This window comes from Pseudomonas sp. SK (assembly GCF_012975065.1).
In the GTDB taxonomy this organism is placed as follows: Bacteria; Pseudomonadota; Gammaproteobacteria; order Pseudomonadales; family Pseudomonadaceae; genus Aquipseudomonas; species Aquipseudomonas anuradhapurensis.
Genome location: NZ_CP051857.1, coordinates 2786516 through 2899858, shown reverse-complemented (window position 1 = coordinate 2899858; position 113343 = coordinate 2786516). Strand labels below are relative to the sequence as shown.

104 protein-coding genes and 8 pseudogenes (1 of these 112 running past the window's edge) are annotated in these 113343 nt (G+C 58.5%); 45 read left to right on the top strand and 67 right to left on the bottom strand.

The window, feature by feature from the left end:
• A protein-coding gene (locus HG549_RS13420) for a bifunctional diguanylate cyclase/phosphodiesterase (protein WP_170029943.1) crosses the window boundary here: on the bottom strand, positions 1–762 show its beginning. Its footprint begins 1563 nt before the window's first position; 762 of the gene's 2325 nt are visible here — the first part of the coding sequence; the start codon lies at positions 760–762; its stop codon lies off the left edge, out of view.
• Between the two features lie 368 nt (positions 763–1130).
• Between HG549_RS13420 and codB the strand changes: the two genes are divergently transcribed.
• From codB to codA, 3 genes are read left to right on the top strand one after another with little or no spacing between them, the layout of a single operon-like run.
• The gene (codB, locus tag HG549_RS13415; protein ID WP_170029942.1) at positions 1131–2396 is read left to right on the top strand and encodes a cytosine permease; all 1266 of its coding nucleotides are present in this window, start codon (positions 1131–1133) and stop codon (positions 2394–2396) included.
• The gene (locus HG549_RS13410) at positions 2393–3610 is read left to right on the top strand and encodes a PucR family transcriptional regulator (RefSeq protein ID WP_170029941.1); all 1218 of its coding nucleotides are present in this window, start codon (positions 2393–2395) and stop codon (positions 3608–3610) included. Before codB ends, HG549_RS13410 begins: the two co-directional genes overlap by 4 nt.
• Positions 3611–3614: 4 nt before the next feature.
• Complete coding sequence (gene codA, locus HG549_RS13405) at positions 3615–4856, top strand: cytosine deaminase (RefSeq protein ID WP_170029940.1); 1242 nt, start codon at positions 3615–3617, stop codon at positions 4854–4856.
• 12 nt (positions 4857–4868) lie between these two features.
• On the opposite strand, the gene HG549_RS13400 is transcribed toward codA, so the two are convergent.
• From HG549_RS13400 to HG549_RS13390, 3 genes are all read right to left on the bottom strand, one after another.
• Positions 4869–5816: an ornithine cyclodeaminase family protein gene (locus HG549_RS13400; protein ID WP_170029939.1), complete on the bottom strand. Its 948-nt coding sequence runs from the start codon at positions 5814–5816 to the stop codon at positions 4869–4871.
• On the bottom strand, positions 5813–6811 hold the full coding sequence (locus tag HG549_RS13395) for a threonine/serine dehydratase (RefSeq protein WP_170029937.1): 999 nt from the start codon (positions 6809–6811) through the stop codon (positions 5813–5815). The genes HG549_RS13400 and HG549_RS13395 overlap by 4 nt, the downstream gene beginning before the upstream one ends.
• A gap of 141 nt (positions 6812–6952) precedes the next feature.
• A complete protein-coding gene (locus tag HG549_RS13390; RefSeq protein ID WP_170029935.1) occupies positions 6953–7558 on the bottom strand; it encodes a transcriptional regulator in 606 nt (201 codons plus the stop codon).
• A gap of 239 nt (positions 7559–7797) precedes the next feature.
• On the opposite strand from HG549_RS13390, the gene HG549_RS13385 reads away from it, so the two are divergent.
• Together HG549_RS13385 and HG549_RS13380 are read left to right on the top strand one after the other, a co-directional pair.
• Complete coding sequence (locus HG549_RS13385; protein WP_170029933.1) at positions 7798–8784, top strand: DNA-binding protein; 987 nt, start codon at positions 7798–7800, stop codon at positions 8782–8784.
• Between the two features lie 55 nt (positions 8785–8839).
• Entirely contained in the window at positions 8840–9004 is a 165-nt protein-coding gene (locus tag HG549_RS13380; RefSeq protein ID WP_170029931.1) for a DUF6021 family protein, read from the top strand.
• 116 nt (positions 9005–9120) lie between these two features.
• On the opposite strand, the gene HG549_RS13375 is transcribed toward HG549_RS13380, so the two are convergent.
• On the bottom strand, positions 9121–9372 hold the full coding sequence (locus tag HG549_RS13375; protein ID WP_170029929.1) for a hypothetical protein: 252 nt from the start codon (positions 9370–9372) through the stop codon (positions 9121–9123).
• A gap of 8 nt (positions 9373–9380) precedes the next feature.
• On the bottom strand, positions 9381–9881 hold the full coding sequence (locus HG549_RS13370; RefSeq protein ID WP_170029928.1) for a DUF4142 domain-containing protein: 501 nt from the start codon (positions 9879–9881) through the stop codon (positions 9381–9383).
• 152 nt (positions 9882–10033) lie between these two features.
• Between HG549_RS13370 and HG549_RS13365 the strand changes: the two genes are divergently transcribed.
• Positions 10034–11602 carry a sensor domain-containing diguanylate cyclase gene (locus HG549_RS13365; RefSeq protein ID WP_170029926.1) on the top strand — a complete coding sequence of 523 codons (1569 nt, stop codon included), beginning with the start codon at positions 10034–10036 and terminating at the stop codon, positions 11600–11602.
• A gap of 40 nt (positions 11603–11642) precedes the next feature.
• Here HG549_RS13365 and HG549_RS13360 read toward each other — a convergent pair whose 3' ends face one another.
• A complete protein-coding gene (locus HG549_RS13360) occupies positions 11643–12152 on the bottom strand; it encodes a GNAT family N-acetyltransferase (protein WP_170029925.1) in 510 nt (169 codons plus the stop codon).
• Positions 12153–12324: 172 nt separating this feature from the next.
• On the opposite strand from HG549_RS13360, the gene HG549_RS13355 reads away from it, so the two are divergent.
• Positions 12325–12792: a sterol desaturase family protein gene (locus HG549_RS13355; RefSeq protein ID WP_170029924.1), complete on the top strand. Its 468-nt coding sequence runs from the start codon at positions 12325–12327 to the stop codon at positions 12790–12792.
• Positions 12793–12825: 33 nt separating this feature from the next.
• Here HG549_RS13355 and HG549_RS13350 read toward each other — a convergent pair whose 3' ends face one another.
• Positions 12826–13719: a bile acid:sodium symporter family protein gene (locus HG549_RS13350; protein WP_170029923.1), complete on the bottom strand. Its 894-nt coding sequence runs from the start codon at positions 13717–13719 to the stop codon at positions 12826–12828.
• A gap of 191 nt (positions 13720–13910) precedes the next feature.
• Between HG549_RS13350 and HG549_RS13345 the strand changes: the two genes are divergently transcribed.
• The 9 genes and pseudogenes from HG549_RS13345 (at position 13911) to HG549_RS13305 (ending at position 21533) form a co-directional block, all read left to right on the top strand.
• Entirely contained in the window at positions 13911–14792 is an 882-nt protein-coding gene (locus tag HG549_RS13345; RefSeq protein ID WP_170029922.1) for a Dyp-type peroxidase, read from the top strand.
• Positions 14793–15096: 304 nt separating this feature from the next.
• Positions 15097–15216 (top strand): annotated as a pseudogene (locus HG549_RS13340) (KGG domain-containing protein); the annotation flags it as partial.
• Between the two features lie 61 nt (positions 15217–15277).
• Positions 15278–15475: a hypothetical protein gene (locus HG549_RS13335; protein ID WP_170029920.1), complete on the top strand. Its 198-nt coding sequence runs from the start codon at positions 15278–15280 to the stop codon at positions 15473–15475.
• 21 nt (positions 15476–15496) lie between these two features.
• Positions 15497–16831: an iron-containing redox enzyme family protein gene (locus tag HG549_RS13330; protein ID WP_170029919.1), complete on the top strand. Its 1335-nt coding sequence runs from the start codon at positions 15497–15499 to the stop codon at positions 16829–16831.
• Positions 16831–17784: a class I SAM-dependent methyltransferase gene (locus HG549_RS13325; RefSeq protein WP_170029918.1), complete on the top strand. Its 954-nt coding sequence runs from the start codon at positions 16831–16833 to the stop codon at positions 17782–17784. The genes HG549_RS13330 and HG549_RS13325 overlap by 1 nt, the downstream gene beginning before the upstream one ends.
• Before the next feature lie 6 nt (positions 17785–17790).
• Positions 17791–18948, top strand: a complete 1158-nt coding sequence (locus HG549_RS13320) for a carboxylate-amine ligase (RefSeq protein ID WP_170029917.1) — start codon at positions 17791–17793, stop codon at positions 18946–18948.
• A 46-nt stretch (positions 18949–18994) separates the two neighbouring features.
• Entirely contained in the window at positions 18995–19582 is a 588-nt protein-coding gene (locus HG549_RS13315) for a nucleosidase (RefSeq protein WP_170029916.1), read from the top strand.
• A 112-nt stretch (positions 19583–19694) separates the two neighbouring features.
• A complete protein-coding gene (locus HG549_RS13310; protein WP_170029915.1) occupies positions 19695–20600 on the top strand; it encodes an SDR family oxidoreductase in 906 nt (301 codons plus the stop codon).
• A 72-nt stretch (positions 20601–20672) separates the two neighbouring features.
• Positions 20673–21533, top strand: a complete 861-nt coding sequence (locus tag HG549_RS13305; protein WP_170029914.1) for a Ku protein — start codon at positions 20673–20675, stop codon at positions 21531–21533.
• Positions 21534–21567: 34 nt separating this feature from the next.
• Here HG549_RS13305 and ligD read toward each other — a convergent pair whose 3' ends face one another.
• Positions 21568–24063, bottom strand: coding sequence for a DNA ligase D (gene ligD, locus HG549_RS13300; protein ID WP_170029913.1), 2496 nt, complete (start codon positions 24061–24063; stop codon positions 21568–21570).
• A 152-nt stretch (positions 24064–24215) separates the two neighbouring features.
• On the opposite strand from ligD, the gene HG549_RS13295 reads away from it, so the two are divergent.
• Together HG549_RS13295 and HG549_RS13290 are read left to right on the top strand one after the other, a co-directional pair.
• Entirely contained in the window at positions 24216–24680 is a 465-nt protein-coding gene (locus tag HG549_RS13295; protein ID WP_170029912.1) for a phosphotransferase system, HPr-related protein, read from the top strand.
• A complete protein-coding gene (locus HG549_RS13290) occupies positions 24677–24901 on the top strand; it encodes a metallothionein (RefSeq protein ID WP_170029911.1) in 225 nt (74 codons plus the stop codon). Before HG549_RS13295 ends, HG549_RS13290 begins: the two co-directional genes overlap by 4 nt.
• A gap of 143 nt (positions 24902–25044) precedes the next feature.
• Here HG549_RS13290 and HG549_RS13285 read toward each other — a convergent pair whose 3' ends face one another.
• Genes HG549_RS13285 through HG549_RS13265 form a run of 5 tightly spaced genes read right to left on the bottom strand, consistent with a single transcriptional unit; the run spans position 25045 to position 29353 of the window.
• Positions 25045–25473: a hypothetical protein gene (locus tag HG549_RS13285; protein WP_170029910.1), complete on the bottom strand. Its 429-nt coding sequence runs from the start codon at positions 25471–25473 to the stop codon at positions 25045–25047.
• A gap of 34 nt (positions 25474–25507) precedes the next feature.
• Complete coding sequence (locus tag HG549_RS13280; RefSeq protein WP_170029909.1) at positions 25508–26455, bottom strand: lysylphosphatidylglycerol synthase domain-containing protein; 948 nt, start codon at positions 26453–26455, stop codon at positions 25508–25510.
• Entirely contained in the window at positions 26455–27657 is a 1203-nt protein-coding gene (clsB, locus tag HG549_RS13275) for a cardiolipin synthase ClsB (RefSeq protein ID WP_170029908.1), read from the bottom strand. The genes HG549_RS13280 and clsB overlap by 1 nt, the downstream gene beginning before the upstream one ends.
• Entirely contained in the window at positions 27654–28439 is a 786-nt protein-coding gene (locus tag HG549_RS13270; RefSeq protein WP_170029907.1) for an endonuclease/exonuclease/phosphatase family protein, read from the bottom strand. Before HG549_RS13270 ends, clsB begins: the two co-directional genes overlap by 4 nt.
• Positions 28436–29353 (bottom strand): DUF72 domain-containing protein, encoded by a 918-nt coding sequence (locus HG549_RS13265; RefSeq protein ID WP_170029906.1) that lies wholly within the window; start codon positions 29351–29353, stop codon positions 28436–28438. The genes HG549_RS13270 and HG549_RS13265 overlap by 4 nt, the downstream gene beginning before the upstream one ends.
• A 191-nt stretch (positions 29354–29544) precedes the next feature.
• On the opposite strand from HG549_RS13265, the gene HG549_RS13260 reads away from it, so the two are divergent.
• Positions 29545–29931 (top strand): low affinity iron permease family protein, encoded by a 387-nt coding sequence (locus HG549_RS13260; protein ID WP_170029905.1) that lies wholly within the window; start codon positions 29545–29547, stop codon positions 29929–29931.
• A 50-nt stretch (positions 29932–29981) separates the two neighbouring features.
• Complete coding sequence (locus HG549_RS13255) at positions 29982–30533, top strand: ATP-dependent Clp protease proteolytic subunit (RefSeq protein WP_170029904.1); 552 nt, start codon at positions 29982–29984, stop codon at positions 30531–30533.
• 47 nt (positions 30534–30580) lie between these two features.
• On the opposite strand, the gene HG549_RS13250 is transcribed toward HG549_RS13255, so the two are convergent.
• Positions 30581–30979 (bottom strand): NUDIX hydrolase, encoded by a 399-nt coding sequence (locus HG549_RS13250; RefSeq protein ID WP_170029903.1) that lies wholly within the window; start codon positions 30977–30979, stop codon positions 30581–30583.
• Positions 30980–31069: 90 nt separating this feature from the next.
• Positions 31070–35209, bottom strand: a complete 4140-nt coding sequence (locus tag HG549_RS13245) for a CheR family methyltransferase (RefSeq protein ID WP_170029902.1) — start codon at positions 35207–35209, stop codon at positions 31070–31072.
• A gap of 263 nt (positions 35210–35472) precedes the next feature.
• Between HG549_RS13245 and HG549_RS13240 the strand changes: the two genes are divergently transcribed.
• Positions 35473–35682, top strand: coding sequence for a general stress protein (locus HG549_RS13240; protein WP_114170448.1), 210 nt, complete (start codon positions 35473–35475; stop codon positions 35680–35682).
• 144 nt (positions 35683–35826) lie between these two features.
• Positions 35827–36096, top strand: coding sequence for a DUF6555 family protein (locus HG549_RS13235; protein WP_170029901.1), 270 nt, complete (start codon positions 35827–35829; stop codon positions 36094–36096).
• A 26-nt stretch (positions 36097–36122) separates the two neighbouring features.
• On the opposite strand, the gene HG549_RS13230 is transcribed toward HG549_RS13235, so the two are convergent.
• The 16 genes and pseudogenes from HG549_RS13230 to paaF form a co-directional block, all read right to left on the bottom strand.
• Positions 36123–36293, bottom strand: a complete 171-nt coding sequence (locus HG549_RS13230) for a hypothetical protein (RefSeq protein ID WP_170027518.1) — start codon at positions 36291–36293, stop codon at positions 36123–36125.
• Positions 36294–36449: 156 nt separating this feature from the next.
• Entirely contained in the window at positions 36450–38507 is a 2058-nt protein-coding gene (gene paaZ, locus HG549_RS13225) for a phenylacetic acid degradation bifunctional protein PaaZ (RefSeq protein ID WP_170029900.1), read from the bottom strand.
• A 38-nt stretch (positions 38508–38545) separates the two neighbouring features.
• Positions 38546–39778, bottom strand: coding sequence for an OprD family porin (locus HG549_RS13220; RefSeq protein WP_170029899.1), 1233 nt, complete (start codon positions 39776–39778; stop codon positions 38546–38548).
• Positions 39779–39817: 39 nt separating this feature from the next.
• Positions 39818–41380 (bottom strand): annotated as a pseudogene (locus tag HG549_RS13215) (cation acetate symporter); the annotation flags it as partial.
• Complete coding sequence (locus HG549_RS13210) at positions 41377–41685, bottom strand: DUF485 domain-containing protein (RefSeq protein WP_170029897.1); 309 nt, start codon at positions 41683–41685, stop codon at positions 41377–41379. The pseudogene HG549_RS13215 and the gene HG549_RS13210, both read right to left, overlap by 4 nt.
• Before the next feature lie 221 nt (positions 41686–41906).
• Entirely contained in the window at positions 41907–42983 is a 1077-nt protein-coding gene (gene paaE / locus HG549_RS13205) for a 1,2-phenylacetyl-CoA epoxidase subunit PaaE (protein WP_170029896.1), read from the bottom strand.
• Between the two features lie 15 nt (positions 42984–42998).
• Positions 42999–43532 (bottom strand): 1,2-phenylacetyl-CoA epoxidase subunit PaaD, encoded by a 534-nt coding sequence (paaD, locus tag HG549_RS13200; protein ID WP_170029895.1) that lies wholly within the window; start codon positions 43530–43532, stop codon positions 42999–43001.
• Positions 43519–44277 carry a 1,2-phenylacetyl-CoA epoxidase subunit PaaC gene (gene paaC / locus HG549_RS13195; RefSeq protein ID WP_170029894.1) on the bottom strand — a complete coding sequence of 253 codons (759 nt, stop codon included), beginning with the start codon at positions 44275–44277 and terminating at the stop codon, positions 43519–43521. Before paaC ends, paaD begins: the two co-directional genes overlap by 14 nt.
• Positions 44278–44285: 8 nt before the next feature.
• Positions 44286–44567 carry a 1,2-phenylacetyl-CoA epoxidase subunit PaaB gene (paaB, locus tag HG549_RS13190; protein WP_170029893.1) on the bottom strand — a complete coding sequence of 94 codons (282 nt, stop codon included), beginning with the start codon at positions 44565–44567 and terminating at the stop codon, positions 44286–44288.
• Positions 44568–44592: 25 nt separating this feature from the next.
• The gene (gene paaA / locus HG549_RS13185) at positions 44593–45582 is read right to left on the bottom strand and encodes a 1,2-phenylacetyl-CoA epoxidase subunit PaaA (RefSeq protein WP_170029892.1); all 990 of its coding nucleotides are present in this window, start codon (positions 45580–45582) and stop codon (positions 44593–44595) included.
• 273 nt (positions 45583–45855) lie between these two features.
• Positions 45856–47175, bottom strand: coding sequence for a phenylacetate--CoA ligase PaaK (paaK, locus tag HG549_RS13180; protein WP_170029891.1), 1320 nt, complete (start codon positions 47173–47175; stop codon positions 45856–45858).
• 120 nt (positions 47176–47295) lie between these two features.
• A complete protein-coding gene (gene pcaF, locus HG549_RS13175) occupies positions 47296–48516 on the bottom strand; it encodes a 3-oxoadipyl-CoA thiolase (protein ID WP_170029890.1) in 1221 nt (406 codons plus the stop codon).
• The gene (gene paaI, locus HG549_RS13170) at positions 48509–48949 is read right to left on the bottom strand and encodes a hydroxyphenylacetyl-CoA thioesterase PaaI (protein WP_170029889.1); all 441 of its coding nucleotides are present in this window, start codon (positions 48947–48949) and stop codon (positions 48509–48511) included. The genes pcaF and paaI overlap by 8 nt, the downstream gene beginning before the upstream one ends.
• On the bottom strand, positions 48942–50459 hold the full coding sequence (gene paaH / locus HG549_RS13165; protein WP_170029888.1) for a 3-hydroxyacyl-CoA dehydrogenase PaaH: 1518 nt from the start codon (positions 50457–50459) through the stop codon (positions 48942–48944). The genes paaI and paaH overlap by 8 nt, the downstream gene beginning before the upstream one ends.
• A gap of 2 nt (positions 50460–50461) precedes the next feature.
• A complete protein-coding gene (paaG, locus tag HG549_RS13160) occupies positions 50462–51253 on the bottom strand; it encodes a 2-(1,2-epoxy-1,2-dihydrophenyl)acetyl-CoA isomerase PaaG (RefSeq protein WP_170029887.1) in 792 nt (263 codons plus the stop codon).
• A gap of 34 nt (positions 51254–51287) precedes the next feature.
• The gene (gene paaF / locus HG549_RS13155) at positions 51288–52061 is read right to left on the bottom strand and encodes a 2,3-dehydroadipyl-CoA hydratase PaaF (protein WP_170029886.1); all 774 of its coding nucleotides are present in this window, start codon (positions 52059–52061) and stop codon (positions 51288–51290) included.
• 352 nt (positions 52062–52413) lie between these two features.
• Between paaF and paaY the strand changes: the two genes are divergently transcribed.
• Together paaY and paaX are read left to right on the top strand one after the other, a co-directional pair.
• A complete protein-coding gene (gene paaY / locus HG549_RS13150; RefSeq protein ID WP_170029885.1) occupies positions 52414–53013 on the top strand; it encodes a phenylacetic acid degradation protein PaaY in 600 nt (199 codons plus the stop codon).
• A gap of 77 nt (positions 53014–53090) precedes the next feature.
• Entirely contained in the window at positions 53091–54014 is a 924-nt protein-coding gene (gene paaX, locus HG549_RS13145; protein ID WP_178118827.1) for a phenylacetic acid degradation operon negative regulatory protein PaaX, read from the top strand.
• Between the two features lie 61 nt (positions 54015–54075).
• Here paaX and HG549_RS13140 read toward each other — a convergent pair whose 3' ends face one another.
• Together HG549_RS13140 and HG549_RS13135 are read right to left on the bottom strand one after the other, a co-directional pair.
• A complete protein-coding gene (locus HG549_RS13140; protein ID WP_170029883.1) occupies positions 54076–54690 on the bottom strand; it encodes a class I SAM-dependent methyltransferase in 615 nt (204 codons plus the stop codon).
• 470 nt (positions 54691–55160) lie between these two features.
• Complete coding sequence (locus HG549_RS13135; protein ID WP_170029882.1) at positions 55161–55334, bottom strand: hypothetical protein; 174 nt, start codon at positions 55332–55334, stop codon at positions 55161–55163.
• Between the two features lie 27 nt (positions 55335–55361).
• On the opposite strand from HG549_RS13135, the gene HG549_RS13130 reads away from it, so the two are divergent.
• Positions 55362–56981, top strand: coding sequence for a hypothetical protein (locus HG549_RS13130; protein WP_170029881.1), 1620 nt, complete (start codon positions 55362–55364; stop codon positions 56979–56981).
• A 713-nt stretch (positions 56982–57694) separates the two neighbouring features.
• On the opposite strand, the gene HG549_RS13125 is transcribed toward HG549_RS13130, so the two are convergent.
• The 6 genes from HG549_RS13125 to HG549_RS13100 form a co-directional block, all read right to left on the bottom strand.
• Positions 57695–57955 carry a hypothetical protein gene (locus HG549_RS13125; RefSeq protein WP_170029880.1) on the bottom strand — a complete coding sequence of 87 codons (261 nt, stop codon included), beginning with the start codon at positions 57953–57955 and terminating at the stop codon, positions 57695–57697.
• Positions 57955–58152: a hypothetical protein gene (locus HG549_RS13120; protein ID WP_170029879.1), complete on the bottom strand. Its 198-nt coding sequence runs from the start codon at positions 58150–58152 to the stop codon at positions 57955–57957. Before HG549_RS13120 ends, HG549_RS13125 begins: the two co-directional genes overlap by 1 nt.
• A 623-nt stretch (positions 58153–58775) precedes the next feature.
• A complete protein-coding gene (locus HG549_RS13115) occupies positions 58776–60461 on the bottom strand; it encodes a hypothetical protein (RefSeq protein WP_170029878.1) in 1686 nt (561 codons plus the stop codon).
• Positions 60458–61354 carry a hypothetical protein gene (locus tag HG549_RS13110; RefSeq protein WP_170029877.1) on the bottom strand — a complete coding sequence of 299 codons (897 nt, stop codon included), beginning with the start codon at positions 61352–61354 and terminating at the stop codon, positions 60458–60460. Before HG549_RS13110 ends, HG549_RS13115 begins: the two co-directional genes overlap by 4 nt.
• Before the next feature lie 141 nt (positions 61355–61495).
• Positions 61496–62464, bottom strand: a complete 969-nt coding sequence (locus tag HG549_RS13105; protein ID WP_170029876.1) for a hypothetical protein — start codon at positions 62462–62464, stop codon at positions 61496–61498.
• Positions 62455–63159 carry a hypothetical protein gene (locus tag HG549_RS13100; protein ID WP_170029875.1) on the bottom strand — a complete coding sequence of 235 codons (705 nt, stop codon included), beginning with the start codon at positions 63157–63159 and terminating at the stop codon, positions 62455–62457. Before HG549_RS13100 ends, HG549_RS13105 begins: the two co-directional genes overlap by 10 nt.
• Positions 63160–63796: 637 nt before the next feature.
• Here HG549_RS13100 and HG549_RS13095 point away from each other — a divergent pair.
• Complete coding sequence (locus HG549_RS13095) at positions 63797–63991, top strand: hypothetical protein (protein ID WP_170029874.1); 195 nt, start codon at positions 63797–63799, stop codon at positions 63989–63991.
• 748 nt (positions 63992–64739) lie between these two features.
• On the opposite strand, the gene HG549_RS13090 is transcribed toward HG549_RS13095, so the two are convergent.
• From HG549_RS13090 to HG549_RS26000, 3 genes and pseudogenes are all read right to left on the bottom strand, one after another.
• Positions 64740–65108 carry a histone-like nucleoid-structuring protein, MvaT/MvaU family gene (locus HG549_RS13090; RefSeq protein ID WP_170029873.1) on the bottom strand — a complete coding sequence of 123 codons (369 nt, stop codon included), beginning with the start codon at positions 65106–65108 and terminating at the stop codon, positions 64740–64742.
• Positions 65109–65180: 72 nt separating this feature from the next.
• Positions 65181–66359: a hypothetical protein gene (locus HG549_RS13085; protein WP_170029872.1), complete on the bottom strand. Its 1179-nt coding sequence runs from the start codon at positions 66357–66359 to the stop codon at positions 65181–65183.
• Positions 66359–66685, bottom strand: a pseudogene (locus tag HG549_RS26000) (hypothetical protein). Before HG549_RS26000 ends, HG549_RS13085 begins: the two are co-directional and overlap by 1 nt.
• Positions 66686–67594: 909 nt before the next feature.
• Here HG549_RS26000 and HG549_RS13080 point away from each other — a divergent pair.
• Complete coding sequence (locus HG549_RS13080) at positions 67595–68122, top strand: SH3 domain-containing protein (protein ID WP_170029871.1); 528 nt, start codon at positions 67595–67597, stop codon at positions 68120–68122.
• Positions 68123–68128: 6 nt separating this feature from the next.
• Here HG549_RS13080 and HG549_RS13075 read toward each other — a convergent pair whose 3' ends face one another.
• Together HG549_RS13075 and HG549_RS13070 are read right to left on the bottom strand one after the other, a co-directional pair.
• Positions 68129–68338 (bottom strand): hypothetical protein, encoded by a 210-nt coding sequence (locus HG549_RS13075; protein ID WP_170029870.1) that lies wholly within the window; start codon positions 68336–68338, stop codon positions 68129–68131.
• A gap of 161 nt (positions 68339–68499) precedes the next feature.
• Entirely contained in the window at positions 68500–68709 is a 210-nt protein-coding gene (locus tag HG549_RS13070; protein WP_170029869.1) for a hypothetical protein, read from the bottom strand.
• Between the two features lie 254 nt (positions 68710–68963).
• Between HG549_RS13070 and HG549_RS13065 the strand changes: the two genes are divergently transcribed.
• The 3 genes and pseudogenes from HG549_RS13065 to HG549_RS13055 all read left to right on the top strand — a co-directional run.
• Complete coding sequence (locus HG549_RS13065; RefSeq protein ID WP_170029868.1) at positions 68964–69353, top strand: NUDIX domain-containing protein; 390 nt, start codon at positions 68964–68966, stop codon at positions 69351–69353.
• A gap of 93 nt (positions 69354–69446) precedes the next feature.
• Positions 69447–70139 (top strand): DUF421 domain-containing protein, encoded by a 693-nt coding sequence (locus HG549_RS13060; protein WP_170029867.1) that lies wholly within the window; start codon positions 69447–69449, stop codon positions 70137–70139.
• Positions 70140–70558: 419 nt separating this feature from the next.
• A pseudogene (locus tag HG549_RS13055) lies at positions 70559–71176 on the top strand (OBAP family protein); the annotation flags it as partial.
• Between the two features lie 225 nt (positions 71177–71401).
• Here the strand turns inward: HG549_RS13055 and HG549_RS13050 are convergent.
• Both HG549_RS13050 and HG549_RS13045 read right to left on the bottom strand, forming a co-directional pair.
• Positions 71402–72538, bottom strand: a pseudogene (locus HG549_RS13050) (DNA polymerase ligase N-terminal domain-containing protein); the annotation flags it as partial.
• 177 nt (positions 72539–72715) lie between these two features.
• Positions 72716–73618 carry a LysR family transcriptional regulator gene (locus HG549_RS13045; RefSeq protein WP_170029866.1) on the bottom strand — a complete coding sequence of 301 codons (903 nt, stop codon included), beginning with the start codon at positions 73616–73618 and terminating at the stop codon, positions 72716–72718.
• Positions 73619–73746: 128 nt separating this feature from the next.
• On the opposite strand from HG549_RS13045, the gene HG549_RS13040 reads away from it, so the two are divergent.
• Complete coding sequence (locus HG549_RS13040; protein WP_170029865.1) at positions 73747–74817, top strand: AbrB family transcriptional regulator; 1071 nt, start codon at positions 73747–73749, stop codon at positions 74815–74817.
• An 11-nt stretch (positions 74818–74828) separates the two neighbouring features.
• On the opposite strand, the gene HG549_RS13035 is transcribed toward HG549_RS13040, so the two are convergent.
• The 4 genes from HG549_RS13035 to HG549_RS13020 all read right to left on the bottom strand — a co-directional run bounded on the left by HG549_RS13035 (position 74829) and on the right by HG549_RS13020 (position 79355).
• Positions 74829–75623, bottom strand: a complete 795-nt coding sequence (locus tag HG549_RS13035; protein WP_256666127.1) for an IclR family transcriptional regulator — start codon at positions 75621–75623, stop codon at positions 74829–74831.
• Positions 75624–75716: 93 nt separating this feature from the next.
• Positions 75717–77102: an MFS transporter gene (locus tag HG549_RS13030; RefSeq protein WP_256666126.1), complete on the bottom strand. Its 1386-nt coding sequence runs from the start codon at positions 77100–77102 to the stop codon at positions 75717–75719.
• Positions 77103–77214: 112 nt separating this feature from the next.
• Entirely contained in the window at positions 77215–78417 is a 1203-nt protein-coding gene (locus tag HG549_RS13025) for a CaiB/BaiF CoA-transferase family protein (RefSeq protein ID WP_170029864.1), read from the bottom strand.
• The gene (locus tag HG549_RS13020) at positions 78414–79355 is read right to left on the bottom strand and encodes a hydroxymethylglutaryl-CoA lyase (protein WP_170029863.1); all 942 of its coding nucleotides are present in this window, start codon (positions 79353–79355) and stop codon (positions 78414–78416) included. The genes HG549_RS13025 and HG549_RS13020 overlap by 4 nt, the downstream gene beginning before the upstream one ends.
• Positions 79356–79747: 392 nt before the next feature.
• On the opposite strand from HG549_RS13020, the gene HG549_RS13015 reads away from it, so the two are divergent.
• From HG549_RS13015 to HG549_RS13000, 4 genes and pseudogenes are all read left to right on the top strand, one after another.
• Entirely contained in the window at positions 79748–80680 is a 933-nt protein-coding gene (locus tag HG549_RS13015) for an SMP-30/gluconolactonase/LRE family protein (RefSeq protein ID WP_170029862.1), read from the top strand.
• A gap of 106 nt (positions 80681–80786) precedes the next feature.
• Positions 80787–82073 carry a CitMHS family transporter gene (locus tag HG549_RS13010; protein WP_170029861.1) on the top strand — a complete coding sequence of 429 codons (1287 nt, stop codon included), beginning with the start codon at positions 80787–80789 and terminating at the stop codon, positions 82071–82073.
• Between the two features lie 353 nt (positions 82074–82426).
• Positions 82427–83674: an OprD family porin gene (locus HG549_RS13005; protein ID WP_170029860.1), complete on the top strand. Its 1248-nt coding sequence runs from the start codon at positions 82427–82429 to the stop codon at positions 83672–83674.
• Positions 83675–84134: 460 nt separating this feature from the next.
• Positions 84135–84290, top strand: a pseudogene (locus tag HG549_RS13000) (transposase); the annotation flags it as partial.
• Between the two features lie 227 nt (positions 84291–84517).
• Here the strand turns inward: HG549_RS13000 and HG549_RS12995 are convergent.
• From HG549_RS12995 to HG549_RS26330, 6 genes are all read right to left on the bottom strand, one after another.
• A complete protein-coding gene (locus HG549_RS12995) occupies positions 84518–85435 on the bottom strand; it encodes a LysR substrate-binding domain-containing protein (protein WP_170029858.1) in 918 nt (305 codons plus the stop codon).
• A 726-nt stretch (positions 85436–86161) separates the two neighbouring features.
• Positions 86162–86941: an amino acid ABC transporter ATP-binding protein gene (locus tag HG549_RS12990; protein ID WP_170029857.1), complete on the bottom strand. Its 780-nt coding sequence runs from the start codon at positions 86939–86941 to the stop codon at positions 86162–86164.
• 1 nt (position 86942) lies between these two features.
• Complete coding sequence (locus tag HG549_RS12985) at positions 86943–87617, bottom strand: amino acid ABC transporter permease (protein WP_170029856.1); 675 nt, start codon at positions 87615–87617, stop codon at positions 86943–86945.
• Between the two features lie 5 nt (positions 87618–87622).
• Entirely contained in the window at positions 87623–88468 is an 846-nt protein-coding gene (locus HG549_RS12980) for a transporter substrate-binding domain-containing protein (protein WP_170029855.1), read from the bottom strand.
• A gap of 151 nt (positions 88469–88619) precedes the next feature.
• Positions 88620–89951, bottom strand: a complete 1332-nt coding sequence (locus HG549_RS12975; RefSeq protein ID WP_218576030.1) for an FAD-binding oxidoreductase — start codon at positions 89949–89951, stop codon at positions 88620–88622.
• Entirely contained in the window at positions 89948–90613 is a 666-nt protein-coding gene (locus tag HG549_RS26330) for an aspartate/glutamate racemase family protein (RefSeq protein WP_280044323.1), read from the bottom strand. Before HG549_RS26330 ends, HG549_RS12975 begins: the two co-directional genes overlap by 4 nt.
• Positions 90614–91001: 388 nt before the next feature.
• Here HG549_RS26330 and HG549_RS12970 point away from each other — a divergent pair, with 388 nt between their 5' ends.
• From HG549_RS12970 to HG549_RS12945, 6 genes and pseudogenes are all read left to right on the top strand, one after another.
• Positions 91002–92705, top strand: coding sequence for a thiamine pyrophosphate-binding protein (locus HG549_RS12970; protein ID WP_170029854.1), 1704 nt, complete (start codon positions 91002–91004; stop codon positions 92703–92705).
• Positions 92706–92811: 106 nt separating this feature from the next.
• Positions 92812–94122 (top strand): OprD family porin, encoded by a 1311-nt coding sequence (locus tag HG549_RS12965; RefSeq protein WP_170029853.1) that lies wholly within the window; start codon positions 92812–92814, stop codon positions 94120–94122.
• Positions 94123–94877: 755 nt separating this feature from the next.
• Positions 94878–96239: an MFS transporter gene (locus HG549_RS12960; RefSeq protein ID WP_170029852.1), complete on the top strand. Its 1362-nt coding sequence runs from the start codon at positions 94878–94880 to the stop codon at positions 96237–96239.
• Positions 96240–96311: 72 nt separating this feature from the next.
• Complete coding sequence (locus tag HG549_RS12955; protein WP_256666125.1) at positions 96312–97286, top strand: LysR family transcriptional regulator; 975 nt, start codon at positions 96312–96314, stop codon at positions 97284–97286.
• On the top strand, positions 97258–98685 hold the full coding sequence (locus HG549_RS12950) for an aspartate ammonia-lyase (RefSeq protein ID WP_256666124.1): 1428 nt from the start codon (positions 97258–97260) through the stop codon (positions 98683–98685). The genes HG549_RS12955 and HG549_RS12950 overlap by 29 nt, the downstream gene beginning before the upstream one ends.
• A gap of 193 nt (positions 98686–98878) precedes the next feature.
• Positions 98879–99193 (top strand): annotated as a pseudogene (locus HG549_RS12945) (transposase); the annotation flags it as partial.
• A gap of 213 nt (positions 99194–99406) precedes the next feature.
• Here the strand turns inward: HG549_RS12945 and HG549_RS12940 are convergent.
• Positions 99407–100336: a LysR family transcriptional regulator gene (locus tag HG549_RS12940; protein WP_170029850.1), complete on the bottom strand. Its 930-nt coding sequence runs from the start codon at positions 100334–100336 to the stop codon at positions 99407–99409.
• A gap of 228 nt (positions 100337–100564) precedes the next feature.
• Between HG549_RS12940 and HG549_RS12935 the strand changes: the two genes are divergently transcribed.
• From HG549_RS12935 to HG549_RS12925, 3 genes are read left to right on the top strand one after another with little or no spacing between them, the layout of a single operon-like run.
• On the top strand, positions 100565–102001 hold the full coding sequence (locus HG549_RS12935) for an NAD-dependent succinate-semialdehyde dehydrogenase (protein ID WP_170029849.1): 1437 nt from the start codon (positions 100565–100567) through the stop codon (positions 101999–102001).
• Between the two features lie 12 nt (positions 102002–102013).
• A complete protein-coding gene (locus HG549_RS12930; RefSeq protein WP_170029848.1) occupies positions 102014–102352 on the top strand; it encodes a carboxymuconolactone decarboxylase family protein in 339 nt (112 codons plus the stop codon).
• Positions 102349–103344: an NAD(P)H-quinone oxidoreductase gene (locus tag HG549_RS12925; RefSeq protein WP_170029847.1), complete on the top strand. Its 996-nt coding sequence runs from the start codon at positions 102349–102351 to the stop codon at positions 103342–103344. Before HG549_RS12930 ends, HG549_RS12925 begins: the two co-directional genes overlap by 4 nt.
• A 376-nt stretch (positions 103345–103720) precedes the next feature.
• Here the strand turns inward: HG549_RS12925 and HG549_RS25995 are convergent.
• From HG549_RS25995 to HG549_RS12910, 4 genes and pseudogenes are all read right to left on the bottom strand, one after another.
• A pseudogene (locus HG549_RS25995) lies at positions 103721–103908 on the bottom strand (Lrp/AsnC family transcriptional regulator); the annotation flags it as partial.
• Between the two features lie 37 nt (positions 103909–103945).
• A complete protein-coding gene (locus HG549_RS12920) occupies positions 103946–105316 on the bottom strand; it encodes a pyridoxal-phosphate dependent enzyme (RefSeq protein ID WP_170029846.1) in 1371 nt (456 codons plus the stop codon).
• Positions 105317–105546: 230 nt separating this feature from the next.
• Complete coding sequence (locus HG549_RS12915) at positions 105547–105867, bottom strand: multidrug efflux SMR transporter (protein WP_170029845.1); 321 nt, start codon at positions 105865–105867, stop codon at positions 105547–105549.
• Between the two features lie 90 nt (positions 105868–105957).
• On the bottom strand, positions 105958–106644 hold the full coding sequence (locus tag HG549_RS12910) for a B3/4 domain-containing protein (RefSeq protein ID WP_170029844.1): 687 nt from the start codon (positions 106642–106644) through the stop codon (positions 105958–105960).
• 45 nt (positions 106645–106689) lie between these two features.
• Here HG549_RS12910 and HG549_RS12905 point away from each other — a divergent pair, with 45 nt between their 5' ends.
• A complete protein-coding gene (locus HG549_RS12905) occupies positions 106690–107292 on the top strand; it encodes an XRE family transcriptional regulator (RefSeq protein WP_170029843.1) in 603 nt (200 codons plus the stop codon).
• A gap of 101 nt (positions 107293–107393) precedes the next feature.
• On the opposite strand, the gene HG549_RS12900 is transcribed toward HG549_RS12905, so the two are convergent.
• The 5 genes from HG549_RS12900 to HG549_RS12880 all read right to left on the bottom strand — a co-directional run bounded on the left by HG549_RS12900 (position 107394) and on the right by HG549_RS12880 (position 113257).
• Complete coding sequence (locus HG549_RS12900) at positions 107394–108530, bottom strand: PLP-dependent aspartate aminotransferase family protein (RefSeq protein ID WP_372241558.1); 1137 nt, start codon at positions 108528–108530, stop codon at positions 107394–107396.
• Between the two features lie 85 nt (positions 108531–108615).
• Positions 108616–110169, bottom strand: coding sequence for an amino acid permease (locus tag HG549_RS12895; protein WP_170029841.1), 1554 nt, complete (start codon positions 110167–110169; stop codon positions 108616–108618).
• A gap of 152 nt (positions 110170–110321) precedes the next feature.
• Positions 110322–110702, bottom strand: coding sequence for a RidA family protein (locus HG549_RS12890; protein ID WP_170029840.1), 381 nt, complete (start codon positions 110700–110702; stop codon positions 110322–110324).
• A gap of 87 nt (positions 110703–110789) precedes the next feature.
• Positions 110790–112205, bottom strand: a complete 1416-nt coding sequence (locus HG549_RS12885) for an aldehyde dehydrogenase family protein (RefSeq protein ID WP_170029839.1) — start codon at positions 112203–112205, stop codon at positions 110790–110792.
• Between the two features lie 2 nt (positions 112206–112207).
• A complete protein-coding gene (locus tag HG549_RS12880) occupies positions 112208–113257 on the bottom strand; it encodes a homoserine dehydrogenase (RefSeq protein ID WP_170029838.1) in 1050 nt (349 codons plus the stop codon).
• Between the last annotated feature and the right edge of the window lie 86 nt (positions 113258–113343).

The following is a 113343-nucleotide window of genomic DNA, read 5'->3' as shown; positions in this document are numbered from 1 at the left end:
CAGGCTCTGGTAGGGGACGCCGGCCGCGTACTGCGTCAGCTTGCCCGCTTCATTGGCGTTGCCGGGCAGCACAGGCTGCAGCGCAGCAGTGGCCACGGCCATGCCGAGGGCGTCAATGCGCAAGCGTTCCAGGCCATCTTCCTGCAGCAACCGCACCAGCCCGCTGCTGCCCAGGTCGATGTGCTGCAGCAGCACCGCCAGGTAGCCGATATCCAACTGCACCACCAGGATGCTGGCAAGGTCGTGGCCGGGCGGATCGGTCAGCGGCAGCAGAAAGGCTAGCTGCCGGTCGGGCAGGGTAGCCGGCTGGGTGGGGGGTTGCAGGCTGGCCAGGAAGGGCCTGAAACCATAACGCGACACGTGCCGTTGCAGCTCCTGCAGCCAGGCTTCGGGCAACTCGGCAGCCACGTCGGCATGGCTGGCCGACAGTAGCCGGCCCTGCCGGTCGTACAGGCTCATGCGCTTGAACAGCGGGTCTTCGGCAAGCAGCTTCGGCAGGCTGACATTGCCCTGGCGCAGGGCCTCCAGGTCATCCTGGGTAACCCGGCCCAGCGCCTGTGCGCGGTCGACCAGCTGACGCAGGCTTTCGCCGACCAGGCTGGCCAGGTTCTGGTGTTCGGCAGCCTTGGCCGCCAGCGCATCCTGCCTTGCAGTAGCCCTTTGCGACACGTGCAGCCCCCAGAGGAACGCCAGGGTCGCTGCACACAGCATCAGGATCAGCAGGCGGAGAAGGCTGGCGGATGAAAGCGAACGGCGAATCACTGCTGGTAGTTCCCGACCCTGGGTAATGGTCGAAAAATACGACAGTAAGATGACAGCCTCATGACTGATGGCTAATTGCCTTTAAGGATTTCCCCGGTGCGAAGGCCACAAACGACCTGGCGACAGGCTGCTCCTCCAAGCCACGTCTGCCTGGGAACCAACTACCCAACACCGACCTGCTTTGGTGCGCCTGCGCCTCAAATAAAGTCATCGGGCACACTTTCACTTCGTATTTTTTGCACTTAACTGTTCAGCATGCACATAGGCGGTAGTGCCATGCGCCCGTTCCGAGCGGCTTCTCCCACTGGGTGAAAAGCGGCCTGTATCTTGCTCTCCCTGCTCCCGACTACAACCTGGAGCCCCGTGCAATGAGCTCATCCAGCGAATTCCCGCTCAGCGAAGCCCCGCAGTCCGCCCGCAAGGGCTTGCTGCCGATCGCGATGGTCCTGTTCAGCTTCACCTTCTTTACCGGCACGATGTTCGCCGGCGGCAAGCTGGGCATGGCCTTCAATTTTGTCGACATGCTGTGGGTGGCGGCCATCGGCAACAGCCTGCTGGCCCTGTATGCCGCAGCACTCGCATTCATCGCCGCGCGCAGCGGGCTGAACACCGTGTTGATGGGGCGCTTCTGTTTCGGTGAAGCGGGTAGCCGGCTCTCCGATTTCCTGCTGGGTTTCGCCGAACTGGGCTGGTACGCCTGGGGCACGGCCACGGTGGCCATCGTGCTGGTCAGGCTGCTGGGGCTGGCGGAAGGCTTAGGCATGCCGTTGATGGTGCTGTTTGGCCTGGGCTTCAGCCTCACGGCCATCATTGGCTTCAAGGGCCTGGATGTACTGTCGCGGGTATCGGTGCCGCTGATGTTCGGCCTGCTGGTGGTATCGATGTACATCGCTACCCGCGATGCCGGGGGGCTTGCCGGCCTGGCCGCGGTGGTGCCGCATGAGGCCATGACCTTTTCAGCAGCGGTAACCATGGTCTTCGGTACCTTCGCCAGTGGTGCCACCCAGGCGACCAATTGGACCCGGCTGGCCCGTAGCGGCCGGGTGGCGGTCATTGCCAGCGTGGTCGCATTCCTGCTCGGCAACGGCCTGATGGTAGTGGCCGGGGCCTGGTGCGCGATGGTCTACCAGCAGGCCGATATCGTCGAGGTGATGGTGCTGCAAGGGCTGTCGTTCGCGGCGGTGGTCATGCTCTGCCTGAAACTGTGGACGATCCAGGGGCCGACCATCTACAACGTGTCGGCGGCTGCCTGCCACCTGCTGCGCAGCGAGCGCCGACGTACCGCAACGCTGGTGGCCGCCGGCGTCGGGATTGTGCTGGCGATCGGCGGCATGTACGAATTGCTGATCCCGTTCCTGGTGCTGCTGGGCTCGATCATTCCGCCACTGGGTGGGGTGATCATGGCCGATTTCTGGTACCGCCACCGCGGCAGGTTCCCGGCCCTGGGCGCGGCACGCCTGCCACGCTACAACCTGACCGGGCTGTCTGCCTATGCCGTGGGCGCGGTGCTGGCCTGCGCCTCGCCGTGGATCGCCCCGCTGGTAGGCATCGGCGCTTCGGCACTGTGCTACATCGCCTTCGTCGAACTGGCTGCTCGGCGCCGCGCGCCAGGCCGGGCAGGCGTCGAGCCGTGAGCCTGGCGCTGGAGGAGATCCTGCAGTTGCCCGGCCTGCACCAACTGAGCGTGCGGGCCGGGGCGCGCAGCCTGCACCGCCGGGTGCGTTGGCCGTACGTGGCAGAAAACGAAGGCATCGCCGAATGGGTGATGGGCGGCGAACTGGTGTTCGTCACCGGTATAAACCACCCACGCGGCGAGGCCAACCTGCTGAGCCTGATAGAGGATGGCGATGCTGTGGGTATTGCCGGCATGGTCATCCTCACCGGCGACAGTTTCATCCAGGTCATCCCGCCAGCGGTCATCGCCCGTGCCGAACAGTTGGGCCTGCCGCTGATCGAGCAACCGTATGCGCTGAAGATGGTGGTGGTGACCCACCTGATCGGCACGGCACTGGTGCAGACCAGCCAGGCGCGCCGCTCGCGCCATGACATACTGGGCCAGCTGCTCACCGGCGACTACCCGAGCCTGGCGATTGCCCGGCAACGGGCAGCGCACCTGCGATTGGCCCTGGATGAGCCGCGGCGCCTGCTGGCCTTGCGCCTGTCAGGTGTGGATGAGGTGTTCGAGCGCCACGGCCTGGTACTGGGTGAACGTACCTGGCAGGCTATCCGCCAGGCCCTGGAAGACCAGCTCGAAGCCTGGTGCCGGCAACATCCGGGCAGTGTCACCGCGCAGTTGCCCGGCGACCTGTTCGTGGTGCTGCTGGCCGACAGCCGCGACCTGCCCGAGGTACTGGCTACCCTCTACCGGCAGTTGCAGGCGGCGACCGGCGAACTGCAGCTGTACATGGGCCTGTCGGCCCTGGCCGACGATTGCGCGCACTACCGCCAGGCCCTCAACGAGGCGCGCCAGGCGCTGGATGTAGCGCGGCACTTGCGTCCGGCCAACGGCTACTGCAACTTCAGCGAACTGGGTGTTCTACGCCTGCTACAAGGCATTTTCGACCGCTCGCTGATCGACGATTTCGTCAGCCGCACCCTCGGCCCGCTGATCAGCCCCGGGCGCAAACGTGCCCATGCGCTGGTGCACACCCTGGACGCCCTGCTCATGGAAAATGGCAACGGTTTCAAGGCCGCACAGCGCCTGGGGCTGCACCGCAACACCGTCAACCAGCGCATCCTGCGCATCGAACAACTCAGCGGGCAGTCTCTCGACGACCCGCTTTTTCGCATGAATGCTTCCGTCGCCCTGTTGATATGGCGCATGAGCGAAGACCACGGCAAGGAGTAACAAGATGAACGTTATCAACGCACGCCTGCGCGGCAAGACCGGATTGTTCCGCATCGAACTGGACGGCGAGCGCATTGCCGCCATCGTCGCCCAGGCCAAGGTGGTGACGCCCGGCACTGTGGGCGACCTGGATGCGCGGCAAAACCTGGTGATAGCACCTTTCGTCGAGCCGCACATTCACCTCGATGCCACGCTGACCGCCGGCGAGCCGCAGTGGAACATGAGCGGTACCCTGTTCGAAGGCATCGAGCGCTGGGCCGAGCGCAAGCAGATCACCACCCACGACGACATCAAGACCCGTGCGAAGAAGACCATCGACATGCTGGTGGAGCATGGCATCCAGCATGTCCGCACCCACGTCGATGTTACCGACCCGACCCTTACCGCGCTCAAGGCCATGGTCGAGGTGCGTGACGAAGTGCGTCACCTGGTCGACCTGCAGATCGTTGCGTTCCCCCAGGAGGGCATCGAGTCGTATGCCAACGGCCGAGCGCTGATGACCGAAGCGGTGGCCATCGGCGCCGATGTGGTTGGTGGCATTCCGCATTTCGAGAACACCCGCGACCAGGGCGTGTCGTCGGTGAAGTTCCTGATGGACCTGGCCGAACGTACCGGCTGCCTGGTGGACGTGCACTGCGATGAAACCGACGATCCGCAGTCGCGCTTCCTTGAAGTGCTGGCCGAAGAGGCACGGGTGCGCGGCATGGGGCCGCGGGTTACCGCCAGCCACACGGTGGCCATGGGTTCCTACGACAATGCCTACTGCTACAAGCTGTTTCGTCTGCTGAAGCTGTCGGGTATCAATTTCGTCTCCTGCCCGACCGAGAGCATTCACCTGCAAGGGCGTTTCGACAACTACCCGAAACGCCGTGGCGTTACCCGCGTGTCCGAGATCGATCGCGCCGGGATGAACGTGTGCTTTGGCCAGGACTCCATCGTCGACCCTTGGTACCCGTTGGGCAACGGCAACATCCTGCGCATTCTCGAGGCCGGCCTGCACATCTGCCACATGCTCGGTTATGAAGACCTGCAGCGCTGCCTGGACCTGATCACCGACAACAGCGCCCGAACCTTGAACCTGGGGGAGGGCTACGGTATCGAGGCAGGGCGACCGGCGAACCTGCTACTGCTGTCGGCAGCGGATGATTACGAAATGGTACGCAGCCAGGGGCATGCGCTGGTGTCGGTGCGGCACGGCAAGGTGCTGATGCAGCGCACACCAGCGCAAGTTCAGCGCTTTACCTGAAACGGCGTGGCCTCAGGCGGTCATCGCCGCCAGCGCGCAGCTCGAGATCTGGGCATCCTGCACCGCCACACCGGTCAGGTCCGCCAGGGTAATCTGGTCAGCGTGCTGCCGCCCAGGGGCGCCGCTGGCGAGCAAGGTACCCAGCTCGATCAGTTGCGTCGCGTCGATCTGACCGCTGCGCAAGGCGTGGGCAACTTCGCCGTACTGGCTGCACTGGGCGACCGAGTCGACGACGATGCGTTCTGCCCTGGCCACCAGCGCCGGGTCCAGCTCCTGCTTGCCTGGCCCGTCGGCACCCACAGCGGTAATGTGCGTGCCGGGCCGGACCCACTCGCTGAACAACAGCGGCTGGCGCGAAGGGGTGGTGCAGACAATCAGGTTGGCCGCCGCCGCAACCTCGGCGGCGTCCTGCGTGGTGCGCACCTGATAACCCAGTGCGCGGGCAAACGCACGGTAGGCAGCCAGCCCGCTGTCCTGCCGCCCCCAGACCACGACCTGACGGCACTCGGTGATGGCGCCCAGCTGTTCAAGCTGCATCCGCGCCTGCATGCCCGTGCCCAGTATGCCGATCGCACTGACCCGCGGCGGTGCCAGCAACCGCGCGGCAATACGCCCGGCCAGGGCAGTGCGCATGCCGGTCAGCCAACCCTCGTCATGCAGCAGCGCCAACGGCTGCCCGGTGTGCGCAGACAGCACCAGCATCAAGCCATCGTTGCTCGGCAGGCCTGTGCCCGGGTTGTCATAGAAGCCGGTGGAGATTTTGACAGTGAACGTGGCGCTGCCTTCTATATAGGCCGACTTCACGCAGCAGTCGCCGTTCGCCCCTGGGAAACTGAAGCCCTGGATCGGTGGTACCTGTACCTTGCCTGCGGAGAAGGCGATGAAGCCTTGTTCCAGGCAGTGCAGTGCGAGCTCGGGGTCGAGGCTGGCAATGATCCGGGCCTTGCTGAAGCACCTCACTGGACCGCCCTGAGGAATGCGTCCAGCACGATGTTGCGGCCACACAGGATGACCGCGACGCGCTTGCCGCGGTAACGCTCGGCCAGCTTCTGCATGCCGGCGACGGCGACCGCCGCGGCCCCTTCGATGATCCAGCGTTCACTGCTGGCGATCTCGCGCATGGCAGCTTTGATTTCGGCTTCGCTGACCAGCACGGTGTCGGTCAGCAACGCCTGGCACAGCGGGAAGGTAATGCTGCCAGGCTCGACGCCGCCAGCGGTACCGTCGGACAGCGTGTCGGTGGCATCCACCTCGATGATCTCGCCGGCCTTGAGCGACTGCTCCAGCGCCGGGTCGTTTTCTGGCCAGCAGCCGATGATATCGGTACCCGGCTTGAGTACCCGCAGGGCTGCAGCAATGCCGGAGATCATCCCGCCACCACCAACGGCAACGAACACCGCGTCCAGGTCCGGTGCCTGCTCGAACAGCTCGAAGCCGATGGTGCCTTGCCCGGCAATGACCTGCGGGTCGTTGTAGGGGGAGACGAATGGCTTGCCCTGGACCTGGGCCTGCCTGGCAGCCTCCAGTTCGGCGCCCAACGGGTCGGTGGGCAAGCCGATCACCTCTGCGCCAAGTGCGCGCATGGCCTGTACTTTGTAGGCAGAAGCGCCATTGCTGGTGTACACGGTGATCGGCACCCCAGCTGCTTTACCTGCCAGTGCCAGCGCCTGGCCGTGGTTGCCGGAGGAAGCGGCAATCACCCCGTGGGTACGCTGATCCTCCGGCAACAGGCGGATCTTGTTGCTGGCCCCACGAAACTTGAACGAGCCGGTGTGCTGCAGGTGCTCGCACTTGAGCAGCACCTGGCAGCCGCTGATTGCCGACAGCCGGGCACTGTAAGTCAGCGGTGTGATGCTGACGGCCGGGCGTAGCGCCACATGGGCATCCTTGATCGCCTGGTACAGCGTGTCGAGGTAAGTGGCATCGACGCTGGGCGAACCTGTGGCGGTGGACATGATTGCACTCCTGAACAATCGTAGAAAGTGAGTCCACCATAGACATATTGTCCATTCATGACAAGAGGGTGAGCCCGCCCACTCGCGCCACTGCCTGGCTCGCCAGCGTCATGGAACGAAAAGCAAGGCGCTGCCTGCCGCCTAGGCGCGCAGTTCCTTCAGGTACTTGTACACCGTGGCGCGGCCCATATTGAGCACTTTGGCGATGTAGTCGGCAGCGCTACGCCCTTCGAACGCGCCCTCGGCATGCAACGCCTGCACCAGGCTGCGCTTGTCTTTTGCCTGCAACGTTTGCAGGGACAGGTTGCGTTCCCGAAGCCAGGCATGCAGGAAGGTGTTGATGCGTTCCTGCCAGTCGTTGCGGAACAGCGAGTCGGGCTGCGGCACCAGCCGGCTCATCTGGAAGAAGGCATCCAGCGCTGCGCGTGCCTGCTCCAGTACCGAAACATTCAGGTTGATGCACATCAGGTGCTCGGCTTCACCGGCCTGGTTGCGCAGCACGGTACTGATCGAGCGGATCTTCTGGCCGTTCCAGTTGAGCTTTTCGTAGGGGCCCAGGTTGACCCCGTTCAACAGGTCCTCCAGCTCATGCTCGATCGCCGATTCATCGCCCAGTTTGCGCTGGGAGAAATTGTTGGCGATGTGAACGACGGTCTGGCTGCGCAGCTCGTGAACGATGACTTCAGCGTGCGGGTACAGCAGCAGCGCGATGCTGTCGGCGATTGCCTTGTAGTTTTCCAGGGTCATTTTCTATCGATGATCGGAGGCCAGGCACCATGGTGGCGGCAAAGCGTAACCGACACAAGGCGCCTGGCCGGCCGGCTTCGTACGCTTGCCTGAGCGCCGGACAGGCAGTTTTTTCGTCTCACATGCGATAAGCCGTGATTATTCCTTCTTAGCAACACTTTGCAGGCAGGCTTGCATATCGGCATAATTGGTATGTAATTACATGGTACATAACACAGTACAAAATCGTAGGAGCAGGCATGGCCCGGGGCGGTATCAACAAGGTGGTAGTGCAGCAAGCGCGGCAGGCACTGATTGCCCGGGGCGAAAACCCCAGCATCGATGCCATTCGTATCGAGCTGGGCAATACCGGCTCCAAGACCACGATCCACCGCTACCTGAAGGAGCTGAACGGCCAGCAGCCCGTCGCCGCCGAGGGCGGCATGGCACTGAGCGACGTGCTCAGCCGAATGGTCGGGCAGCTGGCAACCCAGTTGCAGGACGAGGCTGACCTGAAGATCGAGCAGGCCGAAAGCCGCTTCATCGAACAGCGCGAGCAGCTCGAAGCGCAGCTGGCAATCGCTCGGCAGGCGTTGGCGGCCGCGCATCAACAGCATCAGATCGACGCGGCCGCCTTGGCCGCCGAAGCGGAAAAGCTGCGCTCCACCCAAAGCACCCTGCAAGCCGAACAGCTGCGCAGTGCCAGCCTCAACCAGGCGCTCGGCGAGCTGCAGGTGCGCCTGGCGGACAAGGACGAGCAAGTGAAGTCGCTGGAGGACAAGCACCGCCATGCCCGCGACGCGCTGGAGCACTACCGCAATGCCAGCCGCGAACAGCGCGAACAGGAACAACGCCGCCACGAAGCGCAACTGCAGCAGTTGCAGGTGGAAGTGCGCCAGTTGCAGCAGGGCATGGTCGTCAAGCAGGACGAACTGACCCGCCTGCACCGCGATAACGAGCGGTTGCTCGGGGAACACCGCCAGGCCTCCGGTGCCTGCAGGGCGCAGGAACAACTGCTGGAGCAGCGTGATGCGCAGATCCAGGGGCTGCGCACGATCCTGGCCCAGGCGCAGGGTGCCAGCGAGGAGATGCGTCGGCAGCTGGAGGCTCAGGCGCAGAGCCTGGAGCAGCGCCGCGACCAGTGCGCCGAAATGGCGCGGCAACTGCAGCGCCTTGATGAGCAGTTGAAGGAACGTGATGAAGCACTGGCACAGTGCAAGGCGCAACTGCCCCAGGCTGCAGATTGATCAAACTTTTTCGGGTGGGTGCTTTCTTCCCTATACATTCCCTGGAGATAGTGCCATGCCTGAATCGCCACCCGTACGCAAAGAGGGGCCTCACTCGTCCGAGCAGGCCGATAAGAAGGTCGACCTGGGTTTCGACCCGGATTCACCGGATGCAGAAGACCCGCAAGTCGACCCGCAAGGGCCGGCCAAGCCGCCCAGAGACGTCGAGAAAAAACCATAGCCTCTGGCTAGCAGCCATCGCCGGCAAACCAGCCACCCCATCGGCCGCCCCTGATACCAGGCGCGGCCGATGGGGCACTGGCCTACCGGCGACAGGGCGGGCCAGGCAAGCAACACTCAAGTGTCGGCTTGCCTGGCAGCCTCCACACCCGCCGCCGACAGCTTGATCGGGTAGTTGACACTGATCTGGTGGTCGCTGCCGACCGCCACACTGCCGTCCTGGATCAAACCGGCCTCCTGCAAGGTCTTGAGCATACCGGCCACCGCTTTCTCGCCGCGGTAGTTGTCCAGCACCTCCTTGCCGAGCCCTTGAGGGTGGGCGTGCAGCAGGCGGGTCAGCACCTCGGCCTTCAATGCATCGTTACTCATGGCGGGCCTCACTTGCCGTGCTTGGCCTGAAGTGCCTTGGCGTGCTCCAGATGCTGTTCGAGCTTGGGCAGGGTTTCGCTGGCGAAGGCCTTCAGTTCGGCCTTGTCAGACGAGGCGGCCTCTTTCTTGAACAGTTCCACCGCCTTTTCGTGAGCATCCACCTGGTTGTTGATGTAGGCCTTGTCGAAGGACTCCTCGCGCCATTCCAGGATCATTTTCTTGACCTTGTCAGTGATCGCCGCTTCATCGGGTACGGAAATGTCCAGCTTGCGAGCGATGTCACCGAGTTTCTGGTTGGCCTGGGTGTGGTCAGTGACCATTTGCTGGGCGAATGTCTTGATCTCGGTGTTCTGGCTTTTCTCCTGGGCCAGCTTACCGGTAACCACTTCGGCAATGCCGGACTCGGTGGCCGCCTCGACAAAGTCATCGGAACTCGCCGCCAGGGCATGTACCGATGCCAGGCCCAGCACCATGGAAAAACCGACGCGCTTGATGAAGAGATTGCTCATGCTTCACTCCTTAAACCGTGACGCGACCTCAGTGTCGCGTACGGTTGAGGGTGAAAGCAGGGCAAAGGTTTAATCTTTTTCCTCATTGGCGGTGTCCACATGCTGGTCAACTATAGTGAACAGCGGCAAGCGCGGGGTGGCCAGGAATTTCAATGTACGCAGCCAGGAATAAGGACGAAGAGGGGCTTTTCGCCATAACCGGTGAGGGCCGTGCCGTGGCGCTGTTCCGTCTGGTTCTGGCGTTCATGCTGATGGTGATGCTGGCCTTCGTCGTGGTCGAAGGCTGGCGCATCTGGCGCGACTACCGCTATGCCTTTACCAATGCCGAGAACATGGTCACCAACCTGGCCAGGGCCACGGCGCAACATGCTGAAGATGCCATCCGCCAGGTGGATGCCATCACCGCAGCCCTGGCCGAGCGCCTGGAAGGCGATGGCTTCGGGCATATCGACCGGCCGCGCTTGCATGCCTTGCTGGTACAGCAAAAGAACATCATGCCGCAGCTGCATGGATTGTTCGTGTATGACGCCGAGGGCAACTGGATCGTTACCGACCAGGCAGCAATACCGCCCAAGGCCAACAATGCCGACCGCGACTACTTCATCTACCACCGCACCCACAGCGACCGTGGCGTACACATCGGCTCGGTGGTGCGCAGCCGCTCCACGGGTGACTTGATCATTCCCATTTCCCGGCGTCTGGAACATGCCGACGGCAGCTTCGCCGGGGTGTTGCTGGGCACCATCAAGGTGGACTGGTTCGTGCATTACTACGGCGACTTCAAGATCGACGAACGCGGCGCGCTGGTACTGGCCCTGCGCGACGGCACCATCCTGGTTCGGCGGCCTTTCGTCGAGAGGGTAGTGGGGAGCAGCCTGGCCAAGAGCGAGATATTCCGCAACCATCTGCCCTACGCCGCAGAGGGGCTGGTAGAAGCGGTTGCGGTGGTAGACGGCACGCCACGGCTGTATGCCTATCGCGCGCTGGCGAGCTATCCGTTGGTGGTGGAGGCCGGCTTGTCGCGCGAGTCGATCGTCGCACCCTGGCGGCACGATGCGATCAAATCAATGGCCGTGCTGCTGCTTTTGCTGTTAGGGCTGGCGGCATTTGGTGGTGTGGTACTGCGCCAGTTGCGCGAGCGTATCTTCATCGAGCGGGCGCTGCACCAGGCGCACCAGACGCTCAAGTCGCTGGCCTTGACCGATAGCCTGACCGGGCTGGGCAACCGCCGGCGGCTGGATGCGGTGTTCGAAGCGGAACTGCGTCGGGCGCGGCGCCAGGGCTATTCGCTGACCCTGGTGATGCTCGACCTGGACTACTTCAAGGCCTACAACGACCGCTATGGCCACCCGGCGGGCGACCAGTGCCTGCGGCGCTTTGGCGAAGTGCTGCAACAGGCGCTGAAACGGCCGGCCGACCTGGCAGTGCGCTACGGTGGCGAAGAGTTCACCCTGCTGCTGCCCGACACCGATGCCCGCGGGGCGGAACTGCTGGTGGAGGAGGTACAGCAGCTGTTGCGCCGGCAGATGCTGGAGCATGCAGGTAGCCCGTTGGGGCGGTTATCGTGCAGTGCCGGCATCGCCACGGGGGATCCGGCGCGGGAGGAGGTGACCGCCGAGCGGCTGATGGCGGCAGCGGATGCGGCTTTGTATGAGGCCAAACGTCAAGGCCGGGACAGGTACTGCGTGGCGCAGGACAGCTGGGCAAGTGCGGATCCCTGAGCCTGCTGGCGAGCGGCAGGGGCGCGTTGCGCGCCCGGGCTCATCGCCCTAGACCCAGGCGCATCGCGCAGCGCCCGACGAGGCCATGGGCAAGCTCATCGGCAAGGATGCCACGCAGGCGTGTATCCAGCCGTTCCTCGTCAATTCTTTCGAAGCCGAAACGTGCGTAGAACGGCGCATTCCACGGCACATCGGCAAACGTGGTCAAGGTCAGCTCGCGGGCACCCGCCTGGCGCGCGGCATCCACCACTTGCCGCAGCAAGGCGCGGCCGACGCCTTGCCCCTGGGCCTGGCGTTCCACCGAAATCTCGCACAGGTGCAGCGCCTGCCGCTCGAACCGGGCACAGGCGAAACCGAGCACATGCCCTTGCAGGTCGTCGGCAACCCAGCTGGCGCCTGCGGCGACGAATGCGCGGTGCGCATCAACGTCCAGCACATCGGCCTGCGCCAGCCACGCCAGTGCCGGCCAGTCAGCGAAAGCCTGGGCAGCCGAGCGTTCTACCGCCGGCAGCCATTGGATATCGCGCTCGAGGGTAGGGCGGATGGGCATTACTCACTCCTTGCAAAGCGCTACGTCTTAATCCGAAGCGCGCAGCCGGTCAAGGGCTGAAACGTGACAATGGCTTCATCAGCCAGCACCAGCAACCGGTCACGCCTGCATGGAAAAAATGCCAGGCAATCGGTACCCTTGCGCCTTCATTCGCCATCCACCGGACTGTTCCATGCTGTTCAATCTCGCCGTGCTGTTCGGCACCCTGGTGGCCATGGAGGGTGTTGGCACGTTGGCCCACAAGTACATCATGCATGGCTGGGGTTGGTGGCTGCACCGCTCGCACCATGAGCCACAACTGGGCATGCTGGAAACCAACGACCTGTACCTGCTGGCCCTGGGGTTGATCGCCACGGCGCTGGTTGCCCTGGGCAAGGGCAGTTATGCGCCATTGCAGTGGGTTGGCGCTGGCGTGGCAGGCTACGGGGTACTGTATGTCGTGGCCCATGACGGGTTGTTTCATCGGCACTGGCCACGCAAGCCACGCCCGGTCAACCGCTACCTCAAGCGCCTGCACCGCGCGCACCGCTTGCACCATGCGGTGAAGGGACGCACCGGGAGTGTATCGTTCGGGTTCTTCTATGCACCGCCGTTGCGGGTTTTGAAACAGCAGTTGCGCAGCAGGCGCAGCCAGCCGTGACAACCGCGACTGGCCTTGCCTGCGGCAATGCCTTCAATTCACTGCCTCACCCTTGGCCTGCAGCGCCACATGCCCGCGGCTGACCCACCAGCCGAACCCCGCCGCCGTGAAGAACATGATCAGGCTATACAGCGCCGCCGGTACGGCCATGGTCGCGTTGTTCAGCAGTGAAGGGCTCAACGCCAGGGCAATCGCCAAGGTGCCGTTGTGGATGCCGATCTCCATGCCGATGGCAATCGCCTGGCGCTTGGGAATCGCCAGCAGGCGCGGCACCCAGTAGCCCGTGGCCAGGCTCAGCAGGTTGAACAGCAGTGCGGCCAGGCCCACCAGCGGCGCGTACTCGAGCACTGTCTGCCAGTCCTTGGCCAGGGCCAACACGATGGTGAAGGCCAGGAACAGCGCCGCTACCAGCTTCATCGGTTTTTCCATGCGTGCGGCAAACGCGGGCGCGAAATGACGAACCAGCATGCCCAGCGCCACGGGCAGCAGCACGATGGCAAACACCTGCATGACCTTGGCGAACTGCAGCGGGATGGCCTGGTCCGAGGCCATGAACCAGCTCAGCGACAGGTTCACCAGCAATGGCATGGTCAGGATCGCGATCAGCGAGTTGACCGCAGTCAGGGTGATGTTCAATGCCACGTCGCCGTGCGCCAGGTGGCTGAACAGGTTGGCGGTGGTGCCACCTGGCGAGGCGGCCAGTAGCATCAGCCCCACCGCCAGCGCTGGCGCCAGGGCAAAACCGTTGGCGATCAGGAAACACACCAGTGGCAGCAGCAGGATCTGGCAGGCCAGGCCGACCAGCACCGGCTTGGGATATTTCACCACGCGGGCGAAATCGGCCAGGGTCAGCGACAAGCCGAGGCCGAGCATGATGATGCCCAGGGCCAGCGGCAGAACGGCAGTGAGCAAGGGTGAAGCAGTCATGGCGGGCCCCCTGGGCGAACGATCGCCAGAAGTGTAGGCCGCGGCTGATCGAGCGCTAAGCGCAAAGCGCCAGCTTTGGTAACCATTTGTTGCCAGATGCTAGATGTCAGCAGCCGGCGGGGCCACATGTCGCGTTGCAGCACGCCTGCCGGCGCAGTAGCATTCCCGGTTTTACCGAGGATTAGCCTGTCATGCCGTTTCAGCAAGGTCTGCTTGCCACACCGGTGCCGGTTCACGCCCGCCACCTGTTCTTTGCCATCGAAGCACTGGAAGCGCTGCCGGCAGCCCTGGATGCGCTGGCGGGCCATGTCGACGGCGTGCGCCTGACGCTGGGCGTCGGTGCACCGTTGGCAAAAGCCCTGGGCAGCCAGGTCGATGGCCTGAAGCCTTTCCCGCAACTGGACGCCGTGGTGGAAAACCCCAGCACCCAGCATGCCCTGTGGCTGTGGCTGCGCGGGGAGGAGCGTGGCGACCTGTACCTGCGGGCCCAGGCCCTGGAACAGCTGTTGAACCCGGCATTCAGCCTGGTGGACCAGGTGGACGGTTTTCTCCACCAGGGCGGGCGTGACCTCACCGGTTATGAAGACGGTACCGAAAACCCACGTGATGAGGCCGCCGTCGAGGCGGCCATCCTCAAGGCTGCGCAGCCTGGCCTCGACGGGTCGTGCTTTGCGGCATTCCAGCTGTGGAAGCACGATTTGCAGTACTTCAAGTCGCTGCCCCAGCACGCACAGGACGACATCATCGGCCGCCGCCTGAGCGACAACGAAGAACTGGATGACGCGCCGGAGTCTGCACACGTCAAGCGAACCGCCCAGGAGAGCTTCGCGCCGGAGGCGTTCATGGTACGTCGCTCGGTGTCCTGGGCAGACACCCGTGGCGCGGGCCTGGCCTTCGTCGCGCTGGGCCGCAGCTTCGACGCCTTCGAGGTGCAGCTGCGACGCATGAGCGGCCTGGAGGACGGCATCATCGACGGCCTGTACCGCTTCAGCCGGCCGCTCAGTGGTGGCTATTACTGGTGCCCACCGATGACCGACGCCGGTGTCGACCTGCGCCTGTTGCTGTCGGCCTGACAGCTGAACATCCCGCCCTTGGCACATTCGCCAGGGGCTCTGCGGTGGCGCAAGGCTGCCGCTGCGCTGCCCATTCAGCAGGCCCCACCGTGCGACTCTGTGGCGCGCCAAATATGGCGCTGCCGCTTATTTAATGCCGCTGGTCCGAACGCTTCGCAATAAACCGAATCCCTCGATATGACCGAACTCCGAACAGGTGTACGGCAGGTAATGCCGTGCATTCCGAAGTCATACGAGGTTTAAGACCATGGCCAACAAAGAGAACAGCCGTACCGGCAATCAACAAGGCAGCCAGGGTGGTAACAAGAACCCAGGCAACTTTGCCAATGACCGCGAGAAAGCCTCCGAAGCTGGACGCAAGGGCGGCCAGCATTCCGGTGGCGGCCGCAGCAGTGAATCGAGCCGCAAAGGCGGCCGTTCGTAAGTGAGGCTACGCAGTGCCGGGTTAGCCTGGCACTGCGATTTTGCGCAAAAAGGAGTGCCCCATGCGATTGCTCCCCCTGATAGCCCTGATGGGCGCCTTCACCCTGGCCGGCGGCTGTTTCGACCGCGACAAAGACCATCCGGCGAAAGATGCCGACCAAAGCAAACCGTCCCTGCAGATGCAGCAACCCGGCGACAAGCCTGCTTCACAACCTGCGCCAGGCCCTGAGCCGATGCCCGGGCAGAAACCCAGCCAATAACACGCGCACAAGGATTACGGCATGACGGTCATGACCTGCAAGACCGCCGCGATGGTACCGGCCTCGACCAATGGGCCAAGCCTGTACGACCGTTACCACGCACTGCTGGGCGGTGCCGATGCGGCCAGCGCCGCATGGTTGAACGAACAGTTGGCTCAGGTGCAAGGTTTGCCGGACGACTTGCCTGCTGACCCGGCACAGCTGGAAGCCTGGAGCGCCCGGCATGCTGCCGCGGTCGCTGCAGCCTACGCCGCCTACCTGGCGCAACGCCGCCAGGGCAGCCCACGGCGCTACTTCGCCAATCGCGCCCAGGCGCTGTGGTTCCTGCAGCAGGTCGCGCCCACCAAGGCGGTGGACGGCGCATGGCTGCACGGCACCCTGCGCCATTGGCGTGACCCGCGCTACCACGGCCTGATCCGCACTTACCTGGAAGAACTGGGCAGCGGTGATCCGCGCTGCAACCACGTGTTGATCTATCAACGCCTGCTGAGCCGGCTGGGCTGTCTGGACCTAGCCGAACTGGATGACCAACGCTACCTGCAAGGGGCCTTGCAACTGGCCCTGGGGCACCATGCCGACGCGTTTCTGCCCGAGGTCATCGGCTACAACCTGGGCTACGAACAACCGCCGCTGCATTTGCTGATCACCACCTACGAACTGGCAGAACTGGGCATCGACGGCCATTACTTCCAGCTGCACGTGACTATCGACAATGCCGCCAGCGGGCATGCCCACCTGTCCATCCAGGCGCTACGCCAGCTATGTCCGGCAGACGACCTGTGCAGGTTCTACCAACGTGTACGCCAGGGCTATCGCCTGAATGACCTGGGGGTGGATACCCCCAGCCTGATCGACAGTTTCGACCTGCAGGCGGAGCTGCTGATGGCCCTGGAGCACAAGCGGCATTTCGGCCAGTTCATGCACTCTGATCATTGCCGCCTGCAGAAACGCACCGTCAACCAGTGGCTGGCCGAGCCAGGCGGCATGCCGGCGTTCCTCGAAGCCTTGCAGGCGCAGGGCTGGATCCGCCGGGGAGAGGCCCCCGCCAACAGCCGCTGGTGGCGCCTGGTCGAAGGCCCGTCGGCGCCCATGTACGGCGTGTTCACCGCCTACGAGAAACAGCTGTGGCACGACTGGATCGCCGCGGGCTGGCAAGCCCCTGGTTCACGGGTGATGCCTGGCAGCTGGGAGGAGCCATTGCAGCTGGATACACCACTGCAGGGTACGGCACAGGAAACTGACATCGAGACCTTGATCGACAGCATGGCCGGCAACCGTCATGCCACACCGGAAGGATTGCTGGCGACCCAGGGCTACCTGCGTGCCACCGGCCTGGCCCAGGAGGAACCGCGCTGATGCAGCTTGACCCACAACAGATCCAGGCAGACCAGGCGTTGCTGCAATTGGGCAAGCGCCTGCGTGCCGACGGCTACCGCTTCACCTGTGTCACACCGGCCACCCACGCCCGGGTCAACGCCCGCCCAGGGGCAGAGCGGGCCAGGACACTGCGCGATGTGTTCGGCTGGAGCCGCCCGTTTCCGCCCTCGCTGGTTTCCGCCGACGAGCTGGACCAGCTACGCCAGGCGCAGGTATTGGCGACGCGTGGCGAGTGGTTGGTGATTACGGTCCGCTGGGCCACCCTCGAAGACTTGCTGCTGGTGCACTCGGCGTACCCCACCGACGCCAGCGACGCGGTGTTCTTCGGCCCGGACAGCTACCGTTTCGCCCAGGTGATCCACGACCACCTGCAACGCACCCCGAAGCGCGTCGAGCATGCCGTGGACATTGGCTGCGGCACCGGTGTCGGTGCCTTGCTGGTGGCCCAGGCGGTACCGCACGCCCAGGTTACCGCCGTGGACATCAATCCGCTTGCGCTGCGCTACACAGCGATCAATGCGGCCCTGGCAGGCGTGAGCAATGTCTCGGTGGAGCCAAGTGACCTGCTCGACGGCATTACCGGCCTGTTCGACCTGATCATCGCCAACCCGCCGTACATGCTCGATGTGCAAGAGCGCACCTACCGTCACGGTGGTGGTGCGCTGGGCGCCGAGCTGTCGTTGCGCATCGTCGAACAGGCCCGCGAGCGGCTTGCCCCCGGTGGCTCACTGTTGCTGTATACCGGTGTAGCGATCATTGAAGGCAGGGACCCCTTGCTCGAAGCCATCCGCCTGCGCCTGGCGGGGCCTGGGTGGTCGTGGGTCTACCGCGAGGTCGACCCGGACGTGTTCGGTGAGCAATTGGGCGAGCGCGGCTACGAACAGGTCGAGCGCATCGCCGCAGTCACACTCACCGTCACCCGCAGCGGCTGAGCCGATATGCCAGCGCCTTGCACCTTCGGCATCGAAGAAGAATACCTGCTGGTCGACCTTGCCAGCGGTCGGGTTCCGGCCACCCCTTCGCCGGGGGTGGCCAGGCGCTGCCGCGAGCTGCTGGGCGAGCAATTTGCCCAGGAAATGTTCCGTAGCCAGATCGAAGTGGTGTCCCCGGTATTCGATAACACGCACCAGGCACGGGAATACCTTGCCCAGAGCCGTCAGCGCCTTGGCCAGGCCCTGGCCGAGGAAGGCCTGGGCCTGTACGGCGCGGCCAGCCATCCGTTTGCCCCGTGGCAGAAGCAGAAAGCAGCCTCTGCGACGCATTACCGGCAGTTGTTCGATGACTACCAGCACGTGGCGCGACGCAGCCTGGTCAATGGCCTGCATGTGCATGTCGGTGTGCCGGCAGGTTGCGACCGGATGCAGCTGATCAATCGCCTGGTGCCGTGGCTGCCGCTGCTGCTGGTACTGAGCACTTCGTCGCCGTTATGGTGCGGCCAGGGTACGGGCTACCTGAGCTATCGCCGGGTGATCTGTGGCGAGTGGCCGCACATGGGCTTGCCCGAGCCTCTGCCTGACTGGTCCGCCTACGAGCGCTACCGGGCCTTGCTGCAACGTACCGGGTCGCTGGCCAAGGATGGTGACTTCTGGTGGGCCGTGCGCCCGTCGCGGCGCTGCCCGACCGTTGAGCTGCGCATCTGTGATGCGTGCCCGGACCTGGAAGATGTGCTGTGCATCGCCGGGTTGTTCCGGCATATGGTCGAGCACTGCGTACGCTGGGGGCACGACCCCGAACCGCTGACCCGCGAGCTGCGCTGGGTCGCCCAGGAAAACTACTGGCGCGCCATGCGCCACGGCCGCCACGGCACCTTCATCGGCCAGCAGCAGCAACAGGGCGTTTCCGCTCGCGGCTGGCTGGCCCAGCTGCATGCTGCGTTTCCCGTCGACACGGCCGATGCCGAGCGTGCATTGCTGCGGGCACGACGGATCCTGGAGCACGGCACCAGCGCCGATCGCCAGCTGGCCTGTTTCGAGCGCGCCCGAGCCAGCGGCAGGACGACACCGCAAGCGCTACGCCTGGTCGTGGACCAGGTGCTGGAGGAGGGCGGCAAATATCCTCTTCCCCCCCCCACGGCACTTGCATTCGCGCAGGGTTGAACGACAATGGCGGCGCCATTTGCCAGCCATCCGGATACTCCGCACGATGATCTTGACCCAGCAATTCCCTGATATTTCCCTGGCTGACACCTTGTTCGTCTTCGCCCTCGAGGCCGAGGCGGGGAGCGTGTTCGCCGGGATGAACAGCGTGTTCACCGGCATCGGCAAGGTCAATGCCGCCATCGCCCTGACGCGGGCTATCGCCGCCAACAGGCCCAGGCTGATCGTCAACCTCGGGTCGGCTGGCAGCCTGCGGCACGGCAAGGGCGAAGTGGTGTGCTGCACCCGCTTCGTGCAACGTGACATGGACGTGACCCCGCTGGGCTTCGCCCGTTACGAAACGCCGCTGTCGGATATCCCGGTGCTGCTGGAGCACGGCGTGGTGATCCCCGGCCTGCCCGTGGAAACCTGCGGCAGCGGCGACAGCTTCGAGATCAACCACGGCGACGCACCGTACGACGTGGTCGACATGGAGGCCTATGTGCTGGCCTTGATCGCACGCAGCGAGGGCATTCCCTTTGTCTGCCTGAAATACATCTCCGACGATGCCGGCAGCGATGCGGCCGGCGACTGGGCGGTGCAGGTGCACCTGGCGGCAGAGGCATTCCAGCGGGTGCTGTTCAACCCGGCGTGACCGCTGGTCGGTGGTGTTGCCAGCTGGAGCAAACCATCGCCCAGGGGGGCTTCTCGAAACCGGTATCGGCCCTGTTACGGGCCAGCCCGGTTTCAGCAGAGGAGTGGCCCCCATGCCCAACAAACCCCACGACCAGTTCAGCATGCAGAACCCGCTGACCCAGTACCCGCACCCACCGTTCCCGGCCCAGGGCCAGCCTGCGCCGGGCCTGGACGTCAACATGCAGCCCAAGCCCGACCACGGCGAAGCCAGCTACAAGGGCTTCGGCCGCCTGGCCGGGCGCAAGGCACTGATCACCGGCGCAGATTCGGGTATCGGCCGCGCAGTTGCCATCGCCTTCGCCCGCGAGGGGGCCGACATTGCGCTGAACTACATGCCCATCGAACAACCCGATGCCCGCGAAGTGATCAAGCTGATCGAAGCCGAAGGCCGCAAGGTGGTCGCTATTGCCGGCGATCTCAAGGACGAGCAGTTCTGCAAGGAGCTGGTCGAGCAGGCCCACGAACAGCTCGGTGGCCTGGACATCCTGGTCAACGTCGCCGGCAAGCAGGAGGCGCGCAAGGACATCAGCCAGATCACCCACGAGCAGTTCGACCATACCCTGAAAACCAACGTCTACGCGCTGTTCTGGCTGTGCCAGGCGGCGGTGCCGCTGATGCCGGCGGGCGCAACCATCATCAACACGGCCTCGATCCAGTCCTACCAGCCGTCGGCCACCTTGCTCGACTATGCCACCACCAAGGCCGCCATCGTCGCCTTTACCAAGGCCTTGGCCAAGCAGGTGATCGAACGCGGCATCCGGGTCAACGCCGTGGCCCCGGGGCCGATCTGGACCGTACTGCAGCCCAGCGGCGGCCAGCCACCGGAGAAAATCCCCGAATTCGGCGCACAAACGCCGATGAAGCGCCCGGGCCAGCCGGCCGAGTGCGCGCCGGTGTATGTCCTGCTGGCCAGCCAGGAGTCCAGCTACATCACCGGCGAGGTGTTCGGCGTCACCGGCGGCAACCCGTTGCCATAGGGCTGCCCGGCTAAACCTTCGCGGCTCGGTGCAGTCACTTGTGGTATCGGCAGGCAACCTGGGGGCAGATTCATGGCAAGGGCAATCTGGAAAGGCGCCATCAGCTTTGGCCTCGTGCACATCCCTGTGGCCCTCAATACCGCAGTGCGCACCGAGCGCGTCGACTTCGACTGGCTCGACAAGCGCAGCATGGAGCCGGTGGGCTACAAGCGGGTGAACAAGGTGACCGGCAAGGACATCGACAAGGAGAACATCGTCAAAGGGGTCGAGTACGAAAAAGGCCGCTATGTGGTGATCAGCGAAGAAGAGATCCGCAAGGCGCGCCCCGAGGCGACCCAGACCATCGATATCTTTTCGTTCGTCGACGCCGGCGATATCCCTCTGCAGCATTTCGACACGCCGTACTACCTCAGCCCGGACCGGCGAGGTGGCAAGGTGTATGCGCTGCTGCGCGAGACCCTGGCCAGCACCGGCAAGGTGGCGCTGGCCACGGTGGTGCTGCATACCCGTCAGCATCTGGCCTTGCTGCGGCCGCTGGACGAGGCGCTGGTGATGATCACCCTGCGCTGGCCGGAAGAGGTGCGTGGCCTGGAAACGCTGGAGCTGGACAGCAGCGTTACCGAAGCCAAGGTGGACAAGCGCGAACTGGACATGGCCAAACGGCTGGTCGAGGACATGACCGGCGCCTGGTCGCCTGACGACTATCATGACGCCTTCCGCCAGACCATTCTCGACCTGGTGGAAGAAAAGGCCAGCAAAGGCAAGATCGAAACGGTGGAAACAGGCGAGGCCAGCGGGAGCGAGAAAGGCGCGGACATCATCGACCTTACCGAGCTGCTCAAGCGCAGCCTTGGCGGCAAGGGCGGCGCGGCAGGCAAGAAAAAGCCAGCGCCAGAGAAGAAGCCCGCCAAACGGACGCGCAAGGCGTCCTGAAGGCCTTTATCCGTGCAAGCCGCCGGGCCAGCCCTTACTGGCCCAGCAGCTTGCGCATCCGTGCGGTGATGGACTGGCGTACCTTGCCCATGTCTGCCCAAGGATCGTCGACCTCTGCCAGGCGTTCGCGCAGGTTGTTGATGTTCCATTGGTTGGCGCCCTTGAGCTGGGTGAGCTCTTCACGCCAGATCGGTACCGAAACCGGCAACCCCTCGCGCGCCCGCAGCGAATAGGCGCAGGCAGTGGTGGCGCCCTTGCCGTTGCGCAGGTAGTCGATGAAGATGCGGCCCACGCGGTTTTTCGGCCCGGACACGGCGCTCAGGCGCTCCGGGAACAGCTTGGCCAGGTAATTGACGATGGCGTGGCTGAAGTCCTTCACCTCGTCCCAGCCGGCTTTGCGGGTCAATGGCACGACCACATGGATGCCCTTGCCGCCGCTGGTTTTCAGAAACACCTTCAGGCCTAGCTCGTCGAGCAGGGTCAGGGTCAGCTGGGTGGCCTCCAGCATGGCTTTCCAGGGCAGGGCGGGATCCGGGTCAAGGTCGAGGACGAAGCGGTCGGGCTTGTCGAAATCCTTGTCGGTGCCGTTCCAGGTGTGCAGTTCGAGCATGTTCATCTGCACCGCGCCCAGCAAGGTGTCGGGGCGATTGATGATCATCGCCGCCTGGCCTGCCTCGGCTTTGTCGTAGCTGAGCACGTTGGGGATGTGCAGCTGGCCGGCATTTTTCTGGAAGAACAGCTCGCCCGCCAACCCGTCGGGGGCGCGCACCAAGGCCACCGGGCGGTCCTTGAGCTGCGGCAGGATCCACTGGCTGACCTCGGCGTAATATTCCGCCACGTCGCGCTTGGTGGCGCCGCTGCTGGCGTCGATGACGCGCTCGGGGTGGGTCAGGCGCAAGTCACCGAAGTGCTCCGTGGCCTTGGCGGGCTTGGATTTGGGCAGGGTCTTGCCGGGCATGGCACGCTCCAGGTCGATGGCGGTGGCAGGTTTGTCGTCGCGCAGGCCGTGAAACACCGAATGGCGCACGATCCCTTCGCGGGTCATCTGCGCGTAGGCCACTTCCGCCAGCAACTGTGGCTTCAGCCAGTGCACACCGCGGGCCTCGGCCCCGCCAGGCGGCTTGGGCAGGGCGGGCTTGGCGATTTCGAGCGGTTTGAGCCGCGCATGGATGCTGTCCAACGTGGTGGCGCTGAAGCCGGTGCCGACCTTGCCGGCGTAGCGCAACTCACCGCTGTCGTTGTCATGCAGCGCCAGCAGCAGCGCTCCGAAGCCGTTGCGGCTACCTTTCGGCTCGGTAAAGCCGACGATCACGAACTCCTGGCGTTTCTTGCACTTGAGCTTGATCCAGTCAGCACTACGCCGGCCGACGTAGGTGCTGTCCACGCGTTTGCCGATCAAGCCCTCCAGGTCCAGGCGGCAGGCACTGTCCAGCAACGACTCCACCGGCTGGTCGAAATCGGCAGAAAACACCAGGTTTTCGGCCTCATTCGCTTCGAGCAGCTGGCGCAGCGTGTCGCGGCGGTCCTGCAGCGGCACCTGGCGCAGGTCACGGCCGCCGAGAAAGGGCAGGTCGAACAGGTAATAGGTGATCTGTTCGTCGTGATCGGTATCGAATGCGTTCTGCAGGGCCTGGAAGTCCGCCACCCCCTGCTCGTTGTTCACTACCATCTCGCCATCCAGCCAGGCCGAATCGACCCCAAGCTGGCGCAGCGCAGCCACCTGGCGCGGCATCTTGGCGCTCCAGTCATGGCCGTTGCGGGTGAACAGGCGAATGTCATCGCCTTCGATGCGCGCCAGGATGCGGTAGCCGTCGAACTTCACTTCGTAGCGCCAGTCACCCGCCGGTGGCGAGTCGACCAGCGTGGCCAGCTGCGGCTGCAACAGCTCTGGCAGCGGCGCTGCCTTGCCAGTGGCCGAGCGTTTGCCGGCCGCAGGCTTGGCCTTGGCCGGCTTGCCGCTGCTGCGCTTGGGTAGCAGGGTACGGTCGCTGAGCACGCTATCTGGCTGCGCGTCGACGATGCTGTATTCGCTTTCGTTGCGCGCCTGGCTGTCGTGGGACTTGACCAGCATCCACTGCTCCTTCTTGCCGGCCATGTGCGTGCGGAACAGGTTCCATACCCCGCTGAGCTTTTCGCCCTGCAGGCGGAAACGCAGCTTGCCTTTGGCATAGGCCTCGCGGGCGTCCCCCTCCGGCTCCCAGATGCCGCGATCCCAGACAATCACATCGCCGGCGCCATAATGCCCTTCGGGAATGTGGCCTTCGAAGTCGGCGTAGTCCAGCGGATGGTCTTCGACGTGCACGGCCAGGCGGCGCACCTTGGGGTCGAGCGATGGGCCTTTCGGGATGGCCCAGCTTTTCAACGTGCCGTCCAGTTCCAGGCGGAAATCGTAATGCAGGTGGCTGGCATCGTGCTTCTGGATGCAGAACTGCAGGGCGTGCGCGTGTCGGGTGCGCTTCTGCTTGCCACTGGGTTCGGGCGTGGCGTTGAAATCGCGTTTGCGTGCGTATTCCTCGAGGGGCTTGGCCATGGCAGGCTCCGGGGCGATTCGCTGTCTTATCGTTGGGAGACAGCTGAAGCAGGGGGAGTTCAAAAAAAGCCGCTGCAGGCATACAAGAAACTCTGAATCTTCCGGCGCTTGGCGGAGTCGACCGTGAGTAAGCCAACCAAGGGAGACAATCCATGTCCAGACCTGATGACCCCAAACCCTACACCCCGACCGAAATCGACGACACCGAAGACCGCATGGGCAGTGTGCACGAGCTGGACTTCAGTGATCGCCTCGACGATCGCGAAGGACGGGCGGGGGATGAGCGGCCGCCGCAGGAAGTCGCCCAGGAATTCCCGGCCCGCCGCGTTGCGCAAAGTGGCATGACCGGTGGCGAAACGCTGAGCGACAGCTTGCATGAAGACAACGTCACCTATGACGACCTCAGCCCCGACACGTTGCTGGACGAGTCGGGTGCTCGCGACCCGCACGAGCCTGGCCATGGCGGCCCGGCTGACAAATCCCTGCGCCACGTTGACGCCGGGGAGATCGGCGGCGGCATCGGCCTCGATGAAGCCGAGCTGGCCCGTTCCGCGCCGCTGGATGGCCAGCCGTGGAGCGACGATGTAATCGATGAAGACGAGGAGGGCAAGCCATGAACGAATTACGATGCGCCTGCCGTGAATGTACCTGTACGGTGGATGCGGCCCCCCAGGATGGCAAGGCTTACTGCTGTGAAGCCTGTGCTACCGGGCATCGCAACGGCGAACCGTGCCGCATGCCGGGCTGCAACTGCGCACAGGTAGCGCAGCCGAAAGAAAGCAGTGTGGACAACGCCCTGGACGAAACCTTCCCGGCGAGTGATCCGATCTCGCCGTGATCACTGGCAGCGGGGGCGGCAACCTGAGGGAGCGGGGTCACCCGCGAACTCTGGCATACACCGCGTCGCATCTCTCGCGGGTGCAACCGCCCCCAGCTATGTCGCCGCCTGAACCCGACCAGGCGCTGGTTGCCTGAATGACGTCAATGGGTCTGCCAGATACCGTTACTGCGCTCGCAGTCGGTGCGGGCCTGGCCCAGGCTCGGCGTATCGTAGTAGTAGGTCACCACCCGTGCATCCTTGGGTAAGGCCGGGCGGGTGGCAGGTTGGTCATTGCCCGTGGCCTTGGGGTTGGCCAGGGCTTCCTGGGTCAGCGGGGCGATGCAGCTGCCTACGCTACCGTCGGCGCAGCGCGCCACCTTGCGCTTCTCTGCACTGAGCATGTCCTTGCTCTGGTTGCTGCACGACCAGTTGATCGCTTCAGGCGGCATGTTGCCGTAGGTGTAGCAGGTGTGCTGCTCCACCGGGCGCACCGCTTCGCTGGACGATCGGGTCATCACGTCGCAGGCCTCTGCCAGCACCCTGCCGCTGACCAGGCTCATGACTATCAATGTCACCCAGGCAATACGCATGGTCACCTCCCGGCCCCTGGGCCGTCGTCGACATTCAAGCTGTTTTTTCGCGCCGGCGCATGGCCTTGGCGCGTTTTTCCAGAATCAGGTAGGTCATCACCGCCAGCACCAGCGGGATCAGGTAATACAAGGTGCGGTACGCCAGCAGGGCCGCCACCAGGCTGCCTTGGCCGAACTGGCCATGGAGCAAGCCGAGGAAAACGGTTTCCAGCACGCCCAGCCCGGCCGGGATGTGCGCCACCACGCCCGCCACGCAGCTGATCAGCAGCACGCCAAGGACCGACGGGTAGAACGCCTGCTCAGGCAATAGCCAGTCGATCAGCAACGCCATCATCGCCCAGTTGCTGGCACCAAGCGCCACCTGGCATGACGCCAGGCGCAGCGAAGGCAGGGTCAGCTCATGGTCGCGCCATTGCCAGGTGCGCTTCTTGGCCAAACCACAGGCCAGCAGGTAGGCCAAGGTGATGGCCAGCAGCACGAATCCGATCAGCTGCAGCCCGCCGGTGCCGACCGGCCAACTGGACGGCAGCTCCACCAGGCGCAAGGCGAACACACCGCCGGCAAGCAGCATGTAGCCCATCCAGTTGGTCAGCAGGCCGAGGGTGAGGATGCGGGTGATGGTAGGCGTATCCAGCCCGAGCCGGCTGTACAGCCGGTAACGCAAGGCCACGCCGCCGACCCAGGTGGTGAAATTGAGGTTGAAGGCATAGCACACGAAGGCCACCGGCAGCACCTGCCGGGCGGGCAGGGTATGGCCGGTGTAGCTGCGCGCCAGCAGGTCGTAGCTGGCAAAGATCAGGAAGCTGCACAGCGCCATTGCCAGCCCGATCGCCAGGCTGCCAGGCTTGTAGCCGAGCAAGGACTGCCGCACTTCGTTCCAGTCCAGGTTGCGCGCCAGGGTAAACAGCAGCACCGGGATGAGCACCAGGAACAGCAGGGTGAACAGGCGCTTGGCCCAGGTATGCCAACGCTTTCGCTCCATCAGGTATTGCCCTCGTGCAGGTTGCCTTGCGTCTCGACTTCCGGCTGCAACGACTTCAGGCGCTTGCGGTGCGCGGGTAGCCAGCCGGCAATGCGCGGGAAGTGGCGGATCACGTGGAAGCACAGGAATATCAACGGCGCCCGCCACCAGTAGCCACGTACCATGCGCTCGAGGGTGACGGGCTTGCATTGTTCGTTGGCCAACGAAGTCAGGTGCTGATGCAACTGCTGGTTGAAGCGGCGGTCGCGGATGAACAGGTTGGCCTCGAGATTGAAGGCCAGGCTCAACGGGTCGAGGTTGCTGGAGCCGACCGTGGACCACTCGTCGTCCACCAGGGCAACCTTGCCGTGCAGGGGCCTTTCGCAATATTCATGAATGCGCACGCCATCGCGCAGCAGGTAGTTGTACAGCAGCCGGGAAAGCGCCCGGACCCAGCGCATGTCCGGCTGGCCCTGCATGATCAGGGAGACCTCGACACCACGCCGGGCAGCATTGCGCAGCTCGCGCAACAGCCGGTAACCGGGGAAGAAGTAGGCATTGGCCACCACGACGCGTCGGCGCGCATTGCGCAAGGCTTCCAGGTAATACGCTTCGATGGCATTACTGCGCTGCCCGTTGTCACGCTCGACCAGTACCGCAGTGATATCACCGGTGGGAGCGGTGACCGGGCGTACCTCGCTGGGCGGTTCGAGCACCGGCGACATCAGGCGACGGCTGACCGCATGCACCTGCGCCACCACCGGGCCGGTGACTTCCACGGCATAGTCCTGCTTGGCCATGGGCCCGAAATCGCCCAGGTGGTCTGCGCTGTAGTTGATACCGCCGATAAACGCCCGTTCGCCGTCGATGACCACGATCTTGCGGTGCAGGCGCCGGAACAGGTTGGTGCGCATGCCCGCCAGGCGCGGCTGCGGATCGAACAGGTGAAAGCTGACCCCGGCATCGGTCATCGCGGCAATGAAGCTGCCCGGCAGGTCGGCGGTACCGTAGCCATCGGCCACTACCTCCACCCGCACACCGCGACGTGCCGCATCGATCAGCACCCGTTGCAGCTGTTGGCCGACCTTGTCGTCGAAGATGATGAAAGTTTCCAGCAGGACTTCTTCCCGCGCCTGGCCGATGGCCTCGAATACACGGGGGTAGAACGCTTCGCCGTTGATCAACAGCTCTACGCTGTTGCCATCCACCCAGGGTCTTTTCACAGCGTGATCTCCGCAGCCAGGGGCGCGTGGTCGGACAGGTGCGACCACGGGTAGCTGGACAGCACTTGCGCCTTGCAGGGCATGGCATTGCGCAAGTAGATGCGATCCAGCCGCAAGAGCGGCATGCGCGCAGGAAAACTGCGGGCTGGGGTACCGAACCGCTCGCCAAAGGCTTCGACCAAGCGCCGGGACAGCACCGCATCGGCCTTGAGCCGCCAGTCATTGAAGTCACCGGCGATGATCACCGGCGCGTGTGCTGGCAGACGGTCGAGCAATTCCAGCAGCAGTTTCACCTGGCTCTGCCGATGCGCCTCGCGCAGGCCGAGGTGCACGCACACGGCATGCACCTGCTCATGCCCGGGCACCTCCAGTTGACAATGCAGCAGGCCGCGCTGTTCGTTGCCGTGGACAGAAACGTCCAGGTTTTCGAAGTGGGTAATCGGGAACTTCGACAGCAGTGCATTGCCGTGATCGCCATGCGGGTAGACGGCGTTGCGTCCATAGGCGAACTGCGGCCACATGCTGTCGGCCAGGAATTCGTATTGTGGCGTGTCCGGCCATGCCGGGTGACGAATGGCATGCTGCTGGTGGCTGCCGTGCACTTCCTGCAGGAACACCAGGTCGGCGCCGGTGGCGCGTACGGCTTCGCGCAGCTCGGGCAGGATGAAACGCCGGTTGAAGAAGGTGAACCCCTTGTGCACGTTGAGCGTAAGCACGTTCAGCCGATGCACGGCGGTGATCTTGTCGATGATGCAACGGGGGGTGGGCAAGGTCTTGTTCACAGGTCCACCTCGGGTTCCACGCCGGGTTCAGTCATCAGGTGGTGATCCAGATGGAGCTTTTCCAGCAGGCGACGGGCGTCATAGGGAGCGTGCACCTTCTGGTCATTGTCGAAATAGCAATAGACGTCACGCGGCCGATGACTTGGCGGCGGCCCGGGCACGATCAGCTCGGCGTCCTCGGCCTGGCGGCCTTCGCTCCAGTGTACGATGCGCTCTTTCCAGCGGCGCAACGCGCGTGACGTATAACCGCTGCTGTACAACTCGACGTCGCCATGCAGGCGCATGTAGACGAAGTCGGCAGTCACGTCTTCCACGTAGGGCCATTTACCGGCACTGTCGGCCACCACCAGCGCCACCTGATGCTTGCGCAGCAGTTGCACGAAGGCTTCGCAGAGGAAACTCTCATGGCGTATTTCCACCGCATGGCGCAGGCGCCGGTTGCCCTCGATGGCGGTGCCGCCGTTGCCTTGCAGGCGCTCGGCACATCCTTCGGCACACCGACGCGCAGCGGCGCGGTCGTGCGGCAGCCGTTCGAGAAACGCCTGGAACAGCGCTTCATCGAACTTCATGCTGGGCGGGAACTGCCACAGGAACGGCCCCAGCTTGTCCCCGAGCAGCAAAGGGCCGGATGCAAAGAAGTTGGCCAGCGGCTGTTCGATATTCTTCAGGCGCCGTATATGGGTGATGTAGCGCGGTGCCTTGACCGAGAAGACGAAATCTTCCGGGGTCGCCTGAGCCCAGCTGCGATAGCGCTCTGGTGTCTGCAAGCTATAGAACGACCCATTGATCTCGATGGTATTCACTGCCCGTGAAGCAAACGCCAGCTCGTCGTCCTGGGGTAAGCCCTTGGGGTAGAAGTCCTTGCGCCAGGGGCCGTAGCGCCATCCTGAAATGCCAATGCGCACTTCGCTCACGCTGCCTCCTAATTGCTCGTTGCACCGGTTCATCAGTTGCGACCGGTGCAGCCGCGCGAGGGTTCAAGCAGGATTGATCGACGGTGCAGCCGGCGCCGGATTGAACTTTGCCGCCAGCAACGATTCCACCCTTTAGCAGCCTGAGGGCAGTGAACGCTGCCCCAGCTGTGGTTACGGTGAGGAGCGATGCCATGAAATTCGACCGTTTCGCGCAATGGCTGGCGAACTGGACCGGCCGCCCGCAGAGCTTCGCCATTGCCCTGTTGCTGATAATGGCCTGGGCCTTGACCGGGCCGTTGTTCGATTACAACGACACCTGGCAACTGGTGATCAACACCTCGACCACCATCATCACGTTCCTGATGGTGTTCCTCATCCAGAACACGCAAAACCGCGACAACGACGAACTGCACATCAAGATCGACGAACTGCTGCGCACGACCAGACGCGCGCACAAGGCACTGCTCGACCTGGAAGACATGGACCCTGCCGAACTGCATGCGCTGCGCAAGCAGTACCAACGCATGGGCGAGCTCGAGGAGGGTCGCCAGGGGCGACATGACCCACCCGCAGAGTGAAGGCCTGCCCATTTCACTGGAATGAACACCGCTGACTCCTGGAGGCAAGCATGCCCAGACACATCATCCACTTTACCGGCCCGATCAATTCCTCCACCTGTGGCAACCTCATCGGCACCTGTGCCAAAGCCCTGCAACAGGGCGCCGAGCTGCTGCAGCTGAACATTGCCACCATGGGGGGTGAATGCAGTTATGGCTTCACCTTGTACAACTTCCTGCGCGGGCTGCCGATCCCGCTGCACACGCATAACCTGGGGACCGTGGAGTCGATGGGCAACATTCTGTTCCTGGCCGGCGAGCACCGCACTGCCTGTGCCCACAGCAAATTCCTGTTTCACCCGTTCCACTGGACCCTGCACGGTTCGGTGGACCATTCGCGCATGGCCGAATACGCCATGAGCCTGGATTACGACTTGCGCCTGTACGCGCAGATTGTCGCCGAGCGGACCGAGGGCAGCAGCGAGGTGCTGGACGTGCCCCGTTACCTGATGGCCTATCCACGCATTCTGGGCCCGCGCGAGGCGCTGGAGAGCGGCATGATCCACGCCATAGACGAACTGCCGATCGAAGCCGATGCCTGCCAGTGGAGCGTGCACGCCTGACTAGGCCACGGCCTGAACAACGGCACCGGCTGCGCCGGTGCCATGCGCTAGCGAATGGAAGCGGCTGTGGCCTGGTCACAGGCCAGCAGCGAGCGGATCAGCAGCTTGATGTCATCCTTGAGCATCGGCACTTGGTCGATATGGGCGAAGCAGCAGTCGGCAATTTCGTGTTGGGCGGTGGGGTGGGGCGCGTCGGCGAACTCGGCTTCGAAGACATAATGCATGCGCTCTGGGGTTTCGTGGCGCATCAACAAGGTCATTGTTTCGGCTTGCAAGCCAGTTTCCTCAAGCAGCTCGCGCTCGGCCGCCTGCACTGGCGTTTCGCCGGGCTCGACTTTGCCGCCAGGCAGGGTCCACGGGGCTTTGGGTTTTCTGACCCAAAGCCATTTATGGGCGTGCTTGGCGTGACGGCAAATAACGGTTGCGCGTGCTTTGACCGGTTTCATGCGACCTCCTGGTGAAGCTATTCCTATACGGAATTAGTCACCAGGCGCGCAATGAACGTTGTGTTTATATGAACAGAACAAGATGGGTGGTCAGTAGGGCACGGACCCGTACAGGGCCTCGATCGCCTCGACCAGTTCGTCGTAACCGACCGGCTTGTTCAAATGCCGGTCGAAGCCCGACTGGCGTGACTTGTGCTGGTCGGCGCTGGCGCCGTAGCCCGTCAAGGCGATCGCCGGGGTGTGCTGCAAGTGGCTCAGGCCACGCAAGGCCTTGATCAGGGCGTGGCCGTCCATGACCGGCATGCCGATGTCAGACAGAATGATGTCGTAGCTGGCGGCCGCCGCCGCTTCCAGCGCCTGGCGAGGATCGCTGAACGCACTGACCTCGGCGCATTCCATTTCCAGTAGCTGCTGCATCACTTCCAGCACATCCGGCGAATCGTCGACCAACAGGACCCGGATGCCGCTCAAGCGGCCATCGGTTGTCGCATCCGCTGGCGCCACGGCGGGGCGCTGACCGCTGTCCGAGCAGGGCAGGCTGACGGTGAAGGTGCAGCCCTGGCCGATGCCTGGCGAATCAGCACTCACCCTACCACCGTGGGCTTCGACCAATTGGCGAACCAGGGACAGGCCAATACCCAGGCCTTCGCGCGGATGGTTGCCCACTTGCGGTGCGGCCTGGCTGAACAGGTCGAAAATGTGCTCCAGGCTATCCGCTGTCAGGCCAACCCCCTGATCAATGACGCGCAGCCATACCTGCGCTTCGTCATGGCTCAATACCAAGCGGACAAGGCCACCCGGCGGGCTGAACTTGAGCGCGTTGTTCAGCAGGTTCCAGACCACCTGTTCCAGCCGCGTGCTGTCGCCTTCGATAATCAAGGGCAAGCCGTCAGCCGGCAGCTCCAGGAGCACGTTGCAGGTAGGTTGTTCACTCTGCACCAGTGCATGGATGCCCTGCAGGATGGCGCGGATATCCACCGCTTCGGTCTTGAGCTTCAGCTTGCCGGTACGAATACGGGCGACATCGAGCAAGTCGTCGATGATTCGCGCCTGGCTGTTGACCGCCTCGCGGATGCTCGCCACAGCCTTGCTCGCCGCTGCGCTGTGGGCGATCGTCGGCAAGCGCCGGAGGATTTCCGCATTGAGCTGGATCAGGTTGAGCGGGTGCTTGAGTTCGTGGGACATGATGGCGAAAAACTCGTCCTTCATGTGGCTGCTGCTCTGCGACTCGGCCAGTTGCTTGCTCTGCTCGTCATGCCGGCGCTTGTGCCCCGTGAGGTCGCGGGCGATCTTCACGAAGCCGCGCAGGGTGCTGCCCTTGAGCTGGGATATCTCGCCGCTGGAGTAGAAGCGGCTGCCATCCTTGCGCACATGCCAGCGCTCGTCCTGGTCGCGCTCATTGACCCGGGCGGCATGCAGTTCCTGTTCGGGAACGCCGCGCGCACGGTCCTCTTCGGTGAAGATCAAGCGGTAATGCTGGCCCAGCACATCCGCCTTGCTGTGGCCGAACATCAGGCTGGCGCCAGTGTTCCAGTCGGTGATCAGGCCCTGTTCGTCGAGCAGGATGATGGCGAAATCGTGGGTGCTTTCGGCCACCACGCGCATGCGCTCCTCACCCAGGCGCACGCGTTCCTCCGCCGCCCGGCTCTTGCTGATGTCGATGAAGGTCAGCACCGTGCCATCGCTGTCCTGCTCGCTCGAGCGGTACGGCAGCAACCGCGCCAGATACCAGCGTTGGTCGTGGCCGCCGACCTCGCGTTCGATGATGTGTTCGCCCTGGGCCACGGTACGGGCATCCTCGGCCAGCGCGGGGTAGTCGAGGCGATGGGTGATGTCGAGCAGCGAGCGGCCGGTGTCGACCGGCAGCATGTTGAACAAGTCGGTGGCGCGCGGGGTGAACCAGCGGATATGCAGGTTGCGGTCGACGAACACCGTGGCGATATCGGTACTGGCGATCAGGTTGCTGAGGTAATCGTTGACCTTGTCGGTTTCCTCGACCTTGTTCTTCAGCTCGAAGTTGACCGTCAGCAATTCCTCGTTGATCGACTGCAGCTCTTCCTTGCTGGTGCCCAGCTCTTCGCTGGCAGAGCGCAGTTCTTCGTTGATGGCCTGCATTTCTTCATTGGAGGCGGTCAGTTCCTGGCTGGAGATTTCCCATTGTTCGATGGTTTCCTGCAGTTGCAGGCGGGTGCGCTGCAGCTCGTGCTCGAGGTTGTGCAAGACCATGCTGTCGGTCTGGCGAAGCGACTCGGCAATGGGCAACGACGGGCCGGCTGCGCGCTCTTCGAAAACCACCAGCAGGTATTCGCCAGCGCTCACTTCGTCCTTGTGCGGCTGCACGGTGATTTCCACCTGCACCCGGTCGGCACCTTCGCCCAGTTCCACCGGCCGCGAGGTCACCGCCTCGGTACCCTGGCGGGCCTGGAACAAGGTGCTGCGCAGGGCCAGGCGCAAGCTCGGCAGCACCAGGCTCAACAGGTTACGGCTGAGTTCACCGCCGGCCAGTTGCATGAAGCGGCCAACGCCCTCGCTCAGGTGCAGGATCGTACCTTCGCCGTCGATGATCAGGCTGGGCGGGTTCCGGCGCGCCAAGGCCCGGTGGTGCACTTCGGCGTAGACGGGTTTGCGCCCGGGCTTATCCTGCCCGCGTGCGACCTGGGGCGGGCTGGTGAGGTCCGGCCCCGGCAACTGGCGGCCCGAGCGGCGGCCCAGCGTGCTGACGTCGCGGGCTCGGTAGATACGGTTGCGCTTGTCGACCACGGCGAACAGTTCACTGGCCAGGTCGGCAGACTCGGCTGAGCCCAGGAACAGGAACCCCCCGGGCCGCAAGGCGAAGTGGAACATCTGCAGAATGTCCTGCTGGATCTCGCGGTCGAGGTAGATCAGCAGGTTGCGGCAGACGATCAGGCCGATCTGCGAGAACGGCGGGTCGGACAGCAGGTTGTGCCGGGCGAACAGGACTTTCTCGCGAATTTCCTTGCGTACCCGGTAGTGCTGGTCTTCCTTGACGAAGAACTGGCGCAGCCGCGAGGGTGGCACGTCGGTGACGATCGCCTCCGGATACGAACCACCCCGGGCAATGCTGATGGCACGCTCATCGAGGTCGGTGGCAAACACCTGGACCTGGCTGGCTCGCTGTTCCACGGCCAGTTGCTCGCAGGCGAGCATGGCCAGGCTGTAGGCTTCTTCGCCGGTGGAGCAGCCGGCCGACCAGATGCGTATTTCGCCAGCGCCCTCGGTTGGCTCGGGCTCGCTGACCAGCTGCGGCAGCACATGGCGTTCCAGCGCCTCGAAGGCCTCGCGGTCACGGAAGAAGTTGGTGACACCGATCAGCATGTCGGCCAACAAGGCCGTGGCCTCTTCGCGGTGGTCTTCCAGATAGCGCAGGTAGGCGCCAAGGTCGGCCTGCCCGGTCACGTGCAGCCGGCGCTCGATGCGCCGGAGCACGGTGGCGCGCTTGTAATGCTGGAAGTCATGCCCGGTGACACTGCGCAACTGCAGGAGAATTTCCTCCAGCAGCGGCTCGGAGGCCTGCGGGTCGCCTGCGCGACTGCCCAGCGCAGGTGGCAGGGTATCGTCATCGATCCGCGGCAGCTTTACCTGACTGGCGTTCCGCCATAGCTCCAGCAGTTTCTGGGGGATTTCCGCGGCCGGCAGGACGATATCGACCATACCGGTGTCTATGGCCGCGCGGGGCATGCTGTCGTACTGTGCGTCATCGGGCGCCTGCACCAGCGTGACGCCGCCTTGCTCCTTGATGCGCGAGAGCCCGACCGCGCCGTCGGCACCGCTACCGGACAGCACCACGCAAAAGGCATGGTCCTTGTGCACGTCAGCCAGGTCGCGAAAGAACAGGTCGATGGCCACGTGGTCGCCGCGCCGCCGGTTGGCTGGGGTCACCCGCAGGTAACCGTCATTGGTCGACAAGCGGTTGGCGGGCGATATCACGTACACATGGTTGCGCTCGATCGGCACTGGCTCGGTCACCTGGCGCACCGGCATCGCGGTGGTTTCCTGGATGATGCGGTCGGCCACACTCTGGTGATCGGGAGACAGGTGCAGGACGATGACGAAGGCCATGCCTGAATCGGCCGGCATTTGCCGGAACAACGTGCACAAGGCCTCGAGGCCACCTGCCGAGGCGCCTATGCCGACCACGGGGAAGTCCAGATGGCTTGGGCTCAGGTTGGGGTTTTGCGGCGAGGCGGGCTGGTTAGCAGACGACTTCATGGCGGTGCCTTGTACAGACCTGACAGACGGCCCATCGACGCATCGCCGGGCTTGTGAAAGGCCATTATAGGCAGGCTGGCGCGGCAATCGCGAGGGGTTGGGCAGAGGCCCAAAAGGCAGTGCGCCAATTTGCGACCTGCCAGTCATTTGGCGCCACTCGTCCACAAACCACGCATTGGAATGAGCGCCCAGCGCCGCCTGGGTTCGGAGTAAGGGCACGGTATACGACCGTGACTACCATTCCAACCGCAAGGAGAAACGACATGGCTCGCGATCAAGATCAAACCAGCCAACGTGGCGGCACCAAGGAAACCAACCCGGGCAATTTCGCCAACGACCGCGAAAAAGCGTCCCGCGCCGGGCAGAAAGGTGGCCAGGCCTCCGGCGGCAATTTCGCCAATGACCGCGAACGCGCCTCGGAAGCAGGCCGCAAAGGTGGCCAGAACAGCCACGGCGGCGGCCGCAACCAGTAACGCAGCGGCTGGCAACAGCGGCGGTGGCCCGGCGCACATTGCGCTGGGCCACCCTTGTTGCGAAGCGTTTCACAATCTTTTTGAATCTTCGCGGCGCGCTTGACTCAACACCAAGTCATCCATGGAAAAGAGGAGGGCCACGCGATGCCTAATCCGCAGTTGTACATCATCGACTACCGGTTACACGGCAAACCGCGCAGCTTCATCATCCGCCTGGAACGTATGGACAATGCCGAAGCCTGGCATTGGGCCAGCTGCGACGCCGGTATCGGCATCATCCCCAAGTTCGGCCGCGAAAAGATCCGCAAGGTGAGCAAACCCATGGCCGAACGCTATGGGGTGACAGAGGTCAGCTGGCGAGCCTCCGGCAGCAAGCCTGGCCAGTCGCTGGAAGACCCTGCCACCACTGCCTGACCCGATTTCGCCGCCACCCGGGCAGCTCAGGCCCCGGATTCAGGATCGCTGGCAGGCACCCCAGGCCGGTTCTGGTCATCATCCGTCAGGTTCGGGTCGGTATCGGGGTCGTCCACCTTGTCGTTGCGCGCGTCCGGATCCAGTTCCGGCCAGTCATCCTGCGCATTGCCGCCGCCCATCCACTGCTTGTCGTTCATGCCCTCGGCCTCCGTTTCGGTAAAAAAGGCCCGCCAGGCCGGCGGGCCAACACAGGAGTGAGAGGCGAAGCCATTGACCACCCCTCATGCCATCAGAACCCGCCGACGTCGGGACCGATCGGTCGCGTCGAGGCAAAGGCCGACCAATGGCAGCGGTCATGCTCCCGGCATTTTCAACACCAGGGTCAGAATGTCGTAGCTCGCCACCAGCTCGCCCAGCTGGTTGGTGACCTCGACGTCCCATGCCACCACACCCTGCGGTTGCCCCAGCGGGCTGGTCTTGCCCTGGTCGATCTTGCGCTTGCAGGTCAGCCGCGCCTGGATGGTATCGCCGATGCCCACCGGGTTGATGAAGCGCAGGGTATCCAGGCCGTAGTTGGCCAATACCGGCCCTGCACCCGGGGACACGAACAGCCCGGCTGCCGCCGACAACACGAAGTAACCGTGGGCGATACGCTTGCCGAACTGCGATTCCCTGGCGGCGATCTCGTCGAAATGCATGTAGAAGTGGTCGCCCGACAGGCAGCCGAAGTTGACCAGGTCGGCTTCGGTCACGGTGCGGCGGTGGGTGAGCAGCGATTCGCCGATGCGCAGTTGCTCGAAGTAACGGCGGAACGGGTGCACTTCGCTTTCGATCACTGCGCTACCGCGCACGTACTCGCCGGTAACCGCTGTGAGCATGCTCGGCGATCCCTGCACCGCAGCGCGTTGCAAGTAGTGCTTGACCGCACGCAGGCCACCCAGCTCTTCGCCACCGCCGGCGCGGCCCGGGCCACCGTGCTTGAGTTGCGGCAATGGCGAGCCGTGGCCGGTGGATTCCTTGGCCGCCTCGTGGTCGAGCACCAGTAGCCGGCCATGCCAGGCAGCGGCGGCCGGGATGGCCTTGGCGGCGATGCTGTGCTCGGCGGTGACCAGGGTGGCCACCAGGCTGCCTTTGCCACGGGCGGCCAGCACCAGGGCTTCGTCGAGGTCGTCATAGGCCATCAGGGTGCTGACCGGGCCGAACGCTTCGATATCGTGGGCACCACCCTCGGCATGCGGGTCGCGCGCCTGCAGCAGGGTCGGGGCGAAGAACGCACCTTCGGCCACACCTTCGCCACGTGGCGCAAAGCCGTCACTGGCGCCGAACAGCTGGTCGCAACTGTGCAACAGGCTGCGCACGCGCTCGGCCACGTCGTGCTGCTGGTCATGAGAGGCCAGGGCGCCCATGCGTACGCCTTCCAGCGAAGGGTCGCCGACCACCACCTTGGCGAGCCGCTCGCGCAGGCGCGTGGCAACCGCATCGATGTGCTTGGCCGGTACGATGGCGCGGCGGATGGCGGTGCACTTCTGCCCGGCCTTGGTGGTCATTTCCCGCACCACTTCCTTGATGTACAGCTCGAATTCCTCGCTGTCCGGGGTCACGTCCGGGGCGAGGATGGCACAGTTCAACGAGTCGGCTTCGGCGCTGAACGGCACCGAATTGCGCACCAGGTTCGGCGTGACGCGCAGCTTCGCGGCGGTGTCTGCAGAACCGGTGAAGGTCACCACGTCCTGGCCCAGCAGGCGGTCGAGCAGGTCGCCGGTACTGCCGATTACCAGTTGCAGGCTGCCTTCCGGCAGCAGGCCGGAGGCGTGCATCAGGCGCACCACGGCCTCGGTCAGGTAGCTGGTCGAGGTCGCCGGCTTGACGATGCAGGGCATGCCGGCCAGGAAGGTCGGGGCGAATTTCTCCAGCATGCCCCAGATGGGGAAGTTGAAGGCGTTGATGTGCACCGCCACGCCGGCGCGCGGCACCAGGATATGGCTGCCGGCGAAGTGGCCCTGCTTGCCCAACGGCATGGCCGGGCCTTCGTGCACCAGGTTGCCCGACGGTAATTCGCGGCTGCCGATTCCGGCGTACGAGAACAGCGTGGCATTGCCACCTTCGATGTCGATCCAGCTGTCGGCACGGGTGGCGCCGCTGTGGTGGGACAGGGCGTAGAGCTGCTCCTTGCGCTCGGCCAGGTACAAGGCGAGGGCTTTCAGGCGCGCAGCGCGCTGCTGGAAGTCCATGCCCATCAGGCTGGCCAGGCCACGGGCCCGGGCGAAATCCACGGCCTCGGCGAAGTCCGGGCGTTCCTCATGGCTATAGGCGAGCACGTGGCCGTCGAGGGCGCTGCGCAAGGCCTGGGCGCCGTGCTGGCCGAGCCAGCGGCCGGCGATGAAGCTTTGCAGGGTAGGGGCGGCAGACATGCTGTTCTCCATGCTGTTCAGAGGTGGGGAGGGCGCTGTTACCACAGCGCCAGGGTGTAGCCGATGATCAGGCGGTTTTCGTCCACGGCGTTGGTCAGGCCATTGCCAGAGCGGAAGGTGACATTGCGCCAGCGCAGGCTGACGTCCTTGAACGGGCCGCTCTGGATGACGTAGGTGATGTCGGTGTCGCGCTCGCGCTCACGGCCGTTGCTGAGCGTGGCGGTTTCGGCGTGGCGGCCGTCGGTGTAGCGGGTCATGAAGCTCAGGCCGGGGATGCCCAGGGCGACGAAGTCGTAGTCGTAGCGCAGTTGCCAGGAATCCAGGCCGGCGCGGGTGAAGGTGTTGTAGGTAACCAGGTTGACGGTGAACGGGTCGCCACCGTTGACGAACGGGAACGCGCTGTCACCGGACATCTGTTGCCAGGTGGCGGTGAACTTGTGGGCCCGCACACCGAGGGTGAACATGGCGTTGAAGTTGCGGTTGTCGATGGTGCCGGCACGCTCGGCGCCGTCTTCGCGGCTGTCGAAGTAGCGCAAGTCGCTGCGCAAGCTCAGGCCCTCGCCCAGCGAGCGGGTATCGACCAGGCCGACGAACTGCTGGCGATAGATATCCTCGAGCTTGGCGTAGTAGTAGCTGACGCTGGTTTGCGCGGTGATGGCATAGCTGCCGCCGCCGAAGTCGAGGTGGTCGCTGCTGGCGGCGCCGTAGCCGATGTCATCGCGGCCCGAGGAGTCACGCAGGTTGGCCTTGCTCAGGCGGCCGGCGTTGAAGGTCAGGCCGGCGAGGTCCTGGCTGGTCAGCAGGCCGCCCTGGAAGGTGGAGGCCAGCAGGCGGGTGTCGTTGTACACCACCACTGGCAGGATCGGTTGCAGGGTGCCCAGGCGCAGGGTGCTCTTGGCCAGCCGCAGTTTGCCGGTCAGGCCCAGTTCACTGTAGTCGTCGACCGGCTCATGGCTGTTCGGGCCAAAGGGCAGCAGGCCAGTGTTGCGACGGTCGCGGCTGGAGTCGAGCTTGATACCCAGTTGCCCCATGGCATCGATGCCAAAGCCGAGCGTGCCCTCGGTGAAGCCCGATTCCAGCTTGGCGGTGAAGCCCTGGCCCCATTCCTCGGCCTTGGCCTGCGCCGCGTTGCTCTGGCGGAAGTCGCGGTTGAGGTAGTGGTTGCGCAGCTCCAGCCGGGCGTGGCTGTCACCGACGAAGTCGGCCATCGCCGGCAGCGGCAGGGCCAGGGTGGCCAGCCAGGCGGCCGACATGAAGTGTGTACGGTTCATTGTTGTTGTTTTACCCGACATGGTTGTTCTTCCTTGGAGTCAGTGCTTGCTGGCGCCGGCAGCGCCGATACCGGTCATGGAGCGGATGAACTGCGCCAGGTAGCGGCCACGTTCCTGGCTGGCGCGTGCGGAATTGTCGGTGACCGAGAACGCCCAGGCGCCGAGGAACGCCAGGCTCATGGAGAACAGCGCGGGGTTGCTGTAGGGGAACAGTGCCTTTTCGTGATGCAGCACATTGACCCACACCGCCGGGCCCAGCACTACCAGCAGCACTGCCGAGACCAGCCCGGCCATGCTGCCGCACACTGCGCCACGGGTGGTCAGGCCTTTCCAGAACATCGAAAGCAGCAGTACCGGGAAGTTGACCGAGGCCGCCACCGCCAACACCAGGCCGGAGAGGAAGGCGATGTTCTGCGACTCGAACAGCAGGCCGAGGATCACCGCCAGCAAACCGATCAGCAGGGTGGCGATCCGCGACACGCGCATTTCCTCCTGCTCGCTGGCCTTGCCCTGGCGCATCACGCAGGCATACAGGTCGTGGGATACGGCCGAAGCCCCGGACAACGCCAGGCCGGCAACCACGGCGAGGATGGTGGCGAAGGCCACGGCGGAGATGAAACCGAGGAACAGGTTGCCGCCCACCGCCTGGGCCAGGTGCACGGCGACCATGTTGCCACCGCCGATGATCGCGCCGGTGGCATCGCGGTAGGTGGGCTCGGTGCCGACCATGACGATGGCGCCAAAGCCGATGACAATCAGCAGCAAGTAGAAATAGCCGATGAAGCCGGTGGCATAGAACACGCTCTTGCGCGCTTCCTTGGCATCGCTGACGGTAAAGAAGCGCATCAGGATATGCGGCAAGCCAGCCGTGCCGAACATCATGCCCAACCCCAGCGAAATGGCATCCACCGGGTTCGACAGCAAGCCACCAGGGGCCATGATCGCCTGGCCCTTGGCATGCACGGCCACGGCACTGGCGAACATCGCCTCGGTGCTGAAGCCGAAGTGCCTGAGCACCATGAATGCCATGAAGCTGGTGCCCGACAGCAGCATCACCGCCTTGATGATCTGCACCCAGGTGGTGGCGAGCATGCCACCGAAGGTGACGTAGGCGACCATCAGCACGCCGACCAGCATTACCGCATACAGGTAGCTGATGCCGAACAGCAGTTCGATCAGCTTGCCGGCGCCGACCATCTGCGCCACCAGGTACATCAGCGCCACCACCAGGGTGCCGAACGCCGAGGTGAGGCGCACCGGGGTCTGCGCCAGGCGGTAGCTGACCACGTCGGCGAAGGTGTACTTGCCCAGGTTGCGCAGGCGTTCGGCGATCAGGAACAGGATGATCGGCCAGCCGGCGAGCACGCCCAGCGCGTACAGCAGGCCGTCGTAGCCGTTCATGAACATCATCGCCGAAATGCCCAGGAACGAGGCGGCGCTGATCATGTCGCCGGCGATCGCCAGGCCGTTCTGCATGCCGCTCAGGCCCCCGCCGGCGGTGTAGAAGTCGCTGGCCGAGCGGGTGCGCATGGCCGCCCAGCGGGTGACCAGCAGGGTAAAGCAGACGAACACCATGAACATCGAGATGGCGGTCCAGTTCATTGCGCACACTCCTGCTTGACCTTGTCGTTGAGCGGGTCGAGCACATTGTTGGCGCGATGCACGTAGATGCCGGTCAGGGCGAAGGACAACAGCACCATCAGCACGCCAACCAGCATGCCGACAGTGGTCACGCCACCGCTGAGGGACTGGCCGAGGGTACTGGGCGAAAATGCCACCAGCAGGACGAAGCCGTAGTAGGTCACCAGCATGGCCAGGGTCAGGCCGCCGTTGAGGCGGCGTTTGCGCCGCACCAGGTGCTGGAAGTCGGGATGGTTGGTGATGCTTTCGATGCGTTCGGGGGTCATGGGTTGCGATCTCTGGGTGTTGTAATTGTTTTGGTGAGGTCACGCGGGTGTTGCATTGTTGTTGGAGCGGCCTTTTGTAGGAGCGGCCTTGTGTCGCGAAAGGGCTGCGCAGCAGCCCCGGTAATCCATGATCAGGGCCAGGATCCTGGGGCCGCGTCGCGGCCCTTTCGCGGCACAAGGCCGCTCCTACCCAAACCGCGTCAGCAGCCAGGGGCTTGGGCCTACAGCTGGTCGAAGTCGAGCACCACCTTGTCGCTTACCGGGTAGGTCTGGCACGACAGCACGTACCCGGCCGCCACTTCGTAATCCTCCAGGGCATGGTTGCTGTCCATCTCCACCTCGCCCTCGATTACCCGGCACTTGCAGGTCGAGCACACGCCGGCCTTGCACGAGTACGGCAGCTCGGCGCCGATGGCATTGCCGGCGTCCAGCACGTTCTGGGTATTGCGTGGCAGGTCGAAGGTGAGGGCGCGGCCATCGCTGATGACCGTGATGTGGCTGAGTGCCGAGTCCACCTGGCGCGCGGCCTCGCGGGCTTCCCGACGGGCTTCGCTGCCGGCTGCGGCGAACAGCTCGAAATGGATACGGTCCTTGGCCAGGCCATTGGCCTGCAGGCTGTCGCGCACCGTCTCGGTCATCGCCTGCGGGCCGCAGATGAATGCCGCGTCCAGGCTGGCAACGTCCATCCAGCGCGAGAACAACTGGCCACACTTGTCGGCATCGATGCGGCCGTTGTACAGGTCGACATCCTGTTGTTCGCGGCTGAACACGAAAATCAGGTTCAGGCGGTCGAGGTAACGGTTCTTCAGGTCTTCGAGCTTGTCGCGGAACAGCGCCCCGGAGCTGGAGCGGTTGCCGTACAGCAGGGTGAAGCGGCTGTGCGGTTCGCTGGCCAGGGTGGTGGCGATGATCGACAGGATCGGGGTAATGCCGCTGCCGGCGGCCACCGCCAGGTAGTTGCCCTGGCGGGCCGGGTCCAGCGGCACGAAGAAACTGCCTGACGGCGGCATCACGTCCAGGCGCTGGCCGGCCCTGAGCACGTCATTGGCGAACGCCGAGAAGCGCCCGCCTGGCACGCGCTTGACCGCCACGCGCAGCTCGCCGTCCTGTACCGCGCTGCAGATGGAGTAGGAGCGGCGGACTTCTTCGTTGTCCATCTGGGTACGCATGACCAGGTACTGGCCTTGGGTGAAGCGGAACGCATCGCGCAGGTGTTCAGGCACGTCGAAGGCTATCGATACGGCGTCGCGCGTCTCGTTGCGCACTTGCTTGATGGTCAGGCTGTGAAACAGGCTCATGGCGTTCTCCACGGCTCAAATGCATTTGAAATAATCGAACGGCTCCAGGCACTCGCGGCAGCGGTACAGCGCCTTGCAAGCGGTGGAGCCGAACTGGCTGAGCAATTCGGTCTGCGCGCTGCCGCACTGCGGGCAGCACACCTGGGGCGCCTCGCCGAGCAGGCTGCGCTTGCTGCTACTGCCTTGCGGCGGGGCAATGCCATAGGCTCGCAGGCGTTCGCGGCCCAGTTCGCTGATCCAGTCGGTGGTCCAGGCCGGCGTCAGCCGGCGCTCCAGTTCGGGCGCCGGGAAACCAGCCCGTTCCAGCGCCAGGCGGATATCCGTCTCGATCACCTCGGTGGCCGGGCAACCGGAGTAGGTCGGCGTGACCACCAGGTGCAGATGGCCGGCACGCCAACCGAGGTCGCGCACGATGCCCAGGTCGACCACGCTGACCACGGGCACTTCCGGGTCCATGACCTGCGCCAGCACCGCCCAGGCACGGGCTAGGTCGTCACCGCGTGGCGCGCGGGCACCACGGTCGCCGGCAATCAGCTCACCAGGTTGCATCGGGGTAAGCCCTTGGCAGGCACTGCATCTCGACCAGCAGCAGGCCCAGGTGCTCGGTGTGCAGGCCTTTGCGGCCGTCCAGGTAGAAATGACTGGCAGCCTTGGGCAGCGGCAGATCGACCGCGCTGAACACCTCGCAAACCTGTTGCCGCCAGGCCGCGCCAACACTGGCCGGGTCGGCGGCGATGCCCGCTTGCGCCAGTTGTGCCTCGTTGTCGCTGCCGGCGGTGAGTTCCACGGTGAAGCGCCACAGGGCCGGGATGGCGGCAAGCATGCGCTGGCGGCTTTCTTCGGTGCCGCCGCCCAGGCGCTGTACCCATTCGCTGGAACGGCGCAGGTGGTAGGTGACTTCTTTCAAGGCTTTGCCAGCGATGCCGGCAATACGCTCGTCAGCGGAACCGACCAGGCCTCGCAGCACGGCGAAATGCCAGGCGTCGTAAAGGAACTGCTTGGTCATGGTCACGGCGAAATCGCCATTGGGTTGCTCGACCAGCAGCAGATTGCGGTAGGCCCGCTCGTCGCGGCGGAAGGCCAGGGCGTCAGCATCGCGGCCGTCTGCCAGCAGCTCGGCGGCGTATTCCAGCCAGTTACGCGCCTGGCCGACCAGGTCGAGGCCCACGTTCATCAAGGCCAGTTCCTCTTCCAGGGCCGGGGCCCGGCCACACCACTCACAAAGGCGTTGGCCCTGCACCAGGGCACTGTCGCCGAGCAGCAGCAGATAGGGGATCAGATCGTGCTTGTGCATGGCCAACCTCACATGTGCCCGACTTCGTCGGGCAGTTCGTAGAAGCTGGCATGGCGATAGACCTTGTCGTCCGCCGGGGCGAACAGCGGGTCTTTGTCGTCGGGGGAGGAGGCGGTGATCAGGGCCGAAGGTACCACCCACAGGCTTACGCCTTCGCTGCGGCGGGTATACAGCTCGCGGGCGTTCTCGATGGCCATGGCCGCATCGGCAGCGTGCACGCTGCCGACATGCTTGTGGTTAAGGCCGTGCTTGCTGCGCACGAACACTTCGTAGAGGGTCCAGACAGACATTTTCGATCTCCGCATCAATCGCCGCTCAGGCGGCGTTCTTGTTCCGTTGCTTGCGTGCGTAGGCCATCGCCGCCTCGCGTACCCAGGCGCCGTCCTCGATAGCCTTGCGCCGGGTGGCGATACGTTCCTGGTTGCACGGGCCATTGCCCTTGATCACTTCGTAGAACTCGTCCCACTGGATTTCGCCGAAGTCGTAGTGGCCACGCTCGGCGTTCCACTTCAGCTCGGGGTCGGGGGCGGTGCAGCCGAGCAACTCGAGCTGCGGCACGGTCTGGTCGATGAAGCGCTGGCGCAGTTCGTCGTTGGTCTGGCGCTTGATTTTCCAGGCCATGGACTGGGCGCTGTTGGGCGAGTGTTCGTCGCTGGGGCCAAACATCATCAGCGCCGGCCACCACAGGCGGTTGATGGCGTCCTGGACCATGTCGCGCTGGGCCTGGGTGCCGTGGCGCATCATGGTCAGGAGCATTTCGTAGCCCTGGCGCTGGTGGAAGCTCTCTTCCTTGCAGATGCGAATCATGGCGCGCGAATAAGGGCCATAGGAGGTGCGCTGCAGCACCACCTGGTTGACGATGGCGGCGCCATCCACCAGCCAGCCCACCGCGCCCATGTCGGCCCAGCTGAGGGTGGGGTAGTTGAAGATGCTCGAATACTTGGCCTTGCCGCTGTGCAGCTTGGCGACTTCTTCGTCGCGGTCGGCGCCCAGGGTTTCCATGGCGCTGTACAGGTACAGGCCGTGGCCGGCTTCGTCCTGGATCTTGGCCATCAGCTGCAGCTTGCGCTTGAGGCTGGGGGCGCGGGTCACCCAGTTGCCTTCGGGCAGCATGCCGACGATTTCCGAATGGGCGTGCTGGGAGATCTGCCGGATTAGGGTCTGGCGATAGGCCTCGGGCATCCAGTTCTTGGCTTCGATCTTGATTTCGGCGTCGATCTTTTCCTGGAAGTTGCGCTCTTCGGGCGACATCTCTTCCAGCGACTTGACGCGCTTGACTCCGGTTTCCACTAGCTGTGCGTACATGTGCTGCGACTCCTGCTAAGGCATGAGTCATTTGTAAGCGATACAAAACTCAACGTCAAACATATTTATATGTATCAAATAAGATTTATGTATCGCTTTGCTGGCCGAGGGGGCTGCTTTGCAGCCCTTTCGCGACACAAGGCCGCTCCTACGGGAACGCAATCTGTTGTAGGAGCGGCCTTGCGTCGCGATCGGGGCGCCAAGCGCCCCTAGCAAACCCCAGGCAAAAAAAAGCCCCGGACGATGCCGGGGCCAAACAGGCTGCCGAATGAATCAGCTGGCCAACCGTTTGTCGAACACATGGCAAGCCTTGCCTTCGGAACGCTTGAGCGTGCCACAGGGCTGCAGGCGTACCTGGGTGCTGATGCCGATGTAGGTCTTGATCTGCCGGGTCAACTCGCCAACCAGCAGCTTGCGCTGGCCTTCATCAAGGTGTTGGCACTCCGCACGCAATTCCACATGCACTTCCACGCTGTCCAGATTGCCATTGCGATACAGATGTATTTCATAAAGCTCTGAAAGCTGTTTTATTTTTAGCACCTGCTCCTCGATCTGGGTCGGGAACACATTGACCCCGCGAATGATGAGCATGTCGTCGCTGCGACCGGTGATCTTGCCAATCCGCCGCATCGGCCGGGCGGTACCGGGCAACAACCGGGTCAGGTCGCGGGTGCGGTAGCGCACCATGGGCAACGCCTCCTTGCTCAGCGAGGTGAATACCAGTTCGCCCAGCTCGCCATCTGGCAACACCTGGCCAGTGACCGGGTCGATGATCTCGGGGTAGAAGTGGTCTTCCCAGATGGTCGGGCCGTCCTTGGTCTCGATGCATTCCATCGCCACCCCTGGGCCCATGATTTCCGACAGGCCATAGATGTCCAGGGCGTCGATGCCCAGGCGCTGTTCGATCGAGCGACGCAGCTCGTCGGTCCAGGGCTCGGCCCCAAAAATGCCCAGGCGCAGCTTGAGCGCGTGCGGGTCGATGCCCTGGCGCTCGATCTCGTCGGCCAGGTTGAGCATGTAGGACGGAGTGACCATGATGATATCGGGCTGAAAGTCGCGGATCAGCTGCACCTGCTTCTCGGTCTGGCCGCCAGACATGGGGATCACCGTGCAGCCCAGGCGCTCGGCACCATAATGCGCACCCAGCCCGCCGGTAAACAGGCCGTAGCCGTAGGACACATGCACCTTGTCGCCCTTGCGGCCGCCAGCAGCGCGGATCGAGCGAGCCACCACGTTGGCCCAGGTATCGATGTCGTTCTGGGTGTAACCAACCACCGTCGGCTTGCCAGTCGTGCCGCTGGAGGCGTGCAAGCGCACCACCTCCTGCTGGGGCACGGCGAACATGCCGTAGGGGTAGTTGTCGCGCAGGTCGTTCTTGCCAGTGAAGGGGAACTTCGCCAGGTCTTCGAGGCACTCGAGATCATCAGGGTGGGCGCCGCACTCGGCAAAGCGCTGGCGGTACAGCGGGACGTTGTCGTAGGCGTGCTTCAGGCTCCAGCGCAGGCGCTCCAGCTGGTGCTGGCGCAGGGCGTCGACGCTGGCGGTTTCCATCGGGTCCAGCTGGGCACGATCGGCATCATGGTACATGTTCATGGCTTCACTCGAATTGTTCTTGTACGCCGCGCGGCAGCGGTTGCAGGTGCGCGGTGAGTGTCATGGACGCAGCATATACGGCTGCATTCGGTTCGGTAACGGGCCGATGGTCGGAGCCGCTCAAAGGCGCTCGATGACCATCGCGATGCCTTGCCCTACGCCAATGCACATGGTGCACAGGGCGTAGCGCCCGGCGGTTTCCTCCAGCTCGTGCAGGGCAGTGGTGACCAGGCGTGCGCCGCTCATGCCCAGCGGATGGCCCAGGGCGATGGCTCCGCCGTTGGGGTTGACCCGCTTGTCGTCATCGGCCAGGCCCAGCTCGCGCAGCACCGCCAGGCCCTGGGCAGCAAAGGCCTCGTTGAGTTCGATGACATCCATGTCGGCCAACGACAGCCCGGTCAGCTCGAGGACCTTGCGGGTAGCCGGTACCGGTCCCATGCCCATCAGCCGCGGTTCGACCCCGGCCACAGCCATGCCGACGATGCGCCCTCGGGCCTTGAGGCCATGGCGACGGGCGGCGGTGCCGCTGGCCAGCAACAGCGCACAGGCGCCGTCGTTGACCCCGGAGGCGTTGCCGGCGGTGACGCTGCCACCTTCACGGAACGGGGTGCCAAGCCTGGCCAGTTGCTCCAGGGTGGTATCACCACGCGGGTGCTCGTCGTGCTCGACCACTTTGGCCGGGCCTTTGCGTTGTGCGACCTCGACCGGCACGATTTCCCGTGCCAGGCGGCCACGCGCTTGGGCCGCGGCGGCCTTGTGCTGGCTGCGCAGGGCGAACGCGTCCTGGTCGGCGCGGGAAATGCCGAACTGCTGGGCAACGTTCTCGGCGGTTTCCGGCATGGAATCGGTGCCGAAGGCCGCCTTGAGCAACGGGTTGACGAAACGCCAGCCGATGGTGGTGTCGAACAGCTCGGCCGCGCGGCCGAACGCCTGCTCCGCCTTGCCCATGACGAACGGCGCACGCGACATCGACTCCACGCCACCGGCCAGCATCAACCCGGCTTCGCCGCAGCGCAGGGCGCGGGCAGCATTGCCGATGGCATCCAGGCCGGAACCGCACAGGCGGTTGATGGTGGTGCCGGGCACGTCGATGGGCAGCCCGGCCAGCAGGCTGGCCATGTGCGCCACGTTGCGGTTGTCCTCGCCAGCCTGGTTGGCACAACCGAGGATCACGTCGTCGATGGCTTTCCAGTCCAGTTGCGGGTGGCGGCGGATCAGCGCCTTGAGCGGGATGGCCGCCAGGTCATCGGCCCGCACACTGCTCAAGGCTCCGGCATATCGGCCGATGGGGGTGCGTACAGCGTCGATGATCAAGGCGTCGGCCAGGGTGTGTTCAGTCATCTTGCGTCTCCTGCGCCAGCACGGTGCCGCGCACTTTGTAGGATTTGCCATGGAACATCGCCAGCAATTCACCGCGCTGGTTCTCGATTCGGACCTGGTACAGGCCAGTGCGGCCCCTGCGGCTGATCTCGCTGGCGCTGGCGGTGAGCACGTCATCGGGCAGTGCCGGGGCCAGGTAGTCGATGCTGCAGCCCTGGGCGACAGTGGCCTGGTCATAACTGTTGCAGGCGAAAGCAAATGCCGAATCGGCCAAGGCGAACAGGAAACCGCCATGGCAGGTGCCATGGCCCTGGATCATGTCGGCGCGTACCGGCATGCGCAGGGATGCCTGGCCGGGGCCGGCGGCCAGCAGCTGGATGCCCAGGCCCTGGGTGGCCAGGTCGCGGGCGTACATGGCATCGGCACAGGCTTGTGCCAGTTCGACTTCAGTCATGCAGGGTGCCTCCTTTGGCTTCGCAGCGACGTAACAGCAGGGACGGGCGGTAGCGGCTCTCGCCGTAGCTGCGCTGCAGGTTGTCGAGCACACGCAGGGTCTGGGCAATGCCGATGTTTGCCGCCCAGGCCAGCGGGCCGCACGGGTAATTGACGCCCGCGCGCATGGCCAGGTCGATGTCGGCGGCGCTGGCAACGCCCTGCAACACGGCATCGGCGGCCTCGTTGGCGAGCATGGCCACGGTCCGCAGCACCACCAGCCCAGGCAAGTCGGCGACCGGGGTTACCCGCAGGCCGGCACGCTGCAGCAAGGCCACCGCCTGGTCGCGGGCGTAGTCGCTGGTGTCCGCCGACCAGCTGATGGCAAGGCGTGTGGCGCTGCCGTAGTCGAGTGCCAAGTCCAGCAGCACCAGGTTGCGCAGGCCGTCTTGCCGGGCACGCTGGCTGGCCAGGCGGCCATCCGACAGCGCCAAGGTGGCTTCGCCTACTTGAATCAGGCCGCTACCGGCACGCTGGGTCACGCTGATGCCGCTGCCGCGCAAGCGCTCGACCAGCGGCTGCAGCACCCCGAGATGACCTTCGACGACGCAGGCCTCGGCTGGGGCCGGGCTGTGCAGCTCGAGCGGCTGCGCACGCTCGGCCCCTTCGGCATAGCTATAGAAGCCCTGGCCGGTCTTGCGGCCGAGACGGCCGGCGTCGACCAGTTCCTTCTGCAGCAACGAAGGCTGGAAGCGAAAATCGCCATAGAACGCCTCGAACACCGAGCAGGTGACCGCGTAGTTGACGTCGTGGCCGATCAGGTCGGTCAGCTCGAATGCGCCCATGCGGAAACCGCCGGCATCCCTTAGCAGCGCGTCTAGTGTTGCGCAATCGGCTGCGCCTTCCTGCAGCAGACGCAGGCTTTCCGCGTAGAATGGCCGGGCCACGCGGTTGACGATGAAACCCGGCGTCGAGCGCGCGTGCACTGGCTGCTTGCCCCAGGCCTTGGCGGTGGCATGGATGCACGCAGCAACGGCCGGCGCAGTCGCCAGGCCCGACACCACTTCGACCAGCGCCATCAGCGGTGCCGGATTGAAGAAGTGCATCCCGACTACCTGCTGCGGGCGTTTCAGCCCGGCGGCCAGGCTGGTGATGGACAGCGACGAGGTGTTGCTGGCGAGGATGCAGTCGGCAGCGCACAAGGCTTCCAGCTGGCCGAACAGCGCTTGCTTGACGGGCAGGTTCTCGACAATCGCCTCGATCACCAGGCGCGCATCGGCCAAGGCTTCAATACTGTCCACCGGGTACAACCGGGCGCTGATCGCTTGCCGTTCGGCGGGCTGCAAGGTGCCTTTTTCCACCAGCCGGGCAAGTTGCCGATCGATACCGGCCAGCGCCTGCGCAGCAGCGCCAGGGCGGTTGTCGTAGAGCTTGACCGGGTGGCCGGCCTGGGCTGCGACCTGGGCGATACCAGCCCCCATCGCACCCGCGCCGATCACCGCCACCTGCGCATTACTTGCAAGTGCACTCATGATCAACGCCCCTTGAATGCCGGGGTGCGCTTGCCGATGAAAGCGCTCACCCCTTCACGGTAGTCCTCGCTGCGCCCGGCCAGGCGTTGCAGGTCGCGTTCCAGCTCCAGCTGTTCATCGAAACCATTGTCGAAACTGGCGTTGAGGCCGCGCTTGATCAGGGCCAGGCCATAGGTTGGCTGGGTGGCGAGCTGGCGGGCGAGGGCGAGGGCCTCGTCGCGCAGGGCAGCATCATCCACCACACGGTGGATCAGCCCCCATTGTTGAGCCTGTTCCGCGCCGAGGCGCTCGCCCAACATGGCCAGGGCCTTGGCCCGTGCCATGCCGACCAGCCGCGGCAGCAGCCAGGTACCCCCGGAGTCCGGCACCAGGCCGATCTTGCAGAATGCCTGGATGAAGCTGGCCGAACGGGCAGCCAGCACCAGGTCGCAGGCCAGCGGGATATTGGCACCGGCGCCGGCTGCCACGCCATTGACCGCGCAGATCACCGGCAATGGCAAGTCACGCAGGGTACGCACCAACGGGTTGTAGAAGCGTTCGATTGATTCGCCCAAATCCGGCAGCTCGGCGCCGGGTGCGACATTGCGCTCGGACAGGTCCTGGCCGGCACAGAAGCCACGGCCTTCAGCGGTGAACAACAGCACCCGTGCATCACTGCTCTGGCGCACCTGCTTGAGTGCTTCGCGTACTTCCATATGCATGGCGGTATTGAAGCTGTTCAGTTGCTCGGGGCGGTTCAAGGAGAGGAGGGCGACGCCGTCCTCGATAGAAAACAGGATGTGCTGGAAGGTCATGACAGACTCGCTTCGTCAGGCTAGGGAAAGATGATCAGCGGCCCTGGAAGCGGGCCTGGCGTTTTTCCTGGAAGGCGCGGATGCCTTCGTCGCGATCGGCGGTGCCGGCCAGCAAGGTAAACGCATGACGCTCGAAGCGCAGGCCGCTGGCCAGGTCGGTGTCCGCGGCCTTCAGCAGCGCTTCCTTGGCCAGGCGCACCGCCAACGGCGCCTTGGCGGCGATGCTGCGGGCGACCTGCATGGCGCGTTCTACAGCCAATTCGGGCTGGGTGACTTCGCTGACCAGGCCCGCCTGCAGGGCGTGGCGAGCGCTGATGGTCTCGCCAGTCAGGACCATTTGCATGGCCAGCGGCTTGCCTACGGCTCGCAGCAGGCGTTGGGTGCCGCCGGCGCCGGGGATGATGCCGAGGTTGATTTCCGGCTGGCCGAAGCGCGCATCGGTGCCGGCGATGACGATATCGGCGCACATCATCAGCTCGCACCCGCCGCCCAGGGCATAGCCATTGACCGCAGCGATCAGTGGCTTGCTGAAAGCAGCGATGCCTTGCCAGTGAGCAACGCGAGGGTCATTGAGGATGCCCACCAGATCGCGCTCGGCCATCTCGCGGATATCGGCGCCCGCGGCGAATGCCTTGCGATCACCGGTGATGATCACCACGCGGGTCAATTCGTCGTGCTCAGCCGCCCCGAGTGCAGCGGCCAGTTCTGCCAGTAGCTCGGTACACAGGGCATTCAGGGCCTCGGGCCGCTGCAGGGTAATGAGCTGGACGCCCTGTTCGGGTGCCTGCACGTCGAGATATCGCGGCATGTCGGGTTCCTCTGGCTGCACGCACGGCACCTCGTGGGGCCGGCATTTCTTGGAATTGTCTGCAGGGACGTAATGCTGGGTCACGTCCAGGTGGCACCAGAATATGCACTTTACGATACATTTATGCAACAGCCAAAGCCATTGCATGTATCCTTTTAAGCTGTGACACACACATCGTAGCTGACCCTATCGAAGCCCCAAAAATGGTTGTACGTGGCTACAGGCCCCGATCTAGCCAGATTTTCAAAGCCATTTTGGTAGAAAACGTGAGACGCGAACTGGGCGATTGACGGCCGAATTAATGCGATACAAGATCTAACAATGCTTCTCATCACTTCAGGAGATTTTTGCCATGCCTTGCTATCGACTGGACGGCCTCACGCCCGTGGTTCATCCCACAGCCTATGTGCACCCCAGCGCCGTGCTGATTGGCGACGTCATCATCGGCCCTCGCTGTTATGTGGGCCCACTGGCATCGTTGCGGGGGGATTTCGGCCGCATCGTGCTGGAGGAGGGGGCCAACCTGCAGGACACCTGCGTGATGCATGGCTTCCCCGGCGGTGACACGGTGGTCGAACGCAACGGGCATGTCGGGCATGGCGCCGTGTTGCACGGCTGCCGGATCGGTGAAGACGCCTTGATCGGCATGAACGCCGTGGTCATGGACGGTGCCCGGGTGGCGCCACGCTGCATCGTTGCGGCCACCGCATTCGTCAAAGCGGGTTTCGAATGCGCAGCACAAAGCCTGGTGATGGGCTCGCCAGCCCAGGTCAAGCGTTCGCTGAGCGAACAGGAACTGGCCTGGAAGCAGCGCGGCACCGCCGAGTACCAACACCTGGCACAGCGCTGCATGAACAGCCTGGTTGAATGCCTGCCACTGAACGAAGCCGAGCCCGGGCGCCCACGCATGGAAGACACCGGTGTCAGGCCCAAAGGTACGGCACCGGCATGAGCCTGGCAGCGTCACGCCATGGTCAGACGGTCCGCCGCACAGGTATAGTCGGTGCTTTATCCGCGCACAGTTCGCCCATGAGCAATCTCGCCCCACTGAACAACCTGATCACCCGCTTCCAGGAACAGACGCCGATCCGCGCCAGTTCCCTGATCATCACTTTGTACGGCGACGCCATCGAACCGCATGGTGGTACTGTCTGGCTGGGCAGCCTGATCAACCTGCTGGAGCCAGTCGGCATCAACGAGCGGCTGATTCGCACGTCGATCTTCCGCCTGACCAAGGAAGGCTGGCTGACCGCCGAGAAGGTTGGCCGGCGCAGCTATTACAGCCTGACGGGTACTGGCCGGCGGCGCTTCGAGAAAGCCTTCAAAAGGGTCTACAGCCCCAGCCAACCCGCCTGGGACGGCGCCTGGACCTTGGTATTGCTGTCGCAACTCGAGGCAGGCAAGCGCAAAGCGTTGCGTGAAGAACTGGAGTGGCAGGGGTTTGGTGCCATGGCGCCGAACCTGCTGGGCTGCCCACGCGCAGACCGCGTCGACCTGACGGCCACCTTGCGCGAGCTGGATGCCGCTGACGACAGTATTGTCTTCGAAACCCACACTCAGGAAGTGCTTGCCTCCAAGGCCATGCGCGCCCAGGTCCGGGAAAGCTGGCGTATCGACGAACTGGGGCAGCAGTACAGCGAGTTCATCCAGCTGTTCCGGCCGCTATGGCAAGGCTTGAAAGAGCAGCCACAACTGGAAGCGCAGGATTGCTTCCTGGCCCGTACGTTGCTGATTCACGAATACCGTCGGCTGTTGCTGCGCGATCCGCAACTGCCGGACGAGCTGCTGCCAGGGGATTGGGAGGGAAGGGCCGCGCGACAGTTGTGCCGTAACCTGTATCGCCTGGTGTCTGCCAAGGCTGAAGAGTGGCTGAACGCCGCGTTGGAGACGGCTGATGGGCCGTTGCCGGATGTGAATGAAGGGTTCTACAAGCGTTTTGGCGGGCTGTTGTAAGGACTGCTCATATATAACTACGCTAAATGAATATTTAGTGTAGTTATAATTGAAATGCATATCAGCGGAGCAGGCGACGGGCCAGCCAAACCGTTTGCCCGCCACATTCCGCATCCTCCACGATGTGCTCCAGCACTCCGAAACCGTGGTCGTTCAATCGAGCGGTGTATTCCTCTGGATCCAGGCTGGCGTGATAGAGCGTTTCACCCTGTAATTCACCCAAGGCTTCGCCATGTGCGGGCCCACTGGTAAACATCAGCAACGCACCAGGTGCAGCGTGGCGCTGGAATATGGGAAACATCTGGCGTTGATCGTCGGGCTTGAGATGGAACAAGCTGTTCCAGGCCAGAATGCCGAGAAAATGCCGACCGAGCGCTAGCGTGCGCATGTCCTGATGAATCCATTCCTGCGTTGGGAAACGTTTTCTGCACAAGGCGAGCATCTGCGTGGACGAATCTACACCGACAATAGACAGGCCGGCATCGATCAGATGGCGTGCCACAGGTTGACCTGAGCCGCAGCCCAGATCCAGCACGATTGCTGTTGGTGGCAGTAACGAGCGGAAGCGTTCGATCCATTTGCGATCAACGAAATGATCGGAGCGCAGGTCATTCCAGATCGATGCGTGACGATCGTAGAGACTGATGATCTGATCGGTGGATGGATGATACGGCATGGACTGGGCATCCTTGGCTGTGAAAGGTGGGACGTTCACGAGGGGTTCCAGCGTTCAAATGTACCTGGGTAGCGGCCAATGTGGGAAATATGAATCTGCGCATAATGAGTATTATGTTAAATCATGTGTATAGACGCTTCTGCTCTCAGGTGTCCAATCCCACATACCTCCGGTGAAATCCCCATGTAACCGTTGAAATCAAAGTGGAATCCGTTGAAGTGACCGGAATCTCGGTTCCAGTGCACCCTTATGTCCTGCACTTAAGGTCAATTCTCCATTAGGCCAAGTCAGCCGTTGAAATCAGATCGGACAGCCGATTTCGCTAACTCGTTGAACTGAGGACGCTTTTGCAGGTTCCGTCGAAATTCCCGGATCGGGTGATCGCCTTAACCTACCATACGGAATAAAATCGGAAGATAGATTCCTGGCGTCAGCCCACGGCCATCTAAACTGCTGAGTTTGCGGAATTCTCAGACGTAGCCATTCAATTCAAAAAATTCACCCGTCGGAATAAAATCGGAAAAAACATCGAACGTTCTCCGCACCAGGCGGTGCTTACGCACTATTTGCAAGGCGGTGCCGATTCCTTTTGGATATGGCTCTTGCGCGGACAGGATTGCTGAGCTATTAATTGAAGCCTCCATAACTATTCCGCCTACGTATCTATTCTTATGAGCAAGTCACCTAGATCGATCCTCAGCGAGTCTGGAGTTCCGTTTCAGTTCGCTTCCATAAATGCTAGCGATCCTGATAGTGTCGTGGATGAGGAGCGGCTTGTGTGGGCGTACCTTGGCACTTTTCCTGAAGAAATTGATGCATTGGAGACCTATAGGCTGTTTGCCCAGCACATCAATCGTTTCTCACTCCATAACGACGCCGGTGATGTAGCTGGTAGGTTCCTTGAAAAATACGTATTGTGGATATTATGCGTGGCGCAGAAATCCTTGAAAGAATTAAGGCTATCCGATTTGAGAGAGTTTTCTGAATTTTGCAATTCCCCATCTCACGGTTGGTGTGGAGCACGCGCCCCCAGGTTTACGGAAAGGCAATCAGTATTAGAGCACAACCCTGATTGGAGGCCATTTGTTCGACCGATAAACATCGCGTTAAGCAGTTATGTTTACAGGTTAAATAGATTCATGAGTGAAATCTCACCACAGCTAGAGTTTCAACTGAGAATTAGTCCTTCCGAACACAGGGTCGAGTTGCAGGAGACATATGTTGAGCAGGATGAGATAAATGCGAAGCGGTATTTAGAGTATGTGGCCACCATTCATAGGTCTAACGAGCGAATGGAACGAAGCCTGCTCCTTTATGCGACATGCTTCTATTTGAACATACCCGCGCTGGAGCTTATTTCGAATTGCGAGTTTTTTTGTATGGCCTGCTTCAGGTTTTCGGAAACAGATAAAGCAAAATTCTTAATGCGAGGCGTTCTAAGCTCTTACAGCCTGGAAGTGCCGCCACCGCTAATATTCCATATAAAACGATATCGCACCTATATGCGACTTCCATTAATTCCATCCTGCAGCGAGGTCGAGCCGCTGTGCTCGACTAATAATTTTAAGCGCTTCATCTCAAGATTGCCTTGGATGCAAGAGTTACCTTACTCGCCGGCGATTATCCTCAAAAGAGCTATTAGGTATCGGACAAATACCAACCCGCATCAGGCTCGGCGTAATCGTAATAGAATCGAGGCGAATCGCTTGGGTAGAATGCACTGGGAAAGAAAATCGATTGCTCAAGCAAAATTGCTGCCTGAATACTCAGGAGCCCGTGCATATCCTGAAAATGCGCCCTCACCTCCTCCCCTGTTCGCCTTGGACACACGTGAAACTTTGATAATATCGTCCGAACTCGAGGACAGCTATGTGGACAAAAACTTTCCATCTCACTTGAGGAGCCGGGCACTGGACGCCTTAGATATGCTCCGCTCGTACGCTCGATTGAATAAGGAGCGATTGAAGCTAGCCGCTCTGGAGAAGTGGCTACTTTGGGCGATTTACTTCACTGACAAACCTATTAGCGCTCTCACCAAGAATGATGCCAAAGACTTTTTGAGGTTCTGTATGAGCCCGCCAGCATCATGGCGTGGCGACAGTGCCCAACCCAGGTTTAACTCGATCTCACGACTGGCGATCAATAGTTATTGGACTCCCTTTCATGTGTTTGAGGATTCTTGGGAAAAGTCAATCTTACGAACAGCTAGAATAAGGGATTGGTGTAAATCAGCTTATAGAAAATTGATTGAGAATAATCATAAGCTTCTAAATGTTTTTAATGATCCCTAAATAAAGCGCGTGCGCACGTGTTTTTGCCCTTCAGCGTCACTCATTCAGTTTGTTGGTGCAGTTCGTAACTGCTCTGCCTCTAGCTCGGCAGTTACAAGGTCAATTTATTCATTTGGTTGCATGATTCAGAAATTAAGTGGCCTGAATGTGAGGCGCTTGGTTCTTCCCACATGATTCAGGCATGTCGAGTGGTTTGAGGTGATACTCAAGCAGGTCTTGGTGTACTTGTCAAAATAGAGATAAATGTCAGGCAGTTTAAAGAGGCGGATAGACCAAGTGCCCCCTGCGACATCCGGGCTGTCATTCAGTCCAAATGCCGCAACGGAGCGCCGGCGATAGTATTGCAGTGAAAGCTGAAGTACAATCCGCTTTGGTGTTGTGCTGGCAAAAAGAAATTCTTCACATTCTATAGTAGTTTGTTTCATTGGTGGCTCTCTAAGTCGTTGAGGAAGAAAATCAAAGCCCAAGTTCGAACTCGAGGGATGTTGCCGTCAGCGCCTCATCCATAAGTCCGCGGGAAGTGACCAAAGCCAGCAATTCAAATGTAAAACTCGACCAACTTACGCCTTGAGTAAAGTCGGGTATAGGCAAGGTGGCCTCGCGCTGGGCCAACAACGTCTTGTGCAAAATTCCGCCTAAAATCCTAAAGGGTATGTGCTTTCCTCCACAGTTCATCGTATCGCGCTGCCCCACCATGCTACGACCGGCTCATTCTAGCAACGTATGTCAGTGCGTAAGGCCATGGAACTAAAAAGCTCCAAAAGCTCGACATTTTCAAGTTTGTCATCAGCCAATCGCCAAATACGGTCGATCTGCTCAAGCGAACCCCCTCTCTGATAAGCAGTATTGAGCACGGCACTGCTGAGGTTCACAGTATCCATAAGCGATATAACGGCCGGTCGTAGTGCTACGGTTTCACATTCATCTATGACTAGACCTTTAACCTGTAATGAAGAAGCGATAGCCTTCAACATCAAAGAACTCCTCTTCTCGGCTTGGCAGAATGACCCCAATTAACTTTATTCGACTGTTGTATCGCTTTTGCCACACTCCAGCGCTCGAGGGCTGTAGTTAACGGCACCCACGAAGTGGTCGGATCGTTTGCATGCTCGTAACAATCTACCTGGCCGGTGAACCACTCTAGAAACTCTTTCCGCGTCATCATTTTCATGATCTATCTCCTGTATTTTTTCGAGCGTAGTCATCCCCATTGATTTTGCTCGCAGCAAGCGACGAGCGGTCGGCTCGCTTTACATATATATTGTTAAAAACCTTAAATTGCTTGCTCGTATTATTTTAAATGCTGGGCTGGAGGGCTAGGATACGTGCGAATAATTAATTCATTTACTGCGGATACGCCGTAATGAATTGACCCAGCATCGCATTTCTTGGGTGGTGAATCGGCAATAGATATGGCATAGGGCTACGAGTACTGCTGTTGTGTCGAGCTACTCGACGGCTTCAGCGCCTCGAGTCGGGGCTGCAGCGCTACTGGAGTCGAGCTTCCTGGCGAGAATCACGCAGGGAGACCATCAAGTCTTCGGCAATTTATCAGCCTCGCTCTCGGTGGCCAGCCCGCCCCCATTCGAACAGCTCCTTGAAAACGGTTGCGGGGCGAGATTTTCACAACGCTGACACGTCCGTGGATAAAGGTGCTTCTAAGGTCAACCAAAGGGAGGAGTTGGCCCTGCGCACCCCCTTATCTTAGAAGCGCGCAGAGGCAACATTTGTACTCCTATGACGTCCCTGCCCTCTCGCAAGCCGCTGGATCCTCGCAAGGGTTTACGGCTCGGTTCAGGCAGTAGCCTGGCTCGCAGCGCATTTCTGCAGGTACCAGGTTGGCAATGGATGACGATGGATTCTGGCGGAGATAGCGATGAGCACATCCCACGGGGTGTTGTGCCACTCAAACTCATTGGGCGCCGCGCTGTGTGGCGGCAGGTGCAGTGACGCGCTGACCTCCTCCTCCGGCGTTTTGCGAAACTCTGAAATGGCCCGGGAAACGCCAACAGTATTAAGTGCCGTTCTTGAGCCTGTGAGTGTTTGCAATCCAATGCTTGGGTACCAGCGCTCCATGGTCACCCCCTTCAGTTGGGGAACAATTCGGGTCGACAGCTTGTGAAGGCTTTCCTTGTCGTCCAGCATTGCTGCAACGGTACCCAGAAGCGGTATCCAAGTTGTGGTTTTGAAGAAGCGACCGTGATGTCCTTCCTTGCCATTGTGAAGCGCCATAGCGTCTTCCAGATCATCAGTGTCGACAGGCATAAAGTGCCTCTCCCGGAGCGCCGCACTGAAGCGATCGACGCATTCGCCCGAGACCGCTCTGATGTTGGCTGTATCGCCTTTAGCGAACAAAGCAGCCATTGCTAGTGACATGTCGATCGCCTGACCATCGTAGACCGGCGTCCGACAGCCTTGATGTACGCTCATGAAGCTGATCAGTTGCGCATGAAGCAGGGCGCGCTCTGACTCGCCGGCATCGATCGCCTGGGCTAGGAGTAAGGCCGTGCCCAGGCGCCCCAGCTCCTCGCACGCCAAATCCATGTACAGCACGTGATCTGGGCGGTATCGAAGAACCCTGCGAAGGTTGAGGAGCGAGGGGAATATGCGATCGTAATACCGATTTAGCGCGCTCAGGTGAAGCCTCGCAAGAGTCTCAAAGCGCTTGAGGAATTGTTTGTCCTGCTGGACGCCGAGCGTTATCGCCTCGCTCCACAGCCGTAGTAGAAGATATTCGCCGGCGAGCACACCAGGCTTCTGGTTATTTTCGGACTGGCCCCACACCAGAAGCACAGCCCAACCCATTGCCGCTGCGGCAGCACGTTTGAGAAAGCGCTTTTTTCTGGTGTTCACGGAACCGTCAGCGGCCCCTTCAGGTGCTGCTAAACAGTCCTCCACAAACCTGATGAAGCGACTGAAGGACGCTTGCGTATCTTCCAGGCCCGCCAGGGCAGCTCTGAGATCCGATTTGCCCTTCTCTAGGAGTAAGGCATCATCAAACAAATGCTGCTCTATGAGCGGACTTAGTCGATCCATGCCCCAAAAATCGAGCGAGCACAGCGGGTTGATCTCCGAAACCTCTTTGGTGAGCGCGGCATAATCTGACTGTGCGTCTTGCTTAAGCTCACCATTTGAAACCACGACAATCGTTTTCTTGCACCTGCGCAGGTTCGCCGGCAATCGATTCTGAATGTATTCCGAGGCAGCCTGGCGAACGCTGGGCTGGATAGCCTGCTGCCCACTGTAAAAGTCATTCCGGCTTACGTTGCCAAATTTGATCACGTACAGGAATGCTTCCACTGTTCCGTCAGCGTCGGTAAGTGTAGACAGAACGTCTACGCCGCCTTGATTGACGCCCACCTGTGGGCGGCTTTCCACCGAGTGCCCCATGGCCAGCAGTAGATCGGGCAGAAGCGCGTCCAGTTCTTCTCGTTCGCGTAGGCCTGATAGGTAATGAGAAAGGACTAGCTGGATGCTCATTCGTCAGATCCGTTCCAGAGTGAGTTCATCATCAGCACGTAGCGCAGTGGGTCGGCGATCCAGGTTTGCGGCAACTCAAGACTCATCTCATGAGTGAACATGGGGACTGTCATGTCAGTAGCCTCGCCATTCGCCACGCACTCCATGGCGATGCTGGATGCGTATTTGAAGTGCTGAGCAGTGACCGTACCGAACAACGAATGCTCATGCGCATGGTCTGTCACCGTGCGGCTTTCGTTGCGGCGTAAATATCGGAAGCTGCGCTCCATCGCAGGGGGCATCTCAAGCTCGGTTAGATAAGGAAGGTCTTCCAGTGCGGTACCGGCAGCGACAAGTCGCTTCAACGCGTCCTGCGCGATCTGTGAATGAGCGAACGGTGAGTTTTCCGACTTAAGAAGGCGCATGCATGTGCCTGGATACTCCGTAGTCAGGAGACCGACAATCTTTGCGATTGTGCTTGTGAGCCGCGAGCTAGTGGGTAGATCTTCATTCAGACTGAGAATCCAGCCGAGCGACACAGGCACCGGCACATTCATTACGCACATGCGGCTGGCTGCACTTAAGGCGTATAGCTCCAGCCCCTTAGGCAACTGAAATCTCAGCAATTCTGGGTGCTGCAGGTAGCGGACGCTGACATGATGAAGCAATGGCTTGCTGATCTCAACGCGCCCTAGCTCCCCGATCCATCTACAAGCTGCCAGAGGAAAGAGCCTTGTTTCGGCGATGCGATGGAAGCAGTCGTCGGCCTCTTCATTTAGGGTGTCGAGGTCAATCCCGCTCTCCTCTGCCTCGCTCCAGAGGGCAAAGAACTGGTCTAGCAATTCCTCGCCGTTAGCCTGAAGGTCTTCGGTGTACAGACGCAGATAAAGGTCGTGAAACCTCATCATATCCATGTGCCTTCATCTCCTGTTGTAAGACCACAAATAGGCCCTGCAGGTTGCCCGGAATTGATCGGTACGCTGATCCAGGACGACTCCCCCACCATCGCCTTCGACTCGATGGCGCTGCAAACCATGCGCTGAGGCTGATACGACTCAGGCCGCCAGGAACATGATCTCTCTCGAGGTGGATGCCTTCTGCAGTAGGCCCGGGTGCTTGGTTTCCAGGGTAATGACCTCGGCCTGGTAGGCCAGCGCGGGCATCATCTGCTTCCCGTGCTGCAAGAAGTCTGTCACATCGGCGAATTGCTTTTGGGAGATCGCGGACGCGGCGGCGTGGTCGCTGGTCAAACCTTCAATGCGGTTAATATTCAAAGTCCGGATATCCGCCTCAAGCTGGGCTAGCGACTCATGAGCGTATTTCACCGCGCCTGATTTTGCCTGAACGTGTGAAAACGCAAGGCCAAGGTTGACTAGGCGATCTTGCAGCAACTTGATGTCACTCAGGCGCTGAACGGTGCTTGCGGGTATAGCGGCGTGCCGCTCAAGAATGAGCTTCGTGAATTGATACTCCTTGTGGAAAGCAGGGATGAGCGCTTTGAGCTGCTGAACGTCTCCCTCTTCACAGAACTGCCGGGCGGATAACAGCAAGGATCGAAACTGCGCTTCATCCGTTAGCTGGCCACGCTCGTGAGTCTCGCTGACTAATTTCCATGTTTCAGCAATAGTCTGGGATTGAGCCTGGATCTGCGCGCTGATCTTATTCAGCTTTTGACATACGATCACAAATCCAGCTGTGGTGACCGCGAGGTTCAGGCCGGTCATCACCAGATTGGCTGTCTGCAAACCTTGCAGCACGCTCATGCTCTGCTGCAGGTGATCCATCCCGCTCTGGAGCGAACCCAACCCATTCGAGAGGGTGTCCTGGAGCTGTTGGAGTTGCGCTTGGGTTTGTTGGCTATCTCCTGGGAAGAGAAGATGCCCAACGATCTGCCCGCCTCTCTCAGTCCCTTTGGCATGGCGAACCACACCGCCAAACAACTCATATTCTCCGCTTTTGAGCTTGGCTAGGATATCCGGAAGGTTTGGAAGGGAGCGCAGCAGCTCTTCATTTATCACAGACATGCGCGTAGCTTCTCCGAATAGGTTGCGAAATCTGATTCATATCGGGCCCGGCGAATTTTGGCCACCTGAAGCACTGCGGGAGTGGTGATGCGAAATGCAGGTGACGTGGCTTGGTAGATCGCAGCCCCAGCAGCGCCAAGCGCCAATGGAGGGGCTGCCAGCGAAAGCAGGCGCCCACCCACGGCCCCAGCCACGCCCGCAGCTCCACCGGTAGCCGCAATGCCGCCAATAGCGCCCGCGGCGGAAATCAGGCCTTTCACGATCTGAGCGATGTACGCCGAAAGCTTTGCGATATCCCGGTAGTCCACCGCCGCCACGTCCCCGATATATTTCTTAACTGCCAGGCCGATAATCATTTCTTCAACGGCATAGATGTCATGAGATGAGCCGGGTTTTCCATCCAGCTTTTTCGCCACATCCGTCGCAAGCTCCATGTATGCCACTCCACTCGACCGGAAGAACGTGGCGATGCTGTTGCTGCCAAACGAACGGATTTCGGCCTCAAGCACATCAGGAATAGATTGCAGCTTACCCTGCGCCTTGTGACTGAGAATGGCGGCCTTGACCTTGCTGTCAAGAGCTACCCTGCCCTTACCGTTATCGGTAATGAGGTCAGCCAATACGTCCAAATCAGCGCTTGATGCATGCGACAACAGGTCTTCGAGTGACCGGTTTCGCGGAACAACCAGATCCATGTTTCCCCCGTAGATTTGCTAGTGCCCGACCCACCTGCAGTAATTGCTTTAGGCCATCATGAGATATCCGAATTGTAGCGAGTCGTTCCTACGGTGTCTCTTCGCGGACATCAAAGCTAGAGATGCTGCGCGAGGTCATTCAGAATGCCGATGACCTCAAGGCCGGCTGCGTGCGGTTCGACCTGCCCTCCCTTGAAGAGCGGGGACAGTTAGTAATCGTCCACAATGCTCACCTGTTCACTCATCCGCTAGCGCAGACGATACCCATCATGGAAGTCCCGCTGCGTGATCCCCGCGATCTTCTATTCGGTGTTTTCCTTAGGGGCGCATGCAGGCAACCAGACACTTGCGGTGCCTGCTACCACACAAGACATGGCGGAAACCTCGGCCGGCAGCACAGGCCTTGTTGTCACCCGTGGCGTTGTTCTGCACACAATGACCTATTACCGGTGACGCTGAGCAAGGCGTAGTCTGTCGGGCGATGCCGATGTGCGACAGAATGTCTCTGACACTATAGTTGCTTAGCTTGCTAAAATATCTGTCGTGTAACACAGCGGCGCAACACGGCATGACGAAGAGATTCCCTAGCGCCAATCCGTATGCTCGCCCTTCAATCGATCTCCTTGCGCCCCTTCCCATGACCGACATCCTGAAAAAGACTGCTGATCTGCTCTACAGCATTCGCTATGTCGTACCTGCCTTCGCACTTACGATTTACGTGATTGCCGGCCTCGCGTATTTCTTCGCCTTCAAGTACTGGCCCAGCCTTCCAGAGAACACCCAATCAGCGATCCTGGAAAACCTGTCTTGGGCGATGAACGCCACGTTTTAATCCATTACATCGATGGTGAGCGGAGACGTAAAGTGGCTATCAGTAACTCCTGAAGAGCTATACGCCCGAACCTTCAGTGCCCTCGCTCTCTCAAAGGCACTCCCAGTGGTTTGGCGGCCTCACCTTTATCACAGTCGTCGTTGCCAGCAACCTCCCAATCATCCTCTATCAGGCCACTGATCTAGGGCGCATGCGCGGCGTCGCAGGCATGGTCGTCATGCGGTTAAGCGCCCTCATCTATTCATCATTGTCGAACCCTGACGGCGTGGCCAATGCCCCACCCTTTCGAAACTTGAGGGGGCACGAGCTAGCCCTACACTCGAAAAGTTCGAACAGATCAGTCAGCGCCTAGACTTGAGCCCATTGTCGCTGCTAACTCTGACCCTCAGTGTAGATTCAGGCATGTCTGTAAGTGACTTGATCAAGACGCTCAGAACGGAGATGGAAGAGCTCGAGCGGGACGGTGAAATCATAGGCTTGGAGTATGAAATGCGCGGGATAATTACACCTGCAACATCATCCGCCGCACGCAGGCTTCCGACGGGTGCTCAAGCAACTCAGTCAGAATTTCAATTTCTAAAATGAAAAACGGTCGACGTTAATTCAGCTCGACGTAGATTAAAAAAGATTTCCAGATTCGCTGACGAAGCGCACTTCAGCGAGTGCATCGAGTAAACTCACGGGGCAAGAAACCGTAAACTCGCTCAGAAGCCCCTGCTCGCAGGGGCTTTCGATGGCCAACCTTGTCTTACTTAGCTACCCAGCCTTCAACCTCATCGGCACCGTACTGGGCTTTCCACTCCTTCAGCAGCTTGTGATTGCCGCCCTTAGTCTCGATGATTTCCCCGTTGTGTGGGTTTTTGTACTGCTTCACCTGACGAGCACGACGCGGCGCCTTTTCCACAACCGCAGGAGCGGCGGCGCGGCGACCCGACTGCGGATCGAGCAGGTTGATAATGTCACGGAGGCTGAAGCCGTACTTATTCAGCAGATCACGCAGTTTTGTCTCAAACTCGATTTCTTTCTGAAGCTCACTGCTGCCCTTCATAGCTTCCAGCTCAGCCAACTGGGCAGCCAATTTTTGTTCAAGCTGTCTAAACTCTGCAAGACGCGACATGTGCATACTCCGTAATGTGTAGATGATCTTAAGATAATCCTAACGCAGTTTAAGTTCAAAACCAAATGAAAATCAGGGCCACCAGTCCTCGACTTGCTTACTGCTGCTCCAGTAGCCGTATTCTGAGTTCGGCAAGTCCACGGACAGGTCAATAACTTTCGGGATATCTACTTTTAATGGATCAAGGAGCTCGACTTGTTGTGTAGCCCAGCTAACCCACATTGCCAACGCCATTTGAGTTGCCTCGGCCGGAGGCGAACCTTGAACCGTCGCCTGGATGAACGCTCGCAGTCGCTGAGCGCGCTCCCAGCTTTCTAGATTTTTCATCAAATTCTGGCGCAGCTTGTCCAAGCGACGCTGCTGGTCAATTCCCTCTTTGCGCACTCGCTCCTCCTCTGCCCGTCGGCGGCAACTAGCTTCATCGGATGATCGCTGGGCTTTCACAGATAGGGCGATACGAGCAAAACCTGTGAGGATCTGACCGAGCTTCGACTCAAGCCTTCCTGTCTTGCTGTCAGTCCAAGTTTTTTGAATGAGAACCTCGGATCGTGCATCGACGATGAGGGAAAATACGCCCGTGGGCTCCCACCCAAAGCGAGCCGCTCTCATCGCGGTAACGTCAGGCCTCCATTGCTGCCCAGGCTTGAAAGGTTTCGGAGGGGGCGGTGGAATATCGAAGCGTCTTATCCGTTCCTGGATCGTGATCAGTAGCTCCTCCCCGTCGACTTGCACGAAGCTGCCGTTACTACCAATACCCCAGGTGTACCCCGACGACTCACTAGCTTTGATCAAGCTGTCGTAGAGAAGCGCGCAGCGATCCACCTCATTCCGGGAGATGTGCGAGTTCAATACCTTTGTTTTGTCGAACACCAGTGCATTGTTGAGCTCTTTGGCCTTCCTCGCTGCACTTAGCCATTTTTTTACCAACGGATGGGGGTCAGATAACTCCGTTGGCACGACCAAGATTTTAGGGTCTTTGATTACATTTTCTGGCCTCAGCCTCGCAGCCTTCTGGACATTCAGAACGTGAAACGTGACAGGCGTGGTAGAGGCTGGAGGCTTTGGACGACGCGGGCGCTTTGAGACCAGCTTGGCCCAGTGACCCCGGGTAGGCAGCGTAATACCCGCTTTGCGGCAGGCCTTCGACAAGCCCACATCCGAGACACCTATTTCCTTTGCGATGATGAGGACAGGTCGCTCCCACACCATTTCAAATAGCTGTTGAGGTGTGAAGGTCTTTTCGACGTACATTACTCACCCTTTGTGGCATCCGAAGCGTTGTACCAATCAGCGCATGGGGAAAGGTCTACCCGACAGCGATTGTAGTCCGGGCTGCCGTCGTCCCACCAAACGGGCCCTCGCTCGCCCAGACGCACTTTGGCAGCATTCACTCACGCACGCGCAGATTTGAGCATGCTCGAATCGTCAGCGCGCTTGGCCCTTTTGACATCTCGTCGAGCATCCATCAGGTCATGTACATGGCGTTGCCGCTCCTGCTCAGTCAGTAAAGGGTTCGTGCAGCGCCAGCGCTGACCTTTGACAACAAAATAGCGTCCGTCTGGTGTCGTTGGATGCATAGCGCAGATCTCGGGGGCGATACATGAAGGACACCTGAGACGAGTCAAAGGCTGCATTCCAGAAGAAGACGATCGCCACATTGCCCGAACCGTCCTCGTGGAGGCAGCGCAACCTGCCGGCTGAACGCACGAGATGGAGTAAGTCAGCCTTCACTAGCGCCACGGAGCACATTTGTACACCAACCGCTTCCGGTCACTGCATCCACGAACCACCCCTACCCTGCGTGTTTTCCGGGGCACCTTTGCCGCGGGTTATTATCGATGGCTGATCACTGATAGGCCCAGGCAGCGAATGACTGAATTTAGCCGGCACGACATACCACTAGGCGCGTTAACGGCCCGGGACGTTAGCCAGGTGTTGCGAGAGGTGGTGCTTGGGCGTCGGACAATGGTCAAGGTAGGCAGCCAGTTCATTGAGCGGCTTTACGCCAGCCATTTTCAGGTCGATATAGAGAGCTGGCTGATTACGATTTACAACGACGGAGATGAGCCGTACCACTGCGCGAGCAGTGAGTCCTGATGGGCAGCGCTGGGATTTCGATCCAGGTACTCGGGTAGATCCTGTTGCTCTTTTATCCACGTGGGAACATCAGACCCTGAAGCGGATGTTCAACGCGTTGTAGAGCGATGAAGGCGTGCCGTAGCAAGCCCGGCTGTCGGGATTCGAGCCATCGTTGCATGCCAAAAAATCACCTTTCGGGCCCCTCCTATCAACCTGGCGCGCTCCGCTTGTTGTCCCTCATTTAGTGATCGTTGGAAGGCGACTTGAGACCGCTAAGGCGGCTGCCGTTCGTACCCGCACCACTCGGCTAAGCTGAATAGTATCGGCGATGGAAGATGGAAAATTGCTCGCCGGGCCCCAGCCGGCCACTTCTAAAGGACTGATATTATTTCGAGGGTGCAAAGGATATGCGCAAGAAAGGTCAATCATGGTTTCTGCCGCTGTTAGTTCTCCTCATGACGATCTGGGCCATTGGCAAGAAGGATACGCCTAAAATTGAGCCACCAATCAGCCAGGTACCGGTTAGCACTTTGGCCGCAACCTCATCACCAGAACCACAACCTACACAAGCCTCTGCACCCGAGCATTTCGTCAACGCGGACAAGCTGAATCTGCGCGCTCAACCGGGAGGGAAAGTGATCTCCAGCCTCAAGCGCGGGGAAAAAGTTCAGGTCTATGAGCAGAGACAGGAATGGGCGCGCATCAGCCTCGACGGCCAGCCGCAACGGTGGATTTCCTACAAAAACCTCTGCAGCGGCTCGAACTGCTTTGTCACACCGCAGCCCAAAAGGGAGCGCCCTGATCCGCAGCCAGTACGAAACTCAACACATGAATATGGATCATCGTGCCCCTGCTCCTCTGGTCGGGTCTGCATAGGCCCACGAGGCGGCCGCTACTGCATCACATCTGGGGGGAACAAACGCTATGGCGTTTAACCATCTCTAATGATTGGGTTTGCCTGGGCCGCCAAGAGCGCGAAGCTGATAGTCAGTAACGGCCTGAAACTGATGTTCAGCCAGCAGCCGTAAACGCTCGAGCGCCGCCCCGGTGATGCCTTCGATTTGTGCCTGGTGATAACGTTTCATAGCCTCTACAGCATCCGAGTACATTGGATGATCAGGAGGCAGAACGCTGTTGGGATCCTTCGCCATCATGATAGTCCTCTGGGTCAATGGGATTAGCTGAACCATAGCCTCAAATAGGTTAGCTCCTGCTGTACTGTTCTCGGACGCCTATGTCGGCAGATTTGTTTTAGCGCGGCCTTGCAATCAGGATTGCTATGTTTAGCGGTCTGATGACGGCATATTTCGGATTAGTGCACTGGCTCGCCGAGAGCACCGGCTTTGTGCAGTTGGTAGTCGATCACGGTCTGGTAAAGGTGATCCGCCTGAACGCGAAGGCGCTCGAGATCAGCTTCGGGTCGGCCCTGTGCTATTGCCTCGTTGTAGGCTCTGATGGCCTCTAGCGCTTGCTTCAGAAGAGGCTCACCTGCTTCCGCCATTCCCAGCAGTGTTCGCTTCATTTGGTTGCCTCTGAGTCGTTAAACATTCGATGTCGCGTTCTATAGTATGGCTCTTAGCCCCCTCCGGGGATTGGCGGTGTGACGCAGCCGCATGACCAGGTTCCATCGACCTGGAAAATTGCTAATCCCAGGCATGGAAGGCCCTAAGGCAGTACAAATATTGGCACTGCCGAGGTCACCGGGGAAACCGTTCAACGCATCGTATGAACTTTGGCGTGCTCGCAAGGCCTTCCCTGCATAGCGGAGGAGCCTTGATGATCCAAGCACGAGAAATGCACGCCACTGTCATCTGCCTACAGGAGAGCAAGATTCTCCTTGTACGAAAAGAGGCACCTGAGTGGTCGTTACCAGGCGGGAAGATTGATCCAGGGGAAACCCAGCTCGGGGCTGCGAGCCGCGAATTGCAAGAAGAGACATGCCTGCAACTGACCGGCGCTCAGTTTCTGGGTCACCATATCCTTACCAACGAAGAGCACTTGCTCTATCGAATGACTGTGAGCCATACAGCGGCGCCCAGGCCTTCGCATGAGATCGTCGAGTGTCGCTGGTTCGAAGTTGATGATCTGACGCGCCTATCCCTCAAACCGACCAATCTAGAGCTACTCAGACGCGAAGGCTTCGTGGTCGAACGCGACCAGAATTGATTTTTTTTGATCTCAAGCTCTCCACAAAAAAGAGCAAGCGCAAGGGAAGCGGCCTGCCCGCCGCTCGATCAATACTAAAAAATGGAACAGAGAATGGTCACATTCGATCTGCAACGGATGTTGATAGGCGACTTTCCGATGACCTTCCTTCTGGAGGTTGCCTTACGGGTTTCTGCTGCCTTCCTGGCTGTGTTCTTCTTCTTGAAGTTCAGTGGTCGACGCGGAATCAGACAGCTGTCCCGATTCGAGCTCGTAGTGATCCTCACCTTGGGCTCAGCCGCAGGCGATGTGACTTTCTACGAAGATGTCCCCCTCCTCCCGGTTGCATTGGTTTTCCTCACGCTTTTGCTTCTCTATCGCGGAACCGTCTACATGATGAGGCGCAGCAGAACATGCGAGGCTTGGATCGATGGATTGCCCATCACGGTCGTAAAGGACGGCATGTACGAGATCCATTCGCTTCGGAATTTGAACATCTCGTCCAATGAGCTTTTCATGGAACTGCGCCAACAAGGTGTGGAGCATCTCGGCCAGGTTCGACTCGGCCTACTGGAAACCGATGGCGATCTCAGTCTTTATTTCTATGGGCCTGAAGACACCCGGCCAGGGATGTCGGTGCTGCCAGTCGAACATCGTCCAGAGTACTTGGCACCGCCACATGCTGGCCTACACTGTTGCGTCAACTGCGGATTCGCAACATTCCATGAATCACAGGACTCCGTCGTGTGTGAGCGCTGCGGACATAACATATGGTCACCTGCGTTGGATACCTTACGCAACCGCTAGACCACCTCCACTTAAATGCAGGCAGGTTGGACACCAAGGCGTGCCTCCAGCCTACCAATGCTTGTCAGCTTGGACAGAGTGAGCGTACATCAATGCTTCGTCCGCGAGCTCCAGCATATCGGCCAAGGTTCCTGAGTCCACGGCATGCATATCACGTAATGCATATGCTTGGTGCAGAAGCTCCCTGTGATGTTTCTTGGGTGCGAGGAAAGGTTGACCGAAATTGAGCAAGGATTGCCGAGCATCCCACAAAGCCTGGTTTCGGCTTACACAGCTTGGGTTCACGTAAGCGGTAGGCACAAGCCCTCCCCCGATACTATTCACGTCCTTTTCACATGCGGTGTGGGAACGTTAGTTATCCCTACGTGTGATAGAAGCTCCCTCGCCCGTCTAGCAGCGGGCTTTCTTTTGCCCGCAATTCTTCCTACCTGGATGGCTTTCATTTCTACAACGGGCATCCGGACGTGCAGATGGAAGCGCACCACTACTGCTCCATCCTGAATGAGGATGTCATTCAGTGCGTAATGATCGATGGAAACACGAAGGGCGCAAAGATTATGGGGGTCGAGTACATCATTGACGAGAAGCTCTTTGCCGGATTGCCACCCAAGGAGAAGGCAATGTGGCACAGCCATGGTTACGAGGTCTCCTCTGGGCAGCTGATCGCTCTAGGCATTCCTTCACCTGCTGAGCATGCTCTGATGGAGCGCCTGGCGCATACCTATGGGAAGACATGGCACACCTGGCACACCGATCAGGACAAAGCGCTGCCAGTGGGTGTGCCGCAATTGATGATGGGCTTTACCGCAGACGGGCAGGCTGACCCGGCGATGGTCGAACAGCGAAATCGGCGCTTGGGTGTGGAAGCTGCAAAAACCAAAGCTGAGCGGGCTGACATTCGGATTCCTGATGCTGATCCCCAGGCGGATGGCTGGCAGCACGGTGATGTCATTCAAATTGCAGATCCAACCGGCGCGCATCTCCACCGCCCCGCTACATCGACTCCAGCGAATACCAACAGCCGTTCCAGCCAATAGCCGGCTGCAACAGCTGTATTGGATAGGGTCTTGGGCGTGTCCCCTTCGGGGAGCGGCTGTCGTGTACCGCACCCTGGCGATGCCAGGGTCACGGCCCTACCGGGCTTCCATCCTCACGCCTTCGCCCCTCCGTGGGCTGCGCGCTCCGCTTGCTAGTTGCCGTCACCCAAACGTCCGGCCTAGTGTCCTTGTCTCAAAGTGAACGTTCAGCACACCGCGCGACTCCATAATCTCACCATCGAGCCAGGCGCTTTCCAAACCGAGCTGCTTGATGGCTGCGGCCTGCTTCGGCAGCTTGTCAGTCCAGTCATGTCCATTTCGAGTGAACAGGCGCACTTCGTCACCCTCGACTCGGCAGAGCATGCGATAACCATCGAACTTGATTTCGAAACGCCACTCACTGCCCTGCGGACTCGACTCGACGAGCGTGGCCAACTGCGGTGCTAGCTTATCTGGGAGGTCTGCCGGTACTGCATGAGCCGTTCGGAGCGGCTCGGCTTTATCTGGTGACTCACTCGGAGCTGAGGATTTAGGCTTGCCTCGTTTCTTGGGAATGACGGTTCGGTCGCTGAGCACGCTGTTCGGCTGCTCCGACACGACATCGTAATCAGCGAGCGGTTTGGCCGACTCATCCTGGTGTTTGATGAGAAACCACTGCTCCTGCTTGCCTTCGATATTGGTTCGAACCAGATTCCACAGGCCTGACAGCTTCTCGCCCTGCAGTTCGAACTTGAGTCGGCCTTTGCGGTAGGCCTCGTCCGGATCACCTTGAGGGATCCAGATACCGCGATCCCAGACGATCACCTCGCCGGCACCGTAATGCCCTTTGGGAATCGTTCCTTCAAAGGTGGCGTAGTCGAGCGGATGGTCTTCGACACGCACCGACAGCCGCTTCACCTTTGGATCGAAGCAGGGGCCTTTCGGTATGGCCCAGCTCTTGAGCGTGCCATTGAGCTCAAGTCGAAAATCGTAGTGGAGCCTGGTGGCGTCGTGCTTTTGCACGCAAAACTGCAAAGCCTGGGGCTCGGTGCGCTTGCTTCGCTTCGCGGCCTTGGCCGCCCCTGAAGGCTCAGGAGTAGCGGCGAAGTCCCGCATCTGGTTGTACTTTTCAAGGCCTGGAGCTGTTTCCTGTACCTCTACGACTTGGCTCGCTTGGCCGGTAAGCTGTTGTACCAACGCTTCAAGCGAAATTCCACGCTGCTTTGCTTCAGCGTCCAAAATCTGCGAAACCATAGTGTCTCTAAGTGCCGGCAAGGATTCACCGGCCTCCAAGGCATACTCCTCCGTAAGCGCTTGTACCTGCTCTACCGATTCCGGATGGTCAACGCTAAAGGCAAGGAAAGCCAGGGTGGTGTCATCCATGGAACAGTCCTCAGGGTAGCGATGCACAGCCCGTCAGTGGCCTATGTGTAGGAGCGATCACAAGGTCGAATCTAGTAATTGGTTTCATATTTGATTCGCCAACCACTGCGAGGGTTCAACCAGTGACGAAACTACGCCTGCGACCGGACGGATTTGCGTGAGCTCAACCAAACACGTTTACGCATCCTGCAGAAAGCTGCTGCCTTTCTCTTGCAGCAGTTCAATCAATGCGGCAGCGGCAGGGGGTAGATATCCTTCTGCCCTAACCGATATCGCAACTGTACGGCTCATGGTTGTTTCGCTCAGTGGAACCTCCCTGAGTCGGGACATTCCTTGACCAAACTCGAGAGTCTCCCGAGCAAGAAAACTCAGGAGTCGGGTACGAGCGATCAGTCGGGGCAACAGTGAAATCGAATTAGTTTCGATTTGGACACTTGGCGGTGGAAGCTGCCGTGATATGAAAGCGTTGTCTATCCAGCGTCTAGCAGTAACGGTTGGCCCCGGCAGCACCCACTGGTAACTACACAGCTCCTGCTGATCAAACGGCGTCGAAAAAATTGGATGGTCAGCGCTGGCGACGACCACAGCTTCATCCTGGAGCACTGGGTAGATCTTGAATTCCGGATCGTTAGTGACAAGGGGACAGATGATTGCATCCAGACGTCCAGCCCTGAGGGACTCCCTTAAGACATCATCTTGGCCAATGGATAGCTTGAGGGTCAGCTTCGGCGCCCTATCCAACAGCTCTTCCGCCAGCTGTGGCAGCAAATACTCGGCCATGCTCGCCGCACATCCCAGTCGGATGTTGCCTACCAGGCCATTGGCATAATCCCGGACTTCTCGTTCGGTTTCAGCAATGTTGATTCGCAGCTGCTTCCCCCTAGCAAGCAAAAGCTCACCCACATCGGTCAGCTTGATCCTTCTGCCGTCTCGCTGAAAAAGCCGGGCGCCCAGGGACTCCTCCAAGCGTTGAATGCTTTTACTCAACGCCGGCTGTGAACGGTTGAGCTTCTCAGCAGCTCGTCCGAGATGCCCCGTTTCGGCAATGGTCTCGAAATACGCAAGGTCACGAAAGTCCATGATTCATGAATTTCAGTTATAGGTTTATCGAAAGTAGAAAATAGACTTGATCAGTTCAGGCGTCGATAATTTTTGCTCCCACCTGCGGAAGGTCGCTACGTGGAGCCATTGCCTGGAGATACATCTCGTTGCAAGCCTCAGAATTCGCCATTGCCCTGCGCCCCCAGATCCTCAAGTGGATCGCACTAACAGGCATCGCCGGCGCGGTGGGGCAAGGACTTCACGCGTTAGCAGTGCCAGCCGGATTGTTTTTAGGGCCTATGCTCGTCGCCATCACGTTTGGAGTGTGCGGGGCCCAGATGCGCCTGCATCGGCACATTTTCCGCTTCGGCCAAGGCTGCGTTGGTCTATTGGTAGCTCATTCCGTGACCTGGTCAGTTCTGATCTCGTTGGCCCACTCATGGCACATCATGCTTTTAGCCACGCTGGTGACAGTAGTCTTAAGCGCAGTGGTAGGGCTCGGAACAGTTCGGTACGGTGGCATTCCAGGTAGCACTGCGGCATGGGGAACAGCTCCAGGCGCAGCTTCTGCAATGGTTTCCATGGCCGAAGAATACGGTGCCGATTCACGAGTCGTGGCGACCATGCAGTACGTCAGGGTCGTCTGTGTCGTAATGATTGGCTCGCTGGTGAGTCATCTGCTCGGGGCGGCAGCTATTCCTGGGGAAATAGCGCCATCGGATGGCCCGCTATATGGCACTGACCTCTCCAACGTTTCGCTAAGCCTGGCCGTAATTCTGGTTGGCGTTTCGGCAGGTACGAAAATGCCTGCGGGGGCCCTGCTGATGCCGCTCCTGATCGGAGGCGTATTGCAACTGATGGGAGTGCTAGACATCACGATGCCAGCTTGGCTGCTCGCAATCGCCTATGGCGCCATTGGCTGCTACATCGGGCTTCGCTTCGACCGCGTTACCGTGCGGTACGTCTTTAAGCACCTGCCAGCGATGATTTTGGGTGCAGTCATACTGATTATGCTCTGCGCGTGCTGTGCCTGGCTTTTGGCCTATGCGACAGGCACTGATTTCCTTTCGATGTACTTGGCGACTAGCCCAGGTGGGCTGGATGCCATGGCCATTATCGCGGTAGAGACACATGCCGATGTCGGCATGGTGCTAGCGATGCAGACGCTTCGGCTCTTCGGTGTGATTCTGACCGGGGCTTTCTTCGCCAGGCAGATAATCCGCCTGACGCAGAATTGACCCTATCCAACTTACTTGCTCTCGTTTAATTCCAGTGCAATAAGCAGCTCGCGATTATTGCCACCAAGCAAACTGGTGGCTTGAGCCGCTCGCCTTAGCAAAAGCAGTCGGGCCGCTTGCAACTGATCCTTGTTGAAGCGCTCGGATGGGCCTGACAGCGTTAGAGCGCCTTTAAACTCATTGGCAACACCGAATACAGGAGCCGAGATCGACGATGTATCTGGGTCGCGCTCCCCAAATGACGTAGCCCAGAACCGCTCTCGCACCTCAGCCAAAGCGCGATCAGCTGGCGGGCCAAATGCCCGGAGGACTTTTCCGGAAGCCCCAGCATGTAGCGGGAATCGATCACCCTCATGAATGCTGAAGCGCACTGCGCGTTTGGGTTCAACCCGGAACAACACGACTCGGGTATCGTTTTCAATCACATAGAAAGAAGAGGTTTCCCCGCTTTCTTCAGTTAGGGCTTCCAACACTGGGTAGATCGTATCACGCAGTCGGAACGAGGCTTGGTAAATCTGAGCCAAACGCAGAGGCTCGTGACCTACGCCGTACTGCCCATCCGCGAAACGCCTGATGAAACCCGCTCGCTCCAACGAGCTCATTAAGCGAAGGATGGTGCTCTTGTACAAGCCTGTACGACGAGCAATTTCGGCCAATGGAAGACTGGTGCGATCAGGTTCGAATGCACTCAGGATGGCAAAAGCCCTATCGACTGCAGCCACCCCTCCGTCCGCATTACTCTTCGTATCGTTGACTACCACGGTGTCATTTTTTGGCGACATCAGACTTCTGCTCGGCGTCATCATGAATAAGCGGCCCCTTTGAAGGGGCCGTAGAGATGGGTATTACCTTACCTGTCAGTCAGGCTAGCAGCTAGTCCATTCGCCAGAACGCCGTTCTTAGGCGTCGCGCATGAACAATTTAAGAGACAGAGCCATAAGTGCGGCGAAGAAGAGGATGCACCCCATAACCATCAGACCTGCCGTGAACGACTGGGTGTAGTCCTTGAGGAAGCCCATCAGGTATGGCCCAACAAACCCACCGAATGCTCCGATGGAGTTAATAAGGGCAATGCCGCCCGCTGCCGCCTGGCCGCTGAGGAATTTAGCTGGCAAGGTGTAGAAAATGGTCTTCGCCGAGATGGTGCCCACCAACGCCAGTGTGATGCCGGCCAACGCTGGAATCAGTGCATTCATGTTCACCGCAAGGATCAATGCTAGGCCAGCAAGCACAAGTGCAGCGATCAAGTTGAGAATCCCTCGGCCAGTGCGGTCAACGTGCTTGGCCCAGAAAAGCAAACCGATGGTCGAGAAGAAGTAAGGCACCGCCGCGACCCACCCGATCAGGCTTATCTCGACACCCTGCGCCTTGAGCATTTGAGGCAGCCAGATTCCAATACCATAGGTGCCGATGGTGAAGCTGAAGGTGATGGAGCTCAGAATCCATACGCGAGGATCCTTGAGGGCTTGAGCAAAACCATGGCTTTTGTCTGACTTGGCTTTCTCTTTGTCCAGCATTCCAGTCAGAGCATCCTTTTCCTCCCGAGAGAGCCACTTCGCTTCACTAGGACGATTTGCAAGCACCTTCAAGGTGATCAAGCCGAGCACACACGCAGGCAGGCCCTCAATGATGAACATCCACTGCCAACCTGCAAGTCCCAGGGTGCCATGCATTTGCAGCAACCAGATCGACAACGGCCCACCTACAAGGAAGGAAATTGGTGTCGCAACGGTAAACCATGCCAGTACCCGGGTTCGATACTGCGCAGGGAACCAGAGCGTCAGGAAAAAAATCACGCCCGGGAAGAACCCAGCTTCAGCCACACCTAGCAGGAAGCGAACGATGTAGAAGCTGTAAGGGCCAACAACGAATGCTGTTGCAGCTGCTGCCAGGCCCCAAGTGATCATGATCCGCGCCATCCAGAGGCGCGCACCATAGCGATACATGGCCAGGTTGCTTGGTACTTCGCACAGGCAGTAGCCGACAAACATGATGCCAGCACCAAGGCCAAACTGGGCAGCCGTGAGTCCTAGTTGATCAGTCATCTGCAACGCGGCGTAGCCTACGCTGGTGCGATCCAGATAATTGAAGAAGTAGGCCAGAGCAAGCAATGGAATCAGGCGCCACGCGGCCTTTTTCATCGCTTGCTGTTGCAATGGGGTAATGACATCAAACTGTGGCATGGACAATGAAGTATCCGGGGTCGTGACGTTAGCCATGACTGTATCCTCGGTTTTGTTGTTATGAATACCGTGGCTGGATGGGCCAACGGTGAATGCAGGCATCCGATACGTCCCGCATCAGTGGTTCTGCTGATTTCGCTCGAAAGTCGTTTCGAGCTCGACGCTTGAAAAACCGCCGAGAGCGAGCCCCCAGAGGGACTCGCCACAGTTTTGATCAGGCGGATTTGACCGTGCCACTGGCCTCTAGCTGGGTTATCTCGTCGTTACCGTAGCCCAGCTCAGCCAACAGCTCTTTCGAGTGACTACCAAGTTCGGGGACATTCAGTCGTGCACCAAAACGCTGGCCGTCCATCTCGAATGGCAGCATTGGCACCTTGACCTGCTCACCACCGGGAAGAGTCAATTCGGCCATGCCACCAGATTGATTGAGATGCTCGTCTTCAAACATGTCTTCAGGGCGCTGGATAGGAGAGAACGGCAGACCGGCTTTCTCACAGAGATCCATCACCGTCTGCTTATTCATTCCAGACAAGCGCTCCCGCACCAACGGAATGATTCGGTCACGAGCCTGAACACGCTGGTTGTTTCGGCTCAGTTCAGCGTCCCCACCAAGCTCCGGGAAGTCGAACGCCTGGCAGAACGATACCCACTGAGAGTCACTGACGACGCCCATGAAAACCTGCTCACCTTCCTCAGCGGTCTCAAAGACGTCGTAGATCGCCCATGCCGAGATTCGACTTGGCATAGGCGCCGCCGCTTTGCCGGTCACAACCTTCTGCATCATGTGCTGCGCGACCAGGAAGGCCGAGTTTTCAAACAAACCGGTCTGCACGAATTGGCCACGCCCAGTCTCTTTACGCTGCAGCAGAGCAGCCAAAATCGACACTGTGCTGAACATGCCGCCCATCACGTCATTGACGGAGGCCCCGGCGCGCAGAGGTCGGCCAACAGGCCCCGTCATGTAAGCCAGGCCGGTCATCATCTGGACAACTTCATCCAACGCCGTGCGCTTTTCATAGGGGCCTGGTAGAAAGCCCTTCATCGAGCTGTAAATGATGTCGGGCTTGATTGCCTTTACTTGCTCGTAGCCCAGGCCCAGCTTCTTCATTGCGCCTGGCCGGAAGTTCTCAGTCACAACATCAGCCGTAGCAAGCAATTTTTTCACTGCTGCCATGCCGCTTTCAGACTTGATGTCTACTGCAAAGCTCTTTTTGTTGCGGTTGTAGGTCATCCAGTAACCAGCACCAGAGCCCATGAGGCGGCGAGTGTTATCCCCTTCCGGCACAGGCTCCACTTTGATGACTTCAGCACCAAGGTCAGCGAGAAGAAGACCAGAGGTCGGGCCCATCACCATATGGACGAACTCGACTACGCGGATGCCTTCCAGGGGCAGAGACTGCTCTTCTTGCCGGCTCATACGGCCTCCTTCGCATAGATGAAATTCTTGCCAACCCCGGCATCAGGGATGAAGCCGTAAACAGGCTCTCCCGGGAGCCCACGGCGAAGCACTTCACGCGCTGCAACAAGGCGATCAATGTCTACGCCAGTTCTCAGGCCCATAGATTCGAGGAGATACACCAAGTCTTCGGTGACGATGTTGCCCGAGGCACCCGGCGCGTATGGACAGCCTCCCAAACCGCCTTGGGAACCATCGAACGTCTTCACTCCTGCTTCCAGTGCAGCGACGACGTTGGCTAGACCCTGGCCGCGAGTGTTGTGGAAGTGGGCACTGCCTGCGAGTGCGCCGAGCTCTTGGAACAGGCGAGTGAACAGTCGACGCACTTGAACGGGGTTGGCGTAGCCGACCGTGTCTGAAAGGCCGACCTCGTCTACCCCCAACTCCGCCATTTTCAAGGCAATCGCCATGGTCTCGTCGTCAGTTACAACACCTTGGAGTGTGCATCCGAAGGCTGTCGAAACGCCGGCTTCGATCAGGACACTCGGGAAGCGCTCATTACGCAAGGCAACCACCGCCTGAACCTCATCGAAGACTTGAGCGTGTGTCTTGCGGATGTTTGAGATCGAGTGCTGCTCGCTTACGGAAATGGGCAATGTGATCTTGTGCACACCAGCGTTGAAAGCGGCTTCGGCCCCCTTGAGATTCGGCACCAGAGCAGTGACGAAAAGATCTGGCAGAGTCAGTGCGTGGGCTACTACCTGGGCAGTGTCTGCCATCTGCGGCAGCAGCTTTGGCGATACAAACGATCCGACCTCGATTTCTCTCAAGCCGGCGCTCGCCAGAGCCGAAATCCACTCCAGCTTCAACTCGGTGGGCATGGTGGCCTTGACGCTCTGCAAGCCATCTCTGGGCCCGACTTCGCTGACGAGGATGTCGATATCTGTCGCTTCTTTCACGGAGGTTCTCCTGTAACTGGGGAGAGCCTGCCCGAACATTCATGCAGTGCGGCTGCTAGGCGGAGCGCTGTTTTTTAATGATTGTTCTGTCAGGCAGAATTGCGTTCTGTTCTAGTATCTACCCGCAGTTTCGTACCTGTCAACGAGACTGTCGATGAACGGCCAGACATTTCGGCTACTGCCAATTGGGGTGGAGTGACGAGTATCTGAAGAGACTTGACAGGGCAGGAAATAGCTTGGAAAGTGTTCTATCAAGAGCAATGACGTTCTGTCAGATAGAACTAAAGCTCGAAACAACAAGATATCCCAGGCAACGTACACTGATGAGATTGGCCCAGACTCTGCCGTTTGAGCCTCAGCGTCGTATGTCTGTTTTCACATGGAGATTTGCCGTGAGCCTGTATGCCCCTCCCGAGGAACGCCCAACCGAAGTCTTCAGCAGACTGCCGAAAGAGTTTTGGCGTGATGGGGATTCCGACTGGGTCAGAGCCAACAAACCAGGCCAGCAAGTTGCCAGCTTCCTCGAAGGGCCCTCTTTCGACCAGGCCGGCAATCTCTATGTTACGGATATCCCATATGGCCGAATCTTTCGCATTTCCCCTCAGGGAGACTGGGATCTGGTTGTTGAATACGACGGCTGGCCTAACGGCTTGAAAATCCATCGTGACGGGCGAATTTTCATTGCCGACTACAAGAGTGGGATCCTCGTTCTCGACCCGATCAGCAAACGCATCGAGCCGTTCCTGACGCATCGCCGAAGTGAAGGCTTCAAGGGTGTAAATGATCTGTTCTTTGACCGACAGGGGCGCCTCTTCTTCACCGATCAAGGTCAGACAGGCATGCATGATCCAACGGGTCGAGTTTTCCGCTACGACCTGGAGCAACAACGCCTGGATTGTTTGCTGGATAACGGCCCTAGCCCTAATGGCCTGGTGATGGATCTTCAGGAGAAAGCGCTGCTGGTAGCGATGACTCGCGGAAACGCAGTATGGCGACTCCCGCTTCAACCCGATGGCACAACTTCCAAGGTTGGAGTCTTCACTGCCATGGCCGGGGGCGTGAGTGGCGCAGACGGTATGGCTCTGGATGAGTCAGGAAACCTGTATGTATGCGATGCAGGCAATGCATGCGTGTGGGCATTCGATTCCCACGCTGTGCCGCTCTATCGATTCAAGTCATGCACCGAAGGCCGCACGCTCACCAACCTCGCCTTTGGCGGTGAGGGCAATCGTGGCCTCTACATCACCGACTCGTCGACCGGCCACATCTTGAGAGCTGACCCCGGTCACTCTGGGAAGCAAATGTTCTCGCACGCCCCAGCCTAACGACTACTTGCTACAGCCCTGTGCAAATGGCGCACGGGTCTTGCTCGGCCCTAAAAAAGCCTGGCGATCCCTAAGACTCATACAAAACAGATAATAAGAGGGCAAAATGCTCACACTTTTGAGCTACACAATGATCGTCTGCTTCATGTATCTCGTCATGAGCAAACGACTGTCACCACTGGTTGCCCTCATCCTGGTGCCGGTTGCATTCGCCAGCCTGGGAGGTTTTGCAACCCAGCTTGGCCCCATGATGTTCGATGGCGTGAAGATGCTGGCCCCAACAGGGATCATGCTGACCTTCGCGATCCTCTACTTCTGCATGATGACCGATTCAGGCTTGTTCAATCCGCTGATCAAGCTGATCTTGAAATGCGTGAAAGGCGACCCGCTGAAGATCGTCATCGGCACTGCAGTGCTCGGAATCTGCGTAGGCCTGGATGGCGATGGCGCCACGACTTACATCATCACTACTGCAGCGCTTCTTCCATTATACCGACGCACAGGGATGAGCCTGCAGGTTCTGGCCACCGTTCTATTGCTGACCAACGGGGTAATGAACATCCTCCCTTGGGCAGGGCCCTTCTCGCGTGCGGCAAGCGCCATGCACGTAGACATTACCGAACTGTTCATCGAGATGCTGCCACTTATGATCGCTGGAGCGGGCTGGGTGATTTTCGCGGCCTTCTATCTCGGTGGCCGGGAACGCCGTCGCCTAGGTGTCGTGCAACTCGATCACGATGAGGTCATGAGCCACTTCACCGAGTTCAAACTGACCGATTGGCGCTTTCTCTTCAACGCTGTACTCACCATCACGCTGATCACCATGATGATGCTCAGCCTCATGCCCCTTCCGATCCTCTTCATGCTCGCCTTCGGCCTGGGCGTCTTGGTGAACTTCCCGAGTGTCAAAGACCAAAAGGAAGTCATCGGTAAATACGCCGACAACGTAATGGCGGTAACCCTACTGATCTTCGCCGCTGGCATCTTTGTCGGGATCATGTCCGGCACAGGAATGATCAAAGCAATCTCGGAAAGCCTGATCCATGTGATCCCTGAATCCGCTGGCCATTTCATGTCGGTCATCACGGCGTTCCTCAGCATGCCTTTCACCTACGTGCTGACCAACGACGCTTTCTACTTCGGGATCCTCCCCATCCTGGCCGAGACCGCAAGCCATTACGGCATTGGCGCTAAAGAAATGGCCATCGCCGGTTTGATCGGACAGCCAGTCCATCTGCTCAGCCCCCTGGTTGCCTCGACCTACCTGCTCTGTGGACTGCTCGACCTTGACTACGGCGACAACCAGCGAGCGTCCATCGGCTGGAGCATCGGTACGTGTCTGGTGATGTTCGTGGCAGCTATCGCGATTGGAACCATCGACGTATTCAACTGAGGGCCTCCCTCAACTGCGCAATGCATAGGTGGGCAAGTTCACCTGTGTTTGAAGTGATCAGCTTCGCCAATGAAGCCAGATTGCGACCCCGGCCTTTCACAAGAAGGTCGGGTGTTCTGACGGTCGTTTGACCTTTTTGGTGAGCTGCTCGGAGCCACGAACGCCGAGCGTAAGTGAACCTTGGTGGCGGGGGGAAACCCCCGGCACCTCAATATTTTTCAAAAGATCCAAGTCTGTATCGATCGAAACGCACACAGCGCAGTAGTTAAACAAGCAACTCCACCCAACAAAAAACAATTTGGCTGTTTTTGCGTACCCATCTGTTGGGCGCGCAGATAACACCTGGAGTATTCATGAAACCACGTAACGCCATCCCAGTCTGCACCTTACTCGGCATTGGTAATCTTGCCTCCCCCGTATTGGCGGAGGGCCTCATAGAAGACGCCAAGGTCTCTCTGCAAACGAAGAACTTCTATTTGAATCGAGACTTTCGAGACGGTGCAGGCCAGAACAAGCGCGATGAATGGGCACAGGGCTTCATTCTCGACGCAAAGTCAGGGTTCACGCCTGGCCCTGTTGGTTTCGGCATAGACGCCATTGGGATGCTTGGTTTGAAGCTAGATTCCAGTCCCGACCGGACAGGCACAGGTCTTCTTCCTGTTCACGATGACGACAGAGCTACAGACGAATACTCCAAGCTTGGGTTGACAGCGAAAGCCCGGTACTCAGAAAGCCTCCTTGAAGTGGGAACGCTGATCCCGGACATGCCTACCGTTAAAGCCAACAACGGGCGCATCTTCCCGCAGACCTTTAGAGGTGGATTGCTGAGCATTGGGGAAATCGAGTCCCTTGATGTCGTGGCGGGTCGCCTCACAAAAGTCACTGACCGCGACCAGACTGCCGCTCAAGACCTAATGCTGAACAACAAAAATCGCCGCTTTCAGGCCGGCATTGCTGCTGATCATTTCGACGTAGCAGGCTTTGACTACACCTTCTCCAAAAACCTCGTCGGCTCCTACCAGTACGGGGCACTTGAGGATGTGTACACCCAGCACTTCTTCGGACTTGTTGGATCTGTTCCCTTGCCTGCAGGCCAGTTGAAGGCAGACCTCCGACTTGCTATCAGCAGAGACAGCGGCAGCTCAGCAGCAGGGAAAATAGACAACAGGTCAGCCAACGGCATGGTGACGTACAGCCTCAAGGGGCACGGCTTTGGCGTCGGTTATCAGCAGATGTCAGGGGACACAGCCTTCCCTTACATTGATGGCACCGACCCCTATTTGATCAATTTCGTCCAGATCAACGACTTTGCCGGCGCCAAGGAGAAATCATGGCAGCTTCGGTATGACTTCAATTTTACTACTGTGGGAATGCCAGGCCTCACCTTCATGTCTCGCTACGTGAAAGGTCATGATGTCGAGCTTGCTGGTAATGTCACTGGCAATGGGTGGGAGCGAAATACCGAACTGCAGTACGTCTTCCAGAGTGGCGCACTGAAGAACCTGGGGATCCGCTGGCGGAACGCAAGCTATCGCTCTGACTTCACCCGCGGTACTGACGAAAACCGCCTCATCATCAGCTACAGCATTCCATTGCTGTAGCTGCGGGGCTGTGAGCAAGCGCATATCACTTACAGTAATCAGTCCAGAGCTGATCGATCCGCGTCTTGAAGCTCTGATTCATCATTTCCCTGCGTAAGCCCCAGACGCCACCGGCAGACTCGACATCGCGCTGACCAGCCGCCTCAGCGATAGCCTTCGTATCTGTCCAGCCAACACATCCTCCTCACGCCAAAGGCCATAGTGCCCATCTGATTTAGGTGAGCATCATTTCTGGCCCATATAACGGATTTTCCATGCCGTCTCTGAAATGATAGGCCTTAAAACAGCGCCGCTCCGAGGTTAAAAGCTCAAGCTGAGCATCAACTGGGTATAGGGATTGGTGTAGTGGCCTACTAACCCGGACACCTTTATAGGCGAAAATGATCGCCACGCAGAGGTGTTCGATGAGCAGACAACGGACATACCTTCCCCCAAATTCAAGCAGTAGGCTGCTAGCCTAGTGCTCGACCAAGACTATAGCCTTACTAAAGCCGCCAGATCACTCGACTTGATTGAATCGACGCTGCGTCGCTGGGCGAATCAACTCCAATCAGAGCGTGGCAGTCCTACGCCAACGAGCAAGGCGCTGACGCCCGAGCAACGGAAGATTCAAGAGTAGGAAGCTCGAATCAACCGGTAGGAACGGGAGCAATTGGTTTTAAACAATCTATGGTCACACCTTTTTTGCAATGCTGATTAACGGGCGACGTGGTTGGCTTGCTTGAATCTATCCGGCGTCTATTAGGTAAGTAACCCGCGCCATGATGAGAGTCGCGCTTGACAATTCTGAAAAAGCTAATAATCAGCTACGATACCACTACGTACTGCTTCGCACGCTCCGTGCTACACGTTCATTACAGAAGGCACACCAAACTCTTTTCGTACCTGTTGTATTAACCAGTCACGAAAAATCAATGCATGATGTTTGTGCATTTTCCGCTCTGGGCAGACGATCCAATAGGAGTCACTGGATCGAACAGGCGCCCCGAACGGCAGATGAAGCCTTCCACTTTCCAGCTCCTTTCTCACATAGTGAATTGGAACGACGGCAAGGCCAAGCCCGCTGATTGCGGCATTAATGAGCATATCACTCTGAGGGAAACGAACCCCTTGGATCAGCCCGCTATGCTCTGTACGGGACGCCCTCAACCACTGCAACCACAGGCTGGGCCTGGTGGAGTTCTGTAGGGTGGGTATTTGCGAAAAATCCAAGAAATTGAGCTTTTGCGTCGGAGCAATCAAATCAGGAGACGCGACAACTACTAACTCCTCTGCGAATAACTCAACAGACCGCGCCGCAGCCCATGCCCCTGCGCCCCTAGTGATAACGATGTCAGTTACACACGTCTGAAAATCGATATCTGCGGAGACCGGCGATATCTCGATGGGCACTCCTGGAGCGATCTTGACGAACTCCTTTAATCGAGGTGCTAGCCAGCGGGAAAGGAAGGTAGGATTGCCAGCGATCTTCAGCGACGAGTCAGCTTTACGCCCTCTGACGATGTCAATCGTGATTTCTTCCAACTGATTGAGCATGACATCCACGTCACGAAGATACTTCTTGCCCGAGTCGGTCAGAATCAAGCGAGACCCCGCACGCTGGAAAAGCTCCACCCCTAGCTGTTTTTCCAGATTTGAGATTTGGCGACTCACCCCGCTCTGTGTGATCTGCAGATCCTCCGCTGCACGGGTAAAACTCAGATGGCGAGCAGCGGCTTCAAAGGCTTGCAACGCTGACAGAGACGGAAGAAAACGACGCATGGCTTGTACCTTACTGTTCACTTATCCACGGTATCCTGAGTGAACGCAAAAAGCACTCTCAGCCAGGAAATTATTCACCAGAATCCCAGGATAATCCTAGAACTGAATAGGTATAGACATCAAGTACAAGAGGCTAAGCAGAGGTGTGAACGAGGCTATGAAATGAAAAAACGAGCTAAAAGATCAGGGCACTCAGTCAAAAGCCAAGATCCCTGCCCGAATTGATCATCCACCCCTAAACGGCAAAGCACCATGATTGCAGCATGCGGATAAGAAGAGCATGGCGCATGCTTGGCTAGCCTCATGCCGCTTGTTGACAGGAAACCAGGCCCAACCTTTATAACATTAATAAATAGAGGAGCTTCTCATTTTAGATCTCTACCATTATAAAATCTGGACGTTAGCGTTGATAACCAAGCAAAATGTCTCTCATGCAAACAGTTGAGATTTACATTTACTTCGCTGGGGGCTGATCTTGGGTGGCAATATACATGCACCCCACAGCACCTGCAGAAAACATGTGCAGCCAAACGAGTACCAAACCTATAGACAGTTGAAACTGAAGACGTTGATTCAGCCTCAAAATCCGACTTAAGAACCCGGTAATGCCTGGCTGCCTTCCTGACACAATAGGTGCAATTACATTCGGTAAAATAATCATTTGTGGCGCGGAAAGAGAACATTACCGCACCACAATGACACCCACCCCGGAGCCACTCTCTCAGCTCAGGCAACTACGCTATTGCCATAAAAGTGACTGAGAAAACTTCGAGTGGCTTCGCACCTTGGATTATCGATAACAACTGAAGGAGGCCCAGACTCCACAACAACACCATCCCGCATGAAAACGACTTTATCAGCTACTTCGCGAGCAAATGCAATCTCGTGGGTGACCAAAATCATAGTCATTCCCTCGCTCGCCAGGGACTTCATCACGCCGAGAACCTCACCGACAAGTTCCGGATCTAACGCAGAAGTCGCCTCATCGAATAGCATTACAGAGGGCTCCATCGCTAGTGCTCGAGCAATGGCAACACGTTGTTTCTGCCCTCCCGACAACATATCTGGGTAATAATCACCTCGATCGGCTAAACCTACCTTACCAAGAAGAGCCAAGGCCAGCTCACGCGCTGCACTCTTTGACGTCTTCTTCACGGTCACGGGCCCTTCCATAACATTCTGCAAAACCGTCATGTGAGGAAAGAGATTGAACTGCTGAAATACCATGCCGGTATTGGCACGGAATCCAGCCAGATCTTTGTCCTTAGGTAGCTTTGAGCGACGGCCATTGCCAAAACTCATCGAGTGAGCATTTACTTTTATTGAGCCGCCATCTGGGACTGTCAAAAGATTAACGCATCGCAATAGAGTCGACTTTCCGGATCCCGATGGGCCAAGGAGAGCCACTACTTCACCCTTGTTAACCTCCAACGAAACGTCCGTCAGGACATTGAGCTGCCCAAATGACTTTTTGAGATTGCTGATGGTAATAATAGGCGTAGTCATTTCATGCTCCTACATTTCGGCTCATACGGCGCTCAAGTCGTTTCGACAACATGGTGGCAGGCAGGAGAATAACAAAGTAAGCAAGTGCAATAACAGAATAGACCTCAAGCGGACGGTAAGAATCGTGCGCAATAACTTGACCTTGATAGAGCAGATCCGGAAGCGCCAATACCGACAGCAGCGAGGTATTCTTCAACTGCATGATAGACTGATTAACCAATGGGGGCACCATCCGCTTCAACGCTTGTGGAAGTATGACCCGCCACATCACTTGACCGCGTCGCATGCCCAGGGCTTTTGCCGCTTCAGATTGACCTTCGTCGACTGAAACTATACCTCCTCGAAATATCTCCGAGTAAAACGCGCCACCGTAAAGAGACAAGCACAGCACAGCTGCAGTCATGGCTGAGATCTGGACACCTGTCAAGACAGGGAGTGCATAGTAGAACCACACTAACTGTACCAATACAGGCGTACAGCGGAAGATTTCTACATAGGCGCGAAATGGCCCGCAGATCCAAGGGTTGTTCGACAGTCTTGGAAGCGCAGTCAAAACCCCTATCAACATCCCTAGAACAACACAGATCGCAGTGTACAGGAGGGTGTACCAGATTCCGGTAAGGAATAAAGACTGATAACCGAGTAAAAACGAGAAATCCCAAATATAAGAAGGCATGACTACTACTCAAATTTGACCGAAGTGGGGAAAGAGGATGGCTCTACACCTGCGAGCTTCTGCATGTTCATGAGAATCACTTTTCGGATCTCACCGCTTTTTTGCTCTTTCTCCACCCACCGGTTTACTGCCTCTTTGAAAGCAGTGTCTGTTTCTTTTTGCATCCCAATTGTGACTGGGGCAGCCAAAATTGGGGTGGGAACTTGAATAGTGCCAATAGTCGGAAGCTTTTTGAGGAGAGGCTGAGCTAGCAAAATGACCAAAATCTGGCAATCCACTCGACCTGACTGCAATGCCATGGTAGCAGCACTGGTACTTTCTAGCCTGGACAAAGCTGCATTTGGAAGCATGGTTGTCGCAAAGTTATCCATTGATGACCCTACATCAACGGAAATCTTGGAGTCGGGCGAGTTGAACTGATCCCAGGTCTTTTCCGGGTAGCCATTCTTGCACACCATGGTGTAAGTATTTTGAAAAATCGGATTCGAGAAATTGACCATTTCTTGTCTGGCAGGTGTTGAGGCCATGCCAAACATCACATCAATTTTGTCAGCCTGAAGATCTAGAACAGCGTTACCCCAAGTAGTCTCAACATATTTGACATCTACCTTTAGGTCATTTGCTAAATCCTTGGCGAAGTCTGGGCCAAACCCAGACCACTCATTAGTTGTCAGACTTTTATGATAATAGGGCGTAGCACCATTCACGACACCCACGCGAAGGACTTTCGTTCGCTCCACCCTCTCCATGGAAGTCTCGGCGTGTGCAAATGTAGCTAAGCATGAAGCTGTAGCAAAAAGCGCTGCGCCAAACGCTGCACGGAAGGTTTTTTTATCCAATTGAGATTTCATCTCGCACACCCCTCGTATCTTTAGAAAATTTATTTTCGAGGCAGCAACCAATTTAAATGAGCATCAATGCTCTTCACCCTTTCCTTGTAGAAGTCCTTATCCCGCTACAATCTTTAAGGCTTTTAAATTTTTAATCCTAACAACTTGCCTTTCAACGCAAACTTTGACCTCCTTCGACGGGACTAGGAATATCAGCACCTCCATAAAATCGATTCACCGAAAACTCACTGTAACTCGTTTGCACGACTCGATCCAAGACGATCTGGGAAATAATTTCCGCCGTTTTAGGTGCAGCAGCCAACCCTACATGGCCATGCCCGAACGCGTATACTACCTTCGAACTAGCACGAGATGGAGAGATCACGGGTAATCCATCTGATGTTGAAGGCCGCTTGCCCATCCACCTGGTCATGGTTGCCGGATCATATTTTTCACCTACAAGCGATGGATAGGTATCAGCAGCATGGTGCAGTAAGATATCGCTACGACGCCAATCTGGAGCTGCGTTTTCATCTGCAAGTTCAACTTGTCCTGATAGCCGAAGCCCTTCGTTTGTGGAAGTATTCGCCATTCGTCCATCGCTAGGCATAACTGGCACTGTCAACTGAAACTTTGGATCTTTAATGACGACATTGTAGCCTCGCTCACTACGCATCGGTACGTCATCTCCAATCATCTTCGCCAATACCCTAGAGTGTATTCCACAAGCCACTACAATCTTATCTGTTGTAAGCAGCTCTCCATTAATATACAAATTCCCTTTCGTATCAATTTTTGTCACAGTGCCTTTGATAAAGTTTGCGCCCAACGAAACCGCATAGCTAACCAAACCACCAACATATTGTCCTGGATTCAAGCAATGAGCTCCGTCTTGCACCCAAGCACCAAACTTGTATTTACTGGCGAGGTGTGGAATGGCGCTTTTTATCATCAGATCATCCCACTCTTGCCAGCGGACGCCATTTATTTGACGCAGTCTCCAAGATAGTGCTTCGGCGGCAAAGGCCGCTTTGTCTGGATATGCATACAGCAAACCGTCTTGGCGAATCAAATGCCCCAGACCTGCTTCTTCTGCTAAACGCATGTGCCTACTGGGGGCATCACGAAGAAGCTTATTCAAGGCCCTTGATGTTCTCTCGACCTTGGCAGTGGTCGACCCAGCCAATGTAAACTTTAATAGCCAAGAAGCGAGCCCGGGCAGAGACTTCCAGCGGATTGTCAATGGGCCACTACGGTCTAGAAGATATCCTGGCACTTTCTTCCAGAGACCAGGCATCGACATTGGGACAACAGATGCTGGGCTCAACCAAGCCCCGTTACCATGACTAGCAGACTGTTCTCCACCCGGTGACTCAGACTCAACAATGGTAACTTTCGCACCTGCTTTAATCAGCTCTAACGCTGTGCAGACTCCGACAATTCCGGCGCCAACTACTACAACATTCATTTTATTTTCCTTATTTTCGCGCTGATTAGCGATCAACCAAAGTTTCGAAAACCCGGCTTATCAAGCAAGATTTCAAGCGCAGAAAATATGTCATACACAGGAATCCCAAACCGATCCTCTATTGCCTCTCGATATGGCGGGAGATTTGTGCACTCAAGAAGTATAGCCTTACTATCTGGGTATCTATTCAATATTCTGGCCACACTCTCCAAAACGTCACTCTCTGCAAGCTCTAAATTAAGCTCAGACCGATCCTCTTTGATTACAGAGTAAAGCTCACTACCCTTCTCTATTCCCTGGAGCACGACACCAGGCGACCAAAACCGGCCAAAGTGGTACTTAGAAAGAACGCGACTATCATAAGTGATTACAGGGAGAGGAACTTTTCGACCATATCGCGCTGCAATTTCTGGCACCAGATTTAGTGACGATGTGACCAAAGGTACCGATAGCTCTGCTTGGAGCTCATCATGGATAGCGCACGCGAATCCACACGATGTGGTGATCGCTTGGCACCCCCCTTCCACCAATGCCTTCGCTGCTATTACGAAGCTTTCCACCACATCAGCATGAATTGCATGGGGGCAAACCACTGATGATGGGGTTGCAGCGGGAGCTACGCGGAAATCAACAGGGTGTCCATGCGACTGCGGATTTCCGATGTCACCTAGAGGCCTCGGGAAATTGGTGGCTAGCATGACTACACCTAGCTTGAACCCATTCTGTGACATGCGAGCACCCCTCGTTACCCTTGCTAATACGGCCTCATGATGGGGACGTTTTCTGCATAATCGCGGATGACCGATCCAAGGACAAGCGTATATAAGTTTTCCGATCATTACTTTTTGTCATGACGGAATCATCCTGACTAAAAGTCAATCTCCCAACACTTATTTATGCTTGCGTTTACTCTCGTCATCGATGCGTAATTACCCCATCGCTGATCCATTAGTTCGCGAACGCCGATAACAACGCGCTTTAAGCTATCAGGCAAGCGTATATGGCCCCGACTTTTTGAGTGGCTCTTTACCGCGTTGTAGGCGGCTGAAAATTTTCCGTAGCAAATAGAGAAAGGTTTATCTTCCCATGACGAACATTAGCCAGAAGACAATCACCGGCGGCGATGCGCTCGTGCGTATGTTGCAACTACAGGGCGTAAAACATATCTTTGGCGTCACGGGTGACACCAGCCTCCCTTTTTACGACGCCCTGTACCGTCTTGATCACGGGATCACCCACGTTCTGGCACGAGACGAGCGCTGTGCGAGCTACATGGCATACGTTTATGCAAAGCTCACAGGGAAAGTAGGCGTATGCGAGGGGCCGAGTGGCGCCGGGGCAACCTACATGCTGCCTGGTATCGCTGAGGCTAACGGTTCTTCGGTATGTGTTTTAGGTATCAATTCTGATATTCCAGTTGCGGGTAGAGACAAATTCGTTCTGACCGAACTGGATATGAAGGCGCTCTTTAAGCCTGTCACAAAGTGGAACTCAGTGATTGAGACCCCCGCTCGCCTTCCTAAAGTTCTGCGAACTGCGTTTTTGGAAATGACGTCTGGTGCGCCAGGGGCTGCTCACATCGCAGTTCCCTACGATGTAATGAAGGGCGAGCTTGACGAAAGTGAAGTCTATGCTTTCGAACAATTCAATCAGTTCCCGTCTATCAGGCCTGCAGCAGACCCTGAGATCGTTAAAGCCACCGTAAAAGCAATCAGAGACTCCAAGCGACCAGTATTTGTGTGTGCTGGCGGGGTAATTCTTTCAGGAGGCTGCGACGAGCTGCAAAAGCTGAGCGCTCACCTTAATGTCGCTATCGCAACATCAATCAGCGGCCAGGGTGCGGTTTCGGACGACAATCCCCTTGCAGTAGGTGTGGTCGGCACCAACGGGTCAACGCCTGAAGCACGGGCATTCATGCAAACCTGTGATCTCGTCATCTTCTTGGGTACAAGGGCAGGGTCAGTAGTGACCGAAAAGTGGGGCAACCCTAAAGTCGGAGACCGCCAAATCGGCCACATCGACATCGATCCTCATGTGATCGGTTGCAACTACAACACTCAGTTCCCACTATTGGGAGACGCTCGCACCGTCCTTCAACAGCTGCTTGAAGTTGCCAAATTAGACAGCACAGTAGATCGTCCGGATATGATCGATGCGATTGCCACCGTCAAGTCCGCCAGAAGCAATACGCTCAATCGACCAATTAATTCTAAATCCGGGCAAATAGAACCCGAGGTGGTTGTGAAAGCACTTAAGGCCAGTCTTCCAGAAGACGCAGTCCTGGTGATTGACCCTGGCACACCCACACCCTTCCTCTCTGCTTATCTCGACGTAACGCAGCCTGGCAACAACATAGTTTATAACCGCTTCCATGGCGGACTGGGATACTCGCTTCCCGGAGTCGTGGGTGCCTATTACGCTAGGCCAGACCAGAAATGTGTTGCAATCATGGGGGACGGAAGCTTTGGCTTCTCATCGAGCGAATTGGAAACAATTTTCCGCCTGAACATTCCTGTTACGTTGATCGTGCTTAGCAACAGTAACTACGGCTGGATTAAAGCCGGACAATTTGCGAGCTACGGCGAGCGATACTTCTCGGTTGACTTCAGCCAAACCAGCAGCGCCAGAATAGCGGAAGCCCACGGAATCAAAGCTTGGCGTGTGCTAGAAGATGAAGATGTACAAGCCGCAATACGTGAAGCTTTAGCTCATAGCGGCCCGAGCCTTGTGGAGATTACCGTGAGAGAATTGCATGAGACTCAAGCCCCCGTAAGCGCTTGGATGGGTTAACCTTTGTAGGCGAGTCCCATCAATTGGGGCTCGCCCGACCGCTGTGACAATATTTATAACAATAGCTGGCACATACCAAAATCTGCCAAATTAGGTCGGGGTTTATATGAAGCGTTCAATTTTTCTAGCAATGCTGACAGTGTCACCGCTCTACGCCTCTGCAACTGAATCATCGCAACCCCAAGCACAAGGCTTCATCGAAGATTCTTCAATGGATTTGTTGTACAGGAACTTCTACTTCCATAGAAATTTTCTTAATCGCCCGTCAAACACTCAGAACTATGCTGAAGAATGGGCGCATGCCCTTATGCTTAACTACCGTTCTGGCTTTACTCAAGGAACTGTCGGCTTCGGTGTTGACCTGCAAAGCTACACAGCACAGAAGCTTGATGGCGGCCCAGGACGGGTGGGTTCGGGGTTGATGCCAGTAGGAGCGGACGGAACTCCCGACGACTATCAGCAGCGAGTCAATGCCGCTGTGAAAATGCGCATATCTAAAACGACGCTGAAATACGGAAATCTTCAACCAGAGAATCCCGTATTTAACTATTCAGATAGCCGGCTTCTGCCTCAAAGCTACACGGGTTTCTCACTCCAAAGCAATGAATTTGATTCGGCAATGCTTGACCTTGGTTATTTCACAAGCGGAAGCTCAAGAGTTGACCGAGGGCACGACAGCTCTATTGGATTGACATTTACAAATGCGAACAACGCGATTGATGCTCGCTCAGCTAAGTATGCAGGCATCGTTATCAAGCCTTCCAGCAGCACTTCGATATATGCATACGGGTCAGAGCTTGAGGATATCTGGCGACAATACTATCTAGGTGCTACATACACGTCACGAATCTCGGAAAGCATGACGTGGGATGCGACAGCTAACCTGTATAGGACTATTAGTGAGGGTTCCGAAAAAGCCGGCGATATTGCTAATACCACATGGAGTCTTGCCAGCGGCATAAAATATGGTGCCCATCGTATTGGATTGGCATTCCAGCAAGTTCATGGTGACGAAACATTTGACCATCAGGGCACACCTGGGCAATATGGGCGACTATGGCTAGCCAACTCAGTCCAGTACTCTGACTTCAACGGCCCCAACGAGAAGTCTGCTCAACTGAGATATGATTACGACTTTACCGCAATTGGCATTCCTGGCCTAAGTTTCATGGCCCGCTACGTGAGAGGTTGGGACATCGACGGGACTAACGCAAACAGCTTCTATGCAAATAGATATGGGCAAGACGTCAAGCACTGGGAAAGAGACATTGATTTGAAGTATGTTGTTCAATCGGGCCCGGCCAAGAACCTCACCGTTCAAGCACGGTATGCAACAGCTCGATCCTCGGACGCCAATGCGTTGGTCGACCTCAACGAACTCCGCATCATCACCTCTTACCCGCTGTCGATTTTTTGAAAACGGGTCATACACAGTAGTACCTTCGGTGCGCCCGCCCCGTGTGGGCGCACCCGGTCTATTTCTAAAATGAATGGTACCTGCTCCCCTCGCAGACATTAAGACACGCTTCCTCCAGAAAAGCCCATACTTCTAGGTCTCGGCCACTCACCAGAGTCTGAGACTAGGCCTCAATTTTGCCAAGCAAACTCAGTAAACCGCTCGCAGCTAAACCAGCGAAAAACGTTCCCTGAGCCACCACCGCATCTGTAAGGAAAGGCTGAAGACCGAAATCCGACACGAAGTGGATAATCCGCTCATGGGTCATCTCATACGACTCGCTGGCGAAGGACAACCTCGTTCGTCAAGGCTCGTTAACCGGCATAGAGCGGCGAGTAATTCGAGTACCCGCGCCTCCTAACAAATTTCCTCAGTTGAGCTCTGCGAGAGACCGAGTTTCCTGCATACGCCTAGGTAAGTTTTGGTTGACCATGAGTTTATCTTACCGCGCTAAATCGTTCTGCCAAAGACGCAAACCGATGGACTAGGAATTTGAGCAGACTGAATATTTTTAGCGTTTTTTATTTTGCGACAGCACCGAAAAATTAACTTTAGAGTCTTCCGGGATGTCAGGATCAGCCAGTATGCATCATAGTATTAGCTACGTTGATACTGTCTCATCACCTGCTGTATTTTGACAAAGTCTCTCATAGACTCGGTTCCCGGCCCAGCCAAAGAGCTGAACGAACATTCAATAACAAAGCCGAGGTCAACTCATGAGCAAACCCATTTCCTTCGAGGATATACCGCTCAGCCGATTCCATATCCGGACGGTTGTCAGCGGTACTGGTGGTCAATTTAGCGACGGATTCGTCCTCGGGATTATAGGCATCGCGGTCAGCATGGCTGCCGGCCCCCTTCAACTCAACGCTCTGTGGATGGGGCTTCTTGGTGCGGCCTCGCTCGCAGGTCTGTTCCTAGGCAGCTTGATTGCCGGCCCTCTTGCAGACAAACACGGTCGTCGAACCATCTTCGCTTGGGACATGCTGCTATTCGCCGGCATTTCCGCATCACAGTTCTTTGTGAATACCCCTGAACAGCTCCTTGTGCTGCGCTTGCTCCTCGGCCTGATCCTTGGCTTTGACTATGTCGTCAGCAAGTCCCTGGTTACCGAATTCGCCCCACGGCAGTATCGTGGACGCCTGTTGAGTATCCTAGCTGCAGCATGGGCCGGTGGTTACGTGGCAGCTTATCTCTTAGGTTTCGCCGTCCGCGACACTGGCTCGGATGCATGGCGGGTCATGCTCGCACTGAGCGGTATCCCTGCCCTGCTCGTCCTTCCTTTGCGCATGGGCGTACCTGAGTCGCCTATTTGGCTCATGGCCAAAGGGCGGATCGCTGAAGCTAAGGAGATTGTAAAAAACAAATTTGGCCCGAGCGTTATTCTGCCTGAGGTCATGACCCCAGCCGCGAACTCTGGTAGCAAATTGGCTGACCTGTTCAGCAAACGGTGGCGCAAGAATACCTTGGTCGGGTGCGTCTTCTACACCTGCCAAGTGATCCCCTTCTTTGCACTAGGCACGTTCTCTCCTCGCGTGCTGGAAGCGCTGAACGTACAGGACAAGTTCGTCGGTGGACTGGTCTACAACGTACTGTTGATGCTCGGAGCGATTTTGGGTCTGCTGTGCATCGATCGCATTTCTCGACGTGCTTTCCTGATTGGCACCTTCTACCTGAGTGCAGTCGGCCTGGCTGCTCTGGCCTACGGCGGGTTTGGGCCTATTGGAACGATCATCGCTTTCGGCATCTTCGCCTGCGTACTGGCGGCTGCTGTGAACTTGGAGTTTGTCTACCCGCCTGAGCTGTTCCCTACTCATCTGCGCGCCTCGGGTATCGGCATGGCTGTGGCCGCAAGCCGCTTTGGTTCCGCGTTCGCAACCTTCCTGCTCCCCATCGCTGTTCAGAACCTCGGCGTTCAGACCGCTCTGGGCGTTTGTGTAGGTGTTTTGCTGATTGGTGGTGTGTTCTGCCATCTGTTCGCCCCGGAGACGAGCAGCCAGCGCCTGGCATCGATGTCACCGCAGGATGCGGAGTCCTCTTCCATGGCTACTACAGGCGGCACCGCCGTCAAGCAATGACGTGCCGGAAAGCATGACTGACAATCATGCTTTCCATCACTTTCTGAGTAAGCGCCAATGCCCACGACAAAAATGATCGATATGCACTCCGTGCAAGTATTCCTGGCTGTAGCTGAGGAAGGAAGCATGTCGGGCGCAGCCCAGAGAATGGGTATTTCTCAATCGGGCGTTTCTCAATTGATTCGTCAGCTTGAGGAGGAACTGGGTGTGGTTTTGGTCGACCGCTCTACCCGTCCAATGACGCTGACATCATTTGGGGTCGCGCTGAGAAACCGTGGGACGGTGCTCAGTGAAGAGCTTCTGCACTTGAAAGCTCAGGTGCTCGATGCAGGGCGAGGCGTCAAACCTGATGTGCGGATTGGTCTGGTTGATTCATTCGCATCAACGTGCGGCTCCGCGCTCACCAAGCGCCTGCTGGAGAGAGTGTCTCAATTGTCTATCCGGACAGGTTTGAGCCCTCAGCAAGGTGAAGCGCTCATGCGTCGGGATTTGGATCTGATCGTCACCAGCGATCCGCTCATGGATACGAATGACGTCATTCGCTACCGGCTGCTGACTGAAAAATATTTCGTCATCACCACGCCAGGCGCAGGGTCGCGACTAAAGACACTCGATGATGTGCGGGCCATGGCCAACACACTTCCGGTAGTTCGGTTCAACCGGGGCTCCCAGGTGGGCCTGCAAATCGAACGCTACCTGCGCAGTTTGAATATCCGAGTCCCCAACCGACTCGAGCTGGATACAGCTGATGCCGTGACCTCCATGGTCGCAGACGGTATTGGATGGGCAGTAACCAGCCCGTTGTGCTTCATGCAAGCAGCTGCGTGGGCGGACAAGGTGGATGTCCATATTAACCCCGTTCTTGATCTCGAGCGTTCGTTGTATCTGGTAGCTCGGCGAGACGAATACAGCGTTTTCTTCGAAGATGCCTGCAAAGCCGCACGTGAAGTTGTGCTCGATACCTTCTTGCCCAGGCTGAAAGCCATGGGCAATGGCGTCAATACCCTAGTCTATTTAGATGGAGAAACTTCAGTTGAGTACTTTTGAGAACAACACCGCCAGAACCGAACAGGATTACGTCGGGGAAGTTCAAATTCCTGCAGGCAAACTGTACGGTGTCAACACCGTGAGGGGCTTCGAAAACCTCAGCGTATCGCCTCTGTCGGTTGCCCATTACCCTGAATTCCGTAACGCGTTCGCACAGTGCAAACGGGCTGCCGCCCTGGCCAACCTCGATTGCGGTGTGCTGGGCAAGAAAGTATGTGATGCAATCGTCCAGGCGTGCCGAGACGTCCAAAGCGGCGTGTGCGACGACTCTCTGATTGTCGATTTGCTCGAGGGCTCGGGCGGCACTTCCACAAACATGAATTTCAACGAAGTCATCGCTAACCGTGCTCAACAGATACTGGGTAGCGCTGCTGGCAGCTACGAGGTTGTTCACCCCAACGACCATGTCAATATCTCGCAGTCCACCAATGACGTTTATCCAACAGCGATGAAAGTTGCTACGTACGCGATGATGGGCCCGCTGATCAGAGAGGTTGAAGAACTGGCTCGCCAATTCGACCAAAAGGCCCATGAATTCGCTGACATTTTGCACCTAGGCCGCACCTGCCTGCAGGATGCCCAGCCGATGCGTCTGGGCCAACTCTTCTCCGGCTACGCCTCCCTCGCTCACCGACTGGCGGCAGAACTGGCTGCGGTGCGTGAAAAGCTTCTCACACTGCCTCTGGGCGGTACCGCGATCGGCACCGGTTTTGGCGCACCGCCAGCTTACCGCGCCCATGCATTCAAGCACCTGAAGATGATCACCGGCGTCGAGTATCTGGCGCCCTCTAATCCGTTCGATGCTATGCAGAACATGGATGTGTTCTCCCGGATTTCTGGCGAGCTACGTACCTGCTCGGCATCCTTGGCAAAAATTGCCGTTGACCTGACCAAGCTGTCCTCTGGCCCAGTCGCCGGCTTGGGTGAGCTAAAGCTGCCTGAAGCCCAGGCAGGCTCTTCGATCATGCCAGGTAAGGTTAACCCTGTTCTCCCAATGTCGATGATCCAACTGAGCTTCGCCGTGATCGGTAACGATACGGCAGTCGCACAAGCTGTTCAGTACGGCGAGCTTGAAATTAACCACTTCGAGCCTGTGGTAGCCTCCCGCGTCTTTGACAGCATCACTCTGCTCAAGGAAGGCATCCAGCGTTTCCGCGAAAAGTGCGTGAAGGGCATCACTGCTGATAAGGCGCGCAACAAGCAGCACCTCACCGAATCCATGGCTGTCGCTACCGCACTGGTTCCGACGCTTGGCTATGCGCAGGTCAGCAAGCTGGCCCGTCAATCCGTTGCTGAAGGCCGCTCCTTGCTTACCATCCTGGACGAGTCTGGAATTCTGTCGCGCGAAGATGCGATGGCCGCGATCGATAAAGCGTCGTACCCAGTTTTCGAGAACTGAGTTGGCCCTTGAAAGATGGCCTGAGGACGGTTCTCTTTTGAACGCAGTGCTTGGATACGGATATTTCGGATCGTATCCCGGGAAGTGGTGTAACTGAACCAGCCGAAGGCGCGCTGCGGGCGAAAGAGGATGGTCATCGTGGTTCTTGGTTAACGTTGAGTTTGCGGACTTAACATTCACCAGAGAAACCACGATGACCAAGCCCACTATCGCATTGACCGAGTTGGTTGAGAAAGGGACAGATGCTGATCTGCTCAAGCAAATGAACCAGTTCATTGCCCTGCACATGATGGAGGTTGATGTCGAAGGCCTGTGCGGCGCGGGCTTCGATGTCAAAAGCCCAGACCGAGCGAACAGCCGTAACGGCTACAGTGATCGTCTCTGGCAAACCCGAGCCGGCGATGTTGACCTGAAGATTCCGAAGCTACGCCAAGGCAGCTACTTTCCTGGCTTTCTTGAACCGCGACGTACCGCCGAGAAGGCCATGGCAGCGGTGATCCAGGAGAGTCTCTCCGCCTTGTTTGGCATACTCGTCACTGAGCTTGTGTCGAAGCCCCTGAGTCAGCCAATGATCTAAGGGGACGAGGTTTTTGTGCCTTCGTAAGGCTTGAAAAACGAGGTGACTTCGAAAACCGCTGCGACACGGGAGAAACTTAGACGAGGCCTGATCCCAATCTGCACCTATCGTTTCACCTCATCTAAGTGGCAGCGCCCCCCAACGTCAAATCTTGATGAGCTCCTCGGCAATCACCGCCAGCCGGCTCCCGACCTTGTCCTTCAAGGCCTCAATGAACCGGGTGATCTTGGCATCGATGAACTGCCGCGACGAGTACACCGCGTACACATTCCGTTCCTCAGTGAAATAATCAGGTAGCACACGTACCAGTTTCCCGGAACGTAAATCGTCGATGGCTGCGAAGCCAGCGAGTAAGCCGATACCCGCACCACTTCCGACCGCCACAGACATGGCCTCCATGTCATTCACACTGAAGCCTGGCCCGCTGGGGATGAACGTTGCATCGCCCATTCGACTCTTGAGCTGCCACTCATCTCTCGCGTAATCCACGGTACCCAGCAAGAGACATTGATGATCAACGAGACCTGCAGGTGTCTCGGGTGCTCCATGGTTCGCTAGGTAATCGGGCGATGCCACCAACACGCAGTGGCTGACTCCTATTTTTTGGCTGACATAGCTTGAGTCTGGCAGCACCCTGGCGATCTGAATCGATACGTCCAACTGGTCTTCCAGCAGATTCGGCATGCGCTGCGAGAGCATCAAGTCGACCGTTACGTCACCAAACGCCCTGCGGTACTCCAATACGGCCTCAGTAACAAGGTGTCGAGCAAGCCCAGGCACACAATGGACGCAGAGAGTGCCTCGTGGTTGGAGCAATGCGTTGCTTGCTTCTGCTTCAGCGTTTTCCAGATCGGCCAGGATGATGGTACAGCGCTCATAGAATCGTCTGCCCGCATCGGTGACTGACAAGCGCCGAGTGGAACGCTGCAGCAGGCGCGTATCGAGCATCTGCTCGAGCGCCGACACCGCCCTCGACACATTCCCAACCGTGGAATCGAGGTGATTGGCCACTGCCGTGAAGCTACCCATCTCAACGACCTTCACGAACACCGACATATTAGAAAACTTGTCCATCGCCCTCTTCCCTTGTGCCGGCTCATTCACCTTTCACTGTGTGCAAATCGGTGCGCTTTTGAAAGTGATTTTACCGTTCTGCCCAACAATCATTCCCTTCAGCTGGGCTAAATCCATCCCGGCGACCTCCATAGACTCGATTCCACGGGCCGGCGCCAGCCACCGTCTTCCAAGCCCTGCGTAGCTTCCAGTGCAGGCCAACCAGAGAACCCTATGAAGGTCACAGCCATGAACACACCCTATGACTCGCTCTACCTTTTCATCGGCGGCAAATGGATCGACGCAGACGGCCGTAAAACTGCGACCGTCAGAAACCCCGCAACTGAAGAAATCATTGGTCAGGTGCCGCTGGCTACTGCTGACGAGCTTGATCTGGCCCTCGAGACGGCAAAGCTCGCGTTTGAACAATGGCGCAACACGGTTCCAGCTGAGCGTGCCCGGGTTCTCAAACGCGCTGCCGACCTGATCCTGGATCGTGCGGCACACATCGCCGCGCAGATGACGCTGGAAGAAGGCAAGCCGATTGGCGAGGCCATGGACGAGGCTACCCGGGCGGCGGAATATTTCGAGTGGTTCGCCGAAAGCGCCCGGCGCATCGATGGTCGTGTGGTGCCGGCCAACCGCCCCGGTGTGCTGCAACTGGTCAAGCGCCAGCCAATAGGCCCCGTTGCCGCGTTCACTCCTTGGAATTTCCCGGCAATCACGCCAGCACGCAAATTGTCTGCAGCGCTGGCGGCCGGCTGCAGCGTCATTCTCAAGCCTGGTGAGGAAAGCCCCTCCACTGCCCTCGCCCTTGCTCGTGCCTTGGATGACGCCGGATTGCCCAAAGGTGTGTTGCAGGTCGTGTTTGGTGTGCCTGATGAGGTCTCCAGCCAACTGATCGCCTCGCCGATCATTCGCAAAGTGACCTTCACCGGCTCTGTGCCCATTGGCCGTCTGTTGTCGAGTCGCGCAGCCGAAGGCGTAAAGCCAATCACGCTCGAGCTGGGTGGTCATGGCCCGGTGCTGGTGTTCGATGATGCCGACGTGGAGCGCGCCGCTGTGGAGGGCGTCGCCAACCGCTTCCGCGGTACCGGCCAGGTCTGCATTTCTTCAACACGTTTCCTGATTCAGCGGGGTGTTTACCCGCAATTCGTCGACCAGTTCGTGGCTGCTACCAAAGCACTGCGGGTCGGCAACGGTATGCACCCTCATACGCAGGTCGGGCCACTCGCCAACCTGCGACAACTGAACAAGATGGAGGAACTGGTGGCTGATGCCGTGGCCAAGGGGGCTCAGGTGTTGGCCGGCGGTGAGGCGTTGCCTGGCCCGGGCTTCTTCTTCGCTCCAACGGTGTTAGCCGACGTGCCGATGGACGCTCGAATCATGCATGAAGAGCCGTTCGGCCCCATCGCTATCGTAATGCCATTCGATGGCCTGGCTGATGGATTGGCCGAGGCTAACCGCTTGCCCTATGGTCTGTCGGCCTATGCCTTCACCAACAATGCACGGACGGCCATCGATGTTGCCGATGGTCTGGAGGCCGGCATGATTGGGATCAATCAGTACCGCATAGTCGCCACAGAGCTGCCCTTTGGCGGCATCAAGGAAAGCGGTCACGGTTCGGAAGGCGGCATCGAGGGTATCGAACACTACCTCACCAACAAATTCATCAGCCAGGTTTGAGGAGCCGCCCCCATGACAGGTCTCAACTTTACAAGCCCTCGTGAGGCGGCCAGGGCTTTCACGCCGAAACTCTCGGAATTCATTGACTCGACGCTTTACCCGCAAATTTGGGGCGACCCCTCTTTGTCACCACGCGACCGGAGCCTCATCACCATCGCCGTGTTGATTGCTGGCGGTCACTCCGATGAGTTGCCGGCCCATCTGCGGCGCGCTGTTGTCAACGGCGTTACGCCTAAGGAGCTTGCTGGAGCCATTACTCATCTCGCCTTCTATGCAGGTTTTCCTGCTGCGATCACTGCATCTGCCGTAGCCCAATCCGCTCTCGTTGACTCGGAGCCATTGAAGCGATGAAAGCGATCACCTTTGAAACCTTTGGCGGCCCTGAAGTGCTCCAGGTGAGTGATGTACCCGTGCCGGAAGTCCGCCCCGCCGACCTGCTGGTTCGCGTGCATGCTGCCGGCGTTAACCGAGCTGATCTGACCCATCGTACCGGTGGCTATGGGCATCCCAACTTCGGCGACTCGCTGATCATCGGCCTGGAAATTTCGGGTGAGGTGCTCGAGGTTGGCAGCGAGGTGTCAGGTTACCAGGTCGGCGATCGGGTGATGGGTGTTGTAGGTGGCGGCGCCTATGCTGAAATCGCGCGTATCGATTACCGCATGGCGATGCCGATTCCTGCTGAGCTCGACTACGTGCATGCCGCGGCGATACCGGAAGTTTTTGTGACGGCTCACGAGGCGATGATCCACCTGGCGAAGCTGAAACGGGGCGAGTCGGTACTCATCCATGCCGCCGCTGGTGGCGTTGGTTCGGCAGCTGTGCAGCTTGCTTACGCCGCTGGTGCCAAGGTGTTCGCAACCGCTGAGGTTGGAAAACTGTCCCGGGTAGAGAATCTGGGGGCCGAATTCACCATCGATTACAAAGCGCAGGATTTCGCCCAGGTCGTCGCGCAGCACACGGACGGGCAAGGTGTCGATGTGATCATCGATTTTGTAGGTGAGCCCTACTTCACCAGGAATATAAAGTCGCTCGCCAAGGGTGGTCGCCTGGTGCAGGTCGGTATCTTGGGTGGAGGTGGTGAAGTGAACCTCAAGCTGGAAGACCTTCTATACCGTCACTTGCAGATCATCGGCACAGTGATGAAGTCGCGCACGCAGTCTGAAAAACATGCAATGGTCAGACGCTTCCGGGAACACTGGCTTGATCGTTTTGAGGGAGGAGGCAGTCTTGAGCCCGTGGTTGATAGCACCTTCCCCTTGGCGCGAGCTGCAGATGCTCACCGGAAAATGGAGGCATCAATGAATGTCGGCAAGATCATTCTGACGATGCCGTCAGTCACCTAATTTCCTTCACTCAATATTCACGAGGGGTTGGGAGACTGTGAAGCCCCCCCCTACGTGTGATAGACCTTGCCCGCCTAGCAGCGGGCTTCTTTTTGCCCGCACTTTTTCTTCGAATCCGGTCACTCGTCCATTAGGTTGTTCGCTTCAAACGCCCAGTTTGTCCTCCACGGACAATAGCCAGAGGCACGCTCATGAGCTGATCTAATGGATGTCCCTCCCCCTCGCCTACACTCTACTGTGGTCTTGTTCCGCACCCGATGCAAAGTTGCCTGTGGAGACACCAGGTGGGCCTGAGTCAGCCACAACCCAGTTGCTGGAAGCCGGTGCCGCGACCGTAATCCAAGCCAACCATTGATACCATCAACGCCTAGCTGGAGATGATGGCGCTCATGGTTACTGAAGGCTTAAGCTCATCCCCTACCCTAACTGTGTGTCCGTGAATAACTCCATCGCGCTCCATACGTTCAATACGCTGAAGGACTGCGTTGCGCGAAAGGTAACCTTGATACCTAGCTCTGCATGGGCAATTTTGGCGTTGGCGGTAAGCTCAGCCAGGATCCGCACCCTGTGGGTCGAGCTAACGTTTTTTCATACAGTATCCCTACATGTCCCGAATAAAGCTGGAAAGGCCATCGATATCTCCTTTGCTCAGTACAAGATGATCCACAGACAAACTGGCCGTCGCAGTCACTTCACCTTTCCACATGCCCAGCTCCGCCAAAAGCTGCGAAGACTTGCTGGGAGCAAGCTGCGCCAGGGTGACCATTGGGCTCGCAATGCTCCGACGATGCAGCCGTGCTGCGAGGGCGCCTGTTGCAGTCTGCGGATCGACAGCCGTTCCTGCCTCTTTGTACAAGGTAACCATCTCCGCTTTGACTTGCTCATCAGCAACGGCATACGAGTCAAACAACATACGCGCCTGCAGCCACTGCTTGTTCCCAATGCTCAGTTTACCGGAGTCCTCGAAAGCAGCCATTAGGCGCTGCACTCTACTGCCGTCATGATCATAGAGTTCCCAGATAAAGCGCTCGAGATTTGAAAAGAGTGAAAAGTCCATAGAGGGGGACAGAGAATGGCTGACCTCCCGGGTAGAGTAGCTGTTTTGATTGATGAAGCGATGCAGAGAATCATTTGTGTTGGTTGACACAATGACCTGATTGATTGCCAGCCCCATTTTTTGGGCAATGAAGCAAGCATAGATCTCGGCGAAGCTCGCACCCGGTATGCTGAAGCCAACCGGGCGCACGCCTCCACCAAGCTGCAAAGCACTGTGGAAAAAGAAGACGATCTGAGCCAAGACGCCCACCCAATTCGTAGAGTTGAAACTGATTGGAAGGACATCTTTCACCGGCCAGGCTCTGAGCACTTTGGAAACCAGTGTCTGGCAATCATCGAAGCTACCGCTAACCTCGATCAACCGAACATGATCTGAGCTGGATCCCATCAAACCGGCCAACCGATCGGCAGGCACACCGTCCTGGGGATATAGGGCCAACACCTTTACATTGGGCACATCTTTGAAGGCTTCGACAGCTGCAAGCCCTGTATCACCATTGGTCGCCCCAATAACGACTGCTTGCCTGGGTGGGGTCAGAAAATATGTAACAAGCCGAGATTGGAGTTGGGCTGCAAAATCCTTGGAAGCCTGCGTGGGCCCATGGTGCAGCTGCAGAACCCATTCATTTGGGCCAATCTGTTGAAGAGGAGCTACCGCTCGGTGGTCAAAGCATTGGTAGCAGTCTTTCAATATCGACCTCAAGGCAGAGCTTTCAATTTCACCGCCAACAAATGGGGAAATTACACGAAACGCGAGCTCATCAAAGGGAAGCCATGACCAACTGGCAATGGCTTCACTATCGAAGTGTGGGAGGCTCTCCGGCACGTAGAGCCCTCCATCAGATGCCATGCCTGAGAGAACAACGCTACGAAAATTGGCAGGCTCAGCAGAACCACGAGTGCTTACGTAGTCCATATTTACTCCAAATAATAATCAAGCGACCATTCTGTGCTGCAAGAGAATTTCTCAAGCAGCCCTAATACCACCTTATGCGTGAAGAATTCGCAGCTGAATAGAACAAATCGCATTACATGGCAAAACACCAACAACCACATTTTGCTCGCGAACCATGCAAATCGAAAAGCATGCTCGTTTGGGAATGCACAAAAGGCCGCTCAATGGCGGCCTTTAGTAATTAATCAAGATCATGCTGCCGACGAAAACTTCATAAGCAACAAACCACCTATAATCATAATGGCAGCTAGAATCCTGAGCGAGCCTGCCGGCTCGCCAAGAAATGCAATACCTACCGCAAACGCGCCAACAGCGCCTATCCCTGTCCAGATAGTATAGGCCGTACCTAATGGCAAACTCTTCATCGAATAGGAAAGCAAAACAAAGCTTGCAACAACTGTAATGATAGTTACAACTGAAGCTCCGATCCTTGTGAAGCCTTCTGATTGCTTCATCGAAAAGGCCCAAACAACCTCGAGAATCCCTGCAATTATCAAACTAACCCAAGCCATCGACGGCTCCATTAAGAAGCCGGGTCGTCCCGGCAAGATTAACCCAAATTCAAGGGGTCGTCCCCTGGGCAACAGAACTCTGAAGCTAACTCAAGCTTCGATGAGCTCACTAGTAATTACAGCGCCCGGCATCATTTTCGACAAGCCGGTGATAAGATCATCTGCTGCTGCATTCAGTGCCTCAATTGGCATTTCAGGCAAACTTTCGAGAATAAACCACATCTGCTTCGCCTCGGCATCCAGACGGGTTCGGACACCTTGACGCCAGTTCCAACGACGGCAGGTGACACCCCGATCATCGCGCCAAATGACCTCACCAGCATCAGGTGGTTCATTCGCAGGCTCGCCACTTTTCATCGTGTCAAACTCTTCACTGCCATCAGCGAAGGTCAAGCGGGGCATGCCAACGTAGGCGGCAAAATTCTCGCCACCCACTGGAATGGCATATTGAATGCTGATGGCATTGTAAAGGTCGACAACCGGATCAATTGTTGGAAGCTTCCCATCTTTTTTGACCCGCTTTAGGAGCGCCTCGGCAGAGCACGGGGTACGCTGCGGCTTCACACCAAACTTACGGAACGCGTCCCCCCAAGCAGCGAGGTGAGCATCAGCCCAATGTGCAGTGCCTGCCTCAACAACCTGATACGCACGCTCCATCGCTTCAGCGGCTACACCAGGATTGACGATAGGAGCCGCTTCTACGACAACGCTGACGGCTCGAAAGCCTGGAGTGAGCTCAGCAATCCTTGGGTCAATTGACGGATGTACAGAAAGCATCAGAGAATCTCCTAAACTGACCAATTTAGAGCATTTTACTGACCGATGACCAAAAAAGTCAATATATCGACCGATCCGGAAATCCATGTCCAACAGGTCAGCGAGGCAGTGGCCAAGCGGCTTAGGGAGGTACGCAAGCAGCAGAAAATCTCTCTTGATGAGCTTGCCCGTCGCTCTGGCGTCAGCAAGGGAATGGTAGTAGAGATTGAAAACTGCAAAGCGAATCCAAGTATCGGCATCCTGTGCAAGATCTCCGCAGCCCTTGGGTTGTCCGTCGCTGACGTCGTGAATGTGGCGAGCACCCCCACTGCCCGCCTAATTGACGCGCAGGAGATTCCGACGCTCTGGAATGGGCCCGAAGGTGGCACAGCTCGCTTACTCGCAGGCACAAGCGGGCCTAACATGATTGAGCTGTGGAAGTGGGAAATCAAACCTGGTGAGTTTTTCGAGTCCAGTGGCCATCCCACAGGCACCTTCGAGCTGTTTCATGTTGAACAAGGTACGTTGACCCTGGAGATCAGCGAGACAACGCTCATCATTGAACAGGGGTGTTCAGCAGTTGCGAAAACAGACGTCCCCCACCGGTACATCAACAATGGAAAAAAGACAGTCATTTTCGCCATGACCGTAGCCGAGCTTCATCAGTAAGGTTCCTTAAGTAAAAAAAAGCCTCCCGGATAGGGAGGCAAAGAGGGTTACCTACGAAGATCAGGGATTCGGGAGGTTGCATGAGGTCTCCCGAATGAATTTCAGTTACTGAAGGTCTCGTCTAGGGCCGCCGAAATGTCCTTGATCAGGTCGTCAGCATCTTCGAGACCAATCGAAAGACGCAGGTGACCATACTCAAGGAACTCTTTTGGATAGTGCTCAGAGCCGCCGCGGGCCTCAGGGCCCACGTGAACGATGAGCGATTCGTCGTGACCGATGGAAACGGCTGAAGTAATAACCCTCAGTTTCGCAACAAAGCGGTTCTGCTTGTCAGAGTTGCCTTTCACAGCAAACGCCATGACACCGCCAAACCCTTTGCCTTCGAACTGACGACGGGCCAGCTCGTGCTGAGGATGGGACGGTAGGCCCGGGTAGTAAACGTAGGCAATGCGTTCATCGGAATCCAGGAACGCAGCCACCTTCTCAGCCGTCGCGAGATGCTGACGGATGCGCAGGGGCAAGGTTACTGAACCACGCATTATCAGCCAGGCATTGAATGGAGAAATGACAGCACCCAGGTCAACCAAGGCGTCATGCTTGATCTTCCCGATCAATTCTTTGCTGCCAATCACAACACCACCCATGGCGTCACCATGACCATTGATGTACTTGGTAAGGGAGTGAACGACCAGATCAGCCCCTTTGCTCAAGGCGCGGAAGAACGGCGGCGGTGTGAAGGTTGCGTCGACCGACAGAAGAGCACCATGCGCTTTGGCAATTTCTGCCAAGCCTTCGATATCAGCGACCTTAGTGGTCGGGTTCCCGATGGACTCAGTATGGATCAGCTTGGTGTTAGGCTTCATTGCCTTACGCACTGCGTCCAAATCCCCCATGTTGACGAAGGTCGCTTGAATGCCATAGCGCTCAGGAAGCAGCTCTGCGAACAGACGCCACACCGCTTCGTAGGTCACGTCGCCGACGACAATGTGGTCTCCACTTTTCAGAAAAGTGAAAAACACCGAGTGCAGTGCAGCAACGCCAGTCGCAAATGCGGCTGCAGCCTCACCTCCCTCAATAGCTGCTAGTTTCTTCTCCAGGCACACTTGGTTGTGGCCCGCGTTACGGGTGTAGACCAACCCATCTGGGCTCGACCAGTCCATGTCTTCCGGGTCATCAGGAAGACGATAAGAGTTTGCCATGACCAGCGGGGTGCGCACGGCGCCGGTGGTGACGTCCATAACGTTGCCACCATGAACTGCCTGGCTGCTAACGCCCAACGTGGCCAAGTTTTCTTTATCAGGACGCATCTTAATACCCTCTTGCTTATTGAGCTTCTTTTAATGTGGGCTTAACAGCCAACTCTTCGTTTGCTTCAGCAGCTGTGGTTAAAACCAACTCCTGATTTTCATCAAACTTCAATTTTCCGTTTGCGATTCCGTAAACTCGACCTCGAACCACATACCAACCAATCACAAGAACCGCTGCGTAGAAGGGGATAGACGCAGCGGAGTACGTACCTACTGGGTAGTCGCAAGCAATCAGAATGAAGACCAAAACGAAGAATGCCAGCGTTGCGTAACCGCTATAAGGCGCGAACAACATCCTGAATTTAGGCCGCTCAATAAGGCCTTGCTGGGATAGCTTGAAGAGTTTGAGCTGGCAGAGAATAATCACTCCCCAAGCACCAAGCATCAAAATGGCCGTCAACGACATGGCAATTTCAAAAGCTTGACCGGGCAGAAATGCATTCATTGCAACGCCAACCAGGGAAGCAATTGTCGTGAACATAATCCCTGCAAACGGCACCCCATTGCTGTTCATTTTCACAAGGAATGGCGGCGCGGATCCTGTTACAGCAAGGGAGCGGAGAATACGTCCGGTGGTGTAAATCCCGGCATTGAGGGATGAAATGGCAGCAGTGAACAACACCATGTTCATGATTGCATCAGCACCACGCACCCCAATGGCACCGAAGAAGGTCACCAATGGACTCACTCCTGGGATATAAGAGGAGCTCGGCATAAGCAGCGAAAGCAGCAATATAGTGCCAACATAGAAAACAACAATACGGAAGACAACTGCTCGAATGGCTTTAGGCATGACCTTTTCAACATCTTTGGCCTCCCCTGCGGCTGTGCCAACAAGTTCAATACTACCGTAAGCGAATACCACACCCTGTATCAAAATTACAGCCGGCATCACACCATAAGGGAACCACCCCCCATGATCAGAAATCAACTGGAACCCAGGAACATGGCCGTCGATGGGTGTACCAAAGATAACCATGTACACACCCACGCAGAGGAATGTAACCAGGGCTGCTACTTTAAAAAAGGCAAACCAGAATTCCAGCTCGCCAAAAATTTTTACAGATACCAGGTTAATACCAGTAATAATCGCTAGCACACCCAGTGCGGAGGCCCATTGTGGGACGTCTCCGAGGAATGGAACATACGCCTTGAAGAAATTCAGGTAAAGCGCGGTCGCAGTGAGTTCAGCAATCGCAACCGTTACCCAGTTTGTCCAATACATCCAACCCGCTGCATAAGCCAGTTTTTCACCATAGAACTCTCGGGCATAAGACACAAATGACCCGGTGGACGGCCTGTGGAGAACCAACTCACCGAGAGCGCGAATGATGAACCACGCAAAGACACCGCACACAGCAAATGCAAAAACAAGTGACGGGCCGGCCTCAGAAAGTCGAGCACCTGCACCCAAGAACAAACCGCTGCCAACCGCCCCGCCAATCGCAATCATCTGTATTTGACGAGCTCGCAACGTCTTTTTGTAACCGACGTCCTCCGCACCAACATACTTAACCCTGCTTGCACGCTCAGTAGCTGGGCCAGCAGTTACACTCTCTTTAAAGCTCATACGCCAACACCTTGTTATTGTATTACGGCAAGGTGCAAGACATACACACCTTACATACGCAGCATATTCACATCGAAAAACTATCACCTCGCACACTCCAAGCCAGGTAGACCAGGATGGGGCGAGTAGAAAATTTATAAACGCACGGATAGTTAGTGAGAACCGCCAATAAAAGCTTGAACTTCTATCTCCACATCCACACCCAGTACCAGTTCAGAAACGACTGTCGAGCGCGCAGGCAGATTTGTGCCGAAGAATTCTTTGTAGACTTCATTCAAACCATCAAAATGACTCAGATCTGATAGCCATACTGTTGCTTTGACGACTTGGTCAAAACTGGCCCCAGTAGCGGCCAAGGTTTCACCAATGCGCAGGCAGACTGCTTTGGTCTGAGCCCTGATGTCACCCTTGATGATTTCACCGGATGCGCTAACGGGAATCTGCCCTGAAAGGAATAGAAAACCACCCGCCTTCACAGCTCTGGAAAGAGGGAGTGGTGCCTGGCTAGGGTATCGTTGAATAAGGTTGCTCATTATCGCTCCCCTGATCTTAAATAAAGGGGCACGGATGCCCCTCCTTTACTACCTGACGAAAACCGGCCCCTGAATTGGCTTCAGACGTTATTCACTGGGCCCGTTCAAGCAAATGACCTTAGGCTGGGTCATATCTTCGTAGGCGAAGCGCACACCCTCACGCCCCATGCTGCCGTACTTGAAGCCACCGAATGGCATCGCATCGAAACGGTAGTCAGACGAGTCGTTGATCATCACACCACCCGCCTCAAGCAGCTTTGCTGCCTTCATAGCGGTGTTCAGATTGCTGGTGAAGATGCCAGCGTGCAGGCTGTACTCTGGCTCGTTGGCGAGCGCCAGAGCATCTTCAAGCGTGCTGATCTCCTGCAGGATAACGATGGGGCTGAACACTTCTTCCTGCCAGACCTTGCACTCAAAGCTCACGTCTTCCAGGACGGTTGGATAGAACAGAGTGCCCTCCCGCTTGTTACCAAGCAGAACCTTGGCACCCTTGCTGACAGCTTCCTGTACGGAGTCTTGTGCACGTTTGGCCGCTGCCTCAGAGATCATCGGGCCGACGTCCGTCGCTTCGTCTGCCTGATTACCCACTACCAAAGCGCGGGACTGTTCGACGAACTTCTCCTTGAAGATCTGGTAGATCTTGCTGTCGATCAGGATGCGTTGGGTACCGATGCAATTCTGCCCTGCTGCCCAGTACGCGCCAGAAACGCACGACTCAACGGTCGACTCAAGCTCGCAGTCGGCCATGACAATTACTGGCGCATTACCGCCAAGATCCATTGCCATCTTCTTGAGGCCGGCAGTCTTGGTAATCTGCTCGCCTGTAGCAAAACCACCTGTGAAGGAGATCATCCGCACAGCGCGGTGGGCCACCAGCGCCTTACCCAGTTCAGCATCACCGGTGGCCACCGAAACAACTTCAGTAGGCAACCCTGCCTTGTTCAGGTAGCTGACCAGCTTGACGGCGGACAGCGGAGCGAGTTCAGAAGGCTTCAACACCACCGAGTTGCCGCCGGCGATGGCCGGGCCCAGCTTATGAGCCACTAGGTTCAGCGGATCATTATAAGGGGTGATAGCCAAGATCACGCCCAGAGGCTCGCGAGTGAACCACCCTTGGCGAGATTCAGAACCAACATAGGAGTCGAAGGGAATCACCTCCCCTGCGTTACGCTTGGCCTCTTCAGCCGAAAGCTTGAGCGTGTTTACACAGCGGAGGACTTCCTTGCGCGCTTGGCGAATTGTTTTACCAGACTCCGCTGAAATGAGTTTCGCGAAATCATCCTTGTCCTTCTCCACCAGTGCAGCTGTCTGCTCCAGAATGCGAGAACGCTCAGCGCGAGAAAGGTTGCGAGCGGTCACAGCACCGTGCTTGGCAGCATCAATCACCAAGTGAGCAGAAGTTGCAGGAACCTTGGCCACCTCACCAATCACAGTACCATCAAACGGGTTGAATACTGTGATCTCTTCGTAATCTGTGGACAGAGCCAGACTCAAACTGTTCATATTCAGATCGCCTGTTTGGTTTTTTTCTTGTGGATGCTGATGATGTCGGACAGCAGGGCGTAGGCAGTTTCAATACGGCCTGCACCAGCACCTACAACAGTGACCGGGCCCAGGAGATTGGTTTCAAAGCTGACAGCATTCGTGGCGCCACTTACCCCGGCCAATGCATCAAAGTTCGGAAGAAGTTGCGGGCTAACCGAAGCAGTCACAGTACCCGCCGGGGTGCGCTGTGCACTGCCAATCAGCTTCCAGCGCGAGTTATTTTGAGCGGCATTCCGAATATCTTGTGCAGTGATGTTCGAGATGCCTTCACAGCACACATCGTTCGGAGTCAACTTCGCACCCAGCAGTTCATTTGCCAGGATCACTACCTTCAGACGTACATCATGACCTTCAACGTCAGCAGTTGGATCTGCTTCGGCATAACCCAGCTCCTGAGCCTCCGACAATGCGTCACCGAAGTCGAGACCGGCTTGCATGCTGCTGAGAATGAAATTGGAAGTTCCGTTCAGAATGCCCTTGAAACCAGTAATTTCCGAACCGGCCAATGTTTCTTGCGCCAGACGGATCACTGGAGTACCGCTCATCACGGCACCTTCAAACTCAAAGGCTGCACCATTCGTCGCAGCCAGCTTCTTCAGCGCAGCCGAGTGGAGAGCCACTGGGCCTTTGTTTGTAGTCACAACGCTAATGCCCTTTTCCAGAGCCCAGCGGCAAAACGTGGTTGCTGGCTCACCATCAACCGGATTGGTGAAGGTGGCCTCAGCAACAATATCTGCACCGGAAAAACGAATGACCGTCTCATTGGCCGGCTCGGCGCTACCATTCTCCAGGGCTGCGAAGGCACCTTTGGCTGCAGGCACAGCTACCAATTTCTTAGGATCCAGGCCGTCCTTACCGATCACCGAACCCAAGAAAATGTCGCTGACGCCAACGATTTTCAGCGTAAAGCCAAGCTCGGCAGCCCACAGCTCATTCTTCTCGGCAACCAGTTGGGCCAGAGCGCGGTTCACACCGCCGAAACCCAGCAAAGCAATTTTGTATTCAGTCACAGCAACGGCCTCATTTTGTTGTTTACCACTGAAGGAAATCGTAAGCTGCAACCCTGCTTAACCGAATATGCCAAACAGACAGATCT

Coding starts and splice junctions, on each gene's coding strand:
- HG549_RS13230 (WP_170027518.1), bottom strand. CDS start 36,293: ATGAACGACAAGCAGTGGATGGGCGGCGGCAATGCGCAGGATGACTGG.
- HG549_RS12985 (WP_170029856.1), bottom strand. CDS start 87,617: ATGCCTTCTTATATTTGGGATTTCTCGTTTTTACTCGGTTATCAGTCT.
- HG549_RS12965 (WP_170029853.1), top strand. CDS start 92,812: ATGAAGCGTTCAATTTTTCTAGCAATGCTGACAGTGTCACCGCTCTAC.
- HG549_RS12900 (WP_372241558.1), bottom strand. CDS start 108,530: ATGGACGTCACCACCGGCGCCGTGCGCACCCCGCTGGTCATGGCAAAC.
- HG549_RS12995 (WP_170029858.1), bottom strand. CDS start 85,435: ATGCGTCGTTTTCTTCCGTCTCTGTCAGCGTTGCAAGCCTTTGAAGCC.
- HG549_RS13360 (WP_170029925.1), bottom strand. CDS start 12,152: ATGCCCATCCGCCCTACCCTCGAGCGCGATATCCAATGGCTGCCGGCG.
- HG549_RS13065 (WP_170029868.1), top strand. CDS start 68,964: ATGATCCAAGCACGAGAAATGCACGCCACTGTCATCTGCCTACAGGAG.
- paaI (WP_170029889.1), bottom strand. CDS start 48,949: ATGACTGAAGTCGAACTGGCACAAGCCTGTGCCGATGCCATGTACGCC.
- HG549_RS13235 (WP_170029901.1), top strand. CDS start 35,827: ATGCCTAATCCGCAGTTGTACATCATCGACTACCGGTTACACGGCAAA.
- HG549_RS13105 (WP_170029876.1), bottom strand. CDS start 62,464: ATGTCTGTGATAAATGAAGAGCTGCTGCGCTCCCTTCCAAACCTTCCG.
- HG549_RS13325 (WP_170029918.1), top strand. CDS start 16,831: ATGCAGCTTGACCCACAACAGATCCAGGCAGACCAGGCGTTGCTGCAA.
- HG549_RS13110 (WP_170029877.1), bottom strand. CDS start 61,354: ATGGATATGATGAGGTTTCACGACCTTTATCTGCGTCTGTACACCGAA.
- HG549_RS12915 (WP_170029845.1), bottom strand. CDS start 105,867: ATGGCTTGGGTTAGTTTGATAATTGCAGGGATTCTCGAGGTTGTTTGG.
- codA (WP_170029940.1), top strand. CDS start 3,615: ATGAACGTTATCAACGCACGCCTGCGCGGCAAGACCGGATTGTTCCGC.
- HG549_RS12990 (WP_170029857.1), bottom strand. CDS start 86,941: ATGACTACGCCTATTATTACCATCAGCAATCTCAAAAAGTCATTTGGG.
- HG549_RS12905 (WP_170029843.1), top strand. CDS start 106,690: ATGACCAAAAAAGTCAATATATCGACCGATCCGGAAATCCATGTCCAA.
- HG549_RS12935 (WP_170029849.1), top strand. CDS start 100,565: ATGAACACACCCTATGACTCGCTCTACCTTTTCATCGGCGGCAAATGG.
- HG549_RS13010 (WP_170029861.1), top strand. CDS start 80,787: ATGCTCACACTTTTGAGCTACACAATGATCGTCTGCTTCATGTATCTC.
- HG549_RS12910 (WP_170029844.1), bottom strand. CDS start 106,644: ATGCTTTCTGTACATCCGTCAATTGACCCAAGGATTGCTGAGCTCACT.
- HG549_RS13255 (WP_170029904.1), top strand. CDS start 29,982: ATGCCCAGACACATCATCCACTTTACCGGCCCGATCAATTCCTCCACC.
- HG549_RS13390 (WP_170029935.1), bottom strand. CDS start 7,558: ATGACCCTGGAAAACTACAAGGCAATCGCCGACAGCATCGCGCTGCTG.
- HG549_RS13385 (WP_170029933.1), top strand. CDS start 7,798: ATGGCCCGGGGCGGTATCAACAAGGTGGTAGTGCAGCAAGCGCGGCAG.
- HG549_RS12895 (WP_170029841.1), bottom strand. CDS start 110,169: ATGAGCTTTAAAGAGAGTGTAACTGCTGGCCCAGCTACTGAGCGTGCA.
- HG549_RS13115 (WP_170029878.1), bottom strand. CDS start 60,461: ATGAGCATCCAGCTAGTCCTTTCTCATTACCTATCAGGCCTACGCGAA.
- HG549_RS12925 (WP_170029847.1), top strand. CDS start 102,349: ATGAAAGCGATCACCTTTGAAACCTTTGGCGGCCCTGAAGTGCTCCAG.
- HG549_RS13335 (WP_170029920.1), top strand. CDS start 15,278: ATGCGATTGCTCCCCCTGATAGCCCTGATGGGCGCCTTCACCCTGGCC.
- HG549_RS13060 (WP_170029867.1), top strand. CDS start 69,447: ATGGTCACATTCGATCTGCAACGGATGTTGATAGGCGACTTTCCGATG.
- HG549_RS13085 (WP_170029872.1), bottom strand. CDS start 66,359: ATGTACGTCGAAAAGACCTTCACACCTCAACAGCTATTTGAAATGGTG.
- paaH (WP_170029888.1), bottom strand. CDS start 50,459: ATGAGTGCACTTGCAAGTAATGCGCAGGTGGCGGTGATCGGCGCGGGT.
- HG549_RS13220 (WP_170029899.1), bottom strand. CDS start 39,778: ATGAACCGTACACACTTCATGTCGGCCGCCTGGCTGGCCACCCTGGCC.
- HG549_RS13135 (WP_170029882.1), bottom strand. CDS start 55,334: ATGGAGGCTTCAATTAATAGCTCAGCAATCCTGTCCGCGCAAGAGCCA.
- HG549_RS12970 (WP_170029854.1), top strand. CDS start 91,002: ATGACGAACATTAGCCAGAAGACAATCACCGGCGGCGATGCGCTCGTG.
- HG549_RS13140 (WP_170029883.1), bottom strand. CDS start 54,690: ATGCCGTATCATCCATCCACCGATCAGATCATCAGTCTCTACGATCGT.
- HG549_RS13030 (WP_256666126.1), bottom strand. CDS start 77,102: ATGCCTGCATTCACCGTTGGCCCATCCAGCCACGGTATTCATAACAAC.
- HG549_RS13090 (WP_170029873.1), bottom strand. CDS start 65,108: ATGTCGCGTCTTGCAGAGTTTAGACAGCTTGAACAAAAATTGGCTGCC.
- paaC (WP_170029894.1), bottom strand. CDS start 44,277: ATGCACAAGCACGATCTGATCCCCTATCTGCTGCTGCTCGGCGACAGT.
- HG549_RS12890 (WP_170029840.1), bottom strand. CDS start 110,702: ATGAGCAACCTTATTCAACGATACCCTAGCCAGGCACCACTCCCTCTT.
- HG549_RS13380 (WP_170029931.1), top strand. CDS start 8,840: ATGCCTGAATCGCCACCCGTACGCAAAGAGGGGCCTCACTCGTCCGAG.
- HG549_RS13125 (WP_170029880.1), bottom strand. CDS start 57,955: ATGTTGAAGGCTATCGCTTCTTCATTACAGGTTAAAGGTCTAGTCATA.
- paaF (WP_170029886.1), bottom strand. CDS start 52,061: ATGCCGCGATATCTCGACGTGCAGGCACCCGAACAGGGCGTCCAGCTC.
- HG549_RS13025 (WP_170029864.1), bottom strand. CDS start 78,417: ATGAGCCGGCAAGAAGAGCAGTCTCTGCCCCTGGAAGGCATCCGCGTA.
- HG549_RS13395 (WP_170029937.1), bottom strand. CDS start 6,811: ATGTCCACCGCCACAGGTTCGCCCAGCGTCGATGCCACTTACCTCGAC.
- HG549_RS13070 (WP_170029869.1), bottom strand. CDS start 68,709: ATGAAGCGAACACTGCTGGGAATGGCGGAAGCAGGTGAGCCTCTTCTG.
- HG549_RS13310 (WP_170029915.1), top strand. CDS start 19,695: ATGCCCAACAAACCCCACGACCAGTTCAGCATGCAGAACCCGCTGACC.
- HG549_RS13315 (WP_170029916.1), top strand. CDS start 18,995: ATGATCTTGACCCAGCAATTCCCTGATATTTCCCTGGCTGACACCTTG.
- HG549_RS13295 (WP_170029912.1), top strand. CDS start 24,216: ATGTCCAGACCTGATGACCCCAAACCCTACACCCCGACCGAAATCGAC.
- paaZ (WP_170029900.1), bottom strand. CDS start 38,507: ATGTCTGCCGCCCCTACCCTGCAAAGCTTCATCGCCGGCCGCTGGCTC.
- HG549_RS12980 (WP_170029855.1), bottom strand. CDS start 88,468: ATGAAATCTCAATTGGATAAAAAAACCTTCCGTGCAGCGTTTGGCGCA.
- HG549_RS13035 (WP_256666127.1), bottom strand. CDS start 75,623: ATGATGACGCCGAGCAGAAGTCTGATGTCGCCAAAAAATGACACCGTG.
- HG549_RS13285 (WP_170029910.1), bottom strand. CDS start 25,473: ATGCGTATTGCCTGGGTGACATTGATAGTCATGAGCCTGGTCAGCGGC.
- HG549_RS13005 (WP_170029860.1), top strand. CDS start 82,427: ATGAAACCACGTAACGCCATCCCAGTCTGCACCTTACTCGGCATTGGT.
- HG549_RS13345 (WP_170029922.1), top strand. CDS start 13,911: ATGCCGTTTCAGCAAGGTCTGCTTGCCACACCGGTGCCGGTTCACGCC.
- paaY (WP_170029885.1), top strand. CDS start 52,414: ATGCCTTGCTATCGACTGGACGGCCTCACGCCCGTGGTTCATCCCACA.
- HG549_RS13240 (WP_114170448.1), top strand. CDS start 35,473: ATGGCTCGCGATCAAGATCAAACCAGCCAACGTGGCGGCACCAAGGAA.
- HG549_RS13355 (WP_170029924.1), top strand. CDS start 12,325: ATGCTGTTCAATCTCGCCGTGCTGTTCGGCACCCTGGTGGCCATGGAG.
- HG549_RS13290 (WP_170029911.1), top strand. CDS start 24,677: ATGAACGAATTACGATGCGCCTGCCGTGAATGTACCTGTACGGTGGAT.
- HG549_RS12940 (WP_170029850.1), bottom strand. CDS start 100,336: ATGGACAAGTTTTCTAATATGTCGGTGTTCGTGAAGGTCGTTGAGATG.
- HG549_RS13305 (WP_170029914.1), top strand. CDS start 20,673: ATGGCAAGGGCAATCTGGAAAGGCGCCATCAGCTTTGGCCTCGTGCAC.
- HG549_RS13375 (WP_170029929.1), bottom strand. CDS start 9,372: ATGAGTAACGATGCATTGAAGGCCGAGGTGCTGACCCGCCTGCTGCAC.
- HG549_RS12885 (WP_170029839.1), bottom strand. CDS start 112,205: ATGAACAGTTTGAGTCTGGCTCTGTCCACAGATTACGAAGAGATCACA.
- HG549_RS12920 (WP_170029846.1), bottom strand. CDS start 105,316: ATGGACTACGTAAGCACTCGTGGTTCTGCTGAGCCTGCCAATTTTCGT.
- HG549_RS13260 (WP_170029905.1), top strand. CDS start 29,545: ATGAAATTCGACCGTTTCGCGCAATGGCTGGCGAACTGGACCGGCCGC.
- paaB (WP_170029893.1), bottom strand. CDS start 44,567: ATGTCTGTCTGGACCCTCTACGAAGTGTTCGTGCGCAGCAAGCACGGC.
- paaA (WP_170029892.1), bottom strand. CDS start 45,582: ATGTACGCACAGCTAGTGGAAACCGGAGTCAAGCGCGTCAAGTCGCTG.
- HG549_RS12930 (WP_170029848.1), top strand. CDS start 102,014: ATGACAGGTCTCAACTTTACAAGCCCTCGTGAGGCGGCCAGGGCTTTC.
- HG549_RS13280 (WP_170029909.1), bottom strand. CDS start 26,455: ATGGAGCGAAAGCGTTGGCATACCTGGGCCAAGCGCCTGTTCACCCTG.
- HG549_RS13245 (WP_170029902.1), bottom strand. CDS start 35,209: ATGAAGTCGTCTGCTAACCAGCCCGCCTCGCCGCAAAACCCCAACCTG.
- ligD (WP_170029913.1), bottom strand. CDS start 24,063: ATGGCCAAGCCCCTCGAGGAATACGCACGCAAACGCGATTTCAACGCC.
- HG549_RS13075 (WP_170029870.1), bottom strand. CDS start 68,338: ATGGCGAAGGATCCCAACAGCGTTCTGCCTCCTGATCATCCAATGTAC.
- HG549_RS13350 (WP_170029923.1), bottom strand. CDS start 13,719: ATGACTGCTTCACCCTTGCTCACTGCCGTTCTGCCGCTGGCCCTGGGC.
- HG549_RS13210 (WP_170029897.1), bottom strand. CDS start 41,685: ATGACCCCCGAACGCATCGAAAGCATCACCAACCATCCCGACTTCCAG.
- HG549_RS12950 (WP_256666124.1), top strand. CDS start 97,258: ATGGAGAAACTTCAGTTGAGTACTTTTGAGAACAACACCGCCAGAACC.
- HG549_RS12955 (WP_256666125.1), top strand. CDS start 96,312: ATGATCGATATGCACTCCGTGCAAGTATTCCTGGCTGTAGCTGAGGAA.
- HG549_RS13080 (WP_170029871.1), top strand. CDS start 67,595: ATGCGCAAGAAAGGTCAATCATGGTTTCTGCCGCTGTTAGTTCTCCTC.
- HG549_RS13370 (WP_170029928.1), bottom strand. CDS start 9,881: ATGAGCAATCTCTTCATCAAGCGCGTCGGTTTTTCCATGGTGCTGGGC.
- paaX (WP_178118827.1), top strand. CDS start 53,091: ATGAGCAATCTCGCCCCACTGAACAACCTGATCACCCGCTTCCAGGAA.
- paaK (WP_170029891.1), bottom strand. CDS start 47,175: ATGAACATGTACCATGATGCCGATCGTGCCCAGCTGGACCCGATGGAA.
- HG549_RS13365 (WP_170029926.1), top strand. CDS start 10,034: ATGTACGCAGCCAGGAATAAGGACGAAGAGGGGCTTTTCGCCATAACC.
- HG549_RS13095 (WP_170029874.1), top strand. CDS start 63,797: ATGACCGACATCCTGAAAAAGACTGCTGATCTGCTCTACAGCATTCGC.
- paaG (WP_170029887.1), bottom strand. CDS start 51,253: ATGACCTTCCAGCACATCCTGTTTTCTATCGAGGACGGCGTCGCCCTC.
- HG549_RS13130 (WP_170029881.1), top strand. CDS start 55,362: ATGAGCAAGTCACCTAGATCGATCCTCAGCGAGTCTGGAGTTCCGTTT.
- HG549_RS13045 (WP_170029866.1), bottom strand. CDS start 73,618: ATGGACTTTCGTGACCTTGCGTATTTCGAGACCATTGCCGAAACGGGG.
- HG549_RS12960 (WP_170029852.1), top strand. CDS start 94,878: ATGAGCAAACCCATTTCCTTCGAGGATATACCGCTCAGCCGATTCCAT.
- paaE (WP_170029896.1), bottom strand. CDS start 42,983: ATGAGCCTGTTTCACAGCCTGACCATCAAGCAAGTGCGCAACGAGACG.
- HG549_RS13120 (WP_170029879.1), bottom strand. CDS start 58,152: ATGAAAATGATGACGCGGAAAGAGTTTCTAGAGTGGTTCACCGGCCAG.
- HG549_RS13330 (WP_170029919.1), top strand. CDS start 15,497: ATGACGGTCATGACCTGCAAGACCGCCGCGATGGTACCGGCCTCGACC.
- HG549_RS13320 (WP_170029917.1), top strand. CDS start 17,791: ATGCCAGCGCCTTGCACCTTCGGCATCGAAGAAGAATACCTGCTGGTC.
- paaD (WP_170029895.1), bottom strand. CDS start 43,532: ATGCAACCTGGTGAGCTGATTGCCGGCGACCGTGGTGCCCGCGCGCCA.
- HG549_RS13100 (WP_170029875.1), bottom strand. CDS start 63,159: ATGGATCTGGTTGTTCCGCGAAACCGGTCACTCGAAGACCTGTTGTCG.
- HG549_RS13250 (WP_170029903.1), bottom strand. CDS start 30,979: ATGAAACCGGTCAAAGCACGCGCAACCGTTATTTGCCGTCACGCCAAG.
- pcaF (WP_170029890.1), bottom strand. CDS start 48,516: ATGACTGAACACACCCTGGCCGACGCCTTGATCATCGACGCTGTACGC.
- codB (WP_170029942.1), top strand. CDS start 1,131: ATGAGCTCATCCAGCGAATTCCCGCTCAGCGAAGCCCCGCAGTCCGCC.
- HG549_RS26330 (WP_280044323.1), bottom strand. CDS start 90,613: ATGCTAGCCACCAATTTCCCGAGGCCTCTAGGTGACATCGGAAATCCG.